At 41.1% G+C, this 115,343-nt stretch carries 114 protein-coding genes, 4 tRNA genes, 3 rRNA genes, 1 other RNA gene, 5 pseudogenes, 1 riboswitch and 1 other annotated feature (2 of these 129 running past the window's edge); of the genes and pseudogenes, 44 read left to right on the top strand and 83 right to left on the bottom strand.

Features of this window, described 5'->3' with window-relative positions; genetic code table 11:
- The 3 genes and pseudogenes from MUO14_RS12220 to spoIIE all read right to left on the bottom strand — a co-directional run.
- Positions 1-684 carry the 5' portion of a vWA domain-containing protein gene (locus MUO14_RS12220; RefSeq protein ID WP_255822110.1) on the bottom strand. Its footprint begins 84 nt before the window's first position, so 684 of the gene's 768 nt are visible here — the first part of the coding sequence; the start codon lies at positions 682-684; the stop codon falls past the left edge of the window.
- Positions 685-717: 33 nt separating this feature from the next.
- Complete coding sequence (locus MUO14_RS24970) at positions 718-1,344, bottom strand: SpoIIE family protein phosphatase (protein ID WP_244750992.1); 627 nt, start codon at positions 1,342-1,344, stop codon at positions 718-720.
- Positions 1,341-3,142 (bottom strand): annotated as a pseudogene (gene spoIIE / locus MUO14_RS12210) (stage II sporulation protein E). Before spoIIE ends, MUO14_RS24970 begins: the two are co-directional and overlap by 4 nt.
- 285 nt (positions 3,143-3,427) lie before the next feature.
- Here spoIIE and MUO14_RS12205 point away from each other — a divergent pair.
- Positions 3,428-3,501 (top strand) — tRNA-Met (locus MUO14_RS12205).
- Between the two features lie 205 nt (positions 3,502-3,706).
- A tRNA-Glu gene (locus MUO14_RS12200) sits at positions 3,707-3,778 on the top strand.
- Between the two features lie 125 nt (positions 3,779-3,903).
- Here the strand turns inward: MUO14_RS12200 and MUO14_RS12195 are convergent.
- From MUO14_RS12195 to metG, 26 genes and pseudogenes are all read right to left on the bottom strand, one after another.
- Entirely contained in the window at positions 3,904-4,179 is a 276-nt protein-coding gene (locus tag MUO14_RS12195; RefSeq protein WP_244750991.1) for a hypothetical protein, read from the bottom strand.
- A gap of 253 nt (positions 4,180-4,432) precedes the next feature.
- The gene (locus tag MUO14_RS12190; RefSeq protein ID WP_244750990.1) at positions 4,433-4,822 is read right to left on the bottom strand and encodes a S1 domain-containing RNA-binding protein; all 390 of its coding nucleotides are present in this window, start codon (positions 4,820-4,822) and stop codon (positions 4,433-4,435) included.
- A 74-nt stretch (positions 4,823-4,896) separates the two neighbouring features.
- Positions 4,897-5,274, bottom strand: coding sequence for an FtsB family cell division protein (locus MUO14_RS12185; protein ID WP_244750989.1), 378 nt, complete (start codon positions 5,272-5,274; stop codon positions 4,897-4,899).
- A gap of 16 nt (positions 5,275-5,290) precedes the next feature.
- On the bottom strand, positions 5,291-5,881 hold the full coding sequence (gene yabQ, locus MUO14_RS12180; RefSeq protein ID WP_244750988.1) for a spore cortex biosynthesis protein YabQ: 591 nt from the start codon (positions 5,879-5,881) through the stop codon (positions 5,291-5,293).
- On the bottom strand, positions 5,878-6,159 hold the full coding sequence (yabP, locus tag MUO14_RS12175) for a sporulation protein YabP (protein ID WP_396265842.1): 282 nt from the start codon (positions 6,157-6,159) through the stop codon (positions 5,878-5,880). Before yabP ends, yabQ begins: the two co-directional genes overlap by 4 nt.
- 242 nt (positions 6,160-6,401) lie before the next feature.
- Entirely contained in the window at positions 6,402-6,662 is a 261-nt protein-coding gene (locus tag MUO14_RS12170; protein ID WP_244750986.1) for an RNA-binding S4 domain-containing protein, read from the bottom strand.
- Between the two features lie 3 nt (positions 6,663-6,665).
- On the bottom strand, positions 6,666-8,123 hold the full coding sequence (locus MUO14_RS12165) for a bifunctional methyltransferase/pyrophosphohydrolase YabN (protein WP_244750985.1): 1,458 nt from the start codon (positions 8,121-8,123) through the stop codon (positions 6,666-6,668).
- The gene (locus tag MUO14_RS12160) at positions 8,120-9,709 is read right to left on the bottom strand and encodes a putative polysaccharide biosynthesis protein (protein WP_244750984.1); all 1,590 of its coding nucleotides are present in this window, start codon (positions 9,707-9,709) and stop codon (positions 8,120-8,122) included. Before MUO14_RS12160 ends, MUO14_RS12165 begins: the two co-directional genes overlap by 4 nt.
- 161 nt (positions 9,710-9,870) lie before the next feature.
- Positions 9,871-10,407 carry a stage V sporulation protein T gene (spoVT, locus tag MUO14_RS12155; RefSeq protein WP_244750983.1) on the bottom strand — a complete coding sequence of 179 codons (537 nt, stop codon included), beginning with the start codon at positions 10,405-10,407 and terminating at the stop codon, positions 9,871-9,873.
- Between the two features lie 306 nt (positions 10,408-10,713).
- Positions 10,714-14,249: pseudogene (gene mfd / locus MUO14_RS12150) on the bottom strand (transcription-repair coupling factor).
- 41 nt (positions 14,250-14,290) lie between these two features.
- Positions 14,291-14,521: an anti-sigma-F factor Fin gene (locus tag MUO14_RS12145; protein ID WP_244750982.1), complete on the bottom strand. Its 231-nt coding sequence runs from the start codon at positions 14,519-14,521 to the stop codon at positions 14,291-14,293.
- Positions 14,522-14,600: 79 nt separating this feature from the next.
- Positions 14,601-15,167 carry an aminoacyl-tRNA hydrolase gene (gene pth, locus MUO14_RS12140; protein WP_244750981.1) on the bottom strand — a complete coding sequence of 189 codons (567 nt, stop codon included), beginning with the start codon at positions 15,165-15,167 and terminating at the stop codon, positions 14,601-14,603.
- Between the two features lie 135 nt (positions 15,168-15,302).
- Entirely contained in the window at positions 15,303-15,956 is a 654-nt protein-coding gene (locus MUO14_RS12135) for a 50S ribosomal protein L25/general stress protein Ctc (RefSeq protein WP_244750980.1), read from the bottom strand.
- Between the two features lie 88 nt (positions 15,957-16,044).
- Positions 16,045-16,998, bottom strand: a complete 954-nt coding sequence (locus MUO14_RS12130; RefSeq protein ID WP_244750979.1) for a ribose-phosphate diphosphokinase — start codon at positions 16,996-16,998, stop codon at positions 16,045-16,047.
- A 15-nt stretch (positions 16,999-17,013) separates the two neighbouring features.
- Positions 17,014-18,393: a bifunctional UDP-N-acetylglucosamine diphosphorylase/glucosamine-1-phosphate N-acetyltransferase GlmU gene (gene glmU / locus MUO14_RS12125; RefSeq protein ID WP_244750978.1), complete on the bottom strand. Its 1,380-nt coding sequence runs from the start codon at positions 18,391-18,393 to the stop codon at positions 17,014-17,016.
- 446 nt (positions 18,394-18,839) lie between these two features.
- Positions 18,840-19,136 (bottom strand): septation regulator SpoVG, encoded by a 297-nt coding sequence (gene spoVG / locus MUO14_RS12120; RefSeq protein WP_244750977.1) that lies wholly within the window; start codon positions 19,134-19,136, stop codon positions 18,840-18,842.
- 385 nt (positions 19,137-19,521) lie between these two features.
- Positions 19,522-20,343, bottom strand: coding sequence for a pur operon repressor (gene purR / locus MUO14_RS12115; protein ID WP_244750976.1), 822 nt, complete (start codon positions 20,341-20,343; stop codon positions 19,522-19,524).
- A 152-nt stretch (positions 20,344-20,495) separates the two neighbouring features.
- Positions 20,496-21,362, bottom strand: a complete 867-nt coding sequence (gene ispE / locus MUO14_RS12110; RefSeq protein ID WP_244750975.1) for a 4-(cytidine 5'-diphospho)-2-C-methyl-D-erythritol kinase — start codon at positions 21,360-21,362, stop codon at positions 20,496-20,498.
- 172 nt (positions 21,363-21,534) lie between these two features.
- A complete protein-coding gene (locus tag MUO14_RS12105; RefSeq protein ID WP_244750974.1) occupies positions 21,535-21,714 on the bottom strand; it encodes a small, acid-soluble spore protein, alpha/beta type in 180 nt (59 codons plus the stop codon).
- A 151-nt stretch (positions 21,715-21,865) separates the two neighbouring features.
- Entirely contained in the window at positions 21,866-22,126 is a 261-nt protein-coding gene (veg, locus tag MUO14_RS12100) for a biofilm formation stimulator Veg (RefSeq protein WP_079524832.1), read from the bottom strand.
- 191 nt (positions 22,127-22,317) lie between these two features.
- Positions 22,318-23,208, bottom strand: a complete 891-nt coding sequence (gene yabG, locus MUO14_RS12095) for a sporulation peptidase YabG (RefSeq protein ID WP_244750973.1) — start codon at positions 23,206-23,208, stop codon at positions 22,318-22,320.
- 56 nt (positions 23,209-23,264) lie between these two features.
- Complete coding sequence (gene rsmA, locus MUO14_RS12090) at positions 23,265-24,137, bottom strand: 16S rRNA (adenine(1518)-N(6)/adenine(1519)-N(6))-dimethyltransferase RsmA (protein WP_244750972.1); 873 nt, start codon at positions 24,135-24,137, stop codon at positions 23,265-23,267.
- Positions 24,127-24,690 (bottom strand): ribonuclease M5, encoded by a 564-nt coding sequence (gene rnmV, locus MUO14_RS12085; RefSeq protein WP_244755573.1) that lies wholly within the window; start codon positions 24,688-24,690, stop codon positions 24,127-24,129. Before rnmV ends, rsmA begins: the two co-directional genes overlap by 11 nt.
- Positions 24,691-24,793: 103 nt before the next feature.
- A complete protein-coding gene (locus tag MUO14_RS12080) occupies positions 24,794-26,083 on the bottom strand; it encodes a G5 and 3D domain-containing protein (RefSeq protein ID WP_244750971.1) in 1,290 nt (429 codons plus the stop codon).
- Between the two features lie 213 nt (positions 26,084-26,296).
- On the bottom strand, positions 26,297-27,067 hold the full coding sequence (locus tag MUO14_RS12075) for a TatD family hydrolase (protein WP_244750970.1): 771 nt from the start codon (positions 27,065-27,067) through the stop codon (positions 26,297-26,299).
- Between the two features lie 94 nt (positions 27,068-27,161).
- Positions 27,162-29,120 carry a methionine--tRNA ligase gene (metG, locus tag MUO14_RS12070; protein ID WP_244750969.1) on the bottom strand — a complete coding sequence of 653 codons (1,959 nt, stop codon included), beginning with the start codon at positions 29,118-29,120 and terminating at the stop codon, positions 27,162-27,164.
- A gap of 439 nt (positions 29,121-29,559) precedes the next feature.
- On the opposite strand from metG, the gene MUO14_RS12065 reads away from it, so the two are divergent.
- A complete protein-coding gene (locus MUO14_RS12065; RefSeq protein ID WP_244750968.1) occupies positions 29,560-29,838 on the top strand; it encodes a transition state genes transcriptional regulator AbrB in 279 nt (92 codons plus the stop codon).
- A 121-nt stretch (positions 29,839-29,959) separates the two neighbouring features.
- On the opposite strand, the gene rsmI is transcribed toward MUO14_RS12065, so the two are convergent.
- The 21 genes from rsmI to tadA form a co-directional block, all read right to left on the bottom strand.
- Positions 29,960-30,832: a 16S rRNA (cytidine(1402)-2'-O)-methyltransferase gene (gene rsmI / locus MUO14_RS12060; protein WP_244750967.1), complete on the bottom strand. Its 873-nt coding sequence runs from the start codon at positions 30,830-30,832 to the stop codon at positions 29,960-29,962.
- Positions 30,807-31,097 carry a GIY-YIG nuclease family protein gene (locus MUO14_RS12055; protein ID WP_244750966.1) on the bottom strand — a complete coding sequence of 97 codons (291 nt, stop codon included), beginning with the start codon at positions 31,095-31,097 and terminating at the stop codon, positions 30,807-30,809. Before MUO14_RS12055 ends, rsmI begins: the two co-directional genes overlap by 26 nt.
- The gene (locus tag MUO14_RS12050; RefSeq protein ID WP_244750965.1) at positions 31,087-31,830 is read right to left on the bottom strand and encodes a tRNA1(Val) (adenine(37)-N6)-methyltransferase; all 744 of its coding nucleotides are present in this window, start codon (positions 31,828-31,830) and stop codon (positions 31,087-31,089) included. Before MUO14_RS12050 ends, MUO14_RS12055 begins: the two co-directional genes overlap by 11 nt.
- A gap of 153 nt (positions 31,831-31,983) precedes the next feature.
- On the bottom strand, positions 31,984-32,331 hold the full coding sequence (gene yabA / locus MUO14_RS12045) for a DNA replication initiation control protein YabA (protein ID WP_244750964.1): 348 nt from the start codon (positions 32,329-32,331) through the stop codon (positions 31,984-31,986).
- A 17-nt stretch (positions 32,332-32,348) separates the two neighbouring features.
- Positions 32,349-33,176, bottom strand: a complete 828-nt coding sequence (locus tag MUO14_RS12040; RefSeq protein WP_244750963.1) for a PSP1 domain-containing protein — start codon at positions 33,174-33,176, stop codon at positions 32,349-32,351.
- A 7-nt stretch (positions 33,177-33,183) separates the two neighbouring features.
- Positions 33,184-34,170, bottom strand: coding sequence for a DNA polymerase III subunit delta' (holB, locus tag MUO14_RS12035; RefSeq protein WP_244750962.1), 987 nt, complete (start codon positions 34,168-34,170; stop codon positions 33,184-33,186).
- 13 nt (positions 34,171-34,183) lie between these two features.
- Positions 34,184-34,624: a YaaR family protein gene (locus MUO14_RS12030; protein WP_244750961.1), complete on the bottom strand. Its 441-nt coding sequence runs from the start codon at positions 34,622-34,624 to the stop codon at positions 34,184-34,186.
- Between the two features lie 18 nt (positions 34,625-34,642).
- Positions 34,643-34,972 (bottom strand): cyclic-di-AMP receptor, encoded by a 330-nt coding sequence (locus tag MUO14_RS12025; RefSeq protein WP_244750960.1) that lies wholly within the window; start codon positions 34,970-34,972, stop codon positions 34,643-34,645.
- 55 nt (positions 34,973-35,027) lie between these two features.
- Positions 35,028-35,654: a dTMP kinase gene (tmk, locus tag MUO14_RS12020; protein WP_244750959.1), complete on the bottom strand. Its 627-nt coding sequence runs from the start codon at positions 35,652-35,654 to the stop codon at positions 35,028-35,030.
- A gap of 12 nt (positions 35,655-35,666) precedes the next feature.
- Entirely contained in the window at positions 35,667-37,094 is a 1,428-nt protein-coding gene (locus MUO14_RS12015; RefSeq protein WP_244755427.1) for an aminotransferase class I/II-fold pyridoxal phosphate-dependent enzyme, read from the bottom strand.
- A 95-nt stretch (positions 37,095-37,189) separates the two neighbouring features.
- Positions 37,190-37,372 (bottom strand): sigma factor G inhibitor Gin, encoded by a 183-nt coding sequence (locus MUO14_RS12010; protein ID WP_244755426.1) that lies wholly within the window; start codon positions 37,370-37,372, stop codon positions 37,190-37,192.
- A 360-nt stretch (positions 37,373-37,732) separates the two neighbouring features.
- Positions 37,733-37,846 (bottom strand): 5S ribosomal RNA (gene rrf / locus MUO14_RS12005).
- Between the two features lie 67 nt (positions 37,847-37,913).
- Positions 37,914-40,832: ribosomal RNA gene (locus MUO14_RS12000) — 23S ribosomal RNA — on the bottom strand.
- Positions 40,833-41,062: 230 nt separating this feature from the next.
- A 16S ribosomal RNA gene (locus tag MUO14_RS11995) occupies positions 41,063-42,630 on the bottom strand.
- Together the 16S, 23S and 5S rRNA genes form the textbook arrangement of a ribosomal RNA operon.
- Positions 42,631-42,999: 369 nt before the next feature.
- The gene (locus MUO14_RS11990) at positions 43,000-43,263 is read right to left on the bottom strand and encodes a pro-sigmaK processing inhibitor BofA family protein (RefSeq protein ID WP_244755425.1); all 264 of its coding nucleotides are present in this window, start codon (positions 43,261-43,263) and stop codon (positions 43,000-43,002) included.
- A 70-nt stretch (positions 43,264-43,333) separates the two neighbouring features.
- The gene (locus MUO14_RS11985; RefSeq protein WP_244755571.1) at positions 43,334-43,552 is read right to left on the bottom strand and encodes a YaaL family protein; all 219 of its coding nucleotides are present in this window, start codon (positions 43,550-43,552) and stop codon (positions 43,334-43,336) included.
- 8 nt (positions 43,553-43,560) lie between these two features.
- On the bottom strand, positions 43,561-44,157 hold the full coding sequence (gene recR / locus MUO14_RS11980) for a recombination mediator RecR (protein ID WP_244755424.1): 597 nt from the start codon (positions 44,155-44,157) through the stop codon (positions 43,561-43,563).
- 12 nt (positions 44,158-44,169) lie between these two features.
- On the bottom strand, positions 44,170-44,490 hold the full coding sequence (locus MUO14_RS11975; protein ID WP_244755423.1) for a YbaB/EbfC family nucleoid-associated protein: 321 nt from the start codon (positions 44,488-44,490) through the stop codon (positions 44,170-44,172).
- A gap of 26 nt (positions 44,491-44,516) precedes the next feature.
- Positions 44,517-46,217, bottom strand: coding sequence for a DNA polymerase III subunit gamma/tau (gene dnaX, locus MUO14_RS11970; RefSeq protein WP_244755422.1), 1,701 nt, complete (start codon positions 46,215-46,217; stop codon positions 44,517-44,519).
- A gap of 226 nt (positions 46,218-46,443) precedes the next feature.
- Positions 46,444-46,708: signal recognition particle sRNA large type (gene ffs / locus MUO14_RS11965), an RNA gene on the bottom strand.
- Positions 46,709-46,759: 51 nt separating this feature from the next.
- Positions 46,760-47,242: a tRNA adenosine(34) deaminase TadA gene (gene tadA / locus MUO14_RS11960; protein WP_244755421.1), complete on the bottom strand. Its 483-nt coding sequence runs from the start codon at positions 47,240-47,242 to the stop codon at positions 46,760-46,762.
- An 86-nt stretch (positions 47,243-47,328) separates the two neighbouring features.
- Between tadA and MUO14_RS11955 the strand changes: the two genes are divergently transcribed.
- Positions 47,329-48,618, top strand: coding sequence for a glycoside hydrolase family 18 protein (locus MUO14_RS11955; RefSeq protein WP_244755420.1), 1,290 nt, complete (start codon positions 47,329-47,331; stop codon positions 48,616-48,618).
- Positions 48,619-48,681: 63 nt separating this feature from the next.
- Here MUO14_RS11955 and MUO14_RS11950 read toward each other — a convergent pair whose 3' ends face one another.
- The 5 genes from MUO14_RS11950 to acsA form a co-directional block, all read right to left on the bottom strand.
- Positions 48,682-49,449: a DUF3891 family protein gene (locus MUO14_RS11950; RefSeq protein ID WP_244755419.1), complete on the bottom strand. Its 768-nt coding sequence runs from the start codon at positions 49,447-49,449 to the stop codon at positions 48,682-48,684.
- Positions 49,450-49,733: 284 nt separating this feature from the next.
- On the bottom strand, positions 49,734-50,246 hold the full coding sequence (locus MUO14_RS11945) for a type 1 glutamine amidotransferase domain-containing protein (RefSeq protein ID WP_244755418.1): 513 nt from the start codon (positions 50,244-50,246) through the stop codon (positions 49,734-49,736).
- A gap of 84 nt (positions 50,247-50,330) precedes the next feature.
- On the bottom strand, positions 50,331-51,653 hold the full coding sequence (locus tag MUO14_RS11940; protein WP_244755417.1) for a lysine N(6)-hydroxylase/L-ornithine N(5)-oxygenase family protein: 1,323 nt from the start codon (positions 51,651-51,653) through the stop codon (positions 50,331-50,333).
- A gap of 20 nt (positions 51,654-51,673) precedes the next feature.
- A complete protein-coding gene (locus tag MUO14_RS11935) occupies positions 51,674-53,011 on the bottom strand; it encodes a purine/pyrimidine permease (protein WP_244755416.1) in 1,338 nt (445 codons plus the stop codon).
- Positions 53,012-53,136: 125 nt separating this feature from the next.
- Positions 53,137-54,846: an acetate--CoA ligase gene (acsA, locus tag MUO14_RS11930; RefSeq protein WP_244755415.1), complete on the bottom strand. Its 1,710-nt coding sequence runs from the start codon at positions 54,844-54,846 to the stop codon at positions 53,137-53,139.
- Between the two features lie 242 nt (positions 54,847-55,088).
- Positions 55,089-55,134, top strand: a riboswitch (PreQ1 riboswitch).
- A 78-nt stretch (positions 55,135-55,212) separates the two neighbouring features.
- On the opposite strand from acsA, the gene queF reads away from it, so the two are divergent.
- On the top strand, positions 55,213-55,710 hold the full coding sequence (gene queF / locus MUO14_RS11925) for a preQ(1) synthase (RefSeq protein WP_244755414.1): 498 nt from the start codon (positions 55,213-55,215) through the stop codon (positions 55,708-55,710).
- A 108-nt stretch (positions 55,711-55,818) separates the two neighbouring features.
- A complete protein-coding gene (locus MUO14_RS11920) occupies positions 55,819-56,268 on the top strand; it encodes an AAC(3) family N-acetyltransferase (protein WP_244755413.1) in 450 nt (149 codons plus the stop codon).
- A gap of 19 nt (positions 56,269-56,287) precedes the next feature.
- On the opposite strand, the gene aldA is transcribed toward MUO14_RS11920, so the two are convergent.
- A complete protein-coding gene (gene aldA, locus MUO14_RS11915) occupies positions 56,288-57,739 on the bottom strand; it encodes an aldehyde dehydrogenase (RefSeq protein ID WP_244755412.1) in 1,452 nt (483 codons plus the stop codon).
- Between the two features lie 134 nt (positions 57,740-57,873).
- On the opposite strand from aldA, the gene MUO14_RS11910 reads away from it, so the two are divergent.
- On the top strand, positions 57,874-58,068 hold the full coding sequence (locus MUO14_RS11910) for a hypothetical protein (protein ID WP_244755411.1): 195 nt from the start codon (positions 57,874-57,876) through the stop codon (positions 58,066-58,068).
- Positions 58,069-58,093: 25 nt separating this feature from the next.
- On the opposite strand, the gene MUO14_RS11905 is transcribed toward MUO14_RS11910, so the two are convergent.
- The 3 genes from MUO14_RS11905 to MUO14_RS11895 form a co-directional block, all read right to left on the bottom strand.
- Positions 58,094-58,345: a hypothetical protein gene (locus MUO14_RS11905; RefSeq protein WP_244755410.1), complete on the bottom strand. Its 252-nt coding sequence runs from the start codon at positions 58,343-58,345 to the stop codon at positions 58,094-58,096.
- Between the two features lie 150 nt (positions 58,346-58,495).
- Positions 58,496-58,606: a YjcZ family sporulation protein gene (locus MUO14_RS11900; protein WP_244755409.1), complete on the bottom strand. Its 111-nt coding sequence runs from the start codon at positions 58,604-58,606 to the stop codon at positions 58,496-58,498.
- A 111-nt stretch (positions 58,607-58,717) separates the two neighbouring features.
- Complete coding sequence (locus tag MUO14_RS11895; protein WP_244755408.1) at positions 58,718-59,374, bottom strand: M50 family metallopeptidase; 657 nt, start codon at positions 59,372-59,374, stop codon at positions 58,718-58,720.
- Positions 59,375-59,486: 112 nt separating this feature from the next.
- On the opposite strand from MUO14_RS11895, the gene modA reads away from it, so the two are divergent.
- The 4 genes from modA (at position 59,487) to MUO14_RS11875 (ending at position 61,924) form a co-directional block, all read left to right on the top strand.
- Positions 59,487-60,263 carry a molybdate ABC transporter substrate-binding protein gene (gene modA / locus MUO14_RS11890; RefSeq protein ID WP_244755407.1) on the top strand — a complete coding sequence of 259 codons (777 nt, stop codon included), beginning with the start codon at positions 59,487-59,489 and terminating at the stop codon, positions 60,261-60,263.
- 20 nt (positions 60,264-60,283) lie between these two features.
- A complete protein-coding gene (gene modB, locus MUO14_RS11885) occupies positions 60,284-60,955 on the top strand; it encodes a molybdate ABC transporter permease subunit (RefSeq protein ID WP_244755406.1) in 672 nt (223 codons plus the stop codon).
- 15 nt (positions 60,956-60,970) lie between these two features.
- On the top strand, positions 60,971-61,600 hold the full coding sequence (locus MUO14_RS11880; protein ID WP_244755405.1) for an ATP-binding cassette domain-containing protein: 630 nt from the start codon (positions 60,971-60,973) through the stop codon (positions 61,598-61,600).
- Between the two features lie 129 nt (positions 61,601-61,729).
- Positions 61,730-61,924: a hypothetical protein gene (locus MUO14_RS11875; RefSeq protein WP_244755404.1), complete on the top strand. Its 195-nt coding sequence runs from the start codon at positions 61,730-61,732 to the stop codon at positions 61,922-61,924.
- A 58-nt stretch (positions 61,925-61,982) separates the two neighbouring features.
- On the opposite strand, the gene MUO14_RS11870 is transcribed toward MUO14_RS11875, so the two are convergent.
- On the bottom strand, positions 61,983-62,795 hold the full coding sequence (locus tag MUO14_RS11870) for an N-acetylmuramoyl-L-alanine amidase family protein (RefSeq protein ID WP_244755403.1): 813 nt from the start codon (positions 62,793-62,795) through the stop codon (positions 61,983-61,985).
- Positions 62,796-63,035: 240 nt separating this feature from the next.
- Between MUO14_RS11870 and MUO14_RS11865 the strand changes: the two genes are divergently transcribed.
- From MUO14_RS11865 to MUO14_RS11845, 5 genes and pseudogenes are all read left to right on the top strand, one after another.
- A complete protein-coding gene (locus tag MUO14_RS11865) occupies positions 63,036-63,383 on the top strand; it encodes a helix-turn-helix domain-containing protein (RefSeq protein WP_244755402.1) in 348 nt (115 codons plus the stop codon).
- 130 nt (positions 63,384-63,513) lie between these two features.
- On the top strand, positions 63,514-64,056 hold the full coding sequence (locus MUO14_RS11860; protein WP_244755401.1) for an ImmA/IrrE family metallo-endopeptidase: 543 nt from the start codon (positions 63,514-63,516) through the stop codon (positions 64,054-64,056).
- 238 nt (positions 64,057-64,294) lie between these two features.
- Positions 64,295-64,702 (top strand): hypothetical protein, encoded by a 408-nt coding sequence (locus tag MUO14_RS11855; RefSeq protein WP_244755400.1) that lies wholly within the window; start codon positions 64,295-64,297, stop codon positions 64,700-64,702.
- A gap of 278 nt (positions 64,703-64,980) precedes the next feature.
- Positions 64,981-65,331: a VOC family protein gene (locus MUO14_RS11850; RefSeq protein WP_244755399.1), complete on the top strand. Its 351-nt coding sequence runs from the start codon at positions 64,981-64,983 to the stop codon at positions 65,329-65,331.
- A gap of 14 nt (positions 65,332-65,345) precedes the next feature.
- Positions 65,346-65,858: pseudogene (locus MUO14_RS11845) on the top strand (serine hydrolase); the annotation flags it as partial.
- A gap of 88 nt (positions 65,859-65,946) precedes the next feature.
- On the opposite strand, the gene MUO14_RS11840 reads toward MUO14_RS11845, so the two are convergent.
- Both MUO14_RS11840 and MUO14_RS11835 read right to left on the bottom strand, forming a co-directional pair.
- Positions 65,947-66,960: a DUF3231 family protein gene (locus MUO14_RS11840; RefSeq protein WP_244755398.1), complete on the bottom strand. Its 1,014-nt coding sequence runs from the start codon at positions 66,958-66,960 to the stop codon at positions 65,947-65,949.
- Between the two features lie 973 nt (positions 66,961-67,933).
- Positions 67,934-68,566, bottom strand: coding sequence for a hypothetical protein (locus MUO14_RS11835; RefSeq protein WP_244755397.1), 633 nt, complete (start codon positions 68,564-68,566; stop codon positions 67,934-67,936).
- A gap of 743 nt (positions 68,567-69,309) precedes the next feature.
- On the opposite strand from MUO14_RS11835, the gene MUO14_RS11830 reads away from it, so the two are divergent.
- Positions 69,310-70,830, top strand: coding sequence for a glycine betaine uptake BCCT transporter (locus MUO14_RS11830; RefSeq protein WP_244755396.1), 1,521 nt, complete (start codon positions 69,310-69,312; stop codon positions 70,828-70,830).
- 497 nt (positions 70,831-71,327) lie between these two features.
- Here the strand turns inward: MUO14_RS11830 and MUO14_RS11825 are convergent, their stop codons facing one another.
- The 3 genes from MUO14_RS11825 to MUO14_RS11815 form a co-directional block, all read right to left on the bottom strand.
- On the bottom strand, positions 71,328-71,888 hold the full coding sequence (locus tag MUO14_RS11825) for a hypothetical protein (protein WP_244755395.1): 561 nt from the start codon (positions 71,886-71,888) through the stop codon (positions 71,328-71,330).
- Entirely contained in the window at positions 71,866-72,147 is a 282-nt protein-coding gene (locus MUO14_RS11820; protein WP_244755394.1) for a hypothetical protein, read from the bottom strand. The genes MUO14_RS11825 and MUO14_RS11820 overlap by 23 nt, the downstream gene beginning before the upstream one ends.
- A 439-nt stretch (positions 72,148-72,586) precedes the next feature.
- Positions 72,587-72,657, bottom strand: a tRNA-Arg gene (locus MUO14_RS11815).
- A gap of 168 nt (positions 72,658-72,825) precedes the next feature.
- Here MUO14_RS11815 and MUO14_RS11810 point away from each other — a divergent pair.
- Both MUO14_RS11810 and MUO14_RS11805 read left to right on the top strand, forming a co-directional pair.
- The gene (locus MUO14_RS11810; protein ID WP_244755393.1) at positions 72,826-73,467 is read left to right on the top strand and encodes a deoxynucleoside kinase; all 642 of its coding nucleotides are present in this window, start codon (positions 72,826-72,828) and stop codon (positions 73,465-73,467) included.
- The gene (locus MUO14_RS11805; RefSeq protein WP_244755392.1) at positions 73,464-74,147 is read left to right on the top strand and encodes a deoxynucleoside kinase; all 684 of its coding nucleotides are present in this window, start codon (positions 73,464-73,466) and stop codon (positions 74,145-74,147) included. The genes MUO14_RS11810 and MUO14_RS11805 overlap by 4 nt, the downstream gene beginning before the upstream one ends.
- A 167-nt stretch (positions 74,148-74,314) precedes the next feature.
- Here MUO14_RS11805 and MUO14_RS11800 read toward each other — a convergent pair.
- The 6 genes from MUO14_RS11800 to guaB all read right to left on the bottom strand — a co-directional run bounded on the left by MUO14_RS11800 (position 74,315) and on the right by guaB (position 80,663).
- Positions 74,315-74,407: transfer RNA gene (locus MUO14_RS11800), tRNA-Ser, on the bottom strand.
- A 110-nt stretch (positions 74,408-74,517) separates the two neighbouring features.
- The gene (gene serS, locus MUO14_RS11795) at positions 74,518-75,792 is read right to left on the bottom strand and encodes a serine--tRNA ligase (RefSeq protein WP_244755391.1); all 1,275 of its coding nucleotides are present in this window, start codon (positions 75,790-75,792) and stop codon (positions 74,518-74,520) included.
- A gap of 52 nt (positions 75,793-75,844) precedes the next feature.
- Positions 75,845-76,072: a binding site (T-box leader), on the bottom strand.
- A gap of 56 nt (positions 76,073-76,128) precedes the next feature.
- Entirely contained in the window at positions 76,129-76,719 is a 591-nt protein-coding gene (gene pdxT / locus MUO14_RS11790; protein ID WP_244755390.1) for a pyridoxal 5'-phosphate synthase glutaminase subunit PdxT, read from the bottom strand.
- An 18-nt stretch (positions 76,720-76,737) separates the two neighbouring features.
- A complete protein-coding gene (gene pdxS, locus MUO14_RS11785) occupies positions 76,738-77,622 on the bottom strand; it encodes a pyridoxal 5'-phosphate synthase lyase subunit PdxS (protein WP_244755389.1) in 885 nt (294 codons plus the stop codon).
- Positions 77,623-77,750: 128 nt separating this feature from the next.
- The gene (locus tag MUO14_RS11780; protein ID WP_396265826.1) at positions 77,751-79,088 is read right to left on the bottom strand and encodes a serine hydrolase; all 1,338 of its coding nucleotides are present in this window, start codon (positions 79,086-79,088) and stop codon (positions 77,751-77,753) included.
- A 105-nt stretch (positions 79,089-79,193) separates the two neighbouring features.
- Positions 79,194-80,663 (bottom strand): IMP dehydrogenase, encoded by a 1,470-nt coding sequence (gene guaB / locus MUO14_RS11775; protein WP_244755388.1) that lies wholly within the window; start codon positions 80,661-80,663, stop codon positions 79,194-79,196.
- A gap of 189 nt (positions 80,664-80,852) precedes the next feature.
- Here guaB and MUO14_RS11770 point away from each other — a divergent pair, with 189 nt between their 5' ends.
- A complete protein-coding gene (locus MUO14_RS11770) occupies positions 80,853-81,566 on the top strand; it encodes a YaaC family protein (protein ID WP_244755387.1) in 714 nt (237 codons plus the stop codon).
- A 21-nt stretch (positions 81,567-81,587) separates the two neighbouring features.
- Here MUO14_RS11770 and MUO14_RS11765 read toward each other — a convergent pair whose 3' ends face one another.
- The 8 genes from MUO14_RS11765 to dnaA form a co-directional block, all read right to left on the bottom strand.
- The gene (locus MUO14_RS11765; protein WP_244755386.1) at positions 81,588-82,691 is read right to left on the bottom strand and encodes an HD-GYP domain-containing protein; all 1,104 of its coding nucleotides are present in this window, start codon (positions 82,689-82,691) and stop codon (positions 81,588-81,590) included.
- Positions 82,692-82,778: 87 nt separating this feature from the next.
- Positions 82,779-85,310 carry a DNA gyrase subunit A gene (gyrA, locus tag MUO14_RS11760; RefSeq protein WP_244755385.1) on the bottom strand — a complete coding sequence of 844 codons (2,532 nt, stop codon included), beginning with the start codon at positions 85,308-85,310 and terminating at the stop codon, positions 82,779-82,781.
- A 160-nt stretch (positions 85,311-85,470) separates the two neighbouring features.
- Positions 85,471-87,393, bottom strand: a complete 1,923-nt coding sequence (gyrB, locus tag MUO14_RS11755) for a DNA topoisomerase (ATP-hydrolyzing) subunit B (RefSeq protein WP_244755384.1) — start codon at positions 87,391-87,393, stop codon at positions 85,471-85,473.
- Between the two features lie 50 nt (positions 87,394-87,443).
- Positions 87,444-87,728, bottom strand: coding sequence for an extracellular matrix regulator RemB (gene remB, locus MUO14_RS11750; protein ID WP_244755383.1), 285 nt, complete (start codon positions 87,726-87,728; stop codon positions 87,444-87,446).
- Between the two features lie 9 nt (positions 87,729-87,737).
- Positions 87,738-88,856: a DNA replication/repair protein RecF gene (gene recF / locus MUO14_RS11745; protein WP_244755382.1), complete on the bottom strand. Its 1,119-nt coding sequence runs from the start codon at positions 88,854-88,856 to the stop codon at positions 87,738-87,740.
- A 15-nt stretch (positions 88,857-88,871) separates the two neighbouring features.
- Positions 88,872-89,093 carry a S4 domain-containing protein YaaA gene (gene yaaA / locus MUO14_RS11740; RefSeq protein ID WP_244755381.1) on the bottom strand — a complete coding sequence of 74 codons (222 nt, stop codon included), beginning with the start codon at positions 89,091-89,093 and terminating at the stop codon, positions 88,872-88,874.
- Between the two features lie 221 nt (positions 89,094-89,314).
- Positions 89,315-90,448 (bottom strand): DNA polymerase III subunit beta, encoded by a 1,134-nt coding sequence (gene dnaN / locus MUO14_RS11735; protein WP_244755380.1) that lies wholly within the window; start codon positions 90,446-90,448, stop codon positions 89,315-89,317.
- A gap of 165 nt (positions 90,449-90,613) precedes the next feature.
- Complete coding sequence (dnaA, locus tag MUO14_RS11730) at positions 90,614-91,969, bottom strand: chromosomal replication initiator protein DnaA (RefSeq protein ID WP_244755379.1); 1,356 nt, start codon at positions 91,967-91,969, stop codon at positions 90,614-90,616.
- Positions 91,970-92,611: 642 nt separating this feature from the next.
- Between dnaA and rpmH the strand changes: the two genes are divergently transcribed.
- The 7 genes from rpmH to rsmG all read left to right on the top strand — a co-directional run bounded on the left by rpmH (position 92,612) and on the right by rsmG (position 99,153).
- The gene (rpmH, locus tag MUO14_RS11725; RefSeq protein WP_244755378.1) at positions 92,612-92,746 is read left to right on the top strand and encodes a 50S ribosomal protein L34; all 135 of its coding nucleotides are present in this window, start codon (positions 92,612-92,614) and stop codon (positions 92,744-92,746) included.
- 158 nt (positions 92,747-92,904) lie between these two features.
- On the top strand, positions 92,905-93,258 hold the full coding sequence (gene rnpA, locus MUO14_RS11720; protein ID WP_244755377.1) for a ribonuclease P protein component: 354 nt from the start codon (positions 92,905-92,907) through the stop codon (positions 93,256-93,258).
- Between the two features lie 253 nt (positions 93,259-93,511).
- A complete protein-coding gene (gene spoIIIJ, locus MUO14_RS11715) occupies positions 93,512-94,273 on the top strand; it encodes a YidC family membrane integrase SpoIIIJ (protein WP_244755376.1) in 762 nt (253 codons plus the stop codon).
- Positions 94,270-94,887, top strand: coding sequence for an RNA-binding cell elongation regulator Jag/EloR (gene jag, locus MUO14_RS11710; RefSeq protein WP_244755375.1), 618 nt, complete (start codon positions 94,270-94,272; stop codon positions 94,885-94,887). The genes spoIIIJ and jag overlap by 4 nt, the downstream gene beginning before the upstream one ends.
- Positions 94,888-95,123: 236 nt before the next feature.
- Positions 95,124-96,500 (top strand): tRNA uridine-5-carboxymethylaminomethyl(34) synthesis GTPase MnmE, encoded by a 1,377-nt coding sequence (mnmE, locus tag MUO14_RS11705; protein ID WP_244755374.1) that lies wholly within the window; start codon positions 95,124-95,126, stop codon positions 96,498-96,500.
- Positions 96,501-96,527: 27 nt separating this feature from the next.
- Positions 96,528-98,417 carry a tRNA uridine-5-carboxymethylaminomethyl(34) synthesis enzyme MnmG gene (gene mnmG / locus MUO14_RS11700; RefSeq protein ID WP_244755373.1) on the top strand — a complete coding sequence of 630 codons (1,890 nt, stop codon included), beginning with the start codon at positions 96,528-96,530 and terminating at the stop codon, positions 98,415-98,417.
- Between the two features lie 19 nt (positions 98,418-98,436).
- Entirely contained in the window at positions 98,437-99,153 is a 717-nt protein-coding gene (rsmG, locus tag MUO14_RS11695; RefSeq protein ID WP_244755372.1) for a 16S rRNA (guanine(527)-N(7))-methyltransferase RsmG, read from the top strand.
- Between the two features lie 248 nt (positions 99,154-99,401).
- On the opposite strand, the gene MUO14_RS11690 is transcribed toward rsmG, so the two are convergent.
- Complete coding sequence (locus tag MUO14_RS11690) at positions 99,402-100,205, bottom strand: alpha/beta fold hydrolase (RefSeq protein ID WP_244755371.1); 804 nt, start codon at positions 100,203-100,205, stop codon at positions 99,402-99,404.
- A 95-nt stretch (positions 100,206-100,300) separates the two neighbouring features.
- Between MUO14_RS11690 and MUO14_RS11685 the strand changes: the two genes are divergently transcribed.
- On the top strand, positions 100,301-100,789 hold the full coding sequence (locus tag MUO14_RS11685) for a metallophosphoesterase family protein (RefSeq protein ID WP_244755370.1): 489 nt from the start codon (positions 100,301-100,303) through the stop codon (positions 100,787-100,789).
- Between the two features lie 30 nt (positions 100,790-100,819).
- On the opposite strand, the pseudogene MUO14_RS11680 reads toward MUO14_RS11685, so the two are convergent.
- Positions 100,820-101,690: pseudogene (locus tag MUO14_RS11680) on the bottom strand (SDR family oxidoreductase).
- Positions 101,691-101,790: 100 nt separating this feature from the next.
- Between MUO14_RS11680 and MUO14_RS24765 the strand changes: the two are divergent.
- The 10 genes from MUO14_RS24765 (at position 101,791) to MUO14_RS11635 (ending at position 109,032) form a co-directional block, all read left to right on the top strand.
- The gene (locus MUO14_RS24765) at positions 101,791-101,985 is read left to right on the top strand and encodes a GNAT family N-acetyltransferase (RefSeq protein ID WP_396265825.1); all 195 of its coding nucleotides are present in this window, start codon (positions 101,791-101,793) and stop codon (positions 101,983-101,985) included.
- 368 nt (positions 101,986-102,353) lie between these two features.
- The gene (locus MUO14_RS11675; protein ID WP_244755567.1) at positions 102,354-102,497 is read left to right on the top strand and encodes an EamA family transporter; all 144 of its coding nucleotides are present in this window, start codon (positions 102,354-102,356) and stop codon (positions 102,495-102,497) included.
- A complete protein-coding gene (locus MUO14_RS11670; protein WP_244755369.1) occupies positions 102,494-102,820 on the top strand; it encodes an EamA family transporter in 327 nt (108 codons plus the stop codon). The genes MUO14_RS11675 and MUO14_RS11670 overlap by 4 nt, the downstream gene beginning before the upstream one ends.
- A gap of 278 nt (positions 102,821-103,098) precedes the next feature.
- Entirely contained in the window at positions 103,099-103,506 is a 408-nt protein-coding gene (locus MUO14_RS11665) for a DUF948 domain-containing protein (protein ID WP_244755368.1), read from the top strand.
- 69 nt (positions 103,507-103,575) lie between these two features.
- Complete coding sequence (locus MUO14_RS11660) at positions 103,576-104,025, top strand: DUF948 domain-containing protein (RefSeq protein WP_244755367.1); 450 nt, start codon at positions 103,576-103,578, stop codon at positions 104,023-104,025.
- Positions 104,022-104,288: a hypothetical protein gene (locus MUO14_RS11655; RefSeq protein WP_244755366.1), complete on the top strand. Its 267-nt coding sequence runs from the start codon at positions 104,022-104,024 to the stop codon at positions 104,286-104,288. Before MUO14_RS11660 ends, MUO14_RS11655 begins: the two co-directional genes overlap by 4 nt.
- Before the next feature lie 36 nt (positions 104,289-104,324).
- Positions 104,325-104,849, top strand: coding sequence for a hypothetical protein (locus tag MUO14_RS11650; RefSeq protein ID WP_244755365.1), 525 nt, complete (start codon positions 104,325-104,327; stop codon positions 104,847-104,849).
- A gap of 472 nt (positions 104,850-105,321) precedes the next feature.
- Positions 105,322-106,383 (top strand): dipeptidase, encoded by a 1,062-nt coding sequence (locus MUO14_RS11645; protein ID WP_244755364.1) that lies wholly within the window; start codon positions 105,322-105,324, stop codon positions 106,381-106,383.
- A gap of 382 nt (positions 106,384-106,765) precedes the next feature.
- Positions 106,766-107,809, top strand: a complete 1,044-nt coding sequence (locus MUO14_RS11640; protein WP_244755363.1) for an ArsR/SmtB family transcription factor — start codon at positions 106,766-106,768, stop codon at positions 107,807-107,809.
- Complete coding sequence (locus MUO14_RS11635; RefSeq protein ID WP_244755362.1) at positions 107,806-109,032, top strand: MFS transporter; 1,227 nt, start codon at positions 107,806-107,808, stop codon at positions 109,030-109,032. Before MUO14_RS11640 ends, MUO14_RS11635 begins: the two co-directional genes overlap by 4 nt.
- 167 nt (positions 109,033-109,199) lie before the next feature.
- On the opposite strand, the gene MUO14_RS11630 is transcribed toward MUO14_RS11635, so the two are convergent.
- Positions 109,200-109,496, bottom strand: a complete 297-nt coding sequence (locus MUO14_RS11630) for a hypothetical protein (protein WP_244755361.1) — start codon at positions 109,494-109,496, stop codon at positions 109,200-109,202.
- A 177-nt stretch (positions 109,497-109,673) separates the two neighbouring features.
- On the opposite strand from MUO14_RS11630, the gene msrB reads away from it, so the two are divergent.
- The 5 genes and pseudogenes from msrB to MUO14_RS11605 all read left to right on the top strand — a co-directional run bounded on the left by msrB (position 109,674) and on the right by MUO14_RS11605 (position 114,247).
- On the top strand, positions 109,674-110,255 hold the full coding sequence (msrB, locus tag MUO14_RS11625; RefSeq protein WP_396265824.1) for a peptide-methionine (R)-S-oxide reductase MsrB: 582 nt from the start codon (positions 109,674-109,676) through the stop codon (positions 110,253-110,255).
- 597 nt (positions 110,256-110,852) lie between these two features.
- Positions 110,853-111,713, top strand: coding sequence for a nucleoid occlusion protein (gene noc / locus MUO14_RS11620; protein WP_244755360.1), 861 nt, complete (start codon positions 110,853-110,855; stop codon positions 111,711-111,713).
- Between the two features lie 144 nt (positions 111,714-111,857).
- Positions 111,858-112,630: pseudogene (locus MUO14_RS11615) on the top strand (ParA family protein).
- Positions 112,611-113,453 carry a ParB/RepB/Spo0J family partition protein gene (locus MUO14_RS11610; protein WP_244755359.1) on the top strand — a complete coding sequence of 281 codons (843 nt, stop codon included), beginning with the start codon at positions 112,611-112,613 and terminating at the stop codon, positions 113,451-113,453. The pseudogene MUO14_RS11615 and the gene MUO14_RS11610 overlap by 20 nt, the downstream one beginning before the upstream one ends.
- Positions 113,454-113,542: 89 nt before the next feature.
- Complete coding sequence (locus tag MUO14_RS11605; protein ID WP_244755358.1) at positions 113,543-114,247, top strand: DUF554 domain-containing protein; 705 nt, start codon at positions 113,543-113,545, stop codon at positions 114,245-114,247.
- A gap of 14 nt (positions 114,248-114,261) precedes the next feature.
- On the opposite strand, the gene yyaC is transcribed toward MUO14_RS11605, so the two are convergent.
- Positions 114,262-114,861: a spore protease YyaC gene (yyaC, locus tag MUO14_RS11600; protein ID WP_244755357.1), complete on the bottom strand. Its 600-nt coding sequence runs from the start codon at positions 114,859-114,861 to the stop codon at positions 114,262-114,264.
- 112 nt (positions 114,862-114,973) lie between these two features.
- On the opposite strand from yyaC, the gene MUO14_RS11595 reads away from it, so the two are divergent.
- A protein-coding gene (locus tag MUO14_RS11595; protein WP_244755566.1) for a YkvI family membrane protein crosses the window boundary here: on the top strand, positions 114,974-115,343 show its start. 626 nt of this gene lie beyond the right edge of the window; 370 of the gene's 996 nt are visible here — the first part of the coding sequence; the start codon lies at positions 114,974-114,976; its stop codon lies beyond the right edge, outside the window.

Below are 115,343 nucleotides of genomic sequence, written 5' to 3'. Positions count from 1 at the left end.
TTTAAGAGCAGGGCCTGTCGGTGTATATCCCCCGCTCGCGAGCTTAGAAAATATCCCATGAATGGCGTCGAGCTCTGGCGTCCAATCTACCATTTTTTTAATTGTATCTTTCGGATCTGGAAAAGAAAAAATACTGAACTGATTGGAGCCTGTTCGTGCATTCAAACTAAGCGATAAATCATAGAGTGCTTCTTTAACGGTCGGAAGCTTATGATGCATGCTTGCACTTGAATCAACGAGAACGAGCACCTCAAGGTCGCACATCTCTCCTAAATCATCGACGACTTCTACAACTTCACCCCGCTGCTCGGGAGGCAGTTCTTCCATCGTTTTTCCTTGCCCAAGAATTTGCTGCAGTTCGTTGTTCACCACACCTTGAATCGTTTGTGTCATCGCTTGTCTTGTCACCATTTGAACGGTTTGTGATAAATTTTTCTGATACACAATTTGGCTGACCCCGCCGCCCGCTTCTGCAATGGATTGTACTTCTTCAAGACCTTGAGGATGATTCCTCTGTTCATCATCAAGCACGCCAATGACATTGACCGTGACCCCCTGATTCCTGGCTAAGGCGGCTACAGCTACCGGATCCTCCCCGTAATTTGAACATCCGTCAGTTAACAATAGAATTTGTTTAAGACGTCCTGGCTTCATAGCATATCCCTCCTGTTTCGTTGTCACCATTTTGACCGAAACGAGGAGGAAATATACTTGCTGCTAGGCTCGTTTTTTATCAAAAGGAATGGCAGACCACTCCGGAACGTAATGTTCAATCCTAGCAACAAGCACCGTCATATCATCATCAATCGCGCCTGCCTGTGTTCGTATCACCTCTTCTAATAGTAGATCAGCGACCTCTTGAGGGTCCGTTCGGTCAATCTCTCTTATTTTCCGTTTCAACCAAATTTCCACATTCTCTAAGTGCTTCGGACCTTCGAGAATGCCATCGCTCACCATGATTAGCAGATCTCCTGCCTTGAGCTGCTCACTCGTTGTATCTACCTCGACGTCTTCGATAATGCCCATCGGAAGGTTCCCCGACTCGACGGCAAAAATCTGCCTCCCTCGTTTAATAAAGCTTGGGGTACTGCCTACTTTTATAAATTTGGACGTGGCTTGGTGCAGGTCGATCACTGCTAAATCAAGCGTTGAAAATATCTCATCATTTGTCCGTAATGAGAGGATAGAATTGATCGACTTTATGGCCACCGATTCTTTTATTCCGGATTGCAAAATTTGTTTTAGCAAACGAAGAGTCTCCATACTCTCCTCGTGCGCTCGCGCTCCATTTCCCATACCATCACTAATAGCAAGAGCATACTTCCCTCGTCCGAGCTCCATCATTGAATAGCTATCACCTGATATGAACCCTCCCCCTTTGCAGCATGCGCTACACCTGATTCAATCGTGTAATGCTTAGCTGATCCAAACGTCAGCAGACAACGCCCATGTGGATATGGAGATATATCCTCCATCGTTACAACGATCGTTTCCTCTAGGATGTCCGAAAGCACCGGTGCAATCAACTTTGCTCCTTCCCCACGATAATTATCAATTTCTATGATTAACTCTAAGTCAATATTGCCTGCGTCCAATGTATAAATCTCAAGCTTCGCTACTTCAAACCCCATTCGCTCGAGCGCTCCGTGAATAATTTGTTCTTTTTGTTCATGGTGCTCCCTTTCTTTCACAATTTCATTGGCAAAACTATTCATCACTTCAGAGACGCCATGGAGCTGGTCCGCTACGAACCTGCGACTCTCTAACACCTGCTGCTTCAGCTGTTTATTCGCATGGTAAAAAGACAGTTCATGTTTCATTGTATCGATCAGCTTCTGCGACTTCACACAATATTGATCAACGTTTTTACGCATCAACCTTCCAGGTTCTTCCTTCTCATCAAGTTCCATCATTAAATCTGTCATTAAATGGTGTGTCTCATCAAACTGATTCACCCAGCACCTTTCCTTTTTAAAACAAGACTGGCACGTTTTCTCGGTCACATCACTAAGAAAATAGTCAACCTCCTTATTGTCTCCTGCCTCCTCCTTTGGAGCATCCACATGAACGAAACTCTTGGATAACGCTTCAAATACATCAGAAAATTTGCCGACTCGTACAGCCGTCACGTCACGTACCTTCTGCAAGTATTTCTGCTGCTCCTGGCTATGTTCATCTGTTCCAGGTACATAACGAGACAAACGTTTCACCCATTGATTCGGAGTTAACAAAAACAACAAAACTGCAAAAACCGATGCCCACATTGACGAAGCCAAATCCCCCCCTATATAAAAGCTCATTAGCACCGTACTCACAAGTAAACCAGCACTTACCCCCAACTTGTTTCCTTCCTTTAATAACCCCCTAATAATCCTGAAAAAGCAAGTAGACTCATCTGATATAAATGATCGACAGCTGCCAAACTAAGGACCAAACCCGTTACGACACCCACCGTAGATCCGATTGCCGCCCCTGCTATATAGGCAAGCAGGATGACTAAATAACGCGAAAACACATCAACCATTGCTACCCCTTGAATTTCAAAACCGATCATCCCAGTTAGTACAGAAGCTAATAAAATGATCAGACAGACAATTTCTTCATTTTTTAAGGTTGGATGATAACGTCTTGGTGATAATAACGGAAGACTCTGCATAAAGATAAGAACAAGAATAAAGCTGAGAACTCCTTCCGCTGCTATGAGAAAGATTTCATATAAATGCCACCGTTCAAGGAAAGCCAAACTTGCTGTCCTTGGAATCGCACTTGCAAGCAATGCCATAAAAGGCAATAGTTGCTGTGGCTGATTCATACGATTTAAAATTAAGCTTAGTAATAAAAAAGTGGCTGAAGCACCTAGAATGAACCCAGCGTGACCTAGATTATATGTAGAGGCTCCAGCTGCCATCATGACCGTGGCAGGAATCATAAAAGGTCGTTTAAGCCACCAGATCACCGCGAGAAACGCTACCCCGAACGGTGCCATAGAAGATAAAATAATCGCTCGTCCAAGAAGTAGGCTGAGCACCAAATGAAATACACCTTTGTTAGCTAAAAAGCTAAACACTGTAAACGAAACACGTCCAAGCCCCCTATTTATAGAAGATTCTCCCCATACTGCCTGGCGCCCAGCACGCTTCATAACCGTCCCCAACATAAAATACACCACTCCTTCTTTAGTTACGTTTTATTTAATCACAGGCTAGACAAGCTATTTGTCAAAACAACAGGAGAGGAGTAACAAAAATTTCGATGCTTTTCCTACACTCACTTGAGAATTCTACAAAAAAACACCCCACCTAAATTCCCCTACACTAAAATTCCCGACCATTCTCTATCGAAATATACAGACTACTCTTACAATTTTATTTTTTATTGACATGATTTTTATGATGGTGTACTATATTGCTTGTGCCTTTGAACATATGGCGGTGTAGCTCAGCTGGCTAGAGCGTACGGTTCATACCCGTGAGGTCGGGGGTTCGATCCCCTCCGCCGCTACTTACAAGTGCTGAAATAGGCTTGCTCAAATGCGACATTCGTAAGACAAACAACTGTAATGATCACGGCTTTGGATCATTCAAACGATTGACTTATCTAATGAGCATTTAGCCTATAAAGCTGGATGATAACAGCGATGCCTAATGACTCTGCTCAGATGCGAAACACATAAGCATGAGGCCGAAAACTTTTTCCATACATATAAGGCCCGTTGGTCAAGTGGTTAAGACACCGCCCTTTCACGGCGGTATCACGGGTTCGAATCCCGTACGGGTCATCATACAAAAAACAGACATTCTACATACAGAATGTCTGTTTTTTTGTTTATATATTAATTTTCCTACACGAGTGTTCCCTTAGACACCAACATTCCGCACTCGTTTGTTGTCGGGAGACTATTTCTCACTCATTATTTAACCTTTCTGCTTTAATAAACTTTTCGCCTTCCATTTTAATTGCGATAACTTCTTCAGTATAATAATCCAAGATACTAAAGTATTCCGTTCCCTCTTCATATAGATTTGAGGAATTACCTTGCTGTGATTTCGCATTTTTAGGGGAGTAATTTGTGACTATCCCTATTTTATCTATGATTTTCGATACAGAAACTTCATCATCCGTTACCTTATAAATTTTACCGTCCCACTTTATAAGCTTAACAACCGAACGATCCCCCAATATTTAGTTGCCATACCATTAAAAATTTCACCCAATAAAATAAAAATTCCACTCATTCTCCATCCTCCTCTACCTCTTAATCCGAACTTAATCGAACTTCCTCACAAATATCAAAGTAATAAGCAGCAATAAGAATCTTGAAACCTTAGCTAAAAACTAACTTCCCCCGCTATAAAAAAACAGACCCGCCATAAGCAGGTCTGTTCCTTTATACAATCATGTGCATCTTTTACTCATTGTCATAGACAGCAAGCTATCCTCTTTTAGCACCCCGACCTCCACGTTTGGTTTCGGTTTGCTTTTTCAGTGATGCTAGACGATCTTCGCTATCCTTCATAAAGGCACTCATTTTTTGTTCGAATGATTCCGCCGGTTTACGAGGTTTTTTTGGCGCACGACGACCGTAGTTTTCTTTTGCTTTCTTGATGGATAAGCCAATCTTCCCATCATCCCCGACATTAATGACTTTGACCTCTACTTGGTCACCTTGGCTAAGGTGTTCATTAATGTCTTTTACATAGTTATCGGCAACTTCACTAATGTGAACCAGACCGGTCTGTCCTTCAGGGAGCTCAACAAATGCTCCGAAATTAGTGATACCCGTTACCTTACCCTGCAACTTGCTGCCTACTTCAATGGACATAAAAAAAATGCTCCTCCTTAGAATTTCGATAAAAATATCTTCTTACCTATTATATATAAGCATTGAAAAGGGTGTCAATACGAAGGGTCCTCATTTGGCATTTTAAAGATAATCTCGCCTTCTTTAGAGAAGAAATAGTCTGACCTTGCAATTTGTAGTACGTATTCTTCATTATTAAGAAGTTTGATTTCTTCGTTAAGACTCTTCTCTTTCTCCTTTAGTGTTTCCATTTTAGCTTGTAGTTCCTCATAATGCTCTTGTTTATTTGCCTGTAACGATTGTTGTTGAATATGAAAAGTCACCATGGAGCCTACCACGATCATTACGAATAAAGCAAACAGGACGATTCGGCGGAAAAGGCGCTTTTTCTTTTTGGTATGCCGTTCCATATAGGCGTCATAGTGCTTCATGTATGTAGAATCTAGGCGAGCCACAGACTGTTTTTTTGCCATGAACGTTAGACCTCCCTTATTTGCGCGTTCGATCTTTCCATTTATTTATAGTATTCTTTATTTTAACCCAAAACCCTGCTGTTTTGTTTAAATTTTTTTTCGCTTTTATTGGCAATAACTTCCAAATTGCACGAAAAACCAACAGGAATGGATATAAAACGACAAGAAACAATAAATGAGTACACTTATAAAATACTTTATAAACGGCAAATAGTAAAGAAGTAATAAGTAAAATAATGGTTCGAATCGGCCAAATAATCACAGCATTAAAGAGACGCAAGAAGAAGGTGATTAATTTTGTTGCAACATTTATAACGTGTTCCAGTATTTTTTTATAGCCTGGTTGCAGTAATCCACGATACGCAGCATATCCACATAGTATCGCTACAAAAACATACAGACGCAATTCACCGTAGTTCACGATAAACAATAGAAAAAAAAGAAGAGCAGCCTGAATCACCCAGAAGGCAAGCTGCCAAACGAGCTCAAGCCAGCTCTTCTTATTTCTTTTATAAAAAAGTCGTTCAAAAGTATCTACTGCTGCTCCGATATAGATCCCACCGCTTATCATTGCGATCATCGTCATAAATTGTGCTGTCAGTGTCATTTGAAAAGCTTGCTAAATAGTCCTTTAGCTTTCTCCCCTTGGTTCTCGTCGAGATAAGACATCTCATACACGCGGCCTTTTATAGAAACTTCTCCCTCCTCCAGATCCAAGTTCTTCATCTGGAGATTCTGTCCGCGTATCACTAAGTAGCCCATACTTGTCTGTAGTAAAAACTCTTCACTGTCAAAGCTGTCTACTTCTCTGACACCGGAGATCTCGAGGTTTCTTCTATTCCACATCTTCACATTATGATCGACTTGATGTGTCCGTACATTCATATTTTTATCGTAGCCTTCCATTTATAACAGCCTCCTTCTTCTCTAGTACAAGCTATGTAAAAGGAAGGCGATTTAGAACGATAAGAAGGTGATTAGTGGAAGGAATTATAGAGGTTGTTCAAAAGTCACTTATAGAGTTAACTGCAGCAAAAAATGAATGGCACGAAGGTGAGACTTTATTGCACAAGTCTAGCCAGCAAATGTCAAAAAAGCCACTGCTTCAATCCAGCAGCGGCTCTTCTTTACTTATTAACCGGTTCTTCGTTTTTAATTTCATATAATGTGGTCGCTTCGTCTTTTTTCACATTTTCCCTTAGAGATTTTACTTCAATCGTTAGGATCTTTTGGCCGAACTGGATGGTTAGCTCGTCACCAACGGATACGTCTGTAGCTGCTTTACTCTTTAGTCCGTTAATGCTAATTCTTCCCTGATCGGCCACTTCTTTTGCTAAGGTTCTTCGCTTAATTAAGCGGGATATCTTTAGAAATTTATCTAAACGCATGTCCTATTCCTCTCCTTTATGTTTTGCTTTAGCCGCGACCCACAGCGCTTCTAACTCGTCAATTGTATAATACTCAAGCAAACGCTTCCCTTCTGAGGCACTTTTCTCCATGGCTGAAAATCTTGTTCTAAACTTTTGATTGGTACGGTTTAGAGCCATTTCCCCGTTGATTTTATAATGGCGAGCTAAGTTAGCGATGGCAAACAGCCAGTCTCCAAACTCTTTTTCCATTTCCTCAACGTCATTTGCCTCTTTTGCCTCGATAAATTCGCTCCATTCTTCTTGGACTTTAGCTTCCACTTGTTTTACATCATCCCAATCAAAGCCTACCTTAGCTGCCTTCTTCTGCAATTCCTCTGCTTGCAGAAGTGCCGGAAAGCTCATTGGTACATCGTCTAACATCGATTCAAGCACTTGTTTCTTTTCCTGCTTTTTGATTTGGTCCCAATTCGTCACCACTTCTTCAGTGCCCTCCACATGTACGTTTCCGAAAACGTGCGGATGCCTGCGAATCATTTTTTCTGTTATAGATACTATTACGTCATCAATCGTGTAAAATCCTTCATCCTCTCCAATTTGGCTATGGAGCATCACCTGCAGCAGTACATCCCCAAGCTCTTCCACCATATGGTCATCATCATGCCGATTCACAGCATCAATGAATTCATAGGCTTCTTCAATCAAGTAACGGCGGAGAGATGCATGTGTTTGCTTTTGGTCCCACGGACACCCGCCTGGCCCACGAAGCTTTCGAATCACCTCTCTCAATCGGAAAAACTGGTGATTCAAGTCACCTTTTTCTACCGGAGCAATGTAAACACTCGTTAAGTTATTTACTTCAACAGCACGATCCATTTCCTCAAGGCTAACTGCAATTATCTTCTCCTCACTGGTTCCGGCAGCGGTGACAATCCTAACAGGGTGTTCCGGAGAAAGGTCCTCCATCAAAGTTAATTTAACTTCAGAGGCAATCATTTGATCATAAACTTGGCAGAGGAGGATATGGTTCTGAAATTGTAATTGACTCCGTGTAAGGGCCGTCGCATCTAAAAATTGGAATCCTTCAATTGGATCTACTTCAAGCGCTGTAAACACATCATCCAAGTAACTTTGTCCCCCTTGAATCGATACGTCCACTCTTGGCTCTTTTAGCAGTAATTGTACTGTCCGCTCTGCAAGCATCGGGTGGCCTGGGACAACATAGATGATATTTTTTTCCTTTGCAGTATTTACTAGTTGTTCAGCGATTTCTTCATAAACTGCAGAAAATTGATCATTACGCTGGTACAGGAAATCGAAACTAATAAAGCTCACCCCATCTGCTTCAAGCTCTCTTACAACGGGATGATCAAGTGTACGGATAAAAATAGGTTCATTTGCATTAATAAGCTGACGATAGACTCCGAGCGGCAGCTGGTCCAATTCACCCGCGCCAAGTCCTAAGATAGTAACGGTTTTCATCTGTTCAACCCCTTTGGTAATAATCGTACGAGCCATCTTCCATAGGGTAAAGTCTCAAGTTCCCTTTTAGTAAGAGCGCCCAAACGTATTAATAATACGAAATAAGTCAGCGCACCGATAGCTGTAAGACTTAATGTATAAAATAGCAAGAATAAGCGGTTCTCGCTCATATCCATTCCCTGTTTAATTTGGATTAGTGCCAAAAGTACACCCATCATTCCAAGGACAGCCAAGCTTGTCGAAAGCCATGGAAGCCGCAGCCATTTCTTTAACGAAAAGTCGTGTCTTAGCAAAACCAAATGGCCCACGACAACGAGAACCACACTCACAATCGAAGCAATGGCCGCTCCATTTAGTTTAAGAGAAGGTACTAGCCAGATATTCAACCCCCATTTAACAGCGATAGCCAACAACACGACAATAGCTGTATGTGTTACAAGACCAAGCCCCTGAAGAATGGAGGAAAGCGTAATAGCTAGCGAACTAAACAGAATCACAAGCATAAGAACTCGCAAGACAGCAGTCCCTTCTGTATCTTGAAAAAACAATTCATTAATGAAAGGGAATAATACTATTAACCCTGCCGTTGCCCCACCGGCAATCAACAGACTAAACTTCACTGAACCAAAGATGTAGCCCTCAATCAGACGAGGCTCTTCTTTCAACCTTCTTTTTGTTACAGAAGGAACAACAGCTAAGGCCAGTGAAGAAGCTAGCACAGTCCCTAATTGAATTAGAGGTTGTCCACGATCAAACACCCCTTTTAACAGCTTCGCCCTCTTCGATTCCTCTCCTGCTTCGATTAAGCCAGGAACAAGGGTGAGAGCGTCAGTCATTTGTATTAGTAACAACAGCATGTAATTAAGACATATGAATAACCCGTAGAATACAATCGTCTTTAAAAAAGCAAGAGACGAATACTCCATAGATCCACTCGTCCATGGAGGGTTTTTATTAATAATAAAAAGGAAAACAATAGCAGAAGCTATAATCCCTCCTAATGAAGCAATAGAGGCTCCGATGCCTATATGATAGAGCTCCCCTTTGTTAACGACATAAATGGTAGCCATAATAATGAAGAGGACGCGTACAAATTGCTCTACTACCTGTGATATTGCCGTTGGCTGCATGTTCCCTCCCCCCTGATAAACCCCTCTAAGCAGGGAAGGAAAAGGAAGAAATAGAAACACAAAAAATGCCGCTTGTAAGGAAGGCGTAAGGTGCTTGTCTCCCATCAAAGCAGCCAATTCATCCGATTGAGTATAGCCTATAAAAAATATAACCCCACAGATCCCGAACAGCCACGATAAGGCAGGAACATAAAAAGAGGATAAAGACAACGCTTTTCCCTGCTCCCTTACTTCAGCCACTAGCTTTGAGATGGCCACCGGAAACCCGTATAAAGAAAGAATTAAAGCCATTCCTAAAATCGGGTAAATTTGCTGATAAATATAAAAGCCTAAATCCCCAGCAATATTTTGCAGGGGAATACGATACCCTGCGCTTAATACTTTTCCAATCAGACCGGATAAAGTAAGCAAAAAAGCACCTTTGAAAATAAGATGTGATGAGTTTGAATGATTCATGAAAAGACCTTCCTAATTTAGATAACAATTGCACTTATTATAGCACAAAAATGCCAGGCCCCATGAATGACCTGGCTTTATCCCTTTTCACTTTGATCTAACTACAGTACGCAGACACGAAGAACAAGTCAATCACCTATCCCGATGCCTGCGCCTTCCTACTACTCCATTTGTCTTGCTAAAAAGCTTGCTGCTGTTTGTACAGCTTTTGCTGAGCCTTCATCAATAGGGGTGCCTTCTTTGTTAAAAGCAACCACACAGCCGATGGGATCTCCTTGAGCAATAATAGGATGAATGATATAAGAAATAACGTCCTCTTCTGAATCACGGACAAATTCTACCGGATTGGGATGTTTTTCAAATGCTGATGTACGTCCTTCCATCACCTGTTCGATGCGGCTGCCAACTTGGCGGCCCATGTATGTTTTCTTCGATTCTCCGGATACCGCGATAAATTCATCACGATCGCAAATTAATACAGGCGCTTCTAATGATTCATGTAATGCGTCTGCATACTCGCGAGCGAAGTCTCCAAGTTCACTGATTGGGGAATATTTCTTTAAAATGACCTCCCCTTCGCGGTCAACGAAAATTTCTAAAGGATCACCTTCTCTAATACGAAGCGTGCGGCGAATTTCCTTTGGGATCACCACACGCCCTAAATCATCAATTCGGCGTACAATTCCTGTTGCTTTCATTCTTACGCTGCCTCCCTCTCTATAATTTACTCTGTAAAAATTCTCAAGCAGAATAAACAGATGATAAGGATAGTATGATACTCCAGAAAAAACCTATTCATCCCAAGAATGGATTTTTTAAAAAGAAATGCGAAAATGAGCGTTTAGACCATAACTCATAAGCAAAACTATAATGTGACGGAGTCTTCTATCAAAGAATGGAATTGTTTATATAACGAAGGTCTGCAAGTTGGAGCTAGACCATAAAAGAATGTGAAAATACCCGCTTAGTCACAAAAAAGGAAGCCCAAATAAGGCTTCCTTCACTTATGCACTGGTAGCTTCCCGTGAGAGTTCAGGTAGTTGTTCAATAAACCTCTCGACAATTTCATACCTTCTATGTTCCGTATCTTGTTCCCATTTGAAGATGATTTTCAACTGCTGATCCTCTGTGCCTAGTTGGACCGTTCGACCGTATTGATTTGCAAATTCAAATAGCTTTGAGCCATCAATTTGCTGGCTTTGGTTAGATTCCATAAGCATCGCTATTTTCTTATTCTTCTCGGAGATAGATTCAATACGGGCTTGCTTTGCATACAGCCGAATCGACGTCACTGTAAATAAATTATCTACCTCCCCTGGATAATCACCAAAACGGTCGATCAATTCATCTTTAAGATCACGGATATCCTCTGCTGATTCAATTGCCTGGAATTGCTTGTACATATCAATTTTTTGTTTCTCATCCTCAATATAATCTGCTGGAATGTACGCATCAATGGAGAGATCAAGCTCAGTTTGAAAAGGCTGAACAGCCTCTGGTTCGACGCCTTGACGTTTCGCTTCAATCGCGTCTTTAAGCATTTGTGAGTACATATCAAATCCGACAGAATCAATAAACCCATGCTGCTGAGCACCTAGCAGGTTGCCAGCTCCGCGGATTGACAGATCACGCATCGCAATCTTAAACCCGGATCCTAGCTCAGTAAACTCCTTAATCGCCTGTAATCGCTTCTCAGCCACCTCTGTCAGCACTTTATCTTTTTGGTAGGTAAAATAGGCATAGGCTACACGATTGGAACGACCTACCCGTCCTCTAAGCTGGTAAAGCTGACTCAGCCCCATTCGGTCAGCATCATACACAATCAATGTATTAACATTAGGAATGTCTACACCTGTTTCAATAATCGTTGTACTGACTAATACATCGAATTCCCCTCAAGGAAAGAAAACATGACGTTCTCAAGCTCAGTTTCATTCATTTGGCCGTGAGCAAATGCGACCCTTGCTTCAGGGACAAGTGCAGAGATCTCCCGCGCCATCCGCTCAATGTTTTCCACGCGATTAAACAGGAAAAAAACTTGCCCACCTCTCCCCATCTCCCTCTCAATCGACTCACGCATGAAAACAGGGTTGTACTCCAAGACATATGTTTGGATCGGAAATCTGTTTTCAGGCGGTGTTTCAATGACGGATAGATCCCTAACGCCAAGCATGGACATGTGCAACGTTCTCGGAATAGGAGTAGCAGTTAGTGTTAAGACATCCACATTCGACTTTAATTGCTTAATCTTTTCTTTATGCTTGACACCAAAACGCTGCTCCTCATCTACAATTAATAGACCAAGATCCTTAAATTTTATGTCCTTAGACAAAATACGATGCGTTCCAACCACAATATCTATAAGTCCTTTACGAAGGCGTTCTGTCGTTTCCTTCTGTTGTTTTTTCGTTCGAAAGCGACTTAGTAAGCCAATGTTAATCCCAAAGTCTTGAAATCGTTCCTGCAGGGTTTCAAAGTGCTGCTGAGCGAGTATTGTTGTAGGCACCAGCAAAGCAGCCTGCTTTCCGTTTTCGATTGCTTTGAAAGCTGCCCGAATAGCCACTTCCGTTTTTCCGTAACCCACGTCCCCACAAAGCAAGCGATCCATTGGACGTATTTGCTGCATATCTTCTTTAATCTCTTCGATACATCGAATTTGATCCTCTGTTTCTTCATAAGCGAAAGCCGCTTCAAAATCTCGCTGCATCTCGCCATCTTCACCAAAAGCGTGACCTTTTGATGCTTCACGATCCGCGTACAATTGAATGAGGTCATCCGCAATATCTTCAACAGAGGATTGAACCCGGCTTTTCACTTTTTTCCATTCACTGCCGCCAAGCTTATACACTTTCGGCTCCTTACCTTCAGAGCCTACATATTTTTGAATTAAATCGATTTGGTCTATTGGAACAAACAACTTGTCATTCCCTGAATACTTCACCATCATAAAATCTTTATGGTTTCCGCCCATTTTAAGTGTTTCAATTCCAATATACTTCCCAATCCCATGGTTCGCATGTACGACATAATCGCCGACTTTAAGTTCTTGATAATTCTTGATCCGTTCCGCGTTTGATAACTTCTGTTTTCTTTTAGGCTTGGCTGTCCGCTTCTTAAACAGCTCATTCTCTGTTAAAACAGCTATTTTGTGCATGGGCCACTCAAAACCGCTGCTGATATTCCCCTGGATAATAACAGGGAGCTTCACAGGCAAGCGAACCTCCTCTTTAGTCACCACCGCTTCCATGTCATAATCAGCTAACACAGAGTGGATTTTTTCAGCTCGAGTTTCATCAGGAGCCATGATAATCACAGAATAATCCTGCTTGATCCATCGGTCCATCTCATTTTTAAGTAAATTCATTTGGCCATGGAACTGCTGCATTTGCCTGCTTGAGATATTGATTACATTTTGAGGATGCGTATTAGGAATATGACGCATAAACACCGACATATATAGCCTCGGCTGTTTCATGTTCGCCCATGTATCAGGCCAATCAAAGGAAATACGCAAATCCCTTACAATCTGGTTCACTTCAAGCAGGCTGTTGTGCCATTCTGCTTCTTCCTGATCTAGACGGCCAGCTGTTTCTTGAATACGACTCATTTCATCCAAGATAATTAACCCATCTTTGGGTAAATAATCTAGCAAACTTACAGATTGATCGTAGAAATAACCGATATATTTATACATATCTTGAAAATGCTCTCGATTCTGAAGCCGTTCAATATCATGTTCCACATGTGTGTGTAGCGTTTCTTTTGCTTCTTCCTTTGACAGCTTTTGTAAAGAATGGCTCAGTGCTTCTTCTAAACGTTGCGACGCCCTCGCAAAATCTTGATCCGTCAGCAACAATTCTGTGGCAGGCCCTACATGGATGTGATCAAACTTTTCATGGGAGCGCTGTGTTTCTGAATCGAATGTACGAATCGAGTCAACCTCCGTATCGAACAGTTCGACCCGATAAGGGAATTCTGCAGTCAATGGGTAGACATCCAGAATTCCTCCCCTTAGTGAAAACTCTCCAGGGGTCGCTACCATATCTGTGCGTGTATAGCCCATACTGATAAAACGTTCTAAGTAATTGTTAAGATCAATGTCTTCCCCAACACGAAAAGGGAGCTGGCTATGCTCCCAATACCCTTTAGGCGGCATGATTCTTTTTAAGGCAGCCACTGGAGCTATTAAGATCCCTGAATCTTGATTCAGCCATTCACTTAAAGCTTCAATTCGCTGGCTTCGAAGCTCTGGACTGGCAATGGCAATTTCAGAAGCAATCAATTCATTAACTGGATAGAGATGGACTCGTCCTGTATCTGACAGTTCTAACATATCTTCATACATTTGCTGGGCCTGAATAAGCTGATGAGTCACAATAATTACGGGACGCCTTAAGGATTCTTGCAATAAAGAGATCATCAAACTTCTCGAAGCTCCAGACAGTCCTGCAATCATCTGTTCATTCATACCCGTTTCAAATCCATCTACAACAGAACGAATATCATCCTGAGGTTGTAGATAATCTTTAATTCCCTGCATAACAAACTCCTCCATAATCACCAATAGAGGGTGACCACGATTTAATGAATAAAATAATCTTGTTCGTGATAATGAGGATGTTGGTCAAGAGTACGTTCACACGAATGGCAAATTGTTCGAATATTCATATCACCATTGTTACTATACGTAATCATTTCCCTATGATCATCCTCATTCAAGCACTCTAAGCCAAGCTCAGAAATTTCGACACGTTCTCGGTCTAATTTTCCGACTTGGCGGTTACAATGCCGGCATATATAATTAATATTCATAAATACAAACCTCCTGAAGAAAGCATTTGTATTTATTGTTGCCGTGCAGATCGTCACTTATACGAAAGCTGAATTCTTATTAAGTTTTTACATTGAAGCTATTCATCACTTCATCAAAAGGCTGTTCAAGCCACGCTTCACAAGCTTTAACGGATTGCTCAACCACCTCTTGAATAGATCTTTGCTGGTCTTTGTCAAAAGTACCCAGTACATAATCCACAACACTCATAGGTACAGAAGGCCGTCCTACACCGATACGCAAGCGTTTAAATTCCTTCGTACCAAGCTGATCAATGATACTGCGAATCCCATTATGACCACCATGTCCACCCTTTTGCCGCAAACGCATTCTGCCAGGCGGTAAATCAAGGTCATCATAAATAACGAGAACTTCATCATCCCTTATATCGTAATAATCCATGAACAAACGAAGAGAATCCCCTGATAAGTTCATGTATGTTTGAGGCTTGAGTAAAAGAACCTTTTCCCCATTCATATGTTCTATTGTAAATAATCCTTTGAATTTTTTTTGATCCAAATTCCAAGCGTTCTGGTTTGCTAATTCATCGATAATCATAAATCCAACATTATGGCGTGTCTTCTCATACCTTTTCCCAGGATTACCCAAACCTACAATACACTTCATTGTAAAACTTCCTTTATACCTTATTCCGCTTCTTTTTATTATAGCAAAGCTCAAATAAAAAATATGTCAAAAAAGCAAAGCTACAAAAAAGGACGCACCTAATGGGCACGCCCCTATTTCTATAGCTCTAAAATATTATTTATCTTCGCTTTCTTCGGAGTCCTCATCATTATCATCTTTCCCATTAATGACTTCTGGCTCTTCATCTGCGTTATCTGTATCAGGCTCTTCCGGCATTTCTTCTGGTGGAGTCACTGAAACAATCGTTGTATTTTCATCTTCCATAATTTCGTACTTGCGAGACTCTTTTAAATCGCTGACCATGACGCTGTCACCGATATTTAATTCAGCAACGTCAATGACGATCTCATCAGGAATGTCACCAGGCTTAGCTCTGATAGCCAATTCATATAAAGGCTGCTGCAGAACACCGCCTTCTTTGGAACCTAAAGCCTCACCCTCAAGATGGATAGGCACTTCAACATCCATTTCTTCGGACATATTCACAATGTAAAAGTCTGCATGAATGAGCTCGTCCTTCAAAGGATCGATTTGATATTCATGAAGCATAACATTTACAGTAGAACCACCGTCTACATCTAGAGAAATAATCGCATTTTTCCCTTCGTCACGGACTGTTTTAAGTAGTTCAATACTGTTTACTGATACATTAACAGGTTCTTTATCTTGGCCGTAAACAACACCAGGGACATCCCCTTCTTGGCGCAGTTCACGTGTTACTGATTGTTTTAAATCTTTCCTTTGATTTGCTTTTAATGTAATAGCCAAATTAATCTACCTCCATTGAATTTACCATTCATTTAAATCTAATTCCCTATTTAAACAAAAGTTAAACGTTATTCACATAAAAAATTTCTTAATCAAACAGGATACTTACTGACTGCCGCTCGTGGACACGGATAATGGCCTCACTAATTAAAGGGGCTACAGATAATGGAGTGATTTTCTCACTTTCCTTATCTTCTCCAAGTGGAATCGTATTTGTGACGACTAATTCTTTAATATTTGAATTGTCTATCCGTTCGATGGCAGGCCCTGAAAGAACCGGGTGTGTACAGCAGGCATAAACGTCTTTCGCTCCATTTTCAACTAACGCGTTCGCAGCAAGTGTAATTGTACCCGCTGTATCAATAATATCGTCAATCATAATAGCCGTTTTACCTTCAATATTACCCACAATATTCATTACTTCTGCAACATTCGGACGCGGACGGCGCTTATCGATAATTGCAATCGGCGCTTTCAGGCGATCAGCCATTTTACGAGCGCGAGTTACACCCCCGTGGTCTGGGGATACAATTACAACGTCATCAAAATTCTTCTCTTCAAAGTAATCAGAGAGAATAGGAACACCCACAAGGTGGTCGATTGGCATATCGAAGAAGCCCTGAATTTGGGGTGCGTGTAGATCCAGCATAATCACACGGGAAGCTCCCGCTGTCTCAAGTAAATTAGCAACTAACTTCGCTGTGATTGGCTCACGGGCACGTGCTTTACGATCTTGTCTAGCATAACCATAGTATGGCATAACAATATTAATCGTACTAGCAGAGGCGCGCTTGAGTGCATCAATCATAATGAGCAGTTCCATGATATGTTGATTGACCGGAGCACAAGTCGATTGAACAACATATACATCGCAACCGCGAATACTTTCATCAATGTTAATCTGAATTTCACCATCACTAAATCTCGTTACCGTACACTTCCCAAGATTGGTACCAATATTCTCAGCGATTTCTTCAGCCAGTTCAGGATTGGAATTCAGGGAGAATACTTTTAATTTTGAATCCTTGTACCCAGTTGCCATGGATAGAACCCTCCGTTAGTCTTTTTTATTAGAATTTAATTTACTTGCATAGCCTTCTTTATTTGTCTGTCGTGATCTGGCAATCGACAATGCCTCAGCAGGGACATCTTCACTTATTGTAGAACCAGCTGCCACATAAGCGCCCTTACCTACAGTGACAGGTGCTACGAGATTCGAATTACAGCCAATAAAGGCGTCGTCCTTAATTGTAGTCATAAATTTATTATGGCCATCATAGTTCACTGTAATTGTACCACAACCAATGTTTACTCCGCTCCCCACCTCAGCGTCACCAATGTAGCTTAAATGAGAGGCTTTACTTCCCTCTCCAAAGACAGCTTTCTTGATTTCTACAAAATTACCGACCTTCACATCATCACCGAGAGATGATTCCGGGCGGATGTGCGCAAATGGACCAATTTTTACACGAGCCCCAATTCGGCTGTTTGTCGCCACACTTTGATTTATTACTGTTTCTGCACCGATGTAGCAATCTTTGATCGTTGAATGAGGACCAATTACTGTATCATCTTCTATAGTCGTCTTGCCTTCGATCATAGAACCCGGATATACAATCACATCTTGGCCGATTTCTACATCAGGACCGATGTACGTGTTATCACAATCAACTAACGTTACGCCGTTGCGCATATGTACTTCATTTATGCGCTGCTTCATAAGCTTTTCAGCCTGAGCTAATGCTACACGATCATTCACACCTAGAGACTCAGAAAAATCTGTTGTTTGATAAGCACTAACTGCTTCATCCTGACCTTGAAGAATCTGAATTACATCAGGCAGGTAATATTCTCCTTGTGAATTATCGTTCGACACGCTCTTTAACGCTTTGAATAAAAATTCATTATCGAAGCAATATGTACCTGTATTAATTTCCTGAACAGCTTGTTCATCTTGTGAGGCATCTTTTTGCTCAACAATACGCTCCACCTGACCATTTCCACCACGAATCACACGACCATAACCATGAGGGTTCTCGGCGTGCGCCGTCAAGATCGTTGCCTTGGCTTGAGTAGCTTCATGATGATCCATCATCTTTTGCAGTGTCTCTTCGGTCAACAATGGTGTATCTCCACAAGCAACCACTGTTGTACCTTTTTTATCTGCAAGTATATGATCGGCCTGAAGTACAGCGTGCCCTGTACCTAATTGCTCTTCTTGCACGACATAATGACTAGTTTCACCAAGTTGATCCTGAACTTTTTCCGCACCAAAACCAACAACTGTAATTAACTCATTTAACTGTAATTTATTTAACTGGTCGACAACATGCTGTACCATAGGTTTTCCACATACAGGGTGCAAAACTTTGTAGAGTTTTGACTTCATACGGGTCCCTTGGCCAGCTGCTAACACTACCGCATATTTATTGGTCATGAAGTAACCTCCATCCTAATTATCCATTATGAATAATATCTTAAAATAAGCATTATTTCAACAAACGACAATTTATTTAGAAAAGCGGAGGCGTCTTGCTCATGCATGAGAGGAAGTTCGGTTAAATTCGGCACGTCCTGTGCCAACACCGAACGACCCCACGCCCTGTGGGGCCTCGACAAACATAAGCAGAGCGGCGTAGTGGGGTGATCTTCCCCCACGGAGGCGAACTGCTTATGTCTCGAGAGTCTAGACGCCGGAGCTAGACAACAGAAAAGCGGAGAGGGGCGATTAGACCTGAAACGCATAAGCAAGGCGGCGTAGTGAAGCATTTTTTCTTCACGAAGCCGAATTGCTTATGTCGCGAAGGTCTGCCCCTCGGAGCTCTAAACAGCAAAAAAGAAGCCCGGCCCCCATCGAAGGCCAGACTTCTATTTCAGTTACTTTCATGATGCTCCTGCCTCTTCATACTCTACTTCCGTATCAACTTCACCAGCCTTGTGGTACTCGCTAAGTACAGCATCTTGAATTTTCCCACGCGTGCCTGAATTGATTGGATGGGCAATATCCCTAAATTCCCCGTCAGGTGTCCGTTTGCTAGGCATGGCCACAAAAAGACCGTTGTTGCCATCAATCACCCGAATGTCATGGACAACAAACTCCTGATCTAAGGTAATAGAAGCAATTGCTCGCATTCTTCCTTCGGTATTTACGCGTCGCAGTCTTACGTCAGTTACTTCCATTATCATTCACCACCTTTTCCCAAAAAGAACTTACTTAAATAATTCCACATTCCGGGAAAAATTCCTGCTTATTTTCAAAAAAATTTAAATAACTTTCACTCTTGTTTATAAAAAAAGAAAGCCATCACTGCAGAAATGAGGCTTCCTTTACATTTATAGAAGATGTTCAAAAGTCAACGAATGACAAACGGCGAATTTCTTCGTTGCTCGGTTTTTCTGGTCCTCACGTATGAAAGGCATACGCTGCGGTCCTCAAAACTTTCGTGTCTCAACCTTCTTGCGACGCACAGGGAACGTGCTCGTGTCGACTTTGTCACAGGATGTGACGATCTTTGTCGATGTTCTCATTCGTCAACTTTTTGAATACACACTTATAGGAATTTAATTATTCTATTCGACTCAATAAATTTCCCTCATGCACTTCTATCTTCGTATCTCGGTCATCAACACTAATAATTTGGACAAGTGATACATAATCATCGACAACGCGATCCTCTTCCTCATCTTCAGCTTCAGCTAGAACACCGATACCAGCTACTTCTGCATTGAATTCTGTAAGCAGGTTTTTCATACCATTGATCGTACCGCCTGCTTTCATAAAATCATCAATAATACAAACTTTTGATCCTTCCGCAAGTGAACGCTTCGTTAATACCATTGTTTGTATTTTTTTCGTAGACCCTGACACATAATTAATACTAACGGTAGATCCCTCTGTAACCTTTGGATCTCTTCGTACAATGACAACGGGAACATTTAGGTAAGCGGCCACAGCATAAGCCAGTGGAATTCCTTTGGTGGCAACCGTCATAACCGCATCAATTTCTTTATCACTGAACACAGAGGCAAACAGACGGCCGATATTACGTACTGTCCCTGGCTCTCCTAAAATGTCACTCATAAATAAATATCCACCTGGGAGGAGTCGAGCTGGATCCTCAAGCCGTTCACAAAGCTGGTTAACAAACTGATGACTGTACTCCTTAGAGAAAGCGGGAATATATTTCACCCCGCCAGCAGCTCCCGAGACGGATTCCAGGTAACCAATACCCTCTTTTTGGAACATTTTATTCAGTATCCCTAAATCTTCGCTTATAGAAGATTTAGCCGCTTCATATTTCTCCGATAAAAAGGGAAGAGAAACTAATTCACGTGGACGATCTAACACATAGTGTGTCATAGCAACTAATCGATCACTTCTTTTCATGAAAAGACACCTCTAAATCCGAATGTTATTATTATAAGATACCAGATTTGTACGGCTTTCATCAAGTGATAATCGTATCATTACAATTTTAATTGGGAATAACGCCCTAATATGTTGCTTTTTTCATGCCATCCAGGGTGCTTTTCCCTTTCTTAAGTGATGTCCCGGCTCCCCAACATTCTGACCATATATACCTCTGTGCAGAACCCCTTTAAGCTATTATAAATCCTCTGTGCTCTAGCCTCCTGACCTACCAGGGCAAATACTGTCGGACCACTCCCGCTCATCAACACAGCGTCCGCTCCTGCCTGACGCATTTGCTCCTTAATTTGGTTAACCTCAGGGTGCAGTTTGGTTGTTACACCTTCAAGGGCATTTCCTACATGGGCACAAATGGCATCAAAATCTCCCTGTTGTAAGGCCTCCATCATCCCCTTTGTATTAGGATGAAAAGCTGTTTTTGGATCTAGCTTTTGATAGATGGTCTGTGTCGATACACCAAGGGTCGGCTTAGCTAGGACGACCCAGCAAGGAGGTGGCGATGGAAGTTCTAGGATTTGCTCCCCACGCCCTCTAGCTAAAGCTGTTCCACCATAAACACAAAAAGATACATCCGAACCAATCTTCGCACCAAGCTCCGCAAGTTCGTTTAGACTGGCATCGATACCCCAAATCTTGTTCACCCCTCTGAGCACTGCAGCTGCATCACTGCTTCCTCCAGCTAAACCAGCAGCAACCGGGATGTTTTTTTCAATAAAAATTCGGACACCTTTGTCGATTTTATAATGATCCTTCATTAACTTCGCTGCTCGATAAGCTAGATTCCGTTCATCATTCGGTACAAAACGGTTTTCTGACTCCACTCGAATGGCTCCACTTCTTAATCTAGACAGCTCAATTCGATCAGCAAGGTCTACAGTTGTCATTACCATCTCAACCTCATGAAATCCATCTTTCCGCTTATGTAAAACGTCCAAAGATAAATTAATTTTGGCCGGCGCCTTCTCCAAAATTTCCATTTCCTACACCCACTTCTCACATATTCTTCTGAAAGCATTGTATCATAAAACCCAGAAAAACGAAGGCGCGGTATTGGCCGCATGCATCAGTCAACACATTCTAACTTGAAAAAAGCGATGAACATAAAAAAGCTCCTCAGCATGGAATCATGCTGAGGAGAGAGTCCAGTTTTTACAACTGATCTTTTTTCATCTGTTCTTCTGCCATTTGAATGGCTCGCTTTACCATATTACCAGCGTCACGGGTAGTAATCCCGCCCCAACCATCGCTTTCCACCTTGTCGTAAAATCCAAGTTCTTTTGCGATTTCCTCTTTCAACGAATCGGACATCATACTTCCTCTGCGTCCCATCGTCTTCAGCTCCTTTCGCCCTCACTTAGCTACGACAAAATTAGTATGCGTTGTGTACATTTTTTCATTCCAGCATATCTATGTAGTACTGGCAACTCTTTCTAGAGTAAAGTTTATTTCATTACACAAAATAAAAGCAGCAACCCTGAGGTTACTGCTCCATAGCCATTGTTGATAAATCATCGAAATTTAATTCAACTGTCTCTGTGAGTACATCTGCATAACTATAAGATACACGTTCGAAAGCATTTTCTTCTTGGTCTAATTCAACAATAAAAACGGCTGGATACGTTTCTGCAAGAACACCTGACCGTTCGATAGTCTTACGACGTCCACCGTTTGCTTTTAATGTTAAACGTTTACCAATCTGCCCTTCAAGGGATTGTTTGATTTCTACTAACGTTTTAGCCACTATACTCCACCTCACTAATAATAATATACCATGATTCACGGATAAAGTCAAATAAAATATTTAATTATACCAGTATGACAAAATCAATGTCAACATAATAACTTGTAAATTTTGTTCTTATTTAGATTATCCAATTTCAGGCAAACTATGTGCCCCTATATGAATAAATGAATAAAAAAGGTGCGAAATCATCATTCAGCACCTTTTTTAGATGGTTCTTCAACTTCTTTCGAGTAAGGAATTCCAATCCGTAAAAGCCCGCGAGTTTCGATCCCGCCCATACCTTTTTCACCACTAATTGTATTTCGAATCACTTCCCAAATGTTGATATGTTCCATAACCGATGTGTAAGCGAGTCGTGCGGCTACATAGACAGGATCAATAGCGTGTATGTTGACCCGTGCTGGAGAACTGGCAAAATTGGAACCTGCCCTTATTAAAGATTCAAAATGAGATTGGCATGCCCCAGCAAATATAACAAGCTGATCGAAGTGAGGATATTTCTGTCTTATATTTCTGACAGATTCCACAAAGTAGCGTGAATTTCGATAGGATTCCAAATCACGGACCGTTCCTTTTGATTTTGAATAGGAATCATGGCCAGTAATCACTACAATCTCTGGCTGTACTTTCTCTACTAGGGCTAATACTTGCTCAGGCATTTCTTTTTCCTGTAAATATTGTCCATGAACCTGCAATCCTAACTGCTCATAAAGTCGAATGCACTTTTTTAAAAATAAAGGATCTCCATCAATGTGGAGAATGCGCGGCGGTATTTGAAAATAGCTAGATTCCTCAGGATCGCCGTAGCCACTCTCAGCCTCTGATTCCCTTTGTTCCCTTAAAAGGCGGTAATCCTGCCGGAACAAACGATAAGAATACGCCTCTTGTTTATCAATATGAGACTTACGCTTATGATATTCTGATCCTGATACTTTTTGTAAATCATTTAGTGGAGCATCCGCCTCTAAACGAATATCTTCCCCCATTAATTTGACAAGTTTTTCGTTCTTCGATTTCACTCGAAACAAAATATCGTGATGATATGAATTCCTTGTCACGAGATCTCCATTAGTTAGCATATATTCCCCACCTTACAACTGGCACTACGTTAGTGTATGTGTGAAGGTGGATGGTGTTACCTCGTAAGAAAGTGATTGGTTAATGTGGCGAATTCCTTCATAGAGAGAGATTCTCCACGCCGTTTGGAATCAATCCCTGCCTGATCAAGACACTCCTGAATTTCATCCTTGTCCATCTTTCCACTAAAATGACGGGCTAAGTTGTTCATCAATGTCTTTCTACGCTGGCCAAATGATGCTTTTACTAAGTCAAAAAAGAACTCTTCATCTTCCACATCGACCGGAGGCTTTGTTCTCATTTGCAGGTGCAGCACGGAAGAGTCTACATTAGGTTGTGGCATGAACACGGTTTTAGGCACATTCATTGCCACCTCTGCTTGTGTGTAATACTGAACAGCAATGGAGAGGGAGCCATAGCTTTTTGTATTTGGGACAGCAGCCATTCGGTCAGCCACCTCCTTCTGGATCATTACCGTTATGCTATCCACCGGTAGTTGATCAAGGAGCAGCTTCATTAAAATAGGGGTTGTAATATAGTAAGGGAGATTAGCGGCAATTTTAATTCTTTGTCCTGGTTCGAAGTTTTCTTCAATCACTTTTTTTACGTCCACTTTTAAAATATCTTGATTAATAACCTCAACATTTTCATAAACAGAAAGAGTTTCATCAAGGATGGGCAGTAAACGTTGGTCAATTTCAAAAGCCACGACCTTATCAGCGTGCTGTGCAAGCTGTTCGGTCAAGGCGCCTATTCCTGGCCCAATTTCAATAGCTCCCGCTTCCTTATCAATTTGCGCGTGCTTAATAATATTCTTCAGTATATTTACATCAATAATGAAATTCTGACCTAAACTTTTTTTAAAAGAAAAGCCATAGGTGGAGAGTATTTCTTTCGTACGTGTGGGTGTTGCTACAGCTTTACTGTTCATTCTTTTCCTCCTGCATGATCTGATTCATAGCTAAACCAAGCTGATTCTTTGTAATATGAAACATATTTAACCGGCGTAGAAGCTGTTTGCCGTTCGTTTTGCCAATATGGAGCCTGTCACCAAGCTTTTCACGGCGCTTGCTCGCACTAGGTCCACCAATTAATCCAAAGCCGATCAAGTCGTCCTTTGCAATTTCACTTAAGGCAGGGTCACTAAGCTCATAAACCAATGATAACGCTTGCCTTATATGGTCAATGGAGGCGTGTTCGATGCCGATTCCTCTGTCCTTGTTGGCCCGAGCATGTTCTTTGGACAAAAAGGCATGCTTGCATCCTTGAACATGCTGATCTACAATATGTCTAATTCGCTCCCCAGGATAATCCGGATCCGTGAAAATGATCACACCGCGCTTTTCGTTAGCATGTCTGATTTGGGCAATTACAAGATCATCTATAGCTGAACCATTCGTTTCGATGGTATCTGCGTTAACAGCTTGCCGCACCTTTGCTGTATCGTCCTTTCCTTCCACAACAATAATCTCTTTTATCTTCACAGCTATCTTCCTCCATTGATACATTTGCATATAATCTTTCATAGCATACCACGTGTCATGTACAGAAAAAAGCAGAGGAGCCCTTTCCTCTGCTTTTCATCTCTTATTCTAAAATTTTAACCTGTACTGTACGGTGGCCAAAACTATTGGCTTCCCCTTTGGAAGGGATAAAGAGATCAATCTTATTTCCTTGAATAGCACCACCGGTATCTCCAGCAATGGCGTGGCCATATCCTTCTACCCAAACACGACTTCCTAATGGAATAACGCTTGGATCAACAGCTATAACCTTCTTTTCCGGGTTCTCCTTCAAATTAATTCCGGTGGCTGTGATTCCAGAACAACCAGGGCAGTTCGCTGAATAAGCCGTCGCTTTCATGTGGAGAGTCTTTGCCCCATTATCATCGCTTCTTGAGGGTGCCGAAGGGGCATCTGAAGAAGTGTTTGTTGCAGCTACCGTTCTCACCATTGTCTCCTGGTCTACCTTTTTAGCAGGGGCTGGAGCTAGTTTCGGTTTTACTTTGGAAGCTGTTTCAACCTTTTCTGTCTTTGTTCCTAAGGCAACCACATGATCCTTACTCTCTTTTTCAACGGTTTCTCTAATCAATTTACGATCAGACTCTTCACCATTTGTGATCGTTACCTTGTATTCCTTCGTAACCATTCCGACCTCTCCATCGGATACGACACGCTCTTGTCCTTTAGGAAGTGAATCATCCTTTTGTGTAATCACAGTGTATTCTAGTTCTTCTTGAACAATATCCGTCACCTTCTCAATACGTGTAATAGATACCGGGATATCTCCATGAAGTTTATCGCCTTTTGAAACGTTTAGCTTGTCTAGTTCATCTAAAGTTACGTTCTGTTTTTCCAAAAATTCTCCTACTGTAGAAGCAGTCGTCCAGACATTTTGTTCCTCTACACCGTCGTTAAGCTTCACTTGAATCGCTTTAGCTACTTCTAGACTCATTCCATCTTCAATTGGTGAACCTGAATCGTGTGACATGTAATCCCGCTCTTTAAGTTCCAAGTCCTGATCCTTTATAAACTCACCGACGGTTGCTGCAGTCGTGTGATAGCGGTTCTCTTTATTTCCAACAGTTAGATTAATAGATTTAGATGCTGTATATTCTATATCCATTCCATATGTAATAGGTTGTGACAATTCGTGTGATAGCTGATCATATGATTCGACTGTAACATTCATTTCTGATAATAATTCCTCGACTGTATTAGCATGAGTGCGAATTAATTGATGTTCTCCATCTTGAGTCACTTGGACTGAAGCCTTTGTTGCTTCAAACATTACGAATCCTAAAAAGGTGATACACAAGGTTGAAATTACAAATGTCCAAACCAGGGCTGAGCTCAGTACTGATTTAACGTCTTTCATTCTCCCCTTCTCCCTTCTTTAAGTGCGTAAATTATTAATAGGCCAAAAGTTATGTAAAACAAGAATGATGTAGATCAAAAAAAGAAGTCAGCTAGAGGATAGCTGACTCTTAACATTATGCACTTGTACCTAGGAAATTAACATAACAATCATGTTACAATTCCCATACAATTTCACCGTTCATTTGTAATATTAAACCGAAAGTCCTCCATTTTATGACTGAATTCGGAAAAACTTGAGAGCATTTTCAGTCGTCCGTTGACTTACTTCTTCATAAGTCAGACCCTTCAACTCTGCAATTTGCTCAGCTACAAGCTTGACATAAGCAGGTTCATTACGCTTACCCCTGTTTGGGTGTGGAGCAAGGAAAGGACAGTCAGTTTCGACAAGTAAATGGTTAAGGTCGATCGCCTTTGCGACTTCTTTTGGCAACTTGGCATTTTTAAATGTAACTGGTCCGCCTAAGGAAATCATAAAGTTCATATCGATACATGTTTTAGCTGTTTCAACAGGGCCGCTATAGCAATGCATAATTCCGCCAACCTCTGCTGCATTCTCTTCTTGTAAAATCTCCACAATATCATCCGTTGCCTCACGGTTATGAATAATAATTGGCATTTCCACTTTTTTCGCCAGACGAATTTGCTTACGAAATACTTCTTTTTGTACTTCTGCTGGAGACTTATCCCAATGGTAATCAAGCCCCATCTCCCCAATCGCTACAACCTTAGGGTGGGCAGCCAGTTCTTCAATCCAGACCAGATCTTCATCGGTCATATCGATCGCATCAACAGGATGCCAGCCAACAGCCGCATATATATGCTCATGATTCTCAGCAATCTCGATGGCAGTTGGAATCGTCTTTCGATCAAAGCCGACTACTGTCATGTAAGTAACACCTGCTTCCCGAGCCCTGTCGATCGTCTCCTTGAGGTCCTCTGTGAATTGATCTGCGTTCAAATGCACATGTGTATCAAATAACATAGCTACCGTCTCCTTTATTGTGTGAACATAAAAAGGGAAAGCGTTATCTACCTGCTTCCCCTTCTCTTATATACTAAAATGTAATGCTTACTTGCTACTTGACTTTCGTACCATTCTCAATGGTTTGATCGATTGAAGCCAAAGCAAGCTTTCCTCGTTCATCTTCCCCAGCTAGAATCATTCCTTGTGAAAGCTCGCCGCGGAGCTTAACTGGTTTAAGGTTAGTAATGCAAATAACCTTTCTACCTACCAGCTCTTCAGCTTGATAGTGCTCAGCAATTCCCGATACCACTTGACGTTTTTCATAGCCGAGGTCTAGCTGCAATTTAAGCAGTTTATCTGCTTTTTTCATTTTTTCGACTTTAATGACTTCTGCTGCCCGAAAGTCAAGTTTCATAAAGTCATCGATTGTAACTTCCTCAGTTTGATCTTGTTTTTCTTCCTTCTTCTCAACCTTTTCCGGTGTTGGCTTTTTCATCATGTCTTTTATGACCTGAATTTCTTCCTCTGCATCAAGACGAGGGAAAATGGGATCATCTTTCTGTACTTTGGTGCCTTCAGGGAGCCCTTTAAATTCGTCAAGACTTTGCCACTGCTTCCAATCATCCTTCGTAATTCCCAGCTGCTTAAAGATTTTTTCAGGAGTATGTGTCAAGAACGGCTGAAGCATTACACCAATGTGACGTAAGGACTCAGCTAGATGTGCCATTACATTTCCTAACCGAGGTTTTTTATCGTCGTCCTTAGCAAGAACCCACGGTTGTGTTTCGTCGATATACTTGTTCGTGCGGCTGACAAGCTTCCATAAGTCTGCAAGTGCAACAGAGAACTCCATATTTTCCAATGATTGTTCTACAGATACTCTTGTTTCTTGGGCCAATTTTTCAAGATTCTTATCAAAATCATCTTCTGACAAAGTAAGTTCAGGAATCTCACCATCAAAATATTTGCTGATCATAGCAACAGTACGATTAAGCAGATTTCCTAAATCATTAGCCAGATCATAATTCGTCCGTTCAACAAATGCCTCCGGTGTAAAGACACCATCTGAACCAAATGGTACTTCACGTAGTAAGTAATAACGAAGTGCATCCAGACCATAACGATTGCTCAGTTGAACTGGGTCGACAACATTGCCTTTTGACTTCGACATTTTTCCATCTTTCATAAGGATCCAGCCATGAGCAAATACCTTTTTCGGCAGTGGTAAATCTAGCGCCATCAGCATAATCGGCCAATATATGGTATGGAAACGCACGATTTCTTTTCCAACTAAATGGACGTCGGCCGGCCAAAACTTCTTATACCGTTCATCGTTATCACTATCGAACCCGAGTGCTGAAATGTAGTTACTTAGCGCGTCAATCCACACATAGATCACATGTTCCGCATTGCCAGGTACTTGTACGCCCCAATCAAATGTCGTTCTTGAGACAGCCAAGTCTTCAAGACCCGGTTTAATAAAATTATTTATCATTTCATTTTTACGACTCTCCGGCTGGATGAAGGTCGGGTTATTTTCGTAGAACTCGAGCAGTTGATCCACGTAATTGCTCATTTTAAAGAAGTACGATTCTTCTTTAACCTTTTCAACTGGACCACCGCAATCCGGACAGTGGCCTTCGTCTAATTGCCGTTCTGTGAAAAATGATTCACACGATGTACAATACCAGCCTTCATACTCATCAAGGTAAATATCACCTTTTTTCATTAAATAGTCAAAGATTTTTGCCACAACGACTTTGTGACGATCCTGAGTTGTACGAATAAAATCATCGTAGGAAATATCCAGCTTGTCCCAAAGCTGTTTAATTCCGCTTACGATTTCGTCCACATAGGCTTGGGGACTGACCCCTTTTTCCTCTGCTTTGCGCTGAATTTTCTGACCGTGTTCATCTGTGCCCGTCAAATACATTACATCATACCCTTGGAGACGCTTATACCTTGCCATTGCATCTCCTGCTACTGTTGTATAGGCATGGCCTATGTGCAAGTTTCCACTTGGATAATAAATTGGTGTACTAATGTAAAATGTCTTCTTATCTTCAGACATCCTATTCCCTCCTCTATGTTCAACAGCCTTATCTGGGGCGTTTCGATATTCATAATGTGTATTGTATCATTTTTTTCTTATATTTTCTGTATTTCCATTCCTGGCCTTCAAATATACCGAATCATTGACGAAAATGTCAAAAAAACACACTGGCACTCCTTTTGTTGTTTCACATCTGTCATTACTTTGGTACACTGTATTTAATCCTCTATTTGGATATTCAATCCAAAATTGGAACAAATATAAGTCCACCCAACCATCGACAGGCCTTACATCATCAAATAATTCCTACTCTTACAGACTAACTTTTTGTCTGAAAAACTAGGAATTAAGGGTAAAATATTCAGAATTGACATGTTTGGGAATCGTTGGTATTATATACTGCGAGACATATGTCGAAATATGACGAATAACTTTTGAGTGAGGGGAGAAAAGAAAAATGAAATCTACTGGTATTGTACGTAAAGTGGACGAGCTAGGTCGTGTCGTAATTCCAATTGAACTTCGCCGCACCCTTGGCATTAATGAAAAAGATGCATTAGAAATCTATGTTGATGATGATCGTATTGTTCTTAAGAAATACAAGCCTAACATGACTTGTCACGTTACAGGGGAAGTTTCTGATGACAACATGAAGCTTGCAAATGGCAATTTAGTGCTTAGCCAAGAGGGCGCACAAATGCTGCTTCAAGAAATCCAAAGCCAATTAAACAAATAAAATAGAGAATAAAAGACTACTGGATTCTTAAAAAACGCAAACAAATAGAGCAAAAGACATATGTTCAAAAAAGCCCTAACTGCTACAGGCCTGGCAGTTAGGGCTTACTTTTATATTTCTACTATTCGACATGGTATGCTTGGTAAACCTCTCTTTTAGAGAGTTTACGGTCCACCGACGTTTGTTTAATTGCGTCTTTACTGTTCAGACCTTTTTCATTTATATAATACTCCACATGCTCAATCATCGATAAATGACTCCACCAGAACGAGTTGACAAACTCTCCTTCCTCCGCCCCTTCAACGATCACACAAAACTCGCCTCGTACCTCTTCCTGATCTGCCCAATTCATTACTTCTTCCAACGTGCCCCGGATATATTCCTCATAACGCTTCGTTAATTCACGAGCCAGTACAGCCTTACGATTCCCAAATTGCTTATGTACGTGTACAAGCATTTCCCTTAACCTGTGGGGAGATTCGTAGAAAATAATTGTCGAATACTGTTTTTGCAGTGTTTCTAATTCTGTGAGGCGTTCTTTCTTCTTCCGGGGCAAGAAGCCGTAGAAATAAAAGCTGTCAGTTGCAAGCCCAGAGCCAACTAAAGCCGGAAGAGCCGCATTGGCTCCTGGCAATACAATAACAGGTAAATTTTCTTCAGTCGCAAGCTTTACTAAATCAGAACCTGGATCTGATATACCCGGCATGCCAGCATCACTTACGACCGCGATCTTATCTGCACGTTTCAGGCGATTGATCAACTCCGGGCCTCTTGTCATTTTATTATGCTCGTGATAGCTGATCAGCTGTGTCGATATGTCAAAATGGTTAAGCAGCTTTTTCGTATTTCTTGTATCTTCTGCAGCAATCACGTCCACGTCATTAAGTGTAGCCACAGCACGATAAGTCATGTCTTGTAAGTTCCCAATCGGTGTGGGCACAATGTAAAGTTGACCAAGCTGCTCATCATTACCAAAGCTCTTTTGAATATTCATCCAGACACCCTCCTTGATGACTTGCAATCCACGCTTCTTTCTCCAACTTAGACAACTGCTTCATTTTATATTCATTGTGCATTGCTTTTGTTTTTGATTCATATACTTGACAGTAGACAAGGGTAAAGGGGCCTCTCCCTCTCGTATATTTCGCCCCTTTTCCAGATGTATGTTTCTGAAGCCGAGCTTCCAAATTATTCGTGTACCCTGTGTAAAGTGTGTCATCCTTACAACGCAACATGTAGACGAAATGATTAGTTGCCATAAAGAATTTCCCTAAACTCCTGGCTGTAGTCTCCGTTCCCATCATGGGTGTAAAGAGGAGGGAGAACTTTTAGGTCAGGATTTCCGTCGCGGTCCGCCTCAATAAGTAATACATTAGCCTCTTTCCCCTTTTTTGGATAAACGAGCTGAATCCGCTTCGGCTCGAGACGATACTTTCGGAAAAGGGAGATGATATCGATCATTCTGCCAGGTCGATGTACCATAGATACTTTCCCACCAGATTTGCACAAACGGCTGCAAGCCCTTACGACATCCTCGAGTGAACAGTAGATTTCATGTCTCGCTATTGCCAAATGTTCATTTACATTCCTTTTATCCGTCTTTGGCGTTGGAAAATAAGGAGGATTGCACGTGACTTGATCATACCTCCCGTTCCCTAACGCTTGAGGCATGTCTTTTAGATCTCCATGAATCATTTCAAGTTGGTCGTCGAGCTGGTTCAACTCAATATTTCGAACAGCCATATCATATAACCGTTCTTGGATTTCTACACCAGTGATCTTCACTTGAGACCTTCGGCTAAGAAACAGAGGAATTACGCCATTTCCAGTACATAAGTCCAGGATTTTGCCTCGAGTAATAGGTACAGAAGTGAACCGTGCCAGTAGGACGGCATCAATTGAAAAAGCGAACACTTCTTTGCTTTGTATGATTCTCATATTTTCTTCTGCTAGTAAAAAGTCAATTCGTTCATCATCTTTTAGCGCAACCATATATGTAACCCTCTCTATAGTGCAAATGCGTTTTTTTGAATGGCAGATTTATTATATTGCCTACCGGATACAAGAATTTGACTCTAATCATCCCCGTGGCCTCACAAAGAGAGCCCTTCCTCGACTTAAGCAAGGAAAGGCTTGGACCTGGAATTATTTCTTCTTGTTCAAAAATGATAAGCAAAACAAGCAATCTTCGTCACGTGGACTGCCAAAATGCAAATTACAAATATGAAAACCTTCTTCATACAATCGGGCAAGATTATCATAACCTTCACCAACAACTGTACTTTTCTCATGTCGCGAATCCTGTGACTCCTGTTCAGATTGCTCATTTTCTTTATCCAAACGTTGCCTTAGGTGATGGTTTTCAAGCGATAAGTGTTGGTTTTCTTCTAGTAAGTAGGCAAGTTGGGCTTTTAAATCACCTAGCTGCTCATAAAGCTCACCAATTTGAGACTCAAAATGTGAAACTTGTTCGAATATAGCTTTTTTGTTCACGCTTGATTTCCACCCCATTATTTTGTGGCTTCGGTTTGGACGACCCCTTCATCAATCAGCTCCTGTAAGGAATACTCAAGTGTACGTTCTTGTTCTTTATATTCAACTTGAACGATACGCTCCAGCATATTCAGGCCTACTACTTTCCCTTTGCCAAAGGAAGTGGCAATACTCCTGCCTATATCAGGAAGTTCTTTCTTAGCAGCTTCGTAATCATCATTTTCATACTTCAGACAACACATGAGCCGGCCGCAAAGACCAGAAATTTTTGCTGGATTTAATGATAAATTTTGATCTTTAGCCATTTTTATGGATACAGGTTCAAAATCACCTAAAAAAGTAGAGCAGCAAAGCATACGTCCACACGGACCAATACCGCCAAGCATTTTAGCCTCATCACGGACACCAATTTGACGCAACTCGATACGCGTCTTAAATACAGAAGCTAAGTCTTTCACTAACGTCCGAAAGTCTACCCGTCCATCTGCCGTAAAATAGAAGATGACCTTCTTACGGTCAAACGTATATTCAACCTCTACTAAATTCATGTCCAATTTATGTTCACGTATCTTCTTCTCACATACACGGTAAGCCTCCGCAGAATTCTCATGGTTCTCATCAACGGTCACTTTATCCTTCTCATCGGCGATTCGAATCACCTTTTTCAAAGGTAAAACAATATCCTCTTCATCGACCGATCTGTTAGCTATGACGATTTTACCAAATTCAATTCCACGGACTGTTTCTACAATAACGTAATCTTCTGTCGTCATTGTTAAATCGCCCGGATCAAAATAATAGATCTTTCCCGCTTGTTTGAATCGGACACCTACAACTTCGATCACTATATAATCACCTCTGCAGTTGAAGTGTAAGCTGTTCCATCACTAATGTAGGATGGACATTCTGATTTATCTTTCGTTTAGCCTCAAGAATTAACGACAAGGAATGTACAGCGGATTGACGTGACCATCTTAATGCAGCTTGGTCCCTTTTTTCTCCTTCTTGCTTAAAGATAATGGCGTCTTCCCGGTCCAAATCATGATTAATTAAATCATGGAACCATAGCATAAGCACGTCTAAACCCATCTGAAGCTGTTGACGCTCCTTAAAATGAGACATCCACTGATGATTGATAAATAAAAGCCCTTCATTTGGTTTATTTAGAAGCACTTCAATTAATTGTATCACTAATTTTCGCACATTAGCAAACCACTCATCATCATTTAGTTCCTGTGCAGTAGTTAAGTCATTCGTGAGGGTAGAAAGTAGTTTGGCGTTAGACTGAGAAATTCCTTGCTGTTCTAATTTTTCTGCCAGCTTCTGTGGGTTGAGCGGTTGAAAAGCAAGAAGTTGACAACGAGACCTGATTGTATCAAGCATCGCTTGACCATTTTCTGTGAGCAATATCGCTGTGGTTTGCTGACTTGGTTCTTCCAAAAATTTTAGCAAGCGGTTCGATGCATTGACTGTCATTTTTTCAGCGTCTACAATAATGTACACTTTACGATTTGATTCCACACCAGTATAGGTAAACTCCTTTTGCAAATTAAGAATTTGTTCCTTTTTAATGGATAGACCCTCTGGTTCAACCCAATGTAAATCAGGGTGATTACCAGAGTCAATTCTTAAGCAATCCCTGCACACCAGGCAAGGTTCAGCGCCATTACGTTGTTTACAAAAAATACTCTTCGCAAATAATGCACTCATCTCACGCATTCCTGTGCCTTTATTTCCTTGAAACAAGTAAGCATGAGAAATCCGGTCTTTATTAAAACTATTCATAAGCATTTGGCTGATTAATGGTTGAACCTCTTTCATATCTCCCCATGATTGCATAACGATTCCGTCCTTAAGTGTACAAATTGATCAATAATCCTTTAATTTCACCGATGACCCCTAATAAATCGATCGACTTTTTCTCCTGATCCATCACGGCTTCCGTAAGCTCATTAAGCTTCTGATCCACGGATTCAACGATCGTCAGTTTCCGGCTCTGCCCTTGCATGTCAAAGCTATGACTGTGCTTTATATTCATCCCATATTGAACAGACTCCTCGACGAAGTCTTTAATTAAACGCTTATACTTTGCTAAGTCACGGAATGATCGAAACCTCGCTACCCGATCTCCTTGTGCGGCAATACTTTTCATCAATTGATTTAGTTGGTTTTCCTGAAGCTGCTGCGATTGAGCTTGTACGATGTTACCGAAGTTATTCTTCCCCCGCATTTGCTGAGGAGGCTGCTTTTTTGCAGCCTCCAGCTGTGTCCGTATCTCCTGGCTTATCTTCATTCCGGCAACACCTTTCCGTTAAAAATGAAAGAAAGAATCTACTGGAAGAATAAATACAGTAGCACCGCCAACCTCTACTTTAACAGGTTTAGGGATGTAGGAATCTGCGTTTCCTCCCATTGGTGAAATGGGGGCAACCATCTGATCACGCTGGCTACAGTTTTTCTTAATAATATTTAACGCATCATCCACTTCATCATCATCACAGCCAATCATAAACGTCGTATTTCCTTCTCTTAAAAAGCCACCAGTTGTCGACAGTTTCGTTGTTTTTAATTGATTTTCCGCTAATGCATCAGTTAAACGATTACTGTCTTTATCTTGAACGACCGCAATAATCATTTTCATATAAATGCATCCTCCTATTTGTTTTTTTACTATTATAGCAAATTAGTCTCCACTTTTATGACAAAAATGACTCAAGTGCTTGAAGGGACTCGTTTCTCACCCGGTCATAATTCTGATCAGCGTTTATGACCTTTATTCTTTGAGGATTTTGTTTCAGCAATTTCTGATAAGCCCTGTAGACTTTTTTATGGAAATCTAATGTTTCAAGGTCAAGCCTATTCTTTTCCCGGTCATGATTTTGTGCAATTCGTTCCAAGCCATCCTCAGGCTTGATATCAAAAAATAATGTAACATCCGGCATACATCCATCAATGGCAAATTCATTGATCTTATACACTTCTTCTATTCCTAGACCCCTTGCCGCACCCTGATAGGCAAGGCTTGAATCGACGAAACGGTCACACAGCACAATCGATCCATTCTCAATAGCGGGAAGTACTTTTTCCATTAGATGCTGACGCCGTGCAGCTGCATACAATAAAGCCTCAGTTCTAGCATCCATCATCGTATGACTTTTATCTAATATAATATGGCGAATGCTCTCAGCTATTTTAATTCCGCCAGGCTCCCTTGTTTCAAGCACAGGATAACCTCTAGCCCTCAGTTCACTCCCAATCATTTTAAGCATCGTTGATTTTCCGGCGCCCTCGCCACCTTCAAATGTAACAAAAAGTCCCTTCACCGCAATTCTCCTTTAAAATACCCTAATTCCACTTTCCACATTCGTATTATGAAAGCGCGCCCCTTGCTCATATAATGCCTTCACATGGGCCTCCTGTTCCTTAGATATACGTTCACCTTTTAAAATCAAAGGTATCCCGGGAGGATAAGGCACAATTGACTCGGCACAAACTCGTCCTATGGCACCTTTCCAATCTACGAATTCGGAAGACTTTAGCTGCATATCTATATAGTTCATGTCCAAACTTTGTAGCCTTGGAAACGATAATTGAGCTACATTTATTGTAGCATTTATCGACCATTTTTTTAATTGGCAATTTACCTCTGCTAAGCGTGTACGCAACGTTTCTAGATTAATAGTAGGCGCCAGACCTACAGTCAATAAAATTTGTCTTTCTGTCGCAAGTTCTGGATAAATATCCTGACGCTCAAGTACATCAGCCACCTGATACCCTGACAAATCCTCGTTTATTTTTAATGTGAGCTTAAGGGGATCATCCCATTCACCTTGAGGAATAAGCTGCCAATAATCAGAGGCATGTTCCCAGATTTCACGTAGTTTATCAATATACGTAATCAGCTCACCTTTATCAGCCTGATCATAAGCAGCTAAATACCTCCGGGCTAAATCTAGACTAGCCATCAGCGGGTAGGATGGGCTGCTAGATTGAAAAACTTGCAAGTAATATTCTAGTTGTGTTTGATTAACTCTATCACCTTGTACATGCAAATAAGAAGCCATCGTCATTGCAGGGGCCATTTTGTGTGCAGACTGAATAACTACATCGCAGCTCAACTCTAGTGATGAACGTGGAAAAGGATGGCCTAATTTAAAATGAACGCCATGAGCTTCATCCACGATAACCGGAATATCATAGCTATGTATTGCCTCACACACATTTCCCATATCAAAAACACGGCCAAAGTAATCTGGGTAAGTTAGAAAAACCGCTTTTATATCAGGGTACATATCTAAAGCCTCCTCTATATGCTCCACAGTTACTTGACTGTAACGGCCGCTCTCCCCTTCGAAATCTGGCATCAAAAACACGGGCTTAGCACAAGCAATCTCTAACCCATGAAGGATCGACTTATGACAGTTACGCTGAACGAGTACAGTATCTCCAGGCCGACATACCGCCATTACTGCAGCTAAATTTCCTGACGTTGTTCCGCCTACTAGGAAATAAGATTGGCGGCTTTCGAAAAATTTACTGACTAAATTTTGGGCTTTTTGTATAACACCATCAGCAGCGTGTAAATCATCAATACCGGTAATTTCAGTGGCATCCATTTCTAAAATTGATTGAAACTGTTTCTGTCCCTTTTCAGAAAATACCTCACCAAATTTATGGCCTGGCACATGAAAAGAAATAGAATCCCTGTCTTTTAATTCGATCAATGCGTCATAAAGCGGTGTTAATTTTTGTTCTGCATCCATAATAACCCTCACCTCTAATAATATCTATCTTTCATCCTACCAAGAAATGAAAGAAAAAAACCACTCCTAAATTACAGGGTGGCTTAACAATCCTATTACGACACAATGATAGAACGGTGGGCTTTATTCATTTGTTGAACAAAAAACTGATATTTGGGGTCATCTGCTGGGGTTTCTACCATTTCCCTTTCACAAGTGTGGCAAATATAAACTTGCAACAAGTGAATACCATTATCTGTTTTTCTTGAACAAATACTACAGCTTTCAGTAAACTTCATAATTAACGGCCTCCTAGAGAAGAATCTTTTATTTACCCCTAGTATCTCCGAATCTATTAATTCTATACTTGAAAAAGTAAAAAATAATAAGACTACTATGATTTAAGAATGCAGTCGTTTGATTACTGATATCTAAAATGATCTACACAGTGGTTCTATTCATCATGAGTGACATTTATTGATAATGATACAGTATGAACTAATCAGAAAAATGTTCATATTAAACTGCACAAAGCCAAAGTAATTAAAGTGTTTATTAAATTCTATGTAGTGAGGTATCTCCTGCATAAACTGGATCTATGGGAGTGCGATTTTAAAGCAAACAAAAGAGCCTTGGAAAAAATCCAAGACTCTTGTTTGACGTGGCCGCGTCCTACTCTCACGGGGATCGACCCGACTACCATCGGCGCTGAAGAGCTTAACTACTGTGTTCGGCATGGGAACAGGTGTGACCTCTTCGCTCTCGCCACCACATCATAAAGTATGAGGGAAACCCTCAAAACTGGATAAGACAGGCAAGACCAAACGATTCAATTTTGATATAGATAAGTCATCGATTGATTAGTATCCGTCAGCTTCACGTGTCACCACGCTTCGACCTCGGACCTATCGACCTCATCGTCTCTGAGGAATCTTACTTACTTGGCGTAAGGGGAAATCTCATCTCAAGGGGGGCTTCATGCTTAGATGCTTTCAGCACTTATCCCGTCCACACGTAGCTACCCAGCGATGCTCCTGGCGGAACAACTGGTACACCAGCGGTGTGTCCATCCCGGTCCTCTCGTACTAAGGACAGCTCCTTTCAGATTTCCAACGCCCACGACGGATAGGGACCGAACTGTCTCACGACGTTCTGAACCCAGCTCGCGTACCGCTTTAATGGGCGAACAGCCCAACCCTTGGGACCGACTACAGCCCCAGGATGCGATGAGCCGACATCGAGGTGCCAAACCTCCCCGTCGATGTGGACTCTTGGGGGAGATAAGCCTGTTATCCCGGGGTAGCTTTTATCCGTTGAGCGACGGCCCTTCCATACGGTACCGCCGGATCACTAAGCCCGACTTTCGTCCCTGCTCGACTTGTAGGTCTCGCAGTCAAGCTCCCTTGTGCCTTTACACTCTGCGAATGATTTCCAACCATTCTGAGGGAACCTTTGGGCGCCTCCGTTACTCTTTAGGAGGCGACCGCCCCAGTCAAACTGCCCACCTGACACTGTCTCCGAACCGGATCACGGTCCTGGGTTAGAATGTCCGTACAGCCAGGGTGGTATCCCACCAGCGCCTCCACCGAAGCTAGCGCTCCGGCTTCTCAGGCTCCCACCTATCCTGTACAAGCTGTACCAACATTCAATATCAGGCTACAGTAAAGCTCCACGGGGTCTTTCCGTCCTGTCGCGGGTAATGCGCATCTTCACGCATAGTATAATTTCACCGGGTCTCTCGTTGAGACAGTGCCCAAGTCGTTGCACCTTTCGTGCGGGTCGGAACTTACCCGACAAGGAATTTCGCTACCTTAGGACCGTTATAGTTACGGCCGCCGTTTACTGGGGCTTCGGTTCAACGCTTCGCGCCAAGCGCTAACGCATCCCCTTAACCTTCCAGCACCGGGCAGGTGTCAGCCCCTATACTTCGCCTTACGGCTTCGCAGAGACCTGTGTTTTTGGTAAACAGTCGCTTGGGCCTTTTCACTGCGGCTCCTCGGCAGAGGAGCACCCCTTCTCCCGAAGTTACGGGGTCATTTTGCCGAGTTCCTTAACGAGAGTTCTCCCGCTCACCTTAGGATTCTCTCCTCGCCTACCTGTGTTGGTTTGCGGTACGGGCGCCTCTTTCCTCACTAGAGGATTTTCTTGGCAGTGTGAAATCAGGAGCTTCGGTACTCTAGTTCCCTCCCCATCACAGCTTGACGTTGCCGAGCGGATTTGCCTGTCTCGACCGTCTCACTGCTTGGGCGCACACATCCAGTGGTGCGCTCTCCTTATCCTCCTGCGTCCCCCGTCGTTCAAACGGAAAGGAGGCGGTACAGGAATATCAACCTGTTGGCCATCGCCTACGCCTTTCGGCCTCGGCTTAGGTCCCGACTAACCCTGAGAGGACGAGCCTTCCTCAGGAAACCTTGGGCTTTCGGTGAAAGAGATTCTCACTCTTTTTTCGCTACTCATACCGGCATTCTCACTTCTAAGCGCTCCACCAGTCCTTACGGTCTGACTTCGCAGCCCTTAGAACGCTCTCCTACCACTGATCCCTAAGGATCAATCCGCAGCTTCGGTGGTGTGTTTAGCCCCGGTATATTTTCGGCGCAGCGTCACTCGACCAGTGAGCTATTACGCACTCTTTCAATGATGGCTGCTTCTAAGCCAACATCCTGGTTGTCTAAGCAACGCCACATCCTTTTCCACTTAACACACACTTGGGGACCTTAGCTGGCGGTCTGGGCTGTTTCCCTTTCGACCATGAACCTTATCACCCATGGTCTGACTCCCAGAACAAAGTCGTTGGCATTCGGAGTTTGACTGAATTCGGTAACCCGGTAGGGGCCCCTCGTCCAATCAGTGCTCTACCTCCAAGACTTTCTATTCTGAGGCTAGCCCTAAAGCTATTTCGGAGAGAACCAGCTATCTCCGTGTTCGATTGGCATTTCACCCCTACCCACACCTCATCCCCGCAATTTTCAACTTGCGTGGGTTCGGGCCTCCAGTCAGTGTTACCTGACCTTCACCCTGGACATGGGTAGATCACACGGTTTCGGGTCTACGACCGCCTACTGCTTCGCCCTATTCAGACTCGCTTTCGCTGCGGCTCCGCTGCTTTAGCTTAACCTTGCAGACGGTCGTAACTCGCCGGTTCATTCTACAAAAGGCACGCCGTCACCCATCAATGGGCTCCGACTACTTGTAGGCGCACGGTTTCAGGATCTCTTTCACTCCCCTTCCGGGGTGCTTTTCACCTTTCCCTCACGGTACTGGTTCACTATCGGTTACTAGGGAGTATTTAGCCTTGGGAGATGGTCCTCCCGGATTCCGACGGAATTCCTCGTGTTCCGCCGTACTCAGGATCCACTCCGGAGAAAAGAAGATGTCGACTACAGGGCTCTTACCTGCTCTGGCTGATCGTTCCAGATCGATTCATCTATCCTCTTTTTTTGTAACTCCAAAGGAGTGTCCTACAACCCCAGAAAGCAAGCTTTCTGGTTTGGGCTGTTTCCGTTTCGCTCGCCGCTACTTGGGAAATCGCGTTTGCTTTCTCTTCCTCCGGGTAATGAGATGTTTCAGTTCCCCGGGTCTGCCTTCCCTTACCTATGTATTCAGTAAAGGATCCTGCTCCATTACGAGCAGGGGGTTCCCCATTCGGAAATCTTCGGTGCATAGCCTACTTACGGCTTCCCAAAGCATATCGGTGTTAGTCCCGTCCTTCATCGGCTCCTAGTACCAAGGCATCCACCGTGCGCCCTTATTCACTTAACTATCGTCGTGAAAAGACGTTAAAAAATTGATGTTTGATGTCTTGTCATCCCGTGTCGATCTCTATCTAAAGAGGATCGTCACGTTCTGATCATCTTATCCAGTTTTCAAGGTTCACATTGAAAGATCGTTTGATCTCTCAAAACTGAACAACCAACCAGGTACGTCTTCCGTATGCGGCAGCTTCCCGACATTCTCGAAAGAGAAAGAGGTCGCCTTGCATATGTCCTTAGAAAGGAGGTGATCCAGCCGCACCTTCCGATACGGCTACCTTGTTACGACTTCACCCCAATCATTGGCCCCACCTTCGGCGGCTGGCTCACATAATGTGTTACCTCACCGACTTCGGGTGTTGCCAACTCTCGTGGTGTGACGGGCGGTGTGTACAAGGCCCGGGAACGTATTCACCGCGGCATGCTGATCCGCGATTACTAGCGATTCCGGCTTCATGCAGGCGAGTTGCAGCCTGCAATCCGAACTGAGAATGGTTTTATGGGATTTGCTACACCTCGCGGCTTCGCTGCCCTTTGTACCATCCATTGTAGCACGTGTGTAGCCCAGGTCATAAGGGGCATGATGATTTGACGTCATCCCGCCTTCCTCCGGTTTGTCACCGGCAGTCACCTTAGAGTGCCCAACTGAATGCTGGCAACTAAGATTAGGGGTTGCGCTCGTTGCGGGACTTAACCCAACATCTCACGACACGAGCTGACGACAACCATGCACCACCTGTCACTTGGTCCCCGAAGGGAAAACCCTATCTCTAGGGTGATCCAAGGATGTCAAGACCTGGTAAGGTTCTTCGCGTTGCTTCGAATTAAACCACATGCTCCACCGCTTGTGCGGGCCCCCGTCAATTCCTTTGAGTTTCAGCCTTGCGGCCGTACTCCCCAGGCGGAGTGCTTAATGCGTTAACTTCAGCACTAAGGGGTGGAAGCCCCCTAACACCTAGCACTCATCGTTTACGGCGTGGACTACCAGGGTATCTAATCCTGTTTGCTACCCACGCTTTCGCACCTCAGCGTCAGAAACAGACCAGAGAGTCGCCTTCGCCACTGGTGTTCCTCCACATATCTACGCATTTCACCGCTACACGTGGAATTCCACTCTCCTCTTCTGTCCTCAAGTTCCCCAGTTTCCAATGACCCTCCACGGTTGAGCCGTGGGCTTTCACATCAGACTTAAGGAACCGCCTGCGCGCGCTTTACGCCCAATAATTCCGGACAACGCTTGCCCCCTACGTATTACCGCGGCTGCTGGCACGTAGTTAGCCGGGGCTTCCTCGTTAGGTACCGTCAAGGTACCGCCCTGTTTGAACGGTACATGTTCTTCCCTAACAACAGAACTTTACGATCCGAAGACCTTCATCGTTCACGCGGCGTTGCTCCGTCAGACTTTCGTCCATTGCGGAAGATTCCCTACTGCTGCCTCCCGTAGGAGTCTGGGCCGTGTCTCAGTCCCAGTGTGGCCGATCACCCTCTCAGGTCGGCTACGCATCGTCGCCTTGGTGAGCCGTTACCTCACCAACTAGCTAATGCGCCGCGGGCCCATCTGTAAGTGATAGCTAGAAGCCATCTTTTACCTTCCTCTCATGCGAGATAAAGGATTACCCGGCATTAGCCCCGGTTTCCCGGAGTTATTCCGATCTTACAGGCAGGTTGCCCACGTGTTACTCACCCGTCCGCCGCTCATTCCACAGGCTTCACCCCCGAAGGGGATCCGCCTGCTTCCTGCGCTCGACTTGCATGTATTAGGCACGCCGCCAGCGTTCGTCCTGAGCCAGGATCAAACTCTCCATAAAAGTTAAAGTTTGACTTGCTCATTTGCACACCGAATGTGCTTGTTTGAATTCTCTCTATTTAATAGAAAGAATATATTGACGTACTGGTTGGTTCGTTCAGTTTTCAAAGATCAAAAGATTGCTTGCCGCTTCAAAACAGCGACTTAATTAATATATCATGGTGAGTAAGTTAAGTCAATAACTTTTTTCATGATTTGTTGTTGATCCGTTGGTCTGTCGCGCTCTTTTAATGCGACAATTTATAATGTAACATGACATAAAATACATTGCAATAGTTTTTCAAAGAAAAATAGAAAAATGAATTTGATAGATGAAGACGAAGCTACGCACAAAAAAAGAAACGGATAGAGAAATTCTTCTCTTCCGTTTCTATAGCACCCACAAATGAATAGCTGTTAATGAGAGCACGCCTGGTATTCCTAATATTGCGGAAGCAACAGCTGTAAATCCATTAATAGGAACGTGTAAACCGAACTGCGCTCCAAATAAGTTAACAAAGAATAATAGTACAACAGCAATGACTACTCTCATTAATGCTTGTCCCACCCATTTGATCGGAGAAGCAGGCAATCCAACTATTAATAACAACGGGATAGCTAAGGCTAATATCAGAATGACAAACACCGGATCCATAAAAACCCCCTCGGAGAAAATACTTGTTTAAGACAAGTTATGATTCCATACAGGAGGTTATACCTTTATTTCACGACAAAGCATTTAATTTTCGGTGTCTTGCCTCTCTCAACATATAAAAATATTTTGCTTTAGCTAGTGATAAATCTAGCAACCCTTCTTCACTAGGCTCAATACTATGCTCAATAATGTTGTCCAAAGTTTCCCACTCATATTTCAATTTCTGAATGTCTGTTAGTAACTGCTGGTCTATTTCTTTTCTCTTTGTTTTCTTTCTAAAAATGATCATCACCCACTTTACAGTTCTCTTCGACCTTCAAGTGCTTTCGATAAAGTGACTTCATCAGCATACTCTAAATCTCCACCTACCGGCAGACCATGGGCAATTCTTGTTATACGAATACCGGACGGTTTTACAAGCCTTGAGATATACATCGCTGTGGCTTCCCCTTCAATATTTGGATTCGTTGCCAAAATCAACTCTTCCACACCCTCATCCTTGAGGCGGTTAATAAGGCTTTCCACATTTATATCCTCAGGGCCGATCCCATCCATTGGAGAAATCGCACCGTGAAGGACATGATATTTTCCACTAAACTCCTTCATCTTCTCCATGGCAATGACGTCTTTTGGATCTTGAACAACACATATAATGGATTTATCACGAGATTCATCCTGACATATGGTGCAAGGGTCATTGTCTGTGATTTGCCCGCAGATGGAGCAATGAGTCAGCTCTCGTTTGGCACTGACAAGTGAATTTGCAAAATCCAAGACATCATCCTCTTCCATTTCAAGGACGAAAAAAGCCAGACGGACAGCCGTCTTAGGGCCGATCCCTGGCAGCTTCGTAAAACTGTCAATCAGTTTAGATATCGGTTCAGGATAGTACATGGAAAATCCCCCCTAAAACATTCCTCCACCAGGCATACCTTTCGTAAACTCTCCCATAGTATCGTTTGTTTTGTCTTCCACTTGCTTAAGGACATCGTTTGTTGCTGCAATGATTAAATCTTGAAGCATTTCTACGTCATCAGGATCGACAACTTCTTCATTAATTTCAACATCTGTTACTTCCTTCTTCCCATTAGCTACGACTTTAACCATACCGCCGCCTGCTGTTGCTTCAAATGTCATTTCATGAAGTTCCTCTTGAGCCTTCATCATTTTCTTTTGCATTTTTTGCATTTGCTTCATCATATTGTTCATATTTCCTCCACCACGCATGGTAATTCCTCCTTTATTCTTTCCTATTAATCATGAATTTCGATGATATCGTCGCCTGCAAGTTTCCTTGCTTCTGAGATGAGCGGATCGTCGTCGCCTTTTTCGGCAGGTTCTTCCTCATCATCATGGCTCCCCTTTTGCTTTCTCACATATTCCTCACGCAGGTCTTTCCAATTCGCTTGAGGAATCGGAATAATGGACAGTGGTTTTCCAGTAAATTCTGTCAGCAATGGTTCAATTGTTTTTTGATGCTCAAGTGCTAAGGAACAATGAATATCATAGCGAAAGGCTAACACTAAAGCTTTCGGTGATGCAGCACTCGGTTTGCTGTTTAATAAGGTGGCATGAGCTGGTGCATTGGTTTGCTTCAGTCTTTCCATAAAATTCGCCCACTGCCCTTGTACTTTCTTTAACTCTTCTTTAGAAGCTTCGCTAAGTACAATACGAATGCGTTCATATGGTACATTATAACCGTTTCTGCTCGATCTTGCAGGGGTCCGCTTTTGAGCCTTAGGGGCTTGTTCCCCCTGATTAGATGCTGCAGGTGGGTTCGCTTTCAACCGGGCCAATTCTTTTTCCATTTGTTCAAGTTTCTGACTTAACTGGTTTATTGTTGTAGAATCAACTGAATTTGAAGTGTTCTCCTCGGTATCTACAATATTAAGGAGAGCAATCTCAATAAATACTTTCGGACTTGTTGTCCACTTCATTTCCTGTTGACACTTGTTCAACTCGCGAATCGTGTTTTGAATCCAATTGGCATTTAACTCCTTAGACAAGTGATGAAAAAAGTCGTCAGGGATGGCACGTTCTAGGTTATGCTGCAGGTCAGGGGCACTTTGGAATAAAAGAATATCTCTCAAGTAGTAGATTAAATCAAAAACAAAGCGGCCTGGATCCTTTCCTTGCTGAATCAAGTCATCGACGGCTTCAAGGGCTCCTTTTACTTCTTGTTGATGAAGTGCTCGAATCACTTCGGCTAATTTCCCTTGTGAAACTGAACCCGTCACAGCAAGCACATCTTCTGTGGTGACTTCCTCCTCACTGTAGGAAATGGCTTGATCAAGTAAACTGAGCGCATCCCTCATTCCACCCTCGGCGGTTAATGCGACGATTTCGAGGGCCTCTTGGGCAATACTTAACTGCTCGGCGGACGTGATTTTCTCCATCCGTTCAACCATGGCCTGCTGTGTAATTCTCTTAAAGTCGAAACGCTGACATCTCGAAATAATTGTTAAAGGAATCTTATGAGGTTCTGTCGTTGCCAAAATAAAAATGACATGCTGAGGAGGTTCTTCTAATGTTTTCAAAAGAGCATTGAAGGCGCCCATTGAAAGCATGTGGACCTCGTCGATAATATACACCTTGTACGAAACAGCACTTGGTGCATATTTGACTTTATCACGAATTTCGCGGATTTGCTCTACACCGTTGTTTGAGGCTGCATCAATTTCAATGACATCTGAAATCGACCCATCTTGTATACCAAGACAGGCTGAGCATTCATTACATGGCTCTTTCACTGGAGCATGTTCACAGTTAACGGCTTTAGCAAAAATCTTCGCAGCACTTGTCTTCCCTGTTCCGCGTGGTCCAGAAAATAAGTACGCATGAGAAAACTTGTCCTGCTCTATCGCATTTTGCAGTGTGCGTGTAATATGAGTTTGTCCAACGACATCCTCAAAGTTTCTAGGACGCCAGACGCGATATAGTGCCTGATAGCTCATACAACCGTTCTCCCTTTTTAGTCTCTCCTTCATTATACCCGAATGTGGGATGTAATGTGAACCTTCCAATCACACATCGAACCCAGCAATTTTAAACATGACTAAATCTAAAAAAAGTCCCGCTCCCAAAACAATACCAGGACGTAAAATTTCATATTTCTTTTCTATAGAAAAAAAGAGCCGTTATGACAAGATCACAACGACTCCGTTCTTTTAGCATATGTAACCGTGCACCCGCCTTCGATAGCACGACCCCAAGCGTTACTCATGTTCATGGCTCGACCCAGGCGCTCCCGCGGCACACGAGAGAGTCAGCTTACTGCTGCTTCCTTCCGGATCTGACAGGGTTCACTGGTTCTCGTTGCGCAGGACCTGAGTGTCAACACCACTCCCATAAGGCTGCCTCGAGATCGAACTACCTCGGGCGGGAGTTCGGCCTCGCTATAGCGGATTGCGAGTACAGGGCACCGCTACCTCCCCGCTTAGCACGGTATTTCCAAGTATAGCGACTTTTATAATAAAATGCAATGGAAAAAATCAACTTAATTGTCCATGCCCCTGTGACGCTTCTTTTTATCCCGAAGTTCTCTAAAAAAGTCCTTTAGTATTTCTCCGCAATCGTCTTCTAAAATCCCACCCAATACAGTTGCCTGGTGATTAAAACGATCTTCATTAAGTAGATTCATTAATGTTCCTGCACAGCCTGCTTTAGGATCAGATGCACCAAAAACAACCCGTGGGACTCTGGATTGAACGATTGCCCCCGCACACATCGGACAAGGCTCTAAAGTTACATAGAGGGTACAATTCTCAAGGCGCCAGCTCCCTACAGCTTGATTTGCCTTTTCAATTGCAATAAATTCTGCATGCGAAGAAGCTAGTTGTGATGTTTCACGTTGATTAAAGCCCATGGCGATCACTTCATCTTGATATACAACTATTGCCCCGATAGGCACCTCGCCGATCGCTTTTGCTTGTTCGGCTTGTTGTAGGGCTAGCTGCATATAATATTCATCTTTATCCATGGTTACCCCCTCGTTTATCATAATGTAAGAATAAAATGATCCTTCCCCCACATACATTGATAATAGCTGAGGAAGGAGTGTATGTAGTGCAAATTCATGTAGTAACATCAGGTGACTCTGTCTATTCTATTGCTGCCCAGTACGGAAGTACCCCCAGTGCAATTATCGAGGCAAACGAGCTAGAAACACCAGGAAATCTTGTCGTGGGGCAGGCCATTGTCATCCCAGGTCAGGGTCAATTTTATTTTGTCCAGCAAGGCGATAGTTTATATGAGATCGCTAATCAATTTGGGACAACTGTCGAGACGCTGATCCAAGTAAACCAATTGCAGCCTAACCAAATACTCCCTGTTGGTTACCGCCTCTACATCCCACAGGAAGCCTCCATGGAGATTACGACAAATGCCTACATCGAACCAACTGGCGGACAGGTATCGGACGTATTGCGAAGTTCGGCCGAACAACGAGCGCCTTTGCTAAGCTATTTAGCACCTTTTAGTTATGAAATACAGGAAGACGGATCACTTACAGCCCCACCGCTTGATAATTTCAGGGCGATTGCTGAAGCGAATAATGCTTCTTTAATGATGGTCGTAACCAATCTAGGCGAGGAAGGGTTCAGTCAAGAATTGGGGCGAACGATTTTGACGAATGAACAGCTGCAAAACACATTGCTAGATAATATTGTTCAAACGGCCCAATCAGTAGGTTTCCAAGATATTCACTTTGACATGGAATTTCTGCCTCCTGAAACTAGAGAAAATTACAATCAATTTTTACGTAAAGCAAAACAAAGGTTTACAAATGAAGGGCTTCTTCTATCTACAGCCCTAGCACCAAAAACTAGTGCAGAGCAGGAAGGCGCCTGGTATGAGGCACATGATTATCAAGCACACGGGGAGATTGTTGACTTCGTAGTGTTAATGACATATGAATGGGGATACAGCGGCGGTCCAGCAAGGGCGGTTTCGCCAATTGGCCCTGTCACAGAGGTCGTTAACTATGCTTTATCCGTTATGCCTGCCGATAAAATTTTACTCGGGCAAAATTTATATGGATATGACTGGACGCTGCCTTATGAGCCCGGCGGTGAAATCGCCGATGCCGTCAGCCCTCAACAGGCGATTCAAATTGCTCGGGAAAATAATGTCGCCATTTCCTATAGCGAAGAAGCTCAGGCTCCTTTCTTCACTTATACTGATACTTCGGGAAATCAACATGAAGTTTGGTTTGAGGATGCTCGCTCCATTCAGGCAAAATTTGATCTCATCAAGCGATTGAACTTAAAAGGGATTAGCTACTGGAAGCTCGGTTTATCTTTTCCACAAAACTGGCTCTTATTAGGCAGCCAATTTACCATTGCAAAGAACCAGTAACCGTGTGCCTGCTTCAGACAGCCATTATCATTACCCTCATGGCTGTCTGCCACGGTTTACAATTTACTCCCCTTGTATGAAGGTAACCGTTCGTTCCCTCAATTCAGCTTGCGAGAAGGCATCCGCAAGACCAATTTGTTCCACTTCACTGCATGAGACAATGCGATAGGGGATCGTCACTTCAAAAGATGATTCAAAAGGAAACGGATCTAAAGACACATGTTCAGTGTCCACCCAATAAGGCATCACACCATCCGGAGCGACATCAAACCGCTGACGAAAGCCCTCTCTAAACCATTCAACCTCATTCTCTTTTGACACACCCGGCTCCTGCATACAAACATAGAGCGATAAATCATCACAGAACTGCAACCGTTCAAAATGGGTATGGTACAAATCTTTAGGTACATCCATCTTCATTTCTTCTGCCAGTTTCAGGCGACGGTTCTCCTCACCGTCTATAAAAGAATCAATGCGGTCATCTTCACTATCCTTTGAAAAGAAGGATTGATAATGTAAACTGCACAACATCGCCCCGTACTTCGACTCCTCAGACACCTCTTCGATCCCCCGCTGATAAGCAGCTAATTTTTCTTCTAGCGGATAATCAATAAATGTGTAAGGGCGCTGCTTTTTTTCATTCCATGACGGTTGATCATCTAACGGGACCCAGGCCCTGTCATGCTGTCCGACAGCCCAGTCTGCTTCTTCCCTTAGTTTTGAGCGCAATAAAAACTTTTGCTTCCATTGTATCGCCAATTTGCCTGAGAGTAATGCATGGTCATGTTGCTTTATCATAAGAAATTGATTCCCTTGGTGCTGAACAATCATATAATTCCCTCCTGTATGTATGATCATATATATACTGTATCGTGGTGAGAACGAGACTTGAGGTGATAAATGGTGGAATTTAAAGCAGAGTCAGTTACTGCGTGTACCTTTAAACCTATGGAAATTACATACTCCCATTATAGTTCAATCATAGTTTCAACTGCAAAGAACGAAACGGGGCTTCGAGAAACTTTAGAAAAAAGTACCCGCATGCAAATATATAAGATAGTAAAAAGCCACGAAGGGTAATTCTTCGTGGCTCCTTACTTATTTGAAAAATCTAGTTATTTTAAAAGTTTACTGGCTTCATGGTTAAACGCAGGAATATCATCAGGCTGACGACTTGTTACGAGCTGATCCTGACAAACTACTACTTCTTGATCTTTGTAATCAACACCAGCGTACTCCATATCAACAGCAATTGATTTGAAGCCTGTCGCTGTACGTCCTTCTAATGACTTTGCTGTAATTAACAGCTGTGGACCATGGCAAATGGCAAAGACGGGTTTCTTTTCATCCATAAAATGCTTCGCGAATTTGACGAACTTTTCGTCACCACGAAGTTGATCAGGTGAGAATCCCCCAGGAATGAATAGGGCGTCAAAATCACCAGGCTTCACATCATCGATGGAAGCATCAACCTTAACGGTTGCTTCCCCCTGTTTACCTGTCACTTCTTTACCAGCTTTCCATTCAATCGTTGTTATATCGTGACCTTCTTTTGCAAAAGCATCTGCCGGCTGCGTATATTCCACATCTTCAAACATTGACGTTATGACGCAAGCAATCCTACTCATATCGAAATCACTCCTTGAATGTTTTTGGTAATGTAGTCACAATTTCTACGTTCCCGCTGTTTTACCAAAATAAACAAGAATGTATCAATTATCCATGAACTTTTTCATCGAAAAGGTTTGGAATGTAGAGTTTTGCTGATTTTTATAAATGGTTTTACCAGCAATCGTATTAATTATATGAACGTTTCGATGCACAGCCAAACCCAGGTTAGTGGCTCCTGCTCCGTGGGAATGGGTCAAGTTAGTTAACGTAAAGAAATGGTGATCACGCTGGTCTAAAAACTCAAGCTGGTAATCCCTCGTTACACGATAATTCTTTTCATCCTCCCATTTAATTTTCTCTTTAAAGCGATCCATGAACCAATCCGGAATATGCGGCTTATAGCCTGTCGCCAAAATGACTTTATCCGTATGATAGCGATAATTGATTTCCTCCTGCCATTGGTTACACTGTAGCTCATACCCGCCCTGTTCAGATGGATGAATCGACTTTACTTCTGTCATCGGATTAATCAGTACGTAATCCTTCTCCCCACCAGCTGTCTTATGATAAAGATCTGTGTAAAGTCGGGTCAAGGTATCCGGATCAATTCCTTTTCTTAATGCTCCAAGAGATTCAAGATTCTCCAGACGCTGCTGATAGCTTAAGGAATGGAAATAATCCACATAGGCTGGTGTAAAAACCTCTTGCGCGAATTTTGCTTGGTCCAACTGAAATAACCCGCCTGTTCTAGTGAGCAGGCTGAGCTTCATGTCGTTGCGTCTTTGCTCTTCTAGCAAGTCTAAAAACACTTCAATTGCGCTCTGACCGGAACCGACCACAGTCACATGCTTAGACTTCAATAGGTTTTCCTTTTCATAAAGATAGCGGCTAGTGTGCAATACGTCGCCTTCAGGAAGACCGTCCATTCCATCTATAATTAAAGGTTCATTTCCTGTTCCCATCACTACATGCTTAGCTAAGTAATGATGATGCTCTCCTGTTTCCGATTCTAAAGCAACCACCTCATAATGGGGTACTTCTGCTTCATTCCTATCAATGACATCAACAATAGTATGGCCGAAATGCAGCCCATCCATTTGTTTGGCTGCCCATTGCAAGTAATCATTGTATTCCTGACGTGGCACCTTCGTTTGGTTATGAAAAAAGAATGGAAACATCCGATCTTGTTCATATAAATAATTCATAAAGGTATATGGACTTTTTGGATCAGCAAAAGTAGCTAAGTCGGCTAGGAATGGCACTTGAAGATCCATTTTCTCAATCAGCATTCCTGGGTGCCAGGCGAATGATGACGTTTTTTCAAAAAAGGCGCCATTTAGTTCTGTCTTTTCAAGTAAAGCGGCTAACCCCATATTATACGGGCCAATCCCAATACCGATCACATCATAAATTTGTTTTGTCATTCGTAACACTTCCTTATCACTCATGCATTTTCGCGCTTTTGACTCTCAGGCGATCCCCTCCATAATTGTTCCAAAACAATGACAAGTACGGTCCCGACAAGCAGCCCATTGCTGATTAAATTTTGTACAATGGAAGGCATCCCTTGAAAGACCTCAGAAGGGATAAACATTAAACCAATTCCCACTAGAAAGGATATACCTAGTATTGTTAATCGCCGCTCATTTAACTCTTCACTCATCATATTCGATAACCCAAGCCCCATTAATTGTACGAATGTCGCCAGTAAGGCCGCATTAGCAATCGGTGCAGGTATAGCTGATATAAATGCAACGATTGGTGGAAAAAAAGCAACAACAACGAGTAATAGGGAAGCATACAAAAATGGTTGTTTACTTTTTTGACCTGTTAAATTTATAAAACCAGAAGAGGAAGCTAAGGATACATTCGATACCGTGGAAAACATAGTTGAGATCACATGGGTCACCCCAAGAAAACTACTGCCCCTATTCAATTGGCTATATGTATAAGATGGCTTACCATATATGGAGTGGCTGACAGCAACAACGGACGCTACAATATTCGATAACAAAATCACCGCTGTAATAAACGCCAAAGGAATGACACTCCAATTAAAAGAAGGCATCCCCCATGCCCATAACTCAGGCAGAGCAAATGGGACGGGGGCAGGACCAGAATCAGCGGTCTTAGAACCAATCAATATGGCATACAGGCCCCATCCTGCAACAATTCCTAAGAGAACTGCATAACTTTTTAACCAGCCTTTCCCAAAAAAGGAGAGACCGATAACTACGAAAAATGTTAAAAACGCCAAAATCGTTTGATCAACAAGGATGGCTTCTATTTGCTGCTGGACTCCTAACATCCCTTTAAGAAATGTCCCACTCAACTGGACCGTTAATAAAAATAAAAACGCTCCTGTAACAAAAGGAGTAAATACAAACAAGACACGATGAGCGAGACGGAACACACCGAAAAACAACAGAAAAATCCCCGTCCAAATCATCGCCGCTTCAAGTGTTTGCAATGTTTCCGCATAGCTTTTCCCTGCTGCCACCTCTGAATAAGCCATAACAGTAAAAATGCTAATCCAAATCCCGGCCGGGCCTTCCATAATCGGTAAGCGGTGACCGAATACACCTTGTAAAAAAGAAGTGATGCCGACAACGAAAAATGTTCGCTGCATCAAGCCGGCTACTTCCGTAAAATTCAGTTGAAATACAGAACCGATAACGATAGGCAACGCAACAGCACTTGCTAACAAGAATACAAACCACTGCACTGTTTCTAACGTTATCCCTGATAATGATGATCTTGTATCGTAGTTATTACCTGCCATCTTACATCCACCTGCAACTTTTCCACACATAAAACTTGTGTTCGTCATTTGTTTCCACTTGTTTCACGTGGAACATATTCATTATAGACAAAGAAAGCGCACAGTCTCAAGCTGTGCGCTGACTCCTATTCTTCCAGTGTAGAAGTATCTCCAGTCGGCAACCCTAATTCCCATGATTTCAATAGTCTGCGCATAATCTTACCACTGCGCGTTTTTGGAATAGTATCTGTGATCTCAATTTCCCTAGGGGCTGCATGTGCACTGAGACCCTTTTTAACAAACTGACGAATGTCTTCGAGTAATTCATCTGATTTCTGATATCCTTCTCTCAGTGTGATAAAGGCTTTAATGATCTCACCACGTTCTGGATCCGGCTTACCAATAACTCCTGCCTCAGCCACCGCTTCATGTTCTATCAGCTTACTTTCAACTTCGAAAGGACCAACTCTTTCGCCAGAAGTATTGATTACATCATCTAAACGGCCCTGGAACCAGAAGTAACCGTCTTCATCCTTATAGGCACTGTCTCCTGAAACATACCAGCCATTAACGAAATAACTCTCATATTTACCTGGATTATTCCAAACTGCCCGCATCATGGATGGCCAGCCTTCTTTAATCGCCAAGTTACCCATTTGATTAGCAGGGAGCTCATTTCCTTCATTATCAACAATGGATGCTTCTATACCTGGAAGTGGCTGGCCCATAGATCCAGGACGCATTTCCATCGTTGGATAGTTACAAATAAGCATGGCACCAGTTTCTGTCATCCACCATGTGTCGTGAATACGCAAATCAAAGGCCTCTAATCCCCAAGCAATCACTTCAGGGTTTAAGGGTTCCCCGACGCTAAGAACGTGACGCAGAGAAGAAAGGTCATGTTTTTTAGCCGTCTCTGCCCCAGCACTTAACAGTTTACGGAATGCTGTCGGTGCTGAATACCATACGGAAACATCCTGATCCGCGATGGTACCATACCAATCATCAGGACTAAATCGTCCTCCGCGAACCACGTTGGTTACTCCGTTCAACCATGGAGCGAATATGCCATAACTCGTTCCTGTCACCCAGCCTGGGTCAGCTGTACACCAATAGACATCATCATCTTTCAGATCAAGAACCCATTTCCCCGTTTGATAATGCTGGAGCATCGCATTATGGACGTGATATACACCTTTAGGCTTTCCGGTGGAGCCTGAGGTGTAATGAAGCAGCATGCCATCTTCTAAATCTAGCCATTCAATTTCAAACTCTTCTGAAGCATTCTTCATTTCTTTTTCAAAACTAATATGTGAACCTGATTCATCTCCACCAACAAGAATAATCTTCTCAAGATGCGGCAGATCATCGACAGGAACTCGATCAATTAGTTCAGGTGTCGTAACTAACATTTTCGCTTCACTATCTTCTAGGCGATCTCGAACAGCCTGCTCCATGAAAGCTTCAAAAAGCGGACCAGCAATGGCGCCTGTTTTCAGAATACCGAGAAATGCCGCGTAAAATTCCGGACTCCTATGCATGAATAGGAAAACCCTGTCACCTTTTTCAATATCATTCTTTTTCAATACATTAGCGAACTGATTACTCTTTTTCTTTAATTCTTCAAAAGTTAATTTTTCTTCTCGATCAGGAGAAGTGTAAATCAGTGCCGCCTGATTTTTTTTTGAAGGATCTTCTGCATGCTTATCAATCGTTTCATAAGCAATATTAACTTTTCCTGTTTTACTCCATGTAAAATTCCCTTTTACTTCATCCCAATTAAAATTTTTGTACGTCTGCTGATAGTTTTGTAAGTTGTGGTTTCCAGATCTTGCCGGTATTTGTTTCATGTCCATAAAAATCACCTCATTAGAATGAATTTTTGCAAACGATTTCCTATTCCCTTTTTAATGAAGCCCTGAAACATTATATAAACAGAGCCTGTGTTTTCTAAAAATTTCGTTAATTACTTCTTATTTTAGATGAAACGATTACATTTTTAAAGTAATATGCTAAAACATTTACAGAATTAGGATGTAATCTTTGTCTTACATTGACAATCACTCCTACCCTATATATAATGATGAAGCATTTCAGAGTAGAAGAGGTTCTTAGCAGCACCCTCTATAAAAAACTAAGGATGAAGCGATAAAATGCCGCCGCTCCCTTAGAGGAGCGGCTTTTTTTGTATAAATTAATAAATTGGAAGAGGTGCATTTCATATGACCGGCCGTAAAGATGAAGATCTAACAGACTTATCATTGTTGGGTAACCAAGGGACTGCTTATTCCTTTGAATACAACAAAGAGGTGTTAGAAACGTTTGATAATCAACACCCGAATCGCGATTATTTTGTTAAATTTAATTGCCCTGAATTTACCACTTTATGCCCAAAAACTGGCCAGCCCGACTTTGCTACCATTTATATTAGCTACATTCCTGATATCAAAATGGTTGAGAGCAAATCTCTTAAACTATATTTATTCAGCTTCAGAAATCATGGAGATTTCCATGAAGATAGCGTCAATACAATTATGAATGATTTAATTGAACTGATGGAACCGCGTTACATTGAGATATGGGGTAAATTCACACCCCGAGGCGGCATATCTATTGATCCTTTCTGCAATCATGGAAAACCTGATACGAAATTTGAGCAAATGGCCACACACCGTTTAATGAATCATGATCTTTACCCTGAAAAAATAGATAACAGATAGAAAGTGTTTCATTCTGAAGTGTAAATACCTAGTGAAAAATAGGTGGAGGAAGCCTGCTTGGATAAGCTTCCTTTTTCTGTATAATAGAGGAACAAAGGAGGGAATCGAATGAGTGAACAAGAAATGCTACCTTTTCGATATCTGCCTGGGGGGGAAAATGCCGAAGAGTTTACCTCTGAACATTCTCTTGCATTTTCACTAAATGACGACTCTCCCTTAGGTAAATTCTATGAAGCGGATGCCCGGGTTCTGTTACTAGGGGTAGATTATGATTCAAATACAAGTTTCCATTTATCGGAATACAGGAGCAGCACGTGTAAAGTAATGACCAGAGGGGCCCCTCTCCTTGTAAACGGGAAACAGCAATGGACTACATATAAGGATATTGAAATGGATGAGGAAAGATTTAATGCAATTGGAAGAGATTATGAAGCTTCCCATTATGTCATAAAAGGGTATGTAGGCCAAGCACAATCCCGGCTGTTTTCTATGGCAAAGTCCGTTGATTTCGCCACACAATGGTTGAAAAGTAAGCAAAAAGAAGTCCCCCAGGAGTGACCTGAGGAACTTCTTTTTGTTATTGCTTATCATTCTTATATTGCATATAGACCACTTGCGTGACAAGAAAATCTTCCATGCCATGTTTGCCATCCGCCCCACCAAGTCCGGACTTACGCATGCCAGCGTGATAACCTTGAACGGCTTCAAAGTTCTCACGGTTTACATACGTTTCACCGAATCTCAATTCATTAACAACTCGCATCGCTTCGTTCATATCTTCCGTATAAACAGAGGAGGACAATCCAAATTCAGTGTCATTCCCTTTTTCAATGGCTTCATCTAACGTATTGAACGTAGCAATAGGGATCACTGGTCCAAAAATTTCTTCCTGCATAATGGTTGAATCGTGATCTACATCGGTCAGAATTGTTGGTTTATAGAAGAAACCTTGATTCTGATCAGCGCGTTCACCACCAATAACTACATTGGCGCCATCTACTTCCGCATCCTTCACCATCGTAGCAACAGACTCTAAACGATCCTCGCTTACAAGTGGACCTACATCGGCTTGTTTATTTTCACGTGGGTCGCCTATGGTTGTTTTTTCAAAGGCTTCCTTAAGCTTATCGATCAGCTCACCAGCTACGCTCTCATGAACGTACACACGTTCAGCATTCGTACAAGCCTGTCCATTGTTAGCTAACCTTGAGGTGGTAATACTCTCTGCCGCCACATCTAAGTCCGCATTTTTGGTGACTATTGCAGGGGCCTTACCACCTAATTCTAAGTTGACCTTCGTGATATTCTGTGCAGCTGCTTCCATCACTTTCGTCCCAGCTGGTACACTTCCTGTCATCGTTACCATTTGTACTTTGTCATGCTTAGCCAGGGCATTGCCTAGCTCAGATCCCGTTCCTGTAATCAGATTGTACACACCTTTAGGAATCTCATCCATTCCATCGATAATTTTAGTGAACTCCATTGCGGTGTTCGGAGTTTGTTGACTTGGTTTTAATACAATTGTACAGCCGGTAACGAGTGCTGTAGCAACTTTTCTAGCTAAAATAAACACCGGAAAGTTCCAAGGTACAATTCCAGCTACGACTCCAATCGGCTTTTTGTATATATAAATATTCTCGTTTGCCCGATCACTCGGTACAATTTCACCCTCAATACGGCGTGCCCACTCAGACATGTACCTAAAGTAATCAATAGCAAGTTCAACTTCTCCCGTCGCTAACTGATAATCTTTCCCTTGCTCTTCCTGAAGTAATTCGATGAACGTATCTTTCTTTTCTTCTATTTTGTCCCCCAGCTGACGAACTATTTCCCCTCGTTCTATATTAGGCGTTAGTTCCCAGTTTCCTTGAGCTCGAGCGGCAGCTTCCACAGCGCGATCTACATCTCGCGGTGCTCCTTTTGGTGTTTTAGCAATAACTTCTTCTGTAGCAGGATTAACGATATCTATCCATTCATTTTCCGTTGATTCAGTATATTCACCATCAATATAAAGGCTATGTGTTTTCATAGTAGAGCCTGCCTCCTTTTACTGATTTCATTCCTGTTTGGTCTCACCCTTAAACTTAAAGTGCTCATCCATTCGCGAGCTACAAAAAATTCGTTATAATGAGGGAGAGTAAATGAGAAAGGATAGAAATCACTATGAAAAAAGAGAATCAAATGTTTATTATTCTTGGAAGTATCGGATCAATAGCCATATTGATTGCAGCTGTGCTTTTCTTTACAATACAAGACCCAATGATTCCTGTTGTCATTCTTGCCTCAGGCGTGCTGCTCATCATTGGGGGGAGAGCTGATCAAAAAGAACGTATAAAAAAAAGAAAAAGGACCTCCTGAATCCCTTTTCTCTCTTCTTGATTACTCACCATTTCAAAATATATCCTTTTACTTGCTTAACTTCGCCTTCCTCCTCTTTTTGATTGGCGATAAAATGGGGATGGTCGCTGTTTAGTTCGTACTTCAACGACTGAGGATCTAAGTATAGCTTGTACTCTAAGTCTGTCATTTTATGAAGGGAGATACCGGCAACAGTTGATTGATTCTGCTCTTCGTCGATAAGCAAAATGTCAATCTGGTCATAGCCATGAGTCACCAAATGTTCCTTTAAATCCATATTCGATTCCTCCAAAAGGCTGATGGTAGATCTTTTTTCTCTATACCCTTTTTCGTATAGTTAAAACTTAATTTTACAGTCATTTGAAAGGATAGATACACGAGAACATATGTATAAAAGCGAGGGCGCCCCCTCGCTTATCATTAAAAATTAATATCCTCCGCCGTAGCCGCCGTAGCCACCATAAGAGGCACCGATAATAATCAAAAGAATAAACAACACAACTAGTAGCGCAAATCCGCCGCCGTATCCTCCGCTCATGTCATTCCCCCCTCTCTCATCACTTACTTTACTACCTTATGCCAAGATAACGGAGGGGTAAGGGCTAATGCGGAGTTCCTTCTTTTTTTCTTTAAAAATGCAAAAATCCCCCTAAGGAACAAACACTTTTTTTAATGCAAGCCAAGCCAAATATAAGGATTGTGCAAAAAAGAATATCCCCCAAATTGGCGAAGGAATGAATTTAACAGCGTGTGCAAGATTCGCAGCATCACCAGCTGCGCTTGGGGAAATAAAACTGACTCGCATAATCGTAAACGCACTCATTACCGCTTCCACAAGGATCAGAGAGGCTATAAAAATCAATACATATTGAACAATCGACTGGTGCCCGCTTTTGAGCAGATAAATAAAAGCAGCCCCGAATGTAATCAACCAAAAGACACCATAGAAATTTCTCACCCAGAACAATAGATTTATAGCTAAAAACCCCATCAAGATGAAAATCATCACCTGATAATGACCCTTAACAATCAAATGAAAAAATAACAACGCAGTTAATGATGAAAACAAGTAACCGGATAGACTTGTTAATACATGGCTGAACCACGAAGTGTGCCCCGTCATCGTGACTCCTGATGTGTTTGAAAATAATGAAACATTTCTGACCTCTCCCCCAGTAAGTAAAGCCATAAGGGAATGGCCACTTTCGTGTATCATCGTGTTGATCATGGCAAAATATTTCCCGATAATCGGTGCTTGGGTCAACAATAAAGCCAAAATGAGACTAGTAGCAATTTGAACTTTCATAACGGCCCCTCTCTTTAAACCATAGTTCCGTGCACAACTTTACTTTTATTTTACTTAAAATTATTCAATCCGTATAATCAAAAGTAATAACGACACATAGGAGCGCAGCTATATGCACAAAAAGGTGATGATCTTAATTACTGGGCTTGTTCTATTATTCCTAGTGGGCTGTAGTGACCCATCGAATGAAGAAAGCTCAACCAAAAAACTAACCATTTCTGCAGCATCCAGCTTAACTGACGCTATGAAAGAAATAAAAAGATCCTACGAAAGTGATCATAGCGATGTCTCCCTTACATTTAATTTTGCCGGCTCTGGTAAATTAGCTCAGCAGATTCAACAAGGGGCTCCCGTTGATGTTTTCTTATCGGCCAATCAACAATGGATGGACACACTCGAACAGGAACAACTCATTCAAGAAGAAACAAGAATGAACTTCACAGGGAATTCAATTGTCTTAATTGCAAACCAAGACCGCGATTTTAATTTTAATTCTTTCGCGGATATCAAGCTTTCAGGTCAGGAACAACTGGCCTTAGGTGATCCAGCAAGTGTTCCTGCCGGCATGTATACGAAAGAAATTTTACAATCTGTGAATAAATGGGACGCTCTAAAAGATCAGATGGTATACGCGCGAAATGTACGCCAAGTACTTACATATGTAGAGTCAGGTAATGCAGCACTAGGTATGGTTTATGCAAGTGATGCCCTCCTATCTGATCAGATAAAAGTATTAGCAAAAGCTGAACCAAGCATGCATCGACCTATCATTTACCCAGCAGCCATCACAGCAGATAGCTCGGCTAAGGAAGAAGCTCAAAAGTTTCTAGATTATTTAAAAACAGAAGAGGCTCAAAACATTTTACAATCATATGGCTTTGAGAAATAACGAGAATGGAAGGGTGCATCATGAATAACTCCCCCCTCTTTTTATCATTAAAGATTGCTACAATCGCAACATTGGTTGTTTTTATACTAGGCATTGTTTTCGCCCGTCTGATTACAAGAAAAAAATTTCCCGGGAAAAGTATTGTTGAGTCCGTGATTTTGCTTCCGCTTGTCCTTCCGCCTACCGTTGTCGGGTTTGGCCTTCTTTACCTATTCGGAAAAAATGGACCATTAGGCGAATTTTTACTTCAATCCTTTAACATCCAGGTCGTTTTTTCTTGGATCGGTGCCGTTATTGCAGCAATCGTTGTATCATTCCCATTAATGTATCAAAGCGCATCTGCAGCTTTCCAAAACTATGATCAAAATATTGAAAATGCCGCGTTAACAATGGGTGCATCAAAGTGGAAGGTCTTTTTCACGATTTCCTTCCCATTAGCCTGGCCCGGGCTCCTGGCAGGATTAGTCCTTACTTTTGCACGTGCCCTCGGTGAATTTGGAGCCACACTTATGATTGCCGGCTACATCCCTGGAGAAACCAACACGATTCCTCTAGCTATCTATTTTGCCGTGGAAGCGGGCCGAATGGAGCAAGCACGCTTTTGGGTACTGATCATTGTTGCTCTTGGGTTCAGTTCAATACTCTGGCTGAATCGGTGGAGCAAGCGAAACATTTTAAAGTTTAACCAATAGATGGAGGCATCATTTATGCTATCGGTAATGATCAAGAAGAAACTGTCTAACTTCACTCTGGATATATCCTTACAGGTCGGAAATGAGACCGTCGTTTTGTTTGGCCCATCTGGCTCCGGCAAAACCACTATCCTCAACTGTATCGCTGGACTAACTCACCCCGATGAAGGGAAAATAAAGCTTAATGATCAGACACTTTTTCATACGAAAAGTAAACCTATTCCCGTGCAAAAGCGTAAAATTGGCTACTTGTTCCAGGATTATGCCCTTTTTCCGCATATGACGGTTTATAAAAATATTACATATGGTGCAACTGACCTAGAGCTTGTTGATAAACTTGTAGATGTTGTTGGAATAAAACACTTACTTAATAAATACCCACGACAAATATCCGGAGGCGAAAAGCAACGGACAGCATTAGCCCGTGCATTGGCTACCCATCCCGATCTCCTCCTTCTTGATGAACCATTCTCATCACTTGATCAGGAGACCAAAGAACAGTGCCACCAAGAGCTCTTGCGCCTTCGTGAATTATGGCAGATTCCGATTATCCTAGTCACACATGATAAGGAAGAGGCAAGAAAGTTAGCTGATCGAATCCTCCCTATAAAGGATGGTCACCTCTCTATGCACATAAATGAATAGGAGTTGTTCCTGCCTACCAATTGGGTGGTTAGTTGAAGAATATGGAATTATTAGGTAAAATATATTATATGAAACCCTTTTCTTATTTCCTACCATATTCGCACTGGTTGTAGGGAGGTTTTTGAAACCATGAAAAAGAACCCTAAGTATGTAAAGTATGGTTTACGCGTACTCCTAATCGCTTTCCTCTCAGTGATGATTGTAACAGGATTAATTATCACCTACTTGTTTATTGCTGACATGTTTTACGAAGAGCAAAGTAATCAGTCTATAATTAGGAACAATTCAGAGCAAGGCATTGCCGTTAACGACTTTCTAATATGAGTAAATTTTGAAAGTGAAAGATAAACGAACCCGGAGCAAACTCCGGGTTCTACCTTATTTACACTACGCGGACATACGTTTCATTAGCTGTTACATAATAAACAGCCCCTTCCGAATTTTCTACTTTATACTGAGGGGAACCGTCTACGAGTACCCGGTCAAGAATGTTTGGAAAGCCATAACCATATTGCAAATAACCAGCAACGGCTGAATCTGACCAAGATGGTTGATTATAAAAACGCAAATCCCCTTGATAGATCGATTCCACTCTTCGACCAATGTATCCTGGAACATAGTTGATCCCAAAGTAATCGCAAATCCCCTTAGCATGTTCGATTGCAACCTCCCTTTGGAATTCTGGATCAATCATTAACAAGGCTTCATCAGGATGATCCATGAAACCATTTTCAGTTAGTACAGCAATCATAGCTGTTTCACGCAATACGTGAAAGTTCGCCTCTTTTACTCCGCGAAAGTCCTGTGGAGTGCCTTCTCTCAAATGCTTGGCCATACTATTCGCTAACAGTCCTGCCTCACGATTTAAATGACCAGGGTACACGTAAAGTTCAATTCCACTTGGATTGGAGCCGTCAAAGCTGCCATCAAACGCATTATAATGAACAGAAATATAAGCATCTGCCCCCGCATCATTGGCACGGGTTGTCCTAGCAGAAAGCGACGTATCATCATCGGTAGGGGCCACTAACAGCGTATCAAAGCCACTTCTCTGTAACTCCTCTTCTAAGAATGATACAACAGCACGATTAAATTCATTCTCTTTAATTGAACGCCCTAGGCTATCAATATAAGGAGTGCGCTTCCCTGGTGTTTCCAGACCATGTCCATCATCAAGTGCAATTAAATAAGCCATATTAAGAACCTCTCCTTTTAAATATCTTCCAAAAACTTTAGGAACGGACTACCGTATGAACAATCACGTTCATACAACCATGGTTTTGCGCGTAACGCGTAACGCTTGATTGTTATTATAATTACGCGCATCGTGTAAGTCAACCATTTTTAAACATTTCGCACAATATATTTCGCGAAACGTGGAATAAGTAGTATAATTTTAATAGAAATAACTAAAGATGATATGAGGATGAATGGTATGGGTTCATTAGGTGGAAGGTTAAGACAAGCTCGTGAAAACAAGGGATGGTCGCAGACTCTTGTTTGCGAAAAATTAGGGATCTCAAATTCAAGACTATCTGGTTATGAGAGAAATTACAGAGAGCCAGACAAAAAAATGCTATCAACGCTGGCAAAGCTTTATGGTGTATCTATTGACTGGCTGATGGGTATGACAGAAGAGTCAGAAAGAGGAGAATCAGAGAGAGAGTTCGAGGCGTTTATCAGTGATCCTGATTTACAGCGTTGGTATGCTGATCTCCCTAAATCAAGTGAAGAGGATTTAAAAAAGTTAAGGAAGATGTGGGAAATTATAAAGAGTGAATAAAATCCTACAAAAGTAGAATAGAACGAATGTAGGATCTATTTTATGATTGATATAAGATTAAAGCCTGGTCATGAGGGCTTTTCTTTTTACATTTAAATCGAACATATGTTCCGTTAAGGAGGGAGGTTCTATGTATCATTACACACCACTTGAAAGTTACATGAGGGAATTTCTTTTATTTCTATCTATACAAACACCAAATCAACTTACTATCGATCATATTATGGAAAGACTGAACATTCACGTCCATTATTGGAACGATAAAAGTGAAGCGATGATTTATAAGGGAAAGAAACGGATGTTCATTAATAAACAGCTGTCTAATGAGGAACGTTGGCAAATCTTTGGTCATGAACTATGCCATATCATGATGCATCATGGCAGCCAATTCAATATGCCAGCATCATTTCTTGCGTACCAAGAATGGAAAGCTGACAACTTTGCCTTGCATGTTTGTGTACCGACCTTCATGCTGCTTCAAATGGATCTTCCTTTTAGAAAACCTCAAGCTATCTATGAAGTAGCATCAACTTTTGGGGTCACACCACAGTTTGCTTCCCGAAGATTAGAACATTTAGAAAACCAATACATTGGTTCAATATTTGATCAGAAATTAATCCGAGAAATGAGTGGAATTAGTAAAGTTAATGAGGATTATGGTGATTATACCTAAATATTTCTCAATAAAAATTCCATGGTAATCACCGTGGATCAATAGTTTTAAAAGTGCCCCGCCAGGATTCGAACCTGCGACACACGATTTGGAATCATTGAGGGGCGTTTTTCAAGTTTTTTACTTTAAATCCCACTGATGTTAATACATTCTGCTGAAAAGGCGAAGGTTGGTGCATAAAAAATTTTTATATGTTAATTCTTATAATACGCAGAAACTCGACGGAGGGATTACGGTTATGTTTCGTGGTGATGCACATAAATTTTATATTAAACTTAAAAAAACATACGAAAGAAGCCACTCCTTTAATAAGATCGAAGCAATTAGAGAAGTTACTGAGATCCAACATTTCTATTTAACCATTGATTCAGATACATTAGAAAAAATCCTTTATCGCATGATAAAAGAAAAGAACGGATCAGGGATTATCCCTATTTTTGTTTCTACAGGGCCATGGCTGTTATTTCTATTTTCAGAACAATTACAAAAATTTATATTTAGCAATGGGATATTACCATGGGGTGTAGTGTTTGTTTTATCTTACATAGTAATACTAACGATGAGTGTCATTCTCCACTTTCGCGAGAAGGCATGGGCTTCCTTTCATATTGCCATTATTAAGGACATACTAGAAAGTAAAAATTAATCAAACGGACTTTTTCCTTGTTTCCCATCCTTAAATAATTTATAGGTAAGTTAAGTTAAACTACTTTTAAATAGATAGAAACATCCCCGAGGAAGCGGAAATCTTTACCTACTCGTATGAATTAGATCTTCAAACGAAATTGGATATCTATGTTGAGATTGGTGTGAATTTCGGGAAGGATCGCACCTATGCTAAGGATCAGTTTAGCTAAACAAGGATTATTTTAAGTGATTGTAGAAGTTAATAGCAACGTAAAAGAGCTAAGGAGTGAGGTATAAATGAAGGTCAAACGAATTGTTGCCAATGTTGAGACACAGAACATTATCAAAGCAAAGTCCTTTTACGAGGATGTGCTCGGACTTGATCAATTGATGGATATAGGATTTATTGCAACTTACGGATCGCATGAGAAAATGGACACTCAAATCAGTTTTCTCTCACAAGGAGGTTCCGGAACACCTGTGCCTGACCTGTCAATTGAAGTCGATAATCTCGATGACGCGTTAACTCGCATAAAAGAAGCAGGGATTCCAATTGAGTATGGACCAGCTAAGGAGCCATGGGGAGTTCAGCGGTTTTATGTAAGGGATCCATTCGGGAGGCTTATCAATATTCTTAGTCATCTGTAAATGAATGAGTTGTGAATTATAACCCGATTATTACAGAAAAGCATGTGGATATAGGGATGACATTGAGGGAACTAACTAAGTGATGCTGCCACTCGATATAGCGATAACACTGCTGCCAATCTCATACTAGAGCAGATAGGTGGACCTGAAGGAATTCAAGGAAGCACTTCCGTCAAATCAGGGAGGACGTCACGGAACCGGAAAGAATTGAACCCGCGCTAAATGAGGTAGAACCAGGGGATGCCCTTCCCCCAGAAAAACAAGATTTGCTGATAGATTGGCTGAAGCGCAACACGACTGGAGGTACCTTGATTCGAGCAGGTGTTCCGGAGTGATGGGAAGTTGGAGGTAAATCAGGATCAGCATCCTATGGTACGCGTAATGATATTGCAATTATCTGGCCACCGAATGGGGAGCCTATTTTTTTCGCTGTTCTTTCTAGCCATGACCTAAAAGACGCCGAATCTGATGACGAGCTTATTGCAAAAACAACCGAAGAAGTAATTAACATCTTAGTAACAAAATAACATAAATGGTTTAGACAAGAATAGTCATGTTCAGATAAAGTTAAATCATAGGAAACAACATCTAAGGGCAATTTAGTAGCAGGTGAATTTATTTTTTCTTTGCTAACTCATCTCTATCCAACGCTCTAGGTGGTTCCTCCATCCATCCATTTTTAATCATGATGTTAGCCCCATCCTCAGCATACTTAAGTATTTCAGCTATTAACCTGCTATATTTTACACCTAAATCCCTTCTAGGACTCATTGCCATACTTGAACCATAAAAACCAACACTTAAGGCAATTAAAGATGTGCTGTAGAACATCATTAGCTTATCAGAAAAGGTGTAGGTAGTTGAGTCTGTAACTTCTGTATCCAATGTCATGGGGATAGGTAGGTCATCCTCTTTCATAATTGACCCGAATACCTCACAATGTTTAGAAGATATTTCTTTTCCTCTAGCAAGAAACTTTCTAACCTCTTTAGATTTTGCAACCTGACTAAACCCCATCATAGTGGCTATTCCTATAGCATTTCTTTGAAAATTAGAAAAAAGATTTGTTATTTCTATACCAGCCAAAGGTCTTCTTTCACCTAAATAACCTGTAAGGAAACTCTGACTTTTTACAAAGTCGATATTATCTGGTTCTGGAAGGTATGGTGACCTTATATATAGCCCCTTAGATAACAATAATTCCTTTGTTTCTCTTAGAAATTCATCCAATTGTGAAATACATTCACTAAAATAACTATATACATCTGCTCTAACAGCTAAAGTCAAGCTGATACTGTATCCTTGTAGGGCAATTTGTGCCCCATGATGAAGGTAATGTAAAATATAGGTGTCAGAAAACAAAATGGGAGCAGAAATATCTACATCCTCCTCCATTTTGAACCCATATGGAATTGGATAATTTTCTTTATTAAAAATCTCAGTTAGACTTTTCATATTTCCTTGAGCTAAGTCTAATGCTTGCTGGATGAGTGGTCTAATTTCTTTATCCTTTACTTTGGCTAAAAAAAATTCTAGCTTACAGCTCAATGCACTGTCATTCATATAACCTACCCAAAGTTGAGTTATTTCTGCTGAGGTTAATTTAATCTGTTTTTCCTCTTGCCCCATTTAGTTCACTCCAATTATTAACAGTTTTCTAATTTGTAGTTTGTCCCAACTAAACTCAAGTATGTAACCAGATTTAAAAAACATAACTACTACATAACAGGAGATATTCAATGTTATAGTTGGCATTCAGAAAAGAGTAGACATAGTGACCTTTAATGAATAGCACATAATCTCTTGTACAAGATTTTGAACAGAGTTAGATAGAAAGTTGACTGATAACCTTATTAAATGGATGGTGGAACAGCAGACTAATCTCCACCAAGAGCTCTTTTTGAAGACCTTTCCTGTGTACTAGTTGTCACTCAGGCCGTCCGTAAGAAAAAACGTGGGGTATGAAATTGGGGACCTCAAAACGAATTATGCTGAACGGACCATATCCTTGTTTGATCACGTCAATGAAGCGCTAAAACAACATAAGAAAAATCAAATGGCTTAGAAGATGGAAAACAGACAAAGCATGAAGAACAAGGTCTTGTTTTTACTACGAGAAACGGGACCTTTTACACCTCTTAAACCGTTGATACTGAGCTCAGTCTTAAAAGAATCTGCTGTTAAGCCTATTCGCTTTCATGATATGAGACATACTCATACGACTTTGTAAACATGAAGGCACTCCGAAAGTAGCTCAGGAGAGGTTCGGGCACTCGTCGATCACGGTCACTCCTTGATTTATATTCTCATGTCATGTCGAACATTCAGAAGGAAGCCGCATTTTTCCTTTGAAAAATGCGGCAGCTAAAAAAAATTGTTTGCTTAACCCAAATATCGCAATCAAGAATATTGACAACAATAAAGTTATTTTTTTTATTCAATAAGTGCGCCCCTTATCATGAAGACTAGGATTCATGATAATATTGCTCAAAGCTATTACCAAACTTCTATTAGCTGGGTATTCTGAAGCAAGTTAAAAAGCTCCAATTAGATGGATAAAGGGAGGCGGTTTAACTTCAGAGCTGTAGAATTAACTCCTTATTTAATACTCTTTTTTCAAGACTTTCGCTGGATAATCTGAGTACTCAATCGACACAAAAGCGTGTTTAAGACCTATATCATTTTTTATAATTTTCACTAAAGAATTTAGTGTTTTTTCGTCAGTTTCTTTGCTCTCACGGTTCAGTACAACATTAATTGTTGGCGTTGCTTCTGACTCCTGTATATTTGGTCTATCTTCTTTACTATTAAACTCTTTGCTTGCACTTGTCTGTTCATAAATTACACGTACCTTATCGACCTGCTCAAACATTTTTTCAATATGCGGTTCTAATCTGTCAGAAAGCTTAGATTCCATCAATTCAGAAGTATAAGTATCTTCCATATTTGATGTTCTTTCATCCTGATAGACTAGAAACGTAATACCTGTTTTTTCATTCCTGACTTTTGCTGCATACTCAAATTCAGGATGGTTTCCCATATTATCGTATAATGTATCATAAACATTCATTTCATCTGTATAAGTTTTTGCTATATAAGTTTTTGCTTGTTCTTTGACTTTATTTTCCTTACCCTGATTAGGACTTACTTCAATAATAAAAGCAATTACCAAAAACACAATTACAAATCCAATAACTCCTGCAATGCCAATACCCCATTTAGCTAAAAGGCTCATATTCCACCACTTCTCCCAAAACAATAACCTAATCACCCCTAAATTTTGTCACCCTTACTCTAACACAAAATGATACTTTAGATATGCTCCAGTAATTTTGACTCGACCTACTCCCCTTTTCTTTCGTACTCCATTATATGGCCCTTCGTATCTGTAATAAATTTCACATTTATCTCGAATTCAAGTCTTCCAGATAATGGCCCTTTAATTGAAAAATAAGCGCTGATCCTTTTTACAGAATCGCGCGCCGGATAATGGAAGACACTTCTGAAACGGTTTTAGACTATACCCAAAAGAGTATTGGCATAGGAATATTTGTCTAGCTAGGCTTTGGCCAAATTCTATGCAAGGAAAAATTTAGGGATGAATTTTGTGTAGATTATCAATCCGACTAAAATTCAGACAGCCCATATAGCCGCTTTTATAAAAACTCGGGTGCTAAATAAATTTTGTCAGTATAGTTTCTTCAGTTATCCCTTTAGCAAATATTACTGCAATAAAGTTTGTGATAATTTCACTAGTTGATTATGAAAGTTGTCTTTATCTTCGCCATATACACTACACATTGCAAATTATGTATCTTCAATCATTCTCTATAAAATTCTGATACCTACTCCAATAATGAATAAAATTAAGTGTCCTAAAGATAATAAGACTTAGAATATTTTTTAAAACTCCTGATCCCCTTTCGTATTGCTGAAGAGGACGAGTGCATTAACTTCCAGATAAGGAGTCCTTCATCTATGCTAAAAAAATTTACACCTGTATTCAAAATATCGGCAGGAATTATGTTGGTGCTAGTTATTATAGGTATCTTATGGCCGGAGGGTTTGGAAACGGCTACAACTGATGTTCAAGCAATTATATCAAACAAATTTGGATGGTATTACTTAATCGTGGCGACACTATTCGTCTTGGTATGTTTGGTATTTTTAATTAGTCCACTTGGAAAAATCAAACTTGGTAAGCCAGGGGAAAAACCTGAATTCTCCAGACCAACCTGGATTGCCATGTTGTTCAGTGCCGGAATGGGGATAGGGCTTGTGTTTTGGGGAACCGCTGAACCTATCAGTCATTATGCGATCAGCTCTCCGACAGGGGAAACAGGTACTGATCAGGCAATAAAGGATGCCATGAGATTTACTTACTTTCATTGGGGAATTCATGCATGGGCGATATACGGGATTGTGGCACTAGTATTAGCTTATTTTCATTTCAGACACGGCAAGGCCGGACTAATCAGCGCCACCTTACACCCCATTATTGGTAAGAGTGCGGACGGAATTTTAGGGAAAGTTATTGATATTCTTGCTGTCATCGCGACAGTTATAGGGGTAGCCACAACACTTGGCTTTGGCGCTTCCCAGATAAATGGCGGATTGTCCTATTTGTTTGACATACCTATTAACTTTATCATGCAACTAATCATTGTAGTTGTCGTTACCGTTCTCTTTATGTTTTCAGCTTGGACTGGGTTAGGTAAAGGAATTAAAATTTTAAGTAATGCCAATATGATTTTGGCGGTCTTATTGTTTAGTTTAATTTTTATTATGGGACCAACATTATTTATATTAAATTTATTTACAAATTCAGTTGGGACATACGTTCAGAATCTTCCAGCTATGAGTTTTCGTATAGCGCCCCTTAACGAAGAGACAAGGGAATGGATTAATACATGGACGGTATTCTATTGGGCATGGTGGATCGCATGGTCGCCATTTGTGGGTATATTTATTGCTCGTGTTTCCAAGGGACGCAGCATAAGAGAATTTGTATTTACTGTTTTACTTGTTCCGTCCGTCATTGGATTCTTATGGTTTGCAACTTTTGGAGGAGCAGCTATTTCACTTGAACACAGTGGTATCGATACGATTTCATCACTTGCAACAGAAGAATCATTATTCGGTGTTTTCTCTAATTACCCATTAGGCATGGTTGCTTCGATTGTAGCTATTTCGCTTATTGGCACATTCTTTATTACATCTGCCGACTCAGGAACATTTGTACTAGGAATGATGACTACTGGTGGATCGGAAAATCCCGGTCATATCATTAAACTAACCTGGGGTGGATTGCTCTCAGCTACAGCACTTGCTCTTCTATATACAGGTGGCCTGCAAGCTTTACAAAACACAATGATTATTGCCGCTTTGCCATTCTCTATTATCATGCTGCTGATGACTATCAGTTTCATTAAAGCTATCTATAAAGAGGGGAAAGAATTAGGTGTAGGTAGAATTACTGCTCGTAAAAAGAAATCCTAAAAAACGTTATATTCTGGATTTTGCGCTATTAAATTGAATACTGAGTTTCCAAAAATTAAAATAACATAAGTATTGATTACCATGATCTGTTATTCCTGAAAATGGCCCGATACATTAATAAAAGCGCAATCCTTTGCTCCAGAATTGCGCCCTTCGTTGCACAATACTCATAAATTGAGTTTAAGGCTTTCCATCAGTTATGTAATTAACAAAATACCCCACAAACATAAATATAAAAAAGCTGAAGAGCATAAAAGTATTAGCAACAATTAGCCAATATTTTTTTATCAATGCTGCGAACACAATCCCGATTGGAGCAATAATAAAAATTATCATCCATAACGGACTTGGGACTTGAAAAACTATGTTAGGAACCCAAACAAGTACACAAATAAATAAACAAACTAAGGATAATACTTTAAATCTTTTTCTCCTGACCATTCTGACGCCCCATTCTATTAACCCCTCGTTTAGCCGATCGCCCGTTTGTGGAAGTATTATTCGATAATAATATTCCCTGCATATTCGGCGCTACCTTTATCCGTAAGAAGCTTCACAACAATAATGTAATCCCTTTCTTCTTCTGGCAAATCAAAGAATTTATCTTTAACTGGTAAATTCGTTTTTTCGTCGTTATGGTGCGCATAAACACGCAGATCCTCGATTTCAAAGTTATGATGATCAAATGATATCTCCATCTGCTCGCCAGAATCATGGTTTAATGACTCTAGTCCGTTTCTAAATAATGACATATCATCTGTTTCTTCTGTGTATTCTCGCCAGTCTGCTTTATATGATTCTAATTCTTCTTTATCTGCCTCATCTGAATTATTATCAAGTGAAACCCTAGGAGGATAAGGGTTATCATCTCTTTCCCGAACATCAAGATTTCCTACATATTCCGTGTTTCCACTATCAGCTTCAAGCTTTACAACAATAAGATAATTGCCTTCTTCTTTCGGCATCTCAAAAACTTGATCATCAACTTGAAGTTCCGTTTTTTCACCGTCTTGTTTTACATAAATATTTATGTTATCAATCCTTATATCCCTTATCAAATCTTATATCCATCTTTTGTCCAGAATAATAATGTAATGGCTCTTGTTCTTTTGCAAGGGAATCAATGTCATCTATTTTTTTCGTATACTTCTTGTCAGAATCCCAATTGATATTCGCTGTCTTCAATTCTCCTTTAACAAAATCAAGATGACTCTCAATGAAGGCGTTAGGAGGGTTGAAATCATAATCTTCACCTATACATCCCGTAAGTAAAAAAACAAAAAACAAACTTATAAAAATCATTAATTTCCGCTTCATATTTAAAACACTATCTTCTTCTTTTATGCTGTTAAATGGCCCTTATATGGAAGACTCAGTATCAAGATAAACTTCAAAACAATTATATCGCTTCTCGTTTTTTATCCTTCAGGTCGAAGAATACTTTCCCACCTATAGAGGGGGAGGTTTTCTTTTGGGGTTTTGAATTTCAACTCCTTCTTCACAAGAGATTCAATGAAAGTCAGATATATAGGATGTAGCCACTCTGAAATACTTTTTTCTGCGTTCTTATTCCAGAAATGACCGGATTGCGAAAGATCATTGAATGAAACATCTTTCATGTCACTCACCACTAGAAACGGAAAATGGCACGTTTTAAAATTGAATTAGCCAAAATTTAGCCAAAGATTTAAAAACGCGCCATTTTATCATTGGGGTGTATAAGCTATATCCCTTGTACCCCAGTGTTTTTAAGTAACGCCCCCGGCAGGATTCGAACCTGCGACACACGGTTTAGGAAACCGATGCTCTATCCCTGAGCTACGGGGCTAATAAATCACGTGCCTTATATTATACAAAAATTCTCCCAAAATGAAAAGTGATTTCTCTGTAAAATTACTTAAAACTTATTACTTCCGTTCACTTGATATGGTAAAATATAATTTGTCTGTCTAAACCTATCGAATTTTGTTTGACCTGATTGAAGGAGGAAAAGAGATGGGGCAATTACCTTTCATTGCTGTCGAAGGGCCCATTGGGGTCGGTAAAACGTCTCTGTCTAAAAAACTTGCTTCCCAGTTTGATTTTCATTTATTGGAGGAAATCGTTGAGGAAAACCCGTTTTTAGGCAAGTTTTACGATAATATAGAAGAATGGAGCTTCCAAACGGAGATGTTCTTCCTATGCAATCGTTTCAAGCAGCTTGAAGACATCGAGAGAGATTATTTACAGCTTGAAAAGCCTGTTATAGCTGATTATCATATTGCTAAAAATATGATCTTTGCTCGTCGCACATTAAAAGAAGATCACTTTAATAAGTACTCACAAATTTTTAATATATTAACGAAGGATATGCCAAAACCTAATATGGTCGTCTACTTACATGCTAGCCTGGATACATTGCTTGAACGAATCCGCATGCGTAATCGTGACGTAGAGGCAAATATTCAAGCTTCGTATCTACAGCAATTATCACAGGATTATGAGGATTTTATGAACCATTTTGAAGCATCACAACCAGACATCCCTGTCATTCGGCTGAATGGGGACCAACTTGATTTTGTGAAACATCAAGAACATTTACGACATATTGTTAAACAGGTTCAGCATCATATGAATAAAGGAGAAGTAGTCAAATGAACGCACGCGAACGCTATGGAATTCCACACGACAGCGTAATAACGATTGCCGGAACAGTCGGCGTCGGGAAGTCTACAATGACCAAAGCTTTAGCCGAATCGCTTAACTTCCGTACCTCTTTTGAAAAAGTAGATAAAAACCCATATCTCGACAAATTTTATCATGACTTTGAACGATGGAGCTTCCATTTACAAATTTACTTTCTTGCTGAACGATTTAAAGAACAAAAGAAGATTTTTGAATATGGCGGTGGCTTCGTTCAAGATCGTTCGATTTATGAGGATACGGGAATCTTTGCTCGAATGCATTACGAAAAAGGGACGATGTCAGAAACGGATTATGAAACCTACACGAACCTGTTTGATGCGATGGTGATGACGCCATACTTCCCACACCCTGATTTGCTTATTTATCTTGAGGGATCCTTCGATGATATTATCACCCGTATTAAAGATCGCGGACGTCCAATGGAACAGCAGACACCTATCGAGTATTGGGAAGAAATGTTTAAGCGGTATGAAAATTGGATCGATAATTTCAACTCCTGCCCTGTCTTACGTTTAAATATCGCTGATTACGACCTTCTTAACGATCTTTCAAGTGTCGAACCAGTCCTAGAAAAAATCGGCCACTTTATTCATCAATCACGTAAATGGCGTTCAAGTCATCTACTCACATAAGATAAAGGGAAATCCCAGAGGGCTGCATAGTTCTCTGGGATTTTTATGAGACAAAAAAAACACTAGGAAAGCCGTCTCCTAATGTTTTAAAACAATAAAAAATCGTTACACAAGGTAACGATTTTTGTTTATTAATCTCCAATATTATGCGCTATTGTTGATATAAATGGCGGAGGAGGAGGGATTCGAACCCCCGCGGGCCGTGAAGCCCCTGTCGGTTTTCAAGACCGATCCCTTCAGCCGGACTTGGGTACTCCTCCGTGTGACCGACAATAAATACTATATCACGCTTGTCCTCACACGTCAATAAAATCAAATAATTTTTTATGGTTAAGAGAAGAAGCTGTAAAAAACACAGCTTCCTTTCCATTTACTTAATTACTTCTTTGCCACCCATATATGGACGTAACACCTCTGGAATCACAACAGAGCCGTCTTTCTGCTGATAGTTTTCTAAGATGGCAGCTACTGTACGACCTAGAGCTAAACCAGACCCATTCAAAGTGTGAACATATTCAGGCTTCCCTTTTTCTTCACGGCGGAAGCGGATGCCTGCGCGCCGTGCCTGAAAGTCCTCAAAATTAGAACAAGAGCTAATTTCGCGATATGTGTTGTAGCTAGGAATCCAAACTTCGATATCATACTTCTTCGCAGCTGTGAAGCCTAAGTCACCTGTACACATGCTCATCACCCGATATGGAAGCTTAAGCAGCTGTAGCACCTTTTCAGCGTTTCCTGTAATCTCTTCTAAACGTTGGTAGGATTCTTCAGGTGTCGTAAGCTGGACGAGCTCAACTTTATTAAATTGATGCTGACGAATTAATCCCCTTGTATCACGTCCAGCTGAACCTGCTTCTGAGCGAAAGTTCGTGCTGAAGGCAACAAATTTCTGCGGCAGGTTATCAGCAGATAAAATTTCTTCACGATGATAGTTTGTCACTGGAACTTCTGCTGTTGGGATAAGGAAGTAATCCCAATCCTCTATTTTAAAGGCATCTTCTTCAAACTTCGGCAGTTGCCCTGTCCCTGTCATGGATGTTCGATTCACTAATTGAGGAGGGAGCATTTCCTGATAGCCGTGCTCGTCTGAATGTAAATCCATCATAAAGTTTAACAGTGCACGCTCTAGACGAGCCCCTAGCCCTTTATAAAAGACGAAACGGCTGCCGGTCACTTTTGAGGCACGTTCAAAATCCAAAATATCTAGATTTGTCGCTACATCCCAGTGAGCCTTCGCTTCAAAAACAAAAGCTGGAACCTCTCCCCATGTTTTTGCTTCAACGTTATCATCCTCATCTTCACCTACAGGAACGCTTTCATGCGGGATGTTTGGAATAGATAGCAAGAGCGTCTCAAGTCGTTCTTCTACCTGCTTAAGTTCCGTATCAAGTTCTTTAATACGATCACCAACTTCACGCATTTCCTTTATTTTGTCATCAGCATCTTGCTTTTCTTTTTTTAACTGGGAGATTTCTTTGGATACCTCGTTGCGGCGTGCTTTTAATTCTTCGGTTTCCTGAATTAACTCACGGCGACGGCTGTCTAAGTCACCGAACGTATCCAGTTCAGAAAGGTCCTCTCCCCTATGTTTGAGTTTCCCTTTTACTTCGTCAAAATTTTGGCGTAAATACTTCATGTCTAGCATGGTTATGACCTCCTTATTATTAAATATAAAAAAGCCCCCGTCCCTTTAATGAAAAAGGGACGAGAGCTTTGATTATAGGTTTTCCCGCGATACCACCCTGGTTGAAGACAACTCGTTGTCTTCCAGCTTACCTCATAACGGTGAGTGCCGGCACGACTTACTACTGGATTCAGTCGAGCAACTCAAGGATGGATTCACAATACTCTTCCGCCAGTTCACACCACCCACTGGCTCTCTTAGGAAAGAAGACACTGTTACTAGTTCCTATCATCGCGTTTCATATAAATTGTTTGGTGAAAGGCTGCTACCTTTCAAATAAGAATAGCGGATTGTACTTTAAGATGCAAGTGATTTTTTAGATTCTTCCACCATTTTTACAAAATATGCTGTAATACGATGGTCATCAGTCAGTTCAGGATGGAAAGAACAGGCTAAATAGTGATCTTGTTGGGCAGCCACAATGTGTCCGTCATAGGTAGATAGCACTGTAGTGTCTTCTCCGACACCTTCAATATAGGGTGCACGGATAAAGACAGCATTATACCCTTCAGCAACACCCTCGATCATTAGATCCGCTTCAAAGCTTTCCCGTTGGCGCCCAAAGGCATTGCGGCGTACACGAATATCCATTAATCCTAGATGAACATCATAGGAACCATCAATTTCGCTCGCAAGCAGAATCAATCCTGCACATGTGCCGAAAATCGGCTTCCCTTGTTTTCCGAATTGCCTGATCGGTTCAAGAAAATCATATTTATCAATCAAGCGCCTTATCGTTGTACTTTCACCGCCAGGGATGATTAACCCATCAATTTCTTCAAGCTGCCCCTTCTTCTTCACGACAACGGCTGTTGCACCAGAAGCTTCAACAGAGCGGACATGTTCCCGAAAGGCACCTTGAAGACCTAATACGCCAATTGTAGTCATGATGTCGATCTCCTTTTCTTATTGGCTGCGATCTGCCATACGCTGTTCTGGAGTAAGGGTGGACATTTCCATTCCTTTCATTGCTGTACCAAGTCCTTTAGACAATTCACCGATTAATTTGTAATCATCATAATGAGTTGTAGCTTCAACAATGGCACGAGCAAATTTTTCCGGGTTATTGGACTTAAAGACTCCAGATCCTACAAACACTCCGTCGGCACCTAATTGCATCATTAGAGATGCATCGGCTGGAGTAGCAATACCACCTGCTGCAAAGTTTACGACAGGTAAACGGCCAGCTTCACGAATTTCTAGTAATAGATCAAATGGTGCCCCATTCTCTTTGGCATAGACCATCACTTCATCATCGGACATCCCGCGAAGATGGCGGATTTGTGATTGAACTTGGCGCATATGGCTAACAGCCTCAACAATATTTCCTGTACCTGGCTCACCCTTCGTACGAAGCATAGATGCTCCTTCACGAATACGGCGTGTTGCTTCACCAAGGTTACGGCAGCCACAAACAAACGGTACCGTATACTCATCCTTTTTAATGTGGTAAATGTCATCAGCAGGAGTTAAGACTTCACTCTCGTCAATGTAGTCCACACCCATTGCTTCAAGAACACGTGCTTCAGTAATGTGGCCAATGCGCGCCTTCGCCATAACTGGAATAGATACGGCGTTCATTACATCTTCAGTGATCGTTGGATCTGCCATACGTGCAACACCGCCTGCAGCACGAATATCAGCTGGAACACGTTCTAGAGCCATAACGGCCACAGCTCCTGCTTCTTCTGCAATTTTAGCTTGTTCTGCATTTACAACGTCCATGATGACGCCGCCTTTTTGCATTTCTGCCATTCCTCGCTTTACGCGGTCAGTACCTGTTTGTGACATGATTATTCCTCCCTGTTTGATCTGTATAAATTGTCGACCATGAATCTTCTATAATCTCGATTCCTGCCTACTATTGTAACGTATTGCGGCCATAAATCCTACTATATAAATTAGGATTAGGATTAGAACTAGAACCAGCCCTTCACCATATCCATGGCACTAGTGAATATATCGCTGAAGAAATTCCCAACACCGCCTACCATCAACATAAACCAGTTTGATTTTTCAACAGCTGAAGTCGTAACAAGATCTACTGCTGTTTTTTGAGTTTTCCCAGTTACTAAGTTTTTATAGTTGTCTTCGCCGTTGTAAACGAGTTCAACCGTCCCAATTTTCTCTCCCTTTTTAATAGGGGCAGTTAGATTCCCATCTTTATCTAAATGCTCCTTAGAGATATTATATTTCACTTCATACATATCTTCTTGACCATTTTTGACCGGCGTTGTAAGATCCTCAGCCGCTTCAATCTCAACGGTCCCCTCTTTTCCTTTTGCTACAGGAACTTCTGATTCACCTTCGATTTGATAACCAGCAGGGAAAAGTTCTTTTTGTTCAAACTGCTTAAATCCATAATCAAGCAGCTTTCGTGTCTCCTGGAACCTTGCTTCCTCACTATTCGTTTTCATAACTACAGAAATAAAGCGTTGGCCATCGCGCTCCGCTGTTCCTGTAAAACAGTAACCCGCAAGGTCAGTCCAACCTGTCTTCAGGCCGTCCATTCCTTCATATCCATAATCAGCTAGGTACCCCGGCATATTTGGGAGCATCCAGTTCCAGTTTCTAATTTGCTGTCCGTCAAATTCGGTAGTTGTTATACTGGTTATCTCAAGTGCTTCAGGATAATCATTCACGAGATGATAAGCTAGTAGGGCAGCTGAACGGGCTGATAACAAATTGTTGGCATTTGGTTCAGTACCTTCTGGATAGTTTTCACCGAGATTACTATTAGATAATCCTGTTGAGTTTACAAATTGATAGTCAGGAAGTCCTAGTTCAGCCGCTTTTTTATTCATCATCTTTACAAATGCGCCTTCTGAACCGGCAATCAGTTCTGCTAATGCAATAGTTGTTGCATTATCTGAGTTAATCGCCATCGCTTCATAAAGTTCACGGACCGTATAGTCCTGATTTTGTGTCAATCCTACCCCGGAAAAGGATGGATCTGCGGATATACTATATGGATAATCACTAATTTGAGTTGTTGTATCCCAGCTAATTTCACCTTCCTCGATAGCCTCAAGGACAAGGTATTCTGTCATCATCTTGGTCATACTAGCTGGAGGTAAAGTTAAATCAGCCTCTTTTTCAAATAAAATCTTTCCTGTCTCTGCATCTACTAAAATAGCTGACTCTGCTTCCACTTCAACTGTGGCTGCGTATGTAATCCCAGGATTTCCAAAAATCATCAACACACTTAAAACAAGAGCCATTCCCACGGCCAATGATGCTTGCAATCTTTGTTTCAACTCTCTCAACCTCCACGAATAATTTATGCATCTTTGTTATTCTATCACATGGTTATATAAAAAAATAGACAGGGAAAAGTCCCTGTCTAAAGATTTTTTAACGTGTCAAATGGAGTAGTTCGGTGCTTCTTTTGTAACTTGCACGTCATGGGGATGACTTTCACGTAATCCCGCACCAGTAATTCTAGTAAATTTGGCATCAATTCGGAGAGCTTCGATTGTACTTGCCCCACAATATCCCATTCCAGAACGTAGTCCTCCGAGAAGCTGATGAATAGAGTCAGCTAGCGGTCCTTTATAAGGCATGCGTCCCTCGATTCCTTCTGGGACAAGTTTCTTCGTTTCTTGCTCACTTTGGAAATAACGGTCCTTGGATCCGGATTCCATTGCACCGACTGAACCCATTCCACGGTATACTTTAAAACGGCGCCCTTGGAATATTTCCGTTTCTCCCGGGCTTTCGCTTACTCCAGCTAGAAGACTTCCGAGCATCACTGCATGTCCACCGGCTGCAATCGCCTTAACGATGTCGCCAGAATATTTAATTCCGCCGTCAGCAATAACTGGAATATTATGCTTGGATGCTTCCATAGCGCAATCATTTACGGCTGTAATTTGCGGAACTCCAACACCTGCTACAACACGTGTGGTACAAATTGACCCAGGGCCAATTCCAACCTTAATGACATCGGCTCCTGCTTCAATTAATTCGCGTGTAGCTTCTGGTGTAGCCACATTTCCAGCAATAATGTTAATCTTAGGATATTTATCACGAATGCGCTTCACCTGTTCAATGACCCCTTGTGAATGGCCGTGAGCTGTATCTACAACTAACGCATCAACACTAGCCTCAACAAGCTTATCAATTCGTGTCATCGCATCAGCAGTTACGCCAACAGCAGCCCCTACAAGCAAACGACCTTGTTCATCTTTGGCCGAATTAGGAAATTCAATGACCTTTTCAATATCCTTGATCGTAATTAATCCTTTTAATGTCCCTTGACTGTCTACCATCGGCAATTTTTCAATCTTATATTTCTGCAGAATTTTCTCAGCTTCGTTCAGAGTCGTCCCTACCGGCGCAGTAACTAAGTTATCATGAGTCATGACTTCAGAAATCGCGATTGAATAATTATCAATGAATTTCAGATCACGATTTGTAATAATGCCTACCAGTTTAAGGTCTTCATCGTTATTAACAATTGGCACACCAGAAATTCGATATTTTCCCATTAAGTGCTCAGCATCAAATACCTGATGCTCCGGTGTTAAGAAGAAAGGGTTTGAGATAACCCCGCTTTCAGAACGTTTTACTCGATCAACATGCTCTGCCTGTGCCTCGATGGACATGTTCTTATGAATCACACCAAGTCCGCCTTGTCGTGCCATACCAATTGCCATAGGTGCCTCTGTAACTGTATCCATGCCTGCACTAATAATCGGCATTTTCAGTCTCAACGTCGGTGACAAATCTGTAGCCAATGAAACATCACGTGGCAAAACGTCAGATTTCGCTGGCAGCAGAAGAACATCGTCAAACGTTAGTCCCTCTTTAGTAAACTTGTCCTCACGCATATTTGATCCTCTCCTTAAATAATTTTGGGTAAATGTGGGTAAAGTAAGTGGGCTATAGTCATCATAGATGGACTAAACTGCCACGAAACTTAGATTTTCTTATTGTTATTTACAATACGACAATGATTGAGCTTTTTCAAGGATAAAAATATGGCACTTACCCCTGTTATAAAAGGAAGGAGTCGAGTTATGACAGATAGCCGATCAACGTGGCTCACCTATTTACATGTCACTTCACATACAAGACCATTTTTATTAAAATGCTATGACCGAATTGACAGTAAGAAAGCGAAAGAACATGCTTACCATAATGCTGAACGTTTTATATATGAGATCAAACTAGGAGAAGAATATTTATCCGCCGCTGCTTCCACCCCTCTAAGTGTTCAACCATTGCTCTACTATTATGGCTTGACTCACTATTTAAAAAGCTGTCTTCTTACCGTAGACCCAGCGTATCCCGCTACAGCGAAGGTACTGGCTCACGGACTTTCCACACGGAAAAGGAAAAAGATGCACTATCGTTTTTTAGAGGATGATGTACGCATTCAACCAAACGGGCTTTTCCCGTATGCAGCTAAGCATCTATTTAATCAGACAATTGATCAAAATAAACTATCAATGGATGATATGTTACGCCCTCTCCTATTTATGGAACCTATTTATTCATGTAAAGGTAAAGAGGCTTTTCCGGCTAAACTTCCAGAATTACTCGCCCATTTTGCCATTTTATATAATCTGAGTATGCTTGTTCGATATGAAGGGGAGTGGTGGGGGGAGATGGAGCAGCTAAGGGACCGAGAAGATTATGTATTTATTGTCCATTTCCTGCGATCCCTTCCCGGACATATCCCAGCGTTAGTTGCTGAATGGTTGAAAGATCAGTTTGTCAGCCTCCATTAAACCTGACAAACTGGCCTGGGTTTAATCAAAGATTTCTTCAATATGAATATCAGTAGTATCTTTTAGATGGATGATTTCTCCGTTTTCTTGGAAGCGGATCATTGGTCGTGTAGGATTCGATGGTTCAACAAAGATAATCTCTGCAAGCTGGTTATTCGTTAGTCTTACTCTCGTTCCTGTCGAATAATTTGTCAATTCTTTAACAAAGGCTTGAATCACTTGATGATCGTATCTCCCAAATTGCTCTTTGAGTACAGCCTCGAGTACCCTGAAGGGAGATTGTTTTTTACGATAAACCCTTTCAGATGTCATCGCATGATACATATCACTAACAGCGATAATTTGGCTGAAAAGATGAATTTTATCCTGCTTCAAGCCCAATGGGTAACCGCTCCCATCCAGTCGTTCATGGTGTTGAAGAATGGCGAGTTTCGCCTGATTATTTAAAGAAGGTATATTCTCTACTAACCGATAGGAATAAGTAGGATGTTTTTTCACTTCTTCATACTCTTGTTGACTTAATGCGACATTTTTATTCAGAATGGTTTCTTCAATCCGTGTCATTCCACAGTCGCTGAACAACCCTGCTAACCCCACTTGAATCCATTCACCTTGTGTATAACCAAGTTTTGCTGCAAGAAATCCTGAAATGAGGCCCAGCGCTACACAATGATGTTCACTGTAGTCTGTTGCCGTAGAATAATGGTGTAAAAGAAATACATCACGCTTAGTTTTCATGGCTCTTTTCAAAAGGGGAATGAAGACATTCCGGATTTCTGTCATATCGATGGATGACCCTCTCTGCCAGAGGGAAAACCACTGTTTATACTGTGTCACTACCTCTAAGTAATGATCCTGGAAACTGACGTTCTCTGTTTGTGTTGTGTCTTTACTGTGGGCTTCATGAGGTTTAGGGTGCCCCTTGAATTGTTGTTTAGGAAAGTAAGGTGAGCCATTTGAAAGTTTTGAACCTACTTCAATGGATTGTACGTTAAATTTATGCAGGATTTTAATATGTAGAGGATTAATCACTGTATGCTTTGGAATAATCGGCCGTCTTGTCTGGCCCATGATATCTTGAACAACAATACACCCTTGTATTAATTGAGAAGGATGTACATGCATATGCACCGCCTCTTTCTTAATATATAAAGAAAAAAGCCGCTCTGCCGCATGAACGACAGGCGACTTTGCAAATTTCAACGAACCAGCTTATTCTTCAGAGGAATCGTCCTCTTGAACTTCTGTTGCCTGTTCTTTTTTATTTTCCGCCTCTTCTATAGCTTCTTCTATAATTTCCTCTTCTTCTTTTTCAGACTCGATACGAGCGACAGTTGCCACTTCTTCCTCTTCCTGCAGGCGAATCAATCGGACTCCTTGAGTGTTTCTTCCTGTCTCGCTAATGCTTTCCACTGGCATACGAATCAGTACACCACTCGCAGTTATGATCATCACATCTTCTTCACCAGTTACAGCCTTTGATGCTACAACTTGACCGTTTTTCTCAGTTAAATTACAGGTAATGATACCTTTACCACCACGGTTCGTAATTCGGTAATCGTCAGCAGGGGTACGTTTACCAAACCCTCTATTGGTAACGGTCAAGACCTGCAGACTGTCATCAATAATTTCCATCGATACAACTTTGTCATCTTCACGAAGGGAGATCCCTTTCACCCCTGCAGCTGTTCGCCCCATTGAGCGAATTTGGCCCTCATTAAAACGAATCACATAACCGTTTTGAGTACCTATCATAATATCTTTGTCCCCATTAGTGAGTCTTACAGAAATAAGTTCATCATCTTCACGTAATCCGAGGGCAATTAAACCTCCGCGGCGAATATTCGCGAATTGAGAAATGCTCGTCCGTTTCGTAATTCCATTTCTGGTCGTAAAAATGAAATACCAATCATCAACAAAATCCTCAACGGCAATAACCGCATTGATCCATTCATCACGCTCAATCTCCAGCATATTAATGATTGGAATCCCTTTGGCTGTACGACTAAACTCTGGCACTTCATACCCTTTTGCCTTATACACTTTCCCCTTATTTGAGAAAAACAACAAGGTGTTGTGTGTTGAAGTTGATAATAAGTGTTCAACAAAATCCTCTTCATGTGTGCCCATACCCTGGACACCACGTCCACCTCGACGTTGTGAACGATAAGTACTTGCGGGTAGACGTTTGACATACCCTTGATGGGTTAGTGTCACAATGACTGTTTCTTCAGGAATTAAATCTTCATCTTCAATGAAGTCCGTTCCCCCTAAAATGATTTCGGTACGACGTTCATCATTATAGCGTTCTTTCACTTCAAGAAGCTCTTCACGAATAATTTCAAGAACTTTTTCTTCATCTGCCAAAATTGCACGCAGCTCAGTGATATGTTTAATAAGCTCTTGATACTCCTCTTCAATTTTTTCTCTTTCAAGCCCCGTTAAACGTTGTAAACGCATATCTAAAATCGCCTGCGCTTGTTTTTCAGAAAGACCAAAGCGCTCCATTAAACCTGTACGGGCAATCTCTGTTGTTTGTGATTCCCTTATCAGTTTGATAACTTCATCCAGATGATCTAATGCGACACGCAAACCTTCTAAGATGTGAGCACGGGCTTCAGCTTTACGCAGTTCATAAGCTGTCCTGCGTCTGATTACCACTTTTTGATGCTCTAAATAATGCTCAAGGCATTGTTTTAAGTTCAGAACCTTTGGATGCCCATCGACTAAAGCCAGCATATTTATCCCAAATGTGGTCTGAAGTGCTGTCATTTTATATAGGTTATTAAGCAGTACGTTCGGGTTGGCATCACGACGTAATTCTACCACAACACGCATACCATTACGGTCAGATTCATCCCTCAGGTCTGTTATGCCATCAATCTTTTTTTCCCTTGCCAAGTCAGCTATTTTTTCTACTAGACGTGCCTTGTTTACTTGATAAGGAAGCTCCGTTACTATAAGCCGCGCTTTACCATTTGCTTGCTCTTCAATGTCTACTTTTGCACGAATAGTAATAGAGCCTTTCCCAGTTTCATAGGCTTTTCTTATCCCGCTTAGACCGAGAATTTGTCCATGTGTGGGGAAGTCAGGTCCATAAATATATTCTTCCATCAATTCTTGGATTGTAATCTCAGGGTCTTTACTGAGTGCAAGTACACCGTCAATGACTTCACCAAGCTGGTGGGGCGGAATATTTGTTGCCATACCTACCGCTATTCCCGATCCACCATTTACGAGCAGGTTTGGGAATCTAGCTGGCAAAACAACAGGTTCTTTTTCTGAGCCATCATAGTTATCCGAGTAGTCTATTGTATCTTTGTTAATATCACGCAGAATTTCCATGGAAATCTTAGACATACGTGCTTCTGTATAACGCATCGCAGCCGCAGCATCCCCATCCACAGAACCAAAGTTACCGTGCCCATCTACAAGCATATTACGATAAGCAAAATCCTGAGCCATACGTACCATCGTGTCATAAACAGCAGAGTCACCATGCGGGTGGTATTTACCAATAACTTCTCCTACGATACGTGCTGATTTTTTATAGGCTTTATCTGAATGCATACCTAAATCATGCATCGCATATAAAATACGTCGGTGTACCGGCTTTAATCCATCACGTACATCAGGAAGAGCACGAGCAACAATAACACTCATCGCATAGTCAAGAAAGGACGTTCGCATTTCCTGACTAATATTCACTTCCTGTACGCGTGGGCGTTCGGGTTGATCAACCATTCATTTTACCTCCTAGTGACCTGCGAGGAAAAGAACGGCATGAAGCCGTTCTAACGTATTCCCATGAACAGGGGGTCATTTCCATTTTTCACTTTTGTCTAGATTACAAGCATCTTGGCACAAAGGACGTGTCAATCGCTTCTGAACACTTGCACTTTCTTTATATATCTAAATTCTTCACGTACTGTGCATTCTCTTGGATGAAGTTACGGCGTGGTTCCACTTTATCTCCCATAAGGATATCAAACGTTTCGTCTGCTCCAATAGCATCTTGAAGGCTAACTTGAAGCAGTGTACGTGTTTCAGGGTCCATGGTTGTTTCCCATAACTGTTCTGGGTTCATCTCACCAAGACCTTTATATCGTTGTACGCCGGGTTTAGGAGAGCTCGGCAGCTCAGCCATGATTTCATCCAACTGTTTATCACTATACGTGTAATAAACAGCCTTCCCTTGCTGAATCTTATACAATGGGGGTTGTGCAATATAGATATAGCCATGCTCAATGAGTGGGCGCATGTAACGATAAAAGAACGTTAACAGCAGTGTCCGAATGTGCGCTCCATCAACGTCAGCATCTGTCATAATAACAACTTTGTGATAGCGTGCTTTTGTAATATCGAATTCTTCGCCAATCCCCGTCCCTAGTGCAGTAATTATTGTACGAATTTCGTTATTAGAAAGAATTTTATCTAAGCGTGCTTTCTCTACGTTAATAATCTTACCTCTTAGCGGCAGAATCGCTTGGAAGTGTCGGTCACGTCCTTGCTTAGCAGACCCACCGGCTGAATCACCCTCAACGACGTATAGTTCAGAAATGTTAGCATCTTTTGATGAACAATCCGCAAGCTTACCCGGTAGGTTTGATACCTCAAGAGCATTTTTACGACGAGTTAATTCACGTGCCTTTTTAGCAGCCATGCGCGCTCTTGAAGCCATTAACCCCTTTTCTACAACTCGTTTGGCCACATCTGGATTTTCAAATAGGAATTTGGATAAACCTTCTGAGAATAAGGCATCTGTAATCGTTCGAGCTTCACTATTTCCAAGCTTGGTTTTGGTTTGGCCTTCGAATTGAGGATTCGGATGTTTAATCGAAATAATCGCAGTGAGACCTTCACGTACATCATCACCTGTTAAATTCGGGTCGGTTTCTTTAAACATATTATTTTTACGGGCATAGTCATTAATTACACGAGTTAAACCTGTTTTGAAGCCTGATTCGTGTGTACCGCCTTCATAGGTATGGATGTTATTTGCATAGGAATAAATGTTACTTGCAAATCCATCGTTATATTGCATTGCAATTTCGATGGAAATCTCATCTTGCTCATCTTCAATACTAAAAGGTTCATGCAGTGCTTCACGAGTCCGGTTTAAATGCTCTACGTAGGAAATAATACCTCCTTCGTAGTAATAGTGAGCCGCCTCTTGCTCACTACGTTTATCTTCAAGCGTAATTGTTAACCCTTTATTCAAGAAAGCCAGTTCACGAATGCGGTTCGCTAATATCTCGTATTGATACTCTTCTGTTTCTGTGAAAATTTCTGGATCTGGCTTAAATTGAACTCTTGTTCCTGTAATATCGGTATCATCAATGACTTTTAAATCTTCTTGAGGGACTCCCCTGTGATATTCCTGATAATGAACTTTTCCATCACGGTGAACGAAAATTTCAAGCTTAGAAGACAATGCGTTTACAACGGAAGCACCTACACCGTGTAAACCACCTGATACTTTGTAACCGCCGCCGCCGAATTTCCCTCCTGCATGCAATACGGTCATAATGACTTCAACAGCTGGACGACCTGCTTTTTCATGCATCCCAACTGGAACACCACGTCCGTTATCAATGACGGTAATACTATTATCTTTTTCTATCACAACTTGGATATGATCACAGTATCCAGCCATTGCTTCATCAATACTGTTATCAACTATTTCCCAGACTAAATGATGAAGACCTTTCTCATTTGTTGAACCAATATACATACCCGGGCGCTTCCTTACAGCCTCAAGGCCTTCAAGTACCTGTATTTGATTCTCGTCATAGGATTGTTTTTCCTCTAGTATCTCTTCCTTCATGGTACTCACCTACATTTCTCAAGTGGTTTAGCAAAGCCTTAAAGACAATGCTACATTTCCTGTTCTTCCGTGAAGTCTTCTAATTTATTTAAAGTGGACATCATATTCGCCCGTTTTTTTAACGTATAAACAGAAAGAGGGCTAAAGTAAATATATTCCTTAGTGATTACAATAGATTTAGCATTATCTTCTTCTGTTTCAACCACTTGTTTATTCTTTCTTTGATTAAAAATCATTTCCTCAATAATAGAGGAAGACGCCATTAAACTGTAATCGATGATACTAATAACATCTTTAGATTGAATAACATGATCATCACCGATGTGAATAAACAATTTGTCACCTCATTTCTGAACCTCAATCGTTCCCTCTGTGACCCGAAATATTTCAGCTTCTTTGAGTGCTTCGTGCTCTATTCCATCAATACTTGTTGTGGATACAAACGTCTGTACCTTTCCTTGAATCGTATGAAGCAAGTGGGATTGCCTGAAATCATCCAGTTCGCTTAACACGTCATCTAAGAGTAAGATCGGATATTCGCCAACCTCACTGTGAATCAGTTCAATTTCAGCAAGCTTTAAAGATAAAGCCGTTGTACGCTGCTGTCCTTGGGAGCCATACGTTTGAACATCTTTCCCATTCACATAAAAAACGAGGTCATCACGGTGGGGGCCAGCTAAAGTGGTGCCCCTCTCGATCTCCTTAGATTCTATCTCCCTAAATTTTTCTTCATAGTTTATCTTTATTGTTGCCAAATCCATTTCCTCTGATACTTTTACACTAGCATCATAATTTATTTCAAGGTTTTCTAGTTTCCGACTAATCCCTTCATGAATCGGTCCTGCCCACGAACGAAGCAATTGCAAAAACTTAAACCGACGCTCAACTATGGTAACAGCATGTTCAATCAACTGATCGGTAAGTACACCTAGCATCGTTCGATCGGCTGATGGTTTACGCTGGAGTTCCTTTAGTAAATGATTTCGCTGACGCAAAACTTTTTGATACTGCCCTAAATGATAAATATATCTTGGTTGGATCTGTCCGATTTCCATGTCAATAAACCTACGACGCACCTGAGGACTTCCTTTTACCAGGTTTAAATCCTCAGGTGCAAACATAACCACGTTTAACGCACCAATATAGTCACTAAGCCGTTTTTGCTCGATATGATTTAACTTCGCTTTCTTCCCTTTTTTAGAAAAAACAATCTCGAGGGGAAAGCGACGGTTCCGTTTGAATATACTCCCATTTATTTTAGCATACTCCGCGTCCCATTGTATTAATTCTTTATCACGGGGAGTACGATGGGAGCGTGTAAAAGCTAAAGCGTAAATGGCTTCCATTAAATTGGTTTTACCCTGGGCGTTTTCACCAATAATGACATTTATTGTATGATCAAAAGTCAATGAGATCTGATTATAATTTCGAAAAGACCGCATTGACATTTCATGAATATACATAGTTATATACTCCGACTATTCTTCTCGGACTACTTCATAAACTCCGAATTCAGGTATATCAACGACGTCTCCCAGGTATAGCTTTTTTCCGCGGCGTTGTTCTGGCTCACCATTTACATATACTTCAAATTCGGCCAGGAAAACCTTAACCATTCCACCTGACTCTACTACATTACTCAGCTTTAAGAACTGTCCAAGTGGAATAAATTCTGTAGATATTTCAATACGTTCACTCATATATTCACCCTATTTGTGTTGGTTTGTCTTATCTCTCTATTTTACTAAAAATATGCCGTTAAGAAAAGCAAACAGTAGAATGTGACATAAAATAGCTAATTTGTATGTCATTCTCCAATAAAATAGAAAATACCGTTATGATTTGATGTCATAACGGTATTTTTCCTATTCCTTAATTAGGTCAGGAAAAAGTTACGGCCTTACTAAATCACTAAATTTTTCTAGTAAGTACGTACAGGCAAAATCAATTGAAGGATTTGCTCATCATCTACTGGACGAATCAAGAATGGGCGCATAGCACCAGTGAATTCCACCTTTACCTGATCATAGTTAACAGCTTTTAAGGCATCCATCATATATTTAGCACTGAAGGAGATTTTCAAATCTTCTCCCTCTATCGAATCAGCAACCACCTCTTCAACTACATTACCCACCTCAGGAGAGTTCCCGTTGATTTCAATTTGGTTACCGTCCTTTGTGATTAGACGAACAACATTATTACGATTCTCTTTAGCTAATAAAGAGGCGCGGTCAACAGATTGCAAGAATTCTTTCGTACCTATTTTAACAACGGTTTTGCTTTGTTCAGGAATGAGGCGTGATGTTTCAGGATAATTTCCCTCTAATAGACGAGAAAGGAAATATAAATATTTTGTTCTGAATAAGACCTGATTTTCTGTGACACTTATTTCAATCGTGTCTTCAGAATCATCAAGAATTTTATTAAGCTCCGTTAAGCTTTTCCCTGGAATAACAACAGAGGGAAGGTCGGTTTTTGATTCTAAAGGAATCTTTCGGGAAGCTAGGCGATGGCTGTCAGTCGCAGTAAAATGGAGCTCTTCATTTTCAACTCTAACATGTACCCCTGTAAGAATAGGACGGGTTTCAGAAGAGGAAACGGCAAATACTGTTTGACGAATTAAATTCTTTAATAAGTCAGTCGGTAACTCAAAGCTATCCTCTGTATGTAATTGAGGCAGCTGAGGGTATTCTTCTGCATCTTGCCCATTCAAATGAAATTCAGCTTTTCCGGAACGAATCGTAATGTTTCTGCGGTCATCACTTTCAATTTCTACGGTGCTTTGTGGAAGTTTACGAACGATATCTGGGAAATATTTTGCCTGGAGTACAACACTTCCAGGTTCTATATGTTCGACATACACGATGCCATCTTCTTCAAGAGGAATAATTGATTCAATAGAAATGTCTGAGTCGCTCCCTGTAAGTTTTACCCCTTGTTCACTCACTTCTAATTTCATACCGGTTAAGATTGGAATCGTTGTTCTGGATGAGATGGCTTTCATGACATGTTGGACACTTTCCATCAATTGTTCCCGCTGGATCGTAAATTTCATGGGATTCACTCCTCTTGTATATATTAATTATTATTTAAAAAAATAGTAATAGAAGTACTAGGTGCTGTGAATTTGTGGATAACCTCAATGAGCTTAAGCGAATAAAGTCTATCCACATGTGGATAGACTGTTGATGAACGTGACCTGGTTATACACACTATTCAGCTAATGAGCTTTAAGTTGTTCGATAACTTCATCTAGTTCTTTTTGCAGCTGCTGATCTGTAGCAATCATTTTTGATATTTTTTCATGGGCATGAATAACTGTTGTATGGTCACGACCGCCGAATTCTTCTCCTATTTTAGGTAATGAGAAATCAGTTAGCTCTCTTGATAAATACATGGCAATCTGTCTAGGAAACGCAATTGATTTCGTACGTTTCTTCGCTGGAAAGTCTTCCAGCCTGACATTGTATTTTCCTCCAATCATTTCTTGAATGGCTTGTATTGTGATTACGCGTGGTTTTGAACTAGGAACGATATCCTTTAATGCCTCTGCAGCCAATGAGGCATTGATGTCACGATTAATTAAGGAAGAATAAGCAACAATTCGTATAAGTGCGCCCTCTAATTCGCGAATATTTGTATCAATTTGGTTAGCGATATAAAGCATGACTTCATTTGGAATATCGAGCCCTTCTGCTTTCGCTTTTTTACGTAAGATCGCAATCCTTGTCTCAAGGTCCGGAGGCGTGATGTCAGTAATTAATCCCCACTCAAACCGAGAACGTAATCGGTCTTCAAGAGTCGGGATTTCTTTAGGAGGCCGATCACTTGAGATGACGATTTGTTTGCTCTCTTCGTGCAGGGTATTAAAAGTATGGAAAAATTCTTCTTGAGTTGATTCTTTTCCAGCTAGAAACTGAATATCATCTATTAAAAGCACGTCTACACTACGATATTTATTACGGAAATTAACGGCCTTATTATCACGAATTGAGTTAATGAATTCGTTGGTAAATTTTTCTGATGATAAATAAACTACTTTAGCATTTGGATTATGATCAAGAACATAATGGCCAATGGCATGCATAAGGTGTGTTTTACCGAGTCCAACACCACCATAAATAAATAGCGGGTTATAAGCTTTTGCGGGTGCTTCAGCTACAGCGAGGGAGGCTGCATGCGCAAAGCGGTTCCCTGATCCTATAACAAAGGTATCAAAGGTATTCTTCGAGTTAAGCATGCTCTGGGTAAATTCTTCTGTTTCGTTATTTTTATCATTTGATACTTTTTTAGAAGATAGTTTCACATCCTCTAATGAATTGTCTTTCGTTTCCGGAATGATGAATCTTGTCGATAATTCAGCACCAGTCACTTCATGAAGTGTTTCAGTAATAAGCCCTTCATATTGGTTCTCAAGCCAATCACGAGCAAATTCATTAGGAGCGACGATCGTCAATGTACTTTCTTTTAAAGAATCTGCTTTTGTAGCTTTAAGCCACGTTTCAAAACTGGGCTTGCTTATTTTTTCTTTCATCTTCTCCAAGGTGTTGTCCCAAAGTTCGGTAATGTTCTCCAAATTTTCACCCCTTTCTATTTTTATAAATAGGGAACAAAAAAAGCCGTCTTGTCTCTTTTTCGAACGATATTTAAAGGATTAAAAGGCGTACATGTCAAGCTTGTATAAAGGTAAGACTTTTAATGAGTTGTGGATGAATAATTCTTGATATCAAAGGTTTATAGATTGTTATTTTCATTATCCACAGACCTGTGCAAAAGTCTACAAACAACCGTGTTAATAACTGTCCACAGCTTATCCACAATCTGTGTATAACATAATTTTGCGGAGAGATAATTCACGGTTAAACACAAATATAATATCAGATAAACAGTATTGTTGCAATGGTTTATAAGAACTTATCCACAATCTCAACAAGTTGTAGACAGTTACTGTCCACAACACTATATTTTGTGATAAACTTGTCGATATTTGCTGTGGATAGGACAAGTGTGTCGAAAAATTACACACAGACCCTGTGGATGTTTGCTGAAAAAGTATTTTTTCTTGTTATGTAACAGCGGCTGTTATACAACTGTATGATGGAACGGATGACGTAATGAAAATAAATAGACATTGACACATATTTAATGATTGCTTATAATTGTCGGGACTGCCTTTTAAATGTATGTAGTGGAATTTTCCTCAGGAGGTGTATATATAATGAAACGCACATTTCAACCAAATAAACGTAAGCGTAAGAAAGTACACGGCTTCCGCAATCGTATGAGTACTAAGAATGGTCGTAATGTTCTTGCTCGTCGCCGTCGTAAAGGAAGAAAAGTATTATCAGCATAGGCCACTGAACAAATCAGTGGTCTTTTTTTCTAGTTTAAGATGAGACAAGCCTGTCTTAACTGAGGCAGGATCACCAGGGCAAACTGAGAGTTTATTCCTTTGTCTCTTCCTCTTTGACGAGTTGCTTGTATTTTTCTCATTGCGGGGGTCATCATTCCATGAAGAAAACTTATCGGGTTAAAAAAAATGAAGAATTTCAACAAGTATTTCAACATGGTCAGTCATTCGCTAATCGACAGTTGGTCCTCTATTATTTAAAGAAAGAGGATCAGCAGCATTTTCGTATTGGGTTATCTGTGAGCAAAAAGATTGGTTCAGCTGTAGTTAGAAATCAGATCAAACGATACTTAAGACAAGCTTTTCATGAGCTTGAGGGGGAAATAATTTCACACTATGATTTTGTTATTATTGCCAGAAAGCCGACACATCAAATGGAATTTAATGAAATAAAAAGCAGCTTAACTCATGTCTTATCGCGATCTAAACTTTTAAATAAGAAAAAGCGAAACTGACAATTCATATAAAGGCCGTTTAAAAAGTTTCAAGCACATCTCTTGTGGGTCTCCATGTAGAATGTTTGCTACCGATATTGATCCTTAATGCTCAGGATAAGCTAATGTGGATGTGGCACAGGACGTGGCCCTTTTTAGTCGTCCTTCTAATTCAGCAACTTTTTGAACAAAGATATATAGAATTTTCATGTGAAATAGTGCTACACTATTGGATAGATAAAAAGTGAAAGTGATTGAGTAAGGAGGAACGACGTTGCGTAACAAATTGATAGCATTACTTGCAATGGCAGGTTTGCTCATGTTTTTATCCGGGTGTACCCAGGTAAATCAGGAAATTACTGAAGACAGTACAGGCTTTTGGAATGAATATATCGTTTATCCACTGTCCCAAACACTTCAGTTTTTCGCCGATTCAACAGGTGGGAGCTACGGATTAGCAATTATCATTGTGACCATAATTATTCGTCTCGTACTACTACCATTAAACGTTAAACAGTTAAAAAGTTCGAAAGCTATGCAGGACATTCAGCCACAGCTTCAAGAGCTACGTTCAAAGTACAGTTCTAAAGACGCGCAATCCCAACAAAAGTTACAACAAGAAACGATGCAGCTTTTCCAAAAGAATGGAGTTAATCCGTTAGCTGGTTGTTTACCAATTATTGTACAAATGCCAGTTTTAATAGGTTTTTATCATGCCATTATGCGTACGGAAACCATTCAAACACATAGTTTTTTATGGATGGAATTAGGACAATCTGATCCGTTTTTAGCTATTCTTACGGCTGCGACAACATTCCTACAGCAAAAGCTTATGATGGCTGGAGGAGCAGCAGGACAGAATCCACAAATGCAAATGATGCTTTATATTATGCCGTTAATGATTGGTACATTTGCCTTCTTCTTCCCGTCTGCACTAGCTCTGTACTGGATTGTTGGTAACATAGTCATGATCTTGCAAACATTATTTATCCGAAAACCAATGATGAAGGATACGACAGGAGGCACGGCTAAGTGAAGCAGATGACTGCTACTGGCACAACAGTTGAAGGAGCGGTTCAATCAGCATTAGAGCAATTACAGACATCAAGGGACCAAGTAAATATCGAAGTCATTGATGAAGGTAAAAAAGGGTTTTTTGGAGTTTTTGGAACGAAACCAGCTATTGTTAAAGTTTCAATTATTAAGGATCCTGTGCGGGACGCTGAAACGTTTATCTTAGAAGTAGCAGAGCAAATGGGTTCACCTGTTCAAGCGAAAACAGAAGTGGATGGCCGCGATATTTATATTGACCTTACTGGCGATAAGATCGCCATGCTCATTGGAAAACGGGGCCAAACCTTGAACTCATTGCAATATCTCATTCAACTCGCGATCAATCGTGAGTCCGATCAGTTCTATACCGTTATATTAGATGCAGAGGGGTATCGAGCACGACGCAGGGAAACGTTAGAAACGCTGGCTCACCGTTTGGCTGATAAAGCTCTTCGAAAGGAAGAAGTAGTTAAGCTTGAGCCCATGCCTTCTTATGAACGAAAGATTATCCATGCATCCTTACAAAATAACCCAAAGGTAGAAACAGATTCGGCTGGTAAAGACCCGAAACGACATATTGTAATCCGACCTTTATAGACCTTTAAAAATACTTCTGTCGAATGAAATGGCAGAAGTATTTTTTGTGCTTAGAATTCACAGGAAAACAGTTATACACATGTGGATAACAACGTATTACGGGGTTGAGAAAAAACTGTTGATATCTTTTCAAAATACCCATACATGTGGTAATCTAATAAGTTAGTGACTTCAATTAATAAATGCGTGTGGATAACTATATATAAATCTAGAACATTGGAAGGAGGTGAGCGCAGATGGAAACTGATACAATAACGGCGATATCGACCCCGATGGGTGAAGGAGCTATAGCCATCGTTCGTCTAAGCGGTCCCAAAGCAGTGGCGATTGCCGCTAACTTATTTGCAGGAAAAGATCTAAATAATGTCGATTCACACACTATGCATTATGGCAAGATTATTGATCCTGAAACAGGAGAAACTGCTGAAGAAGTGATGGTCTCTACTATGCGCGCACCGAAAACATTTACACGGGAAGACATCGTAGAAATTAACTGCCACGGAGGACTTGTTTCTGTCAATCGAGTGCTTGAGATTGTTTTAGCCAAAGGGGCACGCCTAGCGGAGCCTGGTGAATTCACTAAGCGGGCCTTTTTAAATGGACGTATTGACTTATCACAGGCTGAAGCCGTTATGGATCTGATTCGTGCCAAAACAGACAGAGCAATGAATGTAGCACTGAAGCAAATGGACGGCCGTTTGTCCAACCTTATCCAAGATTTGAGGCAAAAGCTGCTTGAAACCCTCGCACACGTTGAAGTGAACATTGATTACCCTGAATATGATGATGTCGAGGAAATGTCGAACGAAATGATGCGCGAGAAGACGAAGGAAGTTCATGGAGAGGTTAGTAAGCTGCTTGAGACTGCACGCCAAGGGAAAATCTTGCGTGAAGGATTAGGAACAGCGATCATTGGCCGTCCAAACGTAGGAAAGTCATCTCTTATGAATGCACTTGTCCACGAGAACAAAGCGATCGTCACCGAAGTCCCTGGAACAACACGCGATGTGATTGAAGAATATGTCAACGTTCGTGGTGTCCCACTGAGACTTATTGACACAGCAGGGATCCGTGAAACGGAAGACATCGTCGAACGGATTGGTGTTGAACGATCAAGACAAGTATTAAAGGAAGCAGACCTCATTCTCCTTGTGTTAAACTATGGAGATGAACTCACCGAAGAAGACAAGAAACTTTTCGAAGCCGTAAATGACTTAAACATTATCGTTATCGTCAACAAAATGGATCTCGAACCTAACCTTGATCTTTCTGAGGTAAAAAGGTTGTCAGGAGACCATCCAGTGATTACGACAGCACTTATTCGTGAGGAAGGCATCGATCAACTCGAAAACGCCATCGCTAACACGTTCTTCGAAGGCGATTTGGATGCAGGCGACATGACCTATGTTTCAAATGTTCGTCACGTGCAGCTTCTCAAGCAAGCGAAGGAAGCATTAGAAGATGCGCAGAATGGTATGGAAATGGGTGTGCCAATTGATGTTGTACAAATCGATGTGACACGTACATGGGAAATACTCGGTGAAATCATTGGTGATGCTGTTCATGAAAGTTTAATTGATCAACTGTTTTCACAATTTTGCTTAGGGAAATAATCATTAATAGAAGGAGAGACAACCAAAATGACTTATGATGCAGGGCATTATGATGTAATTATAATTGGTGCCGGTCATGCTGGAGTTGAAGCAGCCATAGCGTCCGCGAAACGCGGAGCAAAAACGCTTATGCTTACACTTAACTTAGATATGGTTGCGTTTATGCCGTGTAACCCGTCCATTGGCGGACCGGCTAAAGGAATTGTCGTACGTGAAATCGACGCCATGGGAGGCGCGATGGGGAAAGTGATCGATAAAACGCATATTCAAATGCGTCTGTTAAATACAAGAAAAGGCCCAGCTGTTCGTGCACTTAGAGCACAGGCCGATAAGCCTCTATATATTAAAGAAATGAAGCGGATATTAGAAAATCAGGAGAACCTGACTATGCGCCAGGGTATGGTTGAGAAGCTTATGGTTGAAGATGACCAAATTAAGGGAGTCATCACCGAAACGAAAGCTGCTTATTATGCTCCGACAGTCATTGTTACCACAGGGACATTTATGCGTGGGAAAGTCATTATTGGCGATTTAGCCTACGAGAGCGGACCCAATAACCAGCGTACATCTGTATCCTTGTCTGAACATCTTGAAGAGCTTGGCATTGAGATGGTTCGCTTTAAAACAGGTACACCAATGAGAGTGAACAGTCATACAATCGACTATTCACAGACAGAAATCCAGCCTGGAGAAGAAGAGCCACGCTCCTTTTCCTATGAAACGACAGAATTTATTACCGATCAAATTCCGTGCTGGTTAACGTACACGAACGAAGAAACACATCGGATTATTAACGAAAATCTGGGCTTATCTGCGATGTATTCGGGGATGATCAAAGGAACAGGTCCACGTTATTGCCCATCGATTGAAGATAAGGTGGTCCGTTTTAACGACAAACCTCGTCACCAAATTTTCCTAGAACCAGAAGGCCGTGATACAGAGGAAGTTTATGTGCAAGGACTGTCCACATCGCTTCCAGAGTATGTACAAAATGAAATGATGAAGACCGTACCAGGCTTAGAAAATGCTGAGATCATGCGTGCTGGTTACGCAATCGAGTACGATTCTGTGGTACCTACCCAACTATGGCCAACACTTGAAACCAAGCAAATCAGCGGACTGTTTACAGCCGGACAGATCAACGGAACGTCTGGTTATGAGGAGGCAGCTGGGCAAGGTATGATGGCAGGAATTAACGCGGCGGCCAAAGCGCTAAACTTAGAATCGCTGATTTTAGACCGTTCCCAAGGCTACATCGGTGTTATGATCGATGACCTTGTTACAAAAGGAACAGGTGAACCATACCGTCTGCTAACCTCACGCGCTGAATTTCGCCTCATGCTGCGCCATGATAATGCGGACTTGCGCCTAACTGAGATTGGTCACCAAATCGGTACGATCTCTGATGAACGTTATGAACGCTTCCTCGAGAAGAAACGACTCATTGAGGAGGAAAAAGCACGTCTTGAAAATACTATTTTAAAAACAACCGATGATGTGCAGGCGATTGTTGAAGAGTCTGGTGGTTCACCGTTGAAAGAAGCGGTACGTGCAACGGACTTGCTTCGGCGCCCTGAAATGAATTATGACTTGATTGCTAAAGTATCTGCAAGTGATGTGACGTTGCCTGATGACGTAACAGAACAAGTGGAAATTCAAGTGAAGTATTCCGGTTATATTAAAAAAGCTCTAGAACAAATTGAGCGCATGCGCAAAATGGAAACGAAAAAGATCCCAGAAAATATCGATTACACTGATATTCATGGACTTGCTTCAGAAGCCCGCGACCGTCTGGAAGCCGTACGCCCGTTATCCGTTGGGCAGGCCTCACGGATCTCAGGGGTGAATCCTGCAGACGTATCGATTCTACTTGTCTATATTGAACAGGGGAAAATTGCCCGTGTCTCGGGTGAATGACTAGTGAAAGGATGGCCTTATGGATAAACAGACCTTTCTGACCGCATTACGGGAAAAAGGCATTGAGTTAGACGAGAAACAGCAACAGCAGTTCAAGCAGTACTTCGAAATTTTAGTGGAATGGAATGACAAAATGAATTTAACAGCGATTACCGATCAGGAAGGCGTTTATTTAAAACACTTCTATGATTCGTTAACAGCTGCCTTTTATCATGATTTCTCCAAGCCGCTCACAATCTGTGATGTTGGAGCTGGCGCCGGTTTTCCAAGTATTCCGTTAAAAATTATTTTCCCACACCTAAAAGTTACAATTGTCGATTCATTGAAGAAGCGAATCACCTTTTTGAATCACTTAGCCCATGAACTTGGGTTGAATGATGTCGCTTTTTACCATGATCGTGCAGAGAACTTCGGTAAAAATTCTAAATTCCGCGAAGGCTACGACTTAGTGATGGCTCGCGCTGTTGCCCGTATGTCCGTATTAAGTGAGCTATGTTTGCCACTTGCAATTAAGGGTGGGCATTTTATGGCAATGAAAGGCCCGAACTTAAAAGACGAAATGGAAGAAGCCAATATTGCCATTCAAACCGTTGGTGGAGAAGTCAAAGACGTCTACACATTTGAACTTCCCGAGGAAGGTAGTGAACGGAATATAGCTATTATTGAGAAACGAAGGAAAACACCAAAAAAGTACCCGCGTAAAGCGGGAACACCAAACAAATCACCTATTCAGTAAATATAGTGTGTGTTGTTTGGTCTGCATCTCAACCCAGAAAATCCTTTCCATGCAATAAGTGGGAAGGATTTTTTATAATTTATTTCCTGGGAAATGATTTAGTAGAAGCAGGAGGGCTTTCATGAAACGCTTACTTAAAAAACTGGATAATTGGTTTCTTCTTTTTCTTAAGTGCCTATATTCTTTAGGTGAGGCAGCACAAAGCCAGAAGAGGACTACCTGCTGTGATGCAAATAGTCTTCTTTATGTTATTTAATAAGCTTCAACAATTCTGTATTGAACTTTTCCTTCTCGTCATAGATCAAACCATGACCGCTTTCCTCAAAAGAGATCAATGTTGAATTTCGAATCCCTTCTTTCAGCTGCAGTGAGAATTCGTAATCACAGATTTGATCTTTCTTCCCGTGCATAAGAAGGGTAGGGACTTTAACTTCTTCCAACTCACCCCTTAGGTCTTCGTCCCGAAGTGACTCAGCAGAAGCAATTGTTCCATGGGCAGAAGCTCGAAGGCCTAAATCGAGGAACCATTGATTCAACGCTTGGGAAGTATCTGAATGAAAGAAGTTTCCACCGAAGTCCTTTAATGCTGCCGGACGGTCCTCTTTAATCGCCTCAATTAATCCATCCACTTCTTTTATTTTCATTCCATATGAATAGTTATCTCTTTGAGTAAAGCTAGGAGCGGCAGCCCCAACCAGTATCAGGCGAGCAAATTGATCATTGGCGTGTTTGGCTGCATAACGAATCGCTATTGGACCACCCATTGAAAATCCAGCAAGGTAGAAATTTTCTAATTGCAAATACTCAACAATGATTTTGATATCATGGGCTAGTGTGTCATAATCATAACCAAATGCAGGCTTGTCTGATTTTCCGAAACCTCTTAAATCAATACCGATGAATCGGTAGCCTTTTTGAGGAAGTTCATTCATTTGGTATTCGAACATTTCATGATTGACAGGCCAACCATGAATAAAGACGATGGGTTGTCCTTCGCCAATATCTTGAACAAATAGTTCTACGTTTTTATCAACTTCTATATAATGTGCCATATTATTAAACGACTCCCCTTATATTTAAATATATAAATAAAATACCCGCTAACTTAGTAGATAAACATTTACAGTTGGGTTCCTGGAGGTATTTGATGAAAATAATTGTTGTGTCTGATACACATATGCCTAAGAAGGCGAAACAACTTCCCAATAGAGTAATAGAAGAATTATACGCATCAGATCTGATTGTTCATGTGGGTGATTGGCAGACAGTTGATGTATATAAACAATTAAGTGAGTATGCTCAAGTGATTGGCGTCTTTGGAAATGTAGACGGGGATGATATAAAAGAAATTGTACCACGGAGAATCGTTACAGAATGGAAGGGATTTAAAGTAGGTATCGTCCATGGTCACGGGGGAAATAAGACAACGGAAAAACGGGTGGTAGAGGAGTTTGAAGGAGAAGAACTAGACTTGCTCCTTTTTGGCCATTCCCATTTGCCGATTCTGAGATTTGTAAAGAAAACAATGCTGTTTAATCCAGGATCAGCAACTGATAAACGTAGCCTACCGTATTACTCATTTGGTATTGTCACGATAGGAAATGAGATTCGTGCAGAACATATATTTTATAAATGAAAAGAACCTGGGCCGTAGCCCAAGCTCCTTCTAGCTATGCATAATCATGCCGCCATTAATGTGAATAAATTGTCCGGTTATATACGTGGAGTCATCTGATGCAAGTAATACATAGCTTCCTACATGTTCTACAGGCTGCCCAGGGCGCCCCATCGGAGTATTTGTGCCGAATTGTTCCACCTTATCTTCAGAAAAAGTGGAAGGAATGAGTGGTGTCCAGATTGGGCCGGGAGCCACTCCGTTTACACGAATCCCTTTATCAACGAGCTGTTTAGCCATTGATCTTGTAAAGGCAACTACCGCTCCCTTTGTGGTCGTGTAATCGACTAACTGGGGATTTCCTGTATAAGGGTTGACAGAAGCTGTATTAATAATAGAGCTTCCCCCTTTTAGGTGAGGGAGAGCTGCTTTAGTCATATAAAACATTGAGTAGATATTCGTTCTAAACGTACTCTCTAATTGCTCAAGAAGAGATATCTAAAATATCATCTGTAGGGTGCTGTTCGCCAGCATTATTTACTAATATATCAAGACGGCCAAGTTCTGTAGTTGTTCGTTCTACTGCATCGCGGCAGACCGTTTCTTCTCCCACATCCCCTGCAAGTAAAATGGCACGTTGTCCTTCAGCCTCAACTTTTTCTTTGGTGATTTCAGCATCTTCATGTTCTTCTAAATAAGAGATAGCTACATCGGCTCCTTCTTTAGCGTAACCGATTGCGACAGAACGTCCGATTCCGCTGTCACCGCCTGTAATGAGAGCGACCTTGCCAATTAATTTGCCTCCACTTTTATAATCATTGTCTGATTGAAGCGGCTGTGGACTCATTTTTTCTTCAACGCCAGGCTGCTTCGCTTGTTCTTGGCCTGGCTGTCCATCCGTTTGTCTATTTCTACGTGCCATGTAGAATACCTCCTTCAGTTATGATCATGTACGATTAGTTCATTCCACATGAGCAGAAAACTCAAACTATTAAGAGGAGAAACAGGCTTTGTTCACTTGATTGAACATAATTATTTATGAGGGAGAGGAAAAAGGGTATGGCACACGGTTAATGCAGAGAATTTATGAGATCGCCAATGAGCGAGGTATAAGGGAAATAGAACTTGACTACTGGTTAGAAAATCAAGGCGTAAAGAATTTTTATGAAAAAGAACAGTTTACAAAATATCGGGAAGTTGTCCGTAAAAGTTTATAAAGATTGTTTTTAAGAAAAACAGGGAGATATCTTTCAATGTAAAAGAAATGATTTTTACCAAAAGAGATAATTTGAGGTTAGGGGCGGTTGCTTTATCTCTCCATATCTCCTTATGATCATAGTCGTTATGATTTATGCTGGAAACATTCTTATTGGAAAGTCGATCAATGAATTACCACCTATTACCATTACTTTTTTCAGATTATGGTGGCCTTCGTTGTACTTTTTCCACTTGGATATCGAAGTGCCTGGAAGTACCGAGACAAGTTCTTTGAATACAAAAAGCCGGTCTTAGTGATGGCCTTATCAGGGATCGCTCATTTAATACATTTATATATGGAGCCTTGCAGTTTACCACATCATCAAATGTGGCCGTTCTTGAATCGATCATTCCAGTGATAACTGTAGTATTGAGTGCTTTTATGCTAAAAGAGAAATTAAAAGGGGTTCAATGGTGTGGAGTTGTACTTTCCCTTATCGGAGCTATTTGGGTGGTAATGGATGTATCTTGAACCTGGCTGTAATAGCATGGAATGTAGGCGACCTGATTGTGATTGGAGCTATTATAACATGGGCTCTTTACTCTGTTACGGTTAAGAAATACATGCATCATTTGCCATCGTATGCTGCTATTCTTGTCATGACGGGAGTTTCACTCAGCTTTTTGCTTCCTTTTATTATAATCGAATGGAGCATAATAGGGATTCCGCAAATGGGAAACTCAAATTACTTAGGCGGACTGCTTTACTTAGGTATATTTCCCTCTTTGGTAGCATTAATTTTTTATAATCAAGCCATTGCTATACTAGGAGCATCCCAGGCTTCTATTTTTTAAATTTACTTCCCGTTGTTACAATGATGGGTGCTTATTTATGGTTAGGGGAATAAATTACAGCCATGCACATTGTTGGAGCGGGGATCGTAATCGTTGGCGTGTTGCTTACTACCCAACCCCGTGTTAAGCGAAGAAATATAAAGAATAAAAAGCGGTACTCCTAAGTTCAATAAAAATAAGAAATACTTGTATTACTTAACATAGCGAAAAATGTAGAGTATTATGTTTTGTTTCTCAAATTAAGGGTATTTTGATGGAAAAGGAAGAGAGGTGGTTTCATGGCGTTAACATCTATCAGTCTATTAATTATGGCTATCTCATTTGCAGTAGTTACGGTTTACGTAGTAAGGGTTCTAATTGCCGCATCCGATACAATGAAGAACGTATCTGAAAACCTTGAAAGTGTACAAGATAAAGTATCAGAAATCATTAGAGAAACGAAATATATATTAAAGGAGACACATGCGACCGTCGATGATCTCCAACATAAGAGTCAGTCAGTAGACAGTTTCTTTGACTCTTTACAACAAGTGGGGGCATCGGTAGGAAATGTGAATGAGCCGATCAATGGTTTATCAGAAAGTGTCTCCCGTTATTCTAAACAAAACACTGATCAAGTAGCTAAAGCCATGAGATGGGGGGATACATTTATTAATCTTTATATAAAGTGGAAGAAAAGTAAGTAAAATATTGAGGTTCTAAAGCAAAAATTAATGTAAACGAACAGAAACTAGCAATAGAAATGAGGTCATATCATGGATTATTTAGGAATTGGTATTTTAATTATCGGGATTGCTTTTGCTATCCTATCAATTTTCCTTATAAAAACATTAAATAATTTAGCTGATGTACTAAAAGGAGTAAATAAAACTGTCGATAAGCTTCCGGAACAGCTTGATGGTGTGATGTCCCAGACAACTGAGATTTTAAACAATAGTAATGATACGTTAGCTGATGTGAATGAGAAAGTGAGAGCCTTAAGCCCGCTTTTTTATATTGTTGGAGATATTGGTGATTCTTCCAGAAAACTAACCTCCTCACTAGCAGACATGACTAAATCTATGAAAAAGAGTACGAAGGATGGCAATAGTACCGTTAAAGAAGAAGATGTCGGCGGCTTGTATGGAGCTGTAGCCCTCGGTTATTACCTGACTCAAAAACGGAAAGCTTTAAAAGAAGCAGCAGCCACGAGTCGGTCATCATGAGTCAAACCATTAAAGGTCGTAAGAAGGTGAATAAATTCGGTACAACTGTTGGACTACTCGTGGGTTTTATAGGAGGGATTCTATTAAAATCAAAAACATCACTAGATGACCGATCAATGAAAAGAAGCACAATAGATAGTATCCAGAAAAAGTACAGAAATAAGACCGATAAATTATTTACAACTGGCCATGTGAAGTATGATTCAATTCAACGAACAAAAAATTACTTGGAGTCAGAGGCAAAAAAAGATATACCTTCTTAATAGAATGTTGTTAAAGAATAGAAAGGGGCAAATAACATGAATAATAATGAAAAACAGACTCAGAAAAATTCAACAAAAGGTAAATTAACATTAGCCATGACTGCAGGGGCTGTAGTAGGAGGGGCATTTGTTTTAGTTAGAAACCCGTCTGCACGAACCAGGTTAAAAGAAACATCCGGTTCCACAAAAAATACAGTAAGTCAATATATTTCTAATGTCAAAGCTGACCCTGCAGGAGCGAAAAACCAGTTGGTTGATCGTATTCAAAAAACAGCCTCCATTACTAGAGAGGCAGTTAATAAGATTCAAGACATCCTTGATAATGAAGGAAAGGAGATAACGAATAGGGTTCAAGAAGTCAAAGAAGAGTCAGAAGAGATCGTTTCTACAGCCAAGGAGGCCAGCGATGAGTTGAAAGAAGTGGGTGACAAGGTTGGTGAAGCTAAAGATGAATTAACAGAGTCAAAAGAGGATAAGCAACAGGCTTTAGCAAATGATGAAAATCTATCTATAGTTGAGGATGATGAGCATGAGATTAAGAAAACAATTAAACCAAATTAATGGTTTGTTAAATCATATAATGAAAGGTCAGCTTTGTTGATAAGCTGATCTTTTTTAAGGAAAAGGATTATGGATCGCCGCAACACCTATTTTAAAAAATTCTTTACGAAAAGATGCTTCACTTGTGGAGCGCATTGAAGCAAGAAAGAAAAGGGTATATTTCAATCAATTATGATTTAACAGAACTACAAACCTTTTTACAACGTTCAACGTCTGATTATTCTTATTGCACTGTGTTAGGATAAGCATTAGGTAAACTGAAATAACTGTTTGAATTTCAGGATGTTCAAAAAGTCACCAAATGATTAACGGCGAAACTCTTCGTTGCTCGGTTTGTCCGGTCCTCACGTATTGCACTGTGGCCCAAAACTGTCGCGCCTCGGACTTCTTGCGACGCACAGGACGTGCTAGTGTCGACGTTCTCATTCGTCACCTTTTTGAACACACACTTAAAGAAAAGAGGAGGAGTGACATGAACCAATTCCCGATAATTGATGGTCATAATGATACATTGCTAAACCTTCACCAACAAGACATAGGGAAAGGTCGTTCATTTTTCAGCGAGAGCTCTATTGGTCATATAGATTTGCCTCGAGCAAGGAAAGGGCAGCTTAGTGGAGGGTTTTTTGCGATATTTTGCCCTCATCCGACAGGTGCATTACTTCCGGATTTTGAGAAATTCGCTACTGAAAAGGGGTATGATTTCCCCTTGTCTGATCCGGCCGAATATGAATACTGTCATCGAATGACAAATGCAATGGTTGCAGACCTGTTTAGCTTGGAGGCAAATTCAAATGGAAGCTTCAAAGTCGTACGAACCATTGATGAACTAAGTAACTTAGTACATAAAGAAACCATTGCCGCCATTCTTCATTTTGAAGGAGCTGAGGCAATTGACACGGACCTTGACGCATTAATTGTATACTATCAGGCAGGCCTTCGTTCATTAGGACTCGTATGGAGCCGCCCCAACGACTTCGCTCACGGCGTACCGTATCGGTTTCCTTCCACCCCTGATATTGGCCCCGGACTTACCGAACCAGGGAAGAATTTGGTTCGTGAATGTAATCAACTTGGAATTATGCTAGATTTGTCTCATCTTAATGAAAAAGGATTTTGGGATGTAGCGGAAATTTCCGATGCTCCTTTAGTGGCCACTCACTCGAATGCACATGCGATATGTCCAATATCACGCAATTTGACCGATAAACAACTGGATGCGATTGCCGAGTCCAATGGTGTAGTAGGGGTAACATATGCCGTTAACATGCTTCGTCCGGATGGGAAGCTGGATACAGCTACTCCCTTAGAAGATATCGTTAAGCATATTGATTATATAGCCAACCGCATAGGCATCGAACATGTTGTCCTAGGTTCAGATTTTGATGGCACAACGCTTCCAGATGAATTAGGAGATGTGACTGGGGTGCCAAAGGTACTTGGATTGTTAAAAACACGTGGTTTTAGTGAAAAAGATTTATGTAAATTAACGCATGAAAACTGGCTTAGAGTTTTGAAGAATACTTGGAAATAAAAGTAATTAAAGCGCTTTTCACTGAAGGTAATTCACATAAAAAGTCCTAACTTCCAAGTCCACGAAAAAGGAACGTTTATGAATTTTAATAGGATCGACATATAAGAAGCTGACCACCTATACCTTAGGTGACCAGCTTCTTTTTAGCTGAAACCAGTTATTTTTAGTGCCCAACTCACTTGAGCTTTTCTATGTGTTTTAGGAAGGTATTTGTTCAATATAGCTTTTGATGTTCCTGCCAGAATCCCTAACGCCCGCTTCGAGTTTTGCATAAGTAGGTTCTTTCAAAAGCATGGATGCTCTAGCGAAAATGTTAAAAATATATTGAATTTATTATTCTAATATTATAGAATTAATGAAACATTATATCCGAGGTGATGAGATGGAAGTTATTCAAACAACAAGTAGAAAAAGGGAAACCTATCGGACAAAAGTAGAGCAGTCATTGCTTTACGAAGCTGCTCTTGGCATTGCAGCTGTTACGAACACTCCACTTTTAGATACGCTTGAAAAGTCAGATTTGGATGCTGTAAAGAAACAACTTTCGAATGAAATGAATGACCAACTTCAATACGTTGAAGAGAACAACACTTGGAAGTCATTGCTTCAACTCCTTCACCAAGATTCCTTTCCAAACTTAGATGCCTTCATTGAATTTATCCAACAACTAGATGTGAACAAACTCAAATATATTTGCTTGCCATATTTAGGCCTTGCTTTTCAAGAGTTACGTGACCAAGCATCTAAAGGGGATAAAAAGGCCGTTAAGTCGTTACAAATAGAAGTAGAGAACCACCCCTTTTTTAAAACATACATTTCCTTTATAACAACTATAGATCCTACACAACTTAAAAACCACTTAATCGCTGTTATAACAGGCTGGTACATAGCTGTAATAATACCTCAGGAACAGGAATTGCAAGCCATACTACAGCGTGATCAAAAAGCAAAGCAAGATATGTCTAAAAATATAGACGCGGAGTCTCTTGTAGAATGGGCGACAGGAGGTATCAAATATTTCCCAGAGCCAAGTGTGTACCGAGTACTATTAATTCCACAACGAACGTATCGGCCATGGAACGTGGAAGCGGACATTGAGGGAACAAAAATTTTCTATTATCCTGTTTCCAATGACAGCATTTATAAGGATGACCCTTATGCTCCTGATCAATTTCTTGTCCAGAAATATAAAGCATTAGGCGATGAAGTGAGGATGAAAATAGTTAAGCTTTTATTTGAAAAGGAACGTACTTTACATGAGCTTACGGATACCCTTAACATGGGAAAATCAACTATCCACCACCATTTGAAACTGTTGAAGTCTGCCCGAATCGTAGAAGGTGAGCGTTCCATTTATCGTTTGAAGAAAAATTCGGTCGATATGATGGCGACAGAACTTGAGCATTTCATTGGTAGTCTGCCATGATGGATCCGTTATCCAGTCATGCTTCCACAGATGAAACCCCAGAGTGGAAACGGAACTTTCCCGCCTTTCGCTTAATAGGGGGAAATGTGATCTCTTTCCTCGGTGATCAAATCTATTTATTAGCACTACCGCTAATCGTTTTAGCATTGACTGGGTCTCCACTAGCCATGGGGTTCGTAGCTGCACTAGAACGTTTGCCCGTTCTACTTCAGCCTCTAACAGGTGTAATTGCGGATCGCTTTCACCGCAAAGGGATATTACTGCTTTGTGATGCGGGAAGAGGAATGATCATTGGTGCGGTGGGAGTGCTATTTATTAGGGATACCCTCGCGATGTGGCAGTTATATAGTGCGGCACTACTGATTGGTACATTGAGTCAGCTCTATCACACAGCCCAATTTGCTACAATTCCTCAATTGGTTAGGAATAATGAACTGGCAAAAGCAAATTCCATAAATACAGGTTTGTTTCAAACGGCCGTACTAGTAGGACCTGGATTGGGTGGAATATTAATTAACGCTTTCCATCCTGGGTATGCCCTTATGGCTAACAGCTTAAGCTTTTTCTTAGCCTTTTGTGCTGTGTCCACCTTGAAGATCCAATCACCTGCAAAAGATTCTCGACAAAAAGGGGTAGTGGAGGATATAAGAGAAGGCTTTTCGTATTTATTGCAAACAAAGCCCATTCTTTTCACCAATTTAGCTATGTTATTTTCTATTTTCGGTACGACATTGTTCTTAACGATGATGGTCTTCTACATGAGGGATGGGATAAGGTTAACAGTTGTGGAAATTGGATGGGTGTTATCTTTTGGAGGAGCGGCTGCGGTAGGAGGGGCTATTTTAACATCGATTTTAAGAAAATGGTGGACCTATAGGCAGATATTATTCACTGCTTCTCTCATTGGAGGGGTGTCTATCATCGGTTTTAGCCATTTCCAATCCTTCTGGTGGTTGGTAGTGATGAATGCAGTAGGGACTTTTTGTGCAGCAATTAAGAGTCCTTCCATTGTAACGATTCGTCAAAGGCTTACGCCTAGTCAATTGTTAGGGAGAGTTCAAGCTACAAGCCGTTTCATGACATGGATTTTGATGCCTGCAGCGGCTCTCATGGCTGGGGTCATCTCTGAATGGTCCAGCACGGAGGCTACAATTTTTTTGGGAGGAGTGATCGTTGTGATTGCCTCGTCCTTCTATCTTCATCCTTCGTTGAAGACAGCTTGAACTTTACCGAATCACATAAAAGATAAATTTATTTTTTCTGAAGAACTTCTCTAAAACGTTTCACGTGAAACAACAACATCATAGAAGCGTTTGGAATGGAATAAGATATTTAAATATAGCTAGATAATACTTAGGATAAAGTAAAGTGGCATTCTACAGAAGCCACTTTATTTCCTTTTATCCATGTATTCAGTTACCACAAAGGCTAAATCATCGTTGCCGAATAAAGATAGTACACCGAGAAGAGTTTGGTCCGGGATATCCTCGGCTTCTTTTTTAGAGACAGTTAACTCTAAGGCTTGTCTTAATGAATCATTGTCTATTTGATCAGGATAAGCTTCTTTATATAGCGAAACAGGATCCAGTTCGTGATTGATGCACCACTGAGCAAACACAAGGATCATCATCTGCTCGTCTTTTTGATAGCTTTGTATCACTTGATCTTCCATTTCTTTACGATCCATAAATCATGCTCCTTTATTAATATATATATAATTATAACGAATGGAAAGCTGTTATCACAATAAAAGGAGTAAGCATATAAATTAGCTGATACTTCTATTAATGTTAACATTATAACTGTAAACTCTTAACCCTGGTGGGTATGATGAACCTTTATACAGAAAAAGGAGGCAAAAAAAGTGAATAAATTTTTGTTAGTTTCAATCGTTGCCTTGGTCGGTTTGGCTGTCTTCATTGGTCCAGGAGTCTATAATAAGATATTTGGTGAAGAACGCAATAAGGAACGTACAGTTGAAGTGAAAAATGATGGCGGAGAGAAGGTCACATATTCTCAAGCCGAGTTAAAAGAAATGCTTACACCCATACAATATAATGTCACTCAAAAGAATGGAACAGAAAAGGCCTTTGAAAATAAGTATTGGGATAATAAAAAAGAGGGGATTTATGTAGACATTATATCTGGAGAGCCTCTTTTCAGCTCCACTGATAAATTTTATTCAGGTACAGGCTGGCCGAGTTTTACTAAACCGTTAGTTGAGGGGAATATTGTTAAAAAAGAGGATCCTGGTATCTTTGGTACTAGAACAGAGATTAGAAGCAAGGAAGCTGATTCACATGTTGGTCATGTTTTTAACGATGGTCCAAAGCCAACAGGCTTACGTTATTGCATGAACTCTGCAGCTATGGATTTTGTTCCTAAGGAAAACCTTGAAGAAAAGGGGTATGGAGAGTTTATGTACTTGTTTGAAAGCGAGAATTAGTACTATAAATGGCTTATCAAATAGACGCTTTCCTAAAATTAAGGAGGCGTCTTTTTAAGGGAATAAAAGTTGGTGAGGTGGAATTTTTAAACAAAAGAAATAGATAATTGCAGGAATCCAACCTATTAGGGCTTTTCGACTGTACGCAAAAAACTTAAATTTTACGAAGATCTGTTAGAAGATGATGTTAAAAAAGTTACCAAATGATAAACGGTGAATTTCTTCGTTGCTCGGATTCTCCGGTCCTCACGTAAGAAAGTCATACGCTGTGGTCCTCATTCGTCAACTTTTTGAACATACACTAGAAGTTTTCGCGATTGTTGCAGAAGGTCGAAATTTTAAAGAAAGCATCGTACAATAAGGGTAAGATTTTGGTTTTTAGCTAATGTTTTGTAGTAAAAAGTCGATAATAGAAATATTCGATTTACTAGATACTTTTACTAGTCAAAATATGATAAAATAAATAATAGATTCAAAAAAGGCATACGTATGCGCAGCAGCTCATAAGCCTGCGGCGCTTTTTTCTATTGATAAAGTAATGTTCCACGTGAAACATATTTGATCGTGTGCTTGATTGAAAAAAGGTGGTGTCTGATCGTGTTACATCCTTTTAGTCGTCTGTTCGGGCTGGGAGACAAGTCAGATTCAGATAGTAATAATAACGAAGAAGAATACAATCCTGATGAAGTCATGCAGGTTCCTGTCGAACGTGTTCAGCCGAACCGTTATCAGCCAAGGGCCATTTTTAACAATGAAAAGATTAGTGAACTCGCCCAAACGATACATACGCATGGGATGATTCAGCCGATTGTAGTTCGTCGTTTAAATGAGGAGCAGTATGAATTAATTGCAGGAGAGCGCAGGTGGCGCGCTGTTCAATTACTTGAATGGGAGAACATTCCTGCTATTCTTCGAGATATGGATGATGCTCAAACAGCTTCTGTTGCCTTAATTGAAAACTTACAGCGTGAAGAGTTAACAGTTATAGAGGAAGCTACAGCGTATGCACGGTTGATTGAAATCCATGAGTTGACTCAAGAGGCGCTTGCTCAACGTCTTGGTAAAAGCCAATCAACAGTTGCCAATAAGATGCGACTGCTCAAACTCCCTGAGTCTGTCCAGCAGGCAGTGATGGATAAGGAGATTACGGAACGGCATGCTAGGGCTCTGATTGTTTTGAAAGATAAGGAGAATCAAGAAAAACTTCTTGATGAAATTATTGAGAAACAGCTTAATGTAAAGCAGACGGAGGAACGGATTGCGAAGCTCCAAGATCCGAAACCCAAGAAGAAAAAACCGAAGCTAAAAGGTGTCAATAAAGACATGAGGATTGCGATGAATACAATTCGTCAATCGCTTGATATGGTGTCGGATACTGGTGTTGATCTGGAAACGAACGAAGAAGAACACGACGACTATTATCAATTCACTATAAAAATCCCTAAGAAAAAACCATAGCTTATTGAAGCCTCGCCCATCTAACAGCTGTGAAGATGGGTTTTTTAAAAATAAATGTAAAGCTGCGATTTGATTTTTAAATCAATTGAACAAATAAATTTGAACATACGTACGTTAAGTAATTGGGAAGAGGCAGGTGACAGCATGGGTAAAGTGATTTCCATTGCCAATCAAAAAGGTGGCGTTGGAAAAACAACAACAGCCGTTAATTTAAGTTCATGCTTAGCTTATTTAAATAATAAGGTGCTTTTAGTTGATATTGACCCACAAGGGAATGCAACAAGTGGAGTGGGTGTGGAAAAAGGGGCCGTTGAGCAATGCATTTATGATGTGCTGGTGGATGGAGTAGATGCCCCCAGGTACGCACTTCAACAATGGTAGAAAATTTAGATGCTATTCCTGCGACTATCCAGCTAGCTGGAGCTGAAATTGAACTTGTGCCTACGATTTCAAGAGAGGTGAGGCTCAAGCATGCCATTGATGAAGTGAAAGATGAATATGATTATGTCATTATTGATTGCCCGCCGTCATTAGGTCTTTTGACAATCAACTCTTTGACAGCTTCGGATACAGTATTGATCCCTGTTCAATGTGAGTACTATGCTCTTGAGGGTTTGAGCCAACTATTGAATACGATTCGACTTGTTCAGAAACACTTAAATAAGAATCTTATGATTGAAGGGGTCCTACTAACAATGCTGGATGCTCGTACAAATTTAGGTATCCAAGTTATTGAGGAAGTGAAAAAGTACTTTCAGGATCGTGTATATCAGTCAATTATTCCACGTAATGTTCGTTTAAGTGAAGCTCCCAGTCACGGCAAGCCAATTATTTTATATGATGCCAAATCACGTGGGGCTGAAGTATATTTAGACTTAGCGAAGGAAGTGATGGCAAATGGCGAGAGGGTTAGGTAAAGGAATAAATGCTCTGTTTACCGACATGAATGCGGAAGGCGATGAGCAGATTCATGAAATAAAAGTGAAAAGTTGTAGACCCAATCCATATCAACCGCGTAAACACTTCACTGAGGAAGCCATTGAAGAGTTGAAACAATCGATAGAGGAGCATGGAATCCTTCAACCTTTAATTGTCAGGAATAGTATTAAAGGCTATGAAATTGTGGTAGGGGAACGTCGTTTTCGTGCAGCTATAAAAGCGGGGCTTGAATCGGTACCTGTTTTGATCCGAGAGTTAACCGATGATCAAATGATGGAGTTAGCATTGCTAGAAAATCTTCAACGTGAGGATTTAACACCTATTGAAGAAGCACACGCCTATCAGAACCTCATCAAAGAATTAGGTGTGACTCAAGATAGTCTCTCTAAACGGCTTGGTAAAAGCCGCTCCCATATTGCGAATCTGGTACGATTGCTTACACTCCCCACTGAAGTGAGTGAGCGAATTAACAACGGGTCCTTATCAATGGGGCATGGAAGAGCCTTACTAGGGTTGAAAGATAAGAAAAAGGTCCTCCCTGTTATGGAAAGGATTGAAGCGGAAGGGTTAAACGTACGCCAGGTAGAAAAGCTCATTCTAGAATTAAATGATCGAAAGAACGAGCAGGTGAAAAAAGAACCGGAAAAGGATATTTTTATTCGTGAAAGGGAAGAAAGCCTCAAAAAATGCCTTGGAACAGATGTAACCATTCATAAAGGTAAACGTAAAGGGAAAATTGAGATTGAGTTTTTTAATGATGAGGATTTAGAAAGAATTTTGCACTGGTTTGAAAATGAATAAGAGCTTGAAGCCTGGTCGTATGGAAGTTCCAGGCCTTTTTCTTACATATAAAATAGTTTCACGTGAAACAAATCATTGGAGCGAGCATTATGGTCTTATTGGGCACAATTATAAATGGAGTGTGTATCTTTGGCGGTTCCCTATTAGGTTTATTCTTTACTAAAATTCCCGAGCGTTTTAAGGAAACGGTGATGAGTGGTGTCGGTTTAGCTGTTATTCTGATTGGAATGCAGATGGGATTTGAAACGTCTAACATTGTTGTTGTGCTGCTTAGTTTGTTAACTGGTGCCATTTTGGGAGAGGGTTTACATCTGGAAGAGCGTTTGGAGTATATTGGACGTTGGATTGAGAGAAAGCTTACAAAGCCTGATCAGAAGTCTACAATTGCTCAAGGGTTTATTACAGCTTCGCTTATTTTTGTCATTGGTGCCCTCTCTGTTATTGGTGCACTGGATAGTGGCCTTCGAAACGATCATGAGGTGTTGATTACTAAAGCGATTATAGATGGGTTTGTTGCCCTAGTATTGACATCTACATTAGGGATCGGTGTAATTTTTTCGGTTATTCCAGTTGTGCTTTATGAGGGTTCGATTGCGTTACTTGCAACACAAATTAACCGGTGGATTCCACAGGAAATGCTTGACTTATTTATTATAGAAATGACCGCAACCGGAGGATTACTCATTGTAGCCATTGGTCTAAATTTACTAAAGTTAACCAAAATACGAGTCGCAAATTTATTACCCTCTTTGTTTATGGTTGGGGTGATTTTATATATTATGCAGTGGTTTTAAGCAGCAACGAAATGTTACCGTTGTTGTTTTTTTGTTGCTGCTGAGTAAGGTTGATACACATAACTTCGTTTCTTTTCGGCAAGACGGATTCCAGCAGCTATCTTGGCCGCCATATTCATTACATGATGAAGACGTGTGTTTTGTAAGACAACGTACTCCATAAACCCACCAACGTTAACCATTCCACTTATATGCATGTCACCAACAGGAGGAAGGTCCTTTTTCAGAGCTGCTCCAGGGTTGAGAGTTCCCTGTCCTATCGAAACACTCCCAACGGAAGAATTTTTCCCGAGACAAGCGTCGATGGCAAGAATAAAAGGCTGTGGATGAGTGCGATGAATGGCCTTTATCGTCTCTTTTAAGTTCAATGCATGCAGGGGTTCTTCTAATGTTCCATATACATGGAAGGTTTTGAAAGGCCTATCTTGAAGCATCGATCCGATCAGAGGCCCTAATGAATCGCCTGTTGAACGATCGGTACCAATACATGCAATGATCACCTGTTTATTATTTGGAAGGGATTGAAGCAAATAATCACTTAATTGTTCACTCATTTGCGGATGGTCAACATGCACGCGCTGCTCCCCTTTTGAAAACTTGTCCCTAACATTCATAGCAACTCCTCCAGACACATATTAGTAACAGTATATAAGGATATTCTTGTTTCTATACGTGGCAAAATACTTGAGTAGGGAGCGGTCGCTTGTGAAAGCAGGACTCAAATGGATGTGTTTGATTATAGGCACGATGATTGGAGCAGGATACGCTTCAGGTAGAGAACTATGGCAGTTTTTTGGACAAGATAGTAGTCTGGCTATCTTGTTATTTACTATTATGTTCATTATTTGTTGCATGACTATTATGAAGATCAGTTATGAACAGAGGGCTGGACACTATCTACCTGTACTTAGAAAAATTGTGGGAAGGCACTTAACGGGCGTCTACGATGGGATGATTATTTTATATTTGTTTACGACGACGGTAATTATGCTTGCAGGTAGTGGTGCAACATGGCAGGCTTTTCACTTTTCCTATCGTTTAGGTGTACTGGCTCTCATCATTCCATTAATCTTGCTGTTTGTCTGGGATGTGAAAG

This window comes from Halobacillus shinanisalinarum (assembly GCF_022919835.1).
GTDB lineage: Bacteria > Bacillota > Bacilli > Bacillales > Halobacillaceae > Halobacillus_A > Halobacillus_A shinanisalinarum.
Note: the sequence above shows the minus strand (reverse complement) of the source record. Positions and strands in the feature narration are given on the sequence as shown.

Coding starts and splice junctions, on each gene's coding strand:
- MUO14_RS24970 (WP_244750992.1), bottom strand. CDS start 1,344: ATGATGGAGCTCGGACGAGGGAAGTATGCTCTTGCTATTAGTGATGGT.
- MUO14_RS12190 (WP_244750990.1), bottom strand. CDS start 4,822: ATGTCCATTGAAGTAGGCAGCAAGTTGCAGGGTAAGGTAACGGGTATC.
- MUO14_RS12185 (WP_244750989.1), bottom strand. CDS start 5,274: ATGGCAAAAAAACAGTCTGTGGCTCGCCTAGATTCTACATACATGAAG.
- yabQ (WP_244750988.1), bottom strand. CDS start 5,881: ATGACACTGACAGCACAATTTATGACGATGATCGCAATGATAAGCGGT.
- yabP (WP_396265842.1), bottom strand. CDS start 6,159: ATGAATGTACGGACACATCAAGTCGATCATAATGTGAAGATGTGGAAT.
- MUO14_RS12170 (WP_244750986.1), bottom strand. CDS start 6,662: ATGCGTTTAGATAAATTTCTAAAGATATCCCGCTTAATTAAGCGAAGA.
- MUO14_RS12165 (WP_244750985.1), bottom strand. CDS start 8,123: ATGAAAACCGTTACTATCTTAGGACTTGGCGCGGGTGAATTGGACCAG.
- MUO14_RS12160 (WP_244750984.1), bottom strand. CDS start 9,709: ATGAATCATTCAAACTCATCACATCTTATTTTCAAAGGTGCTTTTTTG.
- spoVT (WP_244750983.1), bottom strand. CDS start 10,407: ATGAAAGCAACAGGAATTGTACGCCGAATTGATGATTTAGGGCGTGTG.
- MUO14_RS12145 (WP_244750982.1), bottom strand. CDS start 14,521: ATGAATATTAATTATATATGCCGGCATTGTAACCGCCAAGTCGGAAAA.
- pth (WP_244750981.1), bottom strand. CDS start 15,167: ATGAAGTGTATTGTAGGTTTGGGTAATCCTGGGAAAAGGTATGAGAAG.
- MUO14_RS12130 (WP_244750979.1), bottom strand. CDS start 16,998: ATGGCAACTGGGTACAAGGATTCAAAATTAAAAGTATTCTCCCTGAAT.
- glmU (WP_244750978.1), bottom strand. CDS start 18,393: ATGACCAATAAATATGCGGTAGTGTTAGCAGCTGGCCAAGGGACCCGT.
- spoVG (WP_244750977.1), bottom strand. CDS start 19,136: ATGGAAGTAACTGACGTAAGACTGCGACGCGTAAATACCGAAGGAAGA.
- purR (WP_244750976.1), bottom strand. CDS start 20,343: ATGAAAAGAAGTGATCGATTAGTTGCTATGACACACTATGTGTTAGAT.
- ispE (WP_244750975.1), bottom strand. CDS start 21,362: ATGGAAATTTTGGAGAAGGCGCCGGCCAAAATTAATTTATCTTTGGAC.
- MUO14_RS12105 (WP_244750974.1), bottom strand. CDS start 21,714: ATGGGACGCAGAGGAAGTATGATGTCCGATTCGTTGAAAGAGGAAATC.
- yabG (WP_244750973.1), bottom strand. CDS start 23,208: ATGCTAACTAATGGAGATCTCGTGACAAGGAATTCATATCATCACGAT.
- rsmA (WP_244750972.1), bottom strand. CDS start 24,137: ATGAACAGTAAAGCTGTAGCAACACCCACACGTACGAAAGAAATACTC.
- MUO14_RS12080 (WP_244750971.1), bottom strand. CDS start 26,083: ATGAAAGACGTTAAATCAGTACTGAGCTCAGCCCTGGTTTGGACATTT.
- MUO14_RS12075 (WP_244750970.1), bottom strand. CDS start 27,067: ATGTTATTTGATACACATGTGCATTTGAACGCAGATCAATTCACAGAG.
- metG (WP_244750969.1), bottom strand. CDS start 29,120: ATGTCTGAAGATAAGAAGACATTTTACATTAGTACACCAATTTATTAT.
- MUO14_RS12065 (WP_244750968.1), top strand. CDS start 29,560: ATGAAATCTACTGGTATTGTACGTAAAGTGGACGAGCTAGGTCGTGTC.
- rsmI (WP_244750967.1), bottom strand. CDS start 30,832: ATGAATATTCAAAAGAGCTTTGGTAATGATGAGCAGCTTGGTCAACTT.
- MUO14_RS12055 (WP_244750966.1), bottom strand. CDS start 31,097: ATGGCAACTAATCATTTCGTCTACATGTTGCGTTGTAAGGATGACACA.
- MUO14_RS12050 (WP_244750965.1), bottom strand. CDS start 31,830: ATGGTTGCGCTAAAAGATGATGAACGAATTGACTTTTTACTAGCAGAA.
- holB (WP_244750962.1), bottom strand. CDS start 34,170: ATGCAATCATGGGGAGATATGAAAGAGGTTCAACCATTAATCAGCCAA.
- MUO14_RS12030 (WP_244750961.1), bottom strand. CDS start 34,624: ATGAAGATAAGCCAGGAGATACGGACACAGCTGGAGGCTGCAAAAAAG.
- MUO14_RS12025 (WP_244750960.1), bottom strand. CDS start 34,972: ATGAAAATGATTATTGCGGTCGTTCAAGATAAAGACAGTAATCGTTTA.
- MUO14_RS12015 (WP_244755427.1), bottom strand. CDS start 37,094: ATGGATGCAGAACAAAAATTAACACCGCTTTATGACGCATTGATCGAA.
- MUO14_RS12010 (WP_244755426.1), bottom strand. CDS start 37,372: ATGAAGTTTACTGAAAGCTGTAGTATTTGTTCAAGAAAAACAGATAAT.
- MUO14_RS11990 (WP_244755425.1), bottom strand. CDS start 43,263: ATGGATCCGGTGTTTGTCATTCTGATATTAGCCTTAGCTATCCCGTTG.
- MUO14_RS11985 (WP_244755571.1), bottom strand. CDS start 43,552: ATGATCATTTTTAGAAAGAAAACAAAGAGAAAAGAAATAGACCAGCAG.
- recR (WP_244755424.1), bottom strand. CDS start 44,157: ATGTACTATCCTGAACCGATATCTAAACTGATTGACAGTTTTACGAAG.
- MUO14_RS11975 (WP_244755423.1), bottom strand. CDS start 44,490: ATGCGTGGTGGAGGAAATATGAACAATATGATGAAGCAAATGCAAAAA.
- dnaX (WP_244755422.1), bottom strand. CDS start 46,217: ATGAGCTATCAGGCACTATATCGCGTCTGGCGTCCTAGAAACTTTGAG.
- tadA (WP_244755421.1), bottom strand. CDS start 47,242: ATGGATAAAGATGAATATTATATGCAGCTAGCCCTACAACAAGCCGAA.
- MUO14_RS11950 (WP_244755419.1), bottom strand. CDS start 49,449: ATGATTGTTCAGCACCAAGGGAATCAATTTCTTATGATAAAGCAACAT.
- MUO14_RS11945 (WP_244755418.1), bottom strand. CDS start 50,246: ATGAGTAGGATTGCTTGCGTCATAACGTCAATGTTTGAAGATGTGGAA.
- MUO14_RS11940 (WP_244755417.1), bottom strand. CDS start 51,653: ATGACAAAACAAATTTATGATGTGATCGGTATTGGGATTGGCCCGTAT.
- MUO14_RS11935 (WP_244755416.1), bottom strand. CDS start 53,011: ATGGCAGGTAATAACTACGATACAAGATCATCATTATCAGGGATAACG.
- acsA (WP_244755415.1), bottom strand. CDS start 54,846: ATGGACATGAAACAAATACCGGCAAGATCTGGAAACCACAACTTACAA.
- queF (WP_244755414.1), top strand. CDS start 55,213: ATGACCGGCCGTAAAGATGAAGATCTAACAGACTTATCATTGTTGGGT.
- MUO14_RS11920 (WP_244755413.1), top strand. CDS start 55,819: ATGAGTGAACAAGAAATGCTACCTTTTCGATATCTGCCTGGGGGGGAA.
- aldA (WP_244755412.1), bottom strand. CDS start 57,739: ATGAAAACACATAGCCTTTATATTGATGGTGAATATACTGAATCAACG.
- MUO14_RS11910 (WP_244755411.1), top strand. CDS start 57,874: ATGAAAAAAGAGAATCAAATGTTTATTATTCTTGGAAGTATCGGATCA.
- MUO14_RS11905 (WP_244755410.1), bottom strand. CDS start 58,345: ATGGATTTAAAGGAACATTTGGTGACTCATGGCTATGACCAGATTGAC.
- MUO14_RS11900 (WP_244755409.1), bottom strand. CDS start 58,606: ATGAGCGGAGGATACGGCGGCGGATTTGCGCTACTAGTTGTGTTGTTT.
- MUO14_RS11895 (WP_244755408.1), bottom strand. CDS start 59,374: ATGAAAGTTCAAATTGCTACTAGTCTCATTTTGGCTTTATTGTTGACC.
- modA (WP_244755407.1), top strand. CDS start 59,487: ATGCACAAAAAGGTGATGATCTTAATTACTGGGCTTGTTCTATTATTC.
- modB (WP_244755406.1), top strand. CDS start 60,284: ATGAATAACTCCCCCCTCTTTTTATCATTAAAGATTGCTACAATCGCA.
- MUO14_RS11880 (WP_244755405.1), top strand. CDS start 60,971: ATGCTATCGGTAATGATCAAGAAGAAACTGTCTAACTTCACTCTGGAT.
- MUO14_RS11875 (WP_244755404.1), top strand. CDS start 61,730: ATGAAAAAGAACCCTAAGTATGTAAAGTATGGTTTACGCGTACTCCTA.
- MUO14_RS11870 (WP_244755403.1), bottom strand. CDS start 62,795: ATGGCTTATTTAATTGCACTTGATGATGGACATGGTCTGGAAACACCA.
- MUO14_RS11865 (WP_244755402.1), top strand. CDS start 63,036: ATGGGTTCATTAGGTGGAAGGTTAAGACAAGCTCGTGAAAACAAGGGA.
- MUO14_RS11860 (WP_244755401.1), top strand. CDS start 63,514: ATGTATCATTACACACCACTTGAAAGTTACATGAGGGAATTTCTTTTA.
- MUO14_RS11855 (WP_244755400.1), top strand. CDS start 64,295: ATGTTTCGTGGTGATGCACATAAATTTTATATTAAACTTAAAAAAACA.
- MUO14_RS11850 (WP_244755399.1), top strand. CDS start 64,981: ATGAAGGTCAAACGAATTGTTGCCAATGTTGAGACACAGAACATTATC.
- MUO14_RS11840 (WP_244755398.1), bottom strand. CDS start 66,960: ATGGGGCAAGAGGAAAAACAGATTAAATTAACCTCAGCAGAAATAACT.
- MUO14_RS11835 (WP_244755397.1), bottom strand. CDS start 68,566: ATGAGCCTTTTAGCTAAATGGGGTATTGGCATTGCAGGAGTTATTGGA.
- MUO14_RS11830 (WP_244755396.1), top strand. CDS start 69,310: ATGCTAAAAAAATTTACACCTGTATTCAAAATATCGGCAGGAATTATG.
- MUO14_RS11820 (WP_244755394.1), bottom strand. CDS start 72,147: ATGAAGCGGAAATTAATGATTTTTATAAGTTTGTTTTTTGTTTTTTTA.
- MUO14_RS11810 (WP_244755393.1), top strand. CDS start 72,826: ATGGGGCAATTACCTTTCATTGCTGTCGAAGGGCCCATTGGGGTCGGT.
- MUO14_RS11805 (WP_244755392.1), top strand. CDS start 73,464: ATGAACGCACGCGAACGCTATGGAATTCCACACGACAGCGTAATAACG.
- serS (WP_244755391.1), bottom strand. CDS start 75,792: ATGCTAGACATGAAGTATTTACGCCAAAATTTTGACGAAGTAAAAGGG.
- pdxT (WP_244755390.1), bottom strand. CDS start 76,719: ATGACTACAATTGGCGTATTAGGTCTTCAAGGTGCCTTTCGGGAACAT.
- pdxS (WP_244755389.1), bottom strand. CDS start 77,622: ATGTCACAAACAGGTACTGACCGCGTAAAGCGAGGAATGGCAGAAATG.
- guaB (WP_244755388.1), bottom strand. CDS start 80,663: ATGCGTGAGGACAAGTTTACTAAAGAGGGACTAACGTTTGACGATGTT.
- MUO14_RS11770 (WP_244755387.1), top strand. CDS start 80,853: ATGACAGATAGCCGATCAACGTGGCTCACCTATTTACATGTCACTTCA.
- MUO14_RS11765 (WP_244755386.1), bottom strand. CDS start 82,691: ATGCATGTACATCCTTCTCAATTAATACAAGGGTGTATTGTTGTTCAA.
- gyrA (WP_244755385.1), bottom strand. CDS start 85,310: ATGGTTGATCAACCCGAACGCCCACGCGTACAGGAAGTGAATATTAGT.
- gyrB (WP_244755384.1), bottom strand. CDS start 87,393: ATGAAGGAAGAGATACTAGAGGAAAAACAATCCTATGACGAGAATCAA.
- recF (WP_244755382.1), bottom strand. CDS start 88,856: ATGTATATTCATGAAATGTCAATGCGGTCTTTTCGAAATTATAATCAG.
- yaaA (WP_244755381.1), bottom strand. CDS start 89,093: ATGAGTGAACGTATTGAAATATCTACAGAATTTATTCCACTTGGACAG.
- dnaN (WP_244755380.1), bottom strand. CDS start 90,448: ATGAAATTTACGATCCAGCGGGAACAATTGATGGAAAGTGTCCAACAT.
- rpmH (WP_244755378.1), top strand. CDS start 92,612: ATGAAACGCACATTTCAACCAAATAAACGTAAGCGTAAGAAAGTACAC.
- rnpA (WP_244755377.1), top strand. CDS start 92,905: ATGAAGAAAACTTATCGGGTTAAAAAAAATGAAGAATTTCAACAAGTA.
- mnmE (WP_244755374.1), top strand. CDS start 95,124: ATGGAAACTGATACAATAACGGCGATATCGACCCCGATGGGTGAAGGA.
- mnmG (WP_244755373.1), top strand. CDS start 96,528: ATGACTTATGATGCAGGGCATTATGATGTAATTATAATTGGTGCCGGT.
- rsmG (WP_244755372.1), top strand. CDS start 98,437: ATGGATAAACAGACCTTTCTGACCGCATTACGGGAAAAAGGCATTGAG.
- MUO14_RS11690 (WP_244755371.1), bottom strand. CDS start 100,205: ATGGCACATTATATAGAAGTTGATAAAAACGTAGAACTATTTGTTCAA.
- MUO14_RS11685 (WP_244755370.1), top strand. CDS start 100,301: ATGAAAATAATTGTTGTGTCTGATACACATATGCCTAAGAAGGCGAAA.
- MUO14_RS11665 (WP_244755368.1), top strand. CDS start 103,099: ATGGCGTTAACATCTATCAGTCTATTAATTATGGCTATCTCATTTGCA.
- MUO14_RS11660 (WP_244755367.1), top strand. CDS start 103,576: ATGGATTATTTAGGAATTGGTATTTTAATTATCGGGATTGCTTTTGCT.
- MUO14_RS11655 (WP_244755366.1), top strand. CDS start 104,022: ATGAGTCAAACCATTAAAGGTCGTAAGAAGGTGAATAAATTCGGTACA.
- MUO14_RS11650 (WP_244755365.1), top strand. CDS start 104,325: ATGAATAATAATGAAAAACAGACTCAGAAAAATTCAACAAAAGGTAAA.
- MUO14_RS11645 (WP_244755364.1), top strand. CDS start 105,322: ATGAACCAATTCCCGATAATTGATGGTCATAATGATACATTGCTAAAC.
- MUO14_RS11640 (WP_244755363.1), top strand. CDS start 106,766: ATGGAAGTTATTCAAACAACAAGTAGAAAAAGGGAAACCTATCGGACA.
- MUO14_RS11635 (WP_244755362.1), top strand. CDS start 107,806: ATGATGGATCCGTTATCCAGTCATGCTTCCACAGATGAAACCCCAGAG.
- MUO14_RS11630 (WP_244755361.1), bottom strand. CDS start 109,496: ATGGATCGTAAAGAAATGGAAGATCAAGTGATACAAAGCTATCAAAAA.
- MUO14_RS11610 (WP_244755359.1), top strand. CDS start 112,611: ATGGCGAGAGGGTTAGGTAAAGGAATAAATGCTCTGTTTACCGACATG.
- MUO14_RS11605 (WP_244755358.1), top strand. CDS start 113,543: ATGGTCTTATTGGGCACAATTATAAATGGAGTGTGTATCTTTGGCGGT.
- yyaC (WP_244755357.1), bottom strand. CDS start 114,861: ATGAATGTTAGGGACAAGTTTTCAAAAGGGGAGCAGCGCGTGCATGTT.